Annotated in this window: 59 protein-coding genes, 1 tRNA gene and 6 pseudogenes (1 of these 66 cut by a window edge); 36 read left to right on the forward strand and 30 right to left on the reverse strand. The window is 44.5% G+C overall.

Features of this window, described 5'->3' with window-relative positions:
• The 4 genes and pseudogenes from rpe to acpS all read left to right on the forward strand — a co-directional run.
• Positions 1-230, forward strand: the 3' end of a protein-coding gene (rpe, locus tag A4A68_RS02745; protein WP_067566330.1) for a ribulose-phosphate 3-epimerase. The gene continues 451 nt to the left of window position 1, outside the view; only the last 230 of its 681 coding nucleotides appear in the window; the start codon falls outside the window, past its left edge; its stop codon occupies positions 228-230.
• Between the two features lie 150 nt (positions 231-380).
• Complete coding sequence (gene trpS, locus A4A68_RS02750) at positions 381-1,385, forward strand: tryptophan--tRNA ligase (protein WP_067566333.1); 1,005 nt, start codon at positions 381-383, stop codon at positions 1,383-1,385.
• Positions 1,386-1,766: 381 nt separating this feature from the next.
• A pseudogene (locus A4A68_RS02755) lies at positions 1,767-2,519 on the forward strand (pyridoxine 5'-phosphate synthase).
• Positions 2,519-2,899, forward strand: coding sequence for a holo-ACP synthase (gene acpS / locus A4A68_RS02760; protein WP_067566335.1), 381 nt, complete (start codon positions 2,519-2,521; stop codon positions 2,897-2,899). The pseudogene A4A68_RS02755 and the gene acpS overlap by 1 nt, the downstream one beginning before the upstream one ends.
• Positions 2,900-3,788: 889 nt before the next feature.
• Here the strand turns inward: acpS and mlaA are convergent.
• The 12 genes and pseudogenes from mlaA to A4A68_RS03935 form a co-directional block, all read right to left on the reverse strand.
• Positions 3,789-4,547: a phospholipid-binding lipoprotein MlaA gene (gene mlaA / locus A4A68_RS02765; protein ID WP_067566338.1), complete on the reverse strand. Its 759-nt coding sequence runs from the start codon at positions 4,545-4,547 to the stop codon at positions 3,789-3,791.
• A 1,047-nt stretch (positions 4,548-5,594) separates the two neighbouring features.
• Positions 5,595-6,998, reverse strand: a pseudogene (gndA, locus tag A4A68_RS02770) (NADP-dependent phosphogluconate dehydrogenase); the annotation flags it as partial.
• 679 nt (positions 6,999-7,677) lie between these two features.
• Positions 7,678-9,783, reverse strand: a complete 2,106-nt coding sequence (gene fusA / locus A4A68_RS02775) for an elongation factor G (protein ID WP_067566341.1) — start codon at positions 9,781-9,783, stop codon at positions 7,678-7,680.
• Between the two features lie 87 nt (positions 9,784-9,870).
• Positions 9,871-10,341: a 30S ribosomal protein S7 gene (gene rpsG, locus A4A68_RS02780; RefSeq protein WP_067566344.1), complete on the reverse strand. Its 471-nt coding sequence runs from the start codon at positions 10,339-10,341 to the stop codon at positions 9,871-9,873.
• A gap of 47 nt (positions 10,342-10,388) precedes the next feature.
• Complete coding sequence (gene rpsL / locus A4A68_RS02785; protein WP_067566347.1) at positions 10,389-10,763, reverse strand: 30S ribosomal protein S12; 375 nt, start codon at positions 10,761-10,763, stop codon at positions 10,389-10,391.
• A gap of 137 nt (positions 10,764-10,900) precedes the next feature.
• Entirely contained in the window at positions 10,901-11,188 is a 288-nt protein-coding gene (gene tusB / locus A4A68_RS02790) for a sulfurtransferase complex subunit TusB (RefSeq protein WP_067566349.1), read from the reverse strand.
• 14 nt (positions 11,189-11,202) lie between these two features.
• Positions 11,203-11,562: a sulfurtransferase complex subunit TusC gene (gene tusC, locus A4A68_RS02795; protein ID WP_067566351.1), complete on the reverse strand. Its 360-nt coding sequence runs from the start codon at positions 11,560-11,562 to the stop codon at positions 11,203-11,205.
• Between the two features lie 193 nt (positions 11,563-11,755).
• A complete protein-coding gene (locus tag A4A68_RS03780) occupies positions 11,756-11,902 on the reverse strand; it encodes a 2-amino-4-hydroxy-6-hydroxymethyldihydropteridine diphosphokinase (RefSeq protein ID WP_320409005.1) in 147 nt (48 codons plus the stop codon).
• Entirely contained in the window at positions 11,887-12,177 is a 291-nt protein-coding gene (folK, locus tag A4A68_RS03785; protein WP_320409006.1) for a 2-amino-4-hydroxy-6-hydroxymethyldihydropteridine diphosphokinase, read from the reverse strand. The genes A4A68_RS03780 and folK overlap by 16 nt, the downstream gene beginning before the upstream one ends.
• A complete protein-coding gene (gene pcnB, locus A4A68_RS02805; protein ID WP_231938072.1) occupies positions 12,177-13,577 on the reverse strand; it encodes a polynucleotide adenylyltransferase PcnB in 1,401 nt (466 codons plus the stop codon). The genes folK and pcnB overlap by 1 nt, the downstream gene beginning before the upstream one ends.
• A 749-nt stretch (positions 13,578-14,326) precedes the next feature.
• The gene (gene dksA, locus A4A68_RS02810; RefSeq protein WP_067566357.1) at positions 14,327-14,788 is read right to left on the reverse strand and encodes an RNA polymerase-binding protein DksA; all 462 of its coding nucleotides are present in this window, start codon (positions 14,786-14,788) and stop codon (positions 14,327-14,329) included.
• Positions 14,789-15,856: 1,068 nt separating this feature from the next.
• A complete protein-coding gene (locus A4A68_RS03935; RefSeq protein ID WP_158648180.1) occupies positions 15,857-16,126 on the reverse strand; it encodes a hypothetical protein in 270 nt (89 codons plus the stop codon).
• A 27-nt stretch (positions 16,127-16,153) separates the two neighbouring features.
• Between A4A68_RS03935 and mrcB the strand changes: the two genes are divergently transcribed.
• From mrcB to dapB, 3 genes are all read left to right on the forward strand, one after another.
• Positions 16,154-18,532 carry a bifunctional glycosyl transferase/transpeptidase gene (gene mrcB, locus A4A68_RS02820; RefSeq protein ID WP_408605373.1) on the forward strand — a complete coding sequence of 793 codons (2,379 nt, stop codon included), beginning with the start codon at positions 16,154-16,156 and terminating at the stop codon, positions 18,530-18,532.
• Between the two features lie 1,851 nt (positions 18,533-20,383).
• Positions 20,384-20,533, forward strand: coding sequence for a hypothetical protein (locus A4A68_RS03750; protein WP_231938058.1), 150 nt, complete (start codon positions 20,384-20,386; stop codon positions 20,531-20,533).
• 605 nt (positions 20,534-21,138) lie between these two features.
• Positions 21,139-21,954, forward strand: a complete 816-nt coding sequence (gene dapB, locus A4A68_RS02830) for a 4-hydroxy-tetrahydrodipicolinate reductase (RefSeq protein ID WP_067566366.1) — start codon at positions 21,139-21,141, stop codon at positions 21,952-21,954.
• A 900-nt stretch (positions 21,955-22,854) separates the two neighbouring features.
• Here dapB and A4A68_RS02835 read toward each other — a convergent pair.
• Positions 22,855-22,927: transfer RNA gene (locus A4A68_RS02835), tRNA-Phe, on the reverse strand.
• Between the two features lie 640 nt (positions 22,928-23,567).
• Between A4A68_RS02835 and A4A68_RS03615 the strand changes: the two are divergent.
• Positions 23,568-23,896: pseudogene (locus A4A68_RS03615) on the forward strand (transcriptional regulator ArgR); the annotation flags it as partial.
• Positions 23,897-25,064: 1,168 nt separating this feature from the next.
• Here A4A68_RS03615 and mutY read toward each other — a convergent pair.
• Positions 25,065-26,144 carry an A/G-specific adenine glycosylase gene (gene mutY / locus A4A68_RS02840; protein ID WP_067566369.1) on the reverse strand — a complete coding sequence of 360 codons (1,080 nt, stop codon included), beginning with the start codon at positions 26,142-26,144 and terminating at the stop codon, positions 25,065-25,067.
• A 156-nt stretch (positions 26,145-26,300) separates the two neighbouring features.
• Between mutY and trmB the strand changes: the two genes are divergently transcribed.
• Both trmB and A4A68_RS02850 read left to right on the forward strand, forming a co-directional pair.
• Positions 26,301-27,026: a tRNA (guanosine(46)-N7)-methyltransferase TrmB gene (trmB, locus tag A4A68_RS02845; RefSeq protein WP_067566372.1), complete on the forward strand. Its 726-nt coding sequence runs from the start codon at positions 26,301-26,303 to the stop codon at positions 27,024-27,026.
• An 819-nt stretch (positions 27,027-27,845) separates the two neighbouring features.
• Positions 27,846-28,274 (forward strand): MarR family winged helix-turn-helix transcriptional regulator, encoded by a 429-nt coding sequence (locus tag A4A68_RS02850; RefSeq protein ID WP_067566375.1) that lies wholly within the window; start codon positions 27,846-27,848, stop codon positions 28,272-28,274.
• 1,275 nt (positions 28,275-29,549) lie between these two features.
• Here the strand turns inward: A4A68_RS02850 and A4A68_RS02855 are convergent.
• From A4A68_RS02855 to nadK, 4 genes and pseudogenes are all read right to left on the reverse strand, one after another.
• Positions 29,550-30,473, reverse strand: coding sequence for a L,D-transpeptidase family protein (locus A4A68_RS02855; protein ID WP_082800157.1), 924 nt, complete (start codon positions 30,471-30,473; stop codon positions 29,550-29,552).
• Between the two features lie 655 nt (positions 30,474-31,128).
• Positions 31,129-33,180, reverse strand: a complete 2,052-nt coding sequence (gene ligA / locus A4A68_RS02860) for an NAD-dependent DNA ligase LigA (protein WP_067566378.1) — start codon at positions 33,178-33,180, stop codon at positions 31,129-31,131.
• A 1,176-nt stretch (positions 33,181-34,356) separates the two neighbouring features.
• Positions 34,357-34,704 (reverse strand): outer membrane protein assembly factor BamE, encoded by a 348-nt coding sequence (gene bamE, locus A4A68_RS02865; protein ID WP_067566581.1) that lies wholly within the window; start codon positions 34,702-34,704, stop codon positions 34,357-34,359.
• An 897-nt stretch (positions 34,705-35,601) separates the two neighbouring features.
• A pseudogene (gene nadK / locus A4A68_RS02870) lies at positions 35,602-36,461 on the reverse strand (NAD(+) kinase).
• Between the two features lie 124 nt (positions 36,462-36,585).
• On the opposite strand from nadK, the gene grpE reads away from it, so the two are divergent.
• Entirely contained in the window at positions 36,586-37,188 is a 603-nt protein-coding gene (gene grpE, locus A4A68_RS02875) for a nucleotide exchange factor GrpE (RefSeq protein WP_067566584.1), read from the forward strand.
• A gap of 1,711 nt (positions 37,189-38,899) precedes the next feature.
• Here the strand turns inward: grpE and A4A68_RS02880 are convergent.
• The 8 genes from A4A68_RS02880 to nusA form a co-directional block, all read right to left on the reverse strand.
• Complete coding sequence (locus tag A4A68_RS02880) at positions 38,900-40,669, reverse strand: DEAD/DEAH family ATP-dependent RNA helicase (protein WP_067566381.1); 1,770 nt, start codon at positions 40,667-40,669, stop codon at positions 38,900-38,902.
• A gap of 14 nt (positions 40,670-40,683) precedes the next feature.
• Complete coding sequence (gene yrbN, locus A4A68_RS03940) at positions 40,684-40,743, reverse strand: protein YrbN (protein ID WP_408605384.1); 60 nt, start codon at positions 40,741-40,743, stop codon at positions 40,684-40,686.
• A gap of 531 nt (positions 40,744-41,274) precedes the next feature.
• A complete protein-coding gene (pnp, locus tag A4A68_RS02885) occupies positions 41,275-43,392 on the reverse strand; it encodes a polyribonucleotide nucleotidyltransferase (protein ID WP_067566383.1) in 2,118 nt (705 codons plus the stop codon).
• 256 nt (positions 43,393-43,648) lie between these two features.
• Positions 43,649-43,918, reverse strand: coding sequence for a 30S ribosomal protein S15 (rpsO, locus tag A4A68_RS02890; RefSeq protein WP_067566386.1), 270 nt, complete (start codon positions 43,916-43,918; stop codon positions 43,649-43,651).
• A gap of 81 nt (positions 43,919-43,999) precedes the next feature.
• Positions 44,000-44,956 carry a tRNA pseudouridine(55) synthase TruB gene (gene truB / locus A4A68_RS02895; protein ID WP_067566389.1) on the reverse strand — a complete coding sequence of 319 codons (957 nt, stop codon included), beginning with the start codon at positions 44,954-44,956 and terminating at the stop codon, positions 44,000-44,002.
• Positions 44,956-45,372 (reverse strand): 30S ribosome-binding factor RbfA, encoded by a 417-nt coding sequence (gene rbfA, locus A4A68_RS02900; protein ID WP_067566392.1) that lies wholly within the window; start codon positions 45,370-45,372, stop codon positions 44,956-44,958. The genes truB and rbfA overlap by 1 nt, the downstream gene beginning before the upstream one ends.
• 68 nt (positions 45,373-45,440) lie before the next feature.
• Positions 45,441-48,146 carry a translation initiation factor IF-2 gene (gene infB / locus A4A68_RS02905; RefSeq protein ID WP_067566398.1) on the reverse strand — a complete coding sequence of 902 codons (2,706 nt, stop codon included), beginning with the start codon at positions 48,144-48,146 and terminating at the stop codon, positions 45,441-45,443.
• Positions 48,147-48,171: 25 nt separating this feature from the next.
• The gene (nusA, locus tag A4A68_RS02910; RefSeq protein ID WP_067566401.1) at positions 48,172-49,659 is read right to left on the reverse strand and encodes a transcription termination factor NusA; all 1,488 of its coding nucleotides are present in this window, start codon (positions 49,657-49,659) and stop codon (positions 48,172-48,174) included.
• Positions 49,660-51,041: 1,382 nt separating this feature from the next.
• Between nusA and A4A68_RS02915 the strand changes: the two genes are divergently transcribed.
• On the forward strand, positions 51,042-52,415 hold the full coding sequence (locus tag A4A68_RS02915) for an MATE family efflux transporter (RefSeq protein WP_067566404.1): 1,374 nt from the start codon (positions 51,042-51,044) through the stop codon (positions 52,413-52,415).
• Positions 52,416-53,106: 691 nt separating this feature from the next.
• The gene (gene nth, locus A4A68_RS02920; RefSeq protein WP_067566415.1) at positions 53,107-53,745 is read left to right on the forward strand and encodes an endonuclease III; all 639 of its coding nucleotides are present in this window, start codon (positions 53,107-53,109) and stop codon (positions 53,743-53,745) included.
• Positions 53,746-54,217: 472 nt separating this feature from the next.
• Here nth and fabR read toward each other — a convergent pair whose 3' ends face one another.
• Entirely contained in the window at positions 54,218-54,829 is a 612-nt protein-coding gene (gene fabR / locus A4A68_RS02925; RefSeq protein WP_067566587.1) for an HTH-type transcriptional repressor FabR, read from the reverse strand.
• Positions 54,830-55,387: 558 nt separating this feature from the next.
• Between fabR and A4A68_RS03520 the strand changes: the two genes are divergently transcribed.
• From A4A68_RS03520 to minE, 4 genes are all read left to right on the forward strand, one after another.
• Positions 55,388-55,555, forward strand: coding sequence for a hypothetical protein (locus A4A68_RS03520; RefSeq protein ID WP_158648181.1), 168 nt, complete (start codon positions 55,388-55,390; stop codon positions 55,553-55,555).
• A gap of 906 nt (positions 55,556-56,461) precedes the next feature.
• On the forward strand, positions 56,462-57,133 hold the full coding sequence (gene minC, locus A4A68_RS02930) for a septum site-determining protein MinC (protein WP_067566418.1): 672 nt from the start codon (positions 56,462-56,464) through the stop codon (positions 57,131-57,133).
• Between the two features lie 21 nt (positions 57,134-57,154).
• On the forward strand, positions 57,155-57,967 hold the full coding sequence (minD, locus tag A4A68_RS02935) for a septum site-determining protein MinD (protein WP_067566420.1): 813 nt from the start codon (positions 57,155-57,157) through the stop codon (positions 57,965-57,967).
• 2 nt (positions 57,968-57,969) lie between these two features.
• Positions 57,970-58,239, forward strand: coding sequence for a cell division topological specificity factor MinE (minE, locus tag A4A68_RS02940; RefSeq protein ID WP_067566588.1), 270 nt, complete (start codon positions 57,970-57,972; stop codon positions 58,237-58,239).
• A gap of 452 nt (positions 58,240-58,691) precedes the next feature.
• On the opposite strand, the gene rpsA is transcribed toward minE, so the two are convergent.
• Positions 58,692-60,371 (reverse strand): 30S ribosomal protein S1, encoded by a 1,680-nt coding sequence (rpsA, locus tag A4A68_RS02945; RefSeq protein WP_067566423.1) that lies wholly within the window; start codon positions 60,369-60,371, stop codon positions 58,692-58,694.
• A gap of 113 nt (positions 60,372-60,484) precedes the next feature.
• Positions 60,485-61,168: a (d)CMP kinase gene (gene cmk / locus A4A68_RS02950; protein ID WP_067566426.1), complete on the reverse strand. Its 684-nt coding sequence runs from the start codon at positions 61,166-61,168 to the stop codon at positions 60,485-60,487.
• A 917-nt stretch (positions 61,169-62,085) separates the two neighbouring features.
• Between cmk and A4A68_RS03755 the strand changes: the two genes are divergently transcribed.
• From A4A68_RS03755 to yacG, 3 genes are all read left to right on the forward strand, one after another.
• A complete protein-coding gene (locus A4A68_RS03755) occupies positions 62,086-62,259 on the forward strand; it encodes a dephospho-CoA kinase (RefSeq protein WP_231938059.1) in 174 nt (57 codons plus the stop codon).
• A 427-nt stretch (positions 62,260-62,686) separates the two neighbouring features.
• Positions 62,687-63,442, forward strand: a complete 756-nt coding sequence (gene zapD, locus A4A68_RS02960; RefSeq protein ID WP_067566429.1) for a cell division protein ZapD — start codon at positions 62,687-62,689, stop codon at positions 63,440-63,442.
• Between the two features lie 11 nt (positions 63,443-63,453).
• Complete coding sequence (gene yacG, locus A4A68_RS03275; RefSeq protein WP_082800158.1) at positions 63,454-63,636, forward strand: DNA gyrase inhibitor YacG; 183 nt, start codon at positions 63,454-63,456, stop codon at positions 63,634-63,636.
• Between the two features lie 1,164 nt (positions 63,637-64,800).
• On the opposite strand, the gene map is transcribed toward yacG, so the two are convergent.
• Positions 64,801-65,595 carry a type I methionyl aminopeptidase gene (gene map, locus A4A68_RS02965; RefSeq protein ID WP_067566433.1) on the reverse strand — a complete coding sequence of 265 codons (795 nt, stop codon included), beginning with the start codon at positions 65,593-65,595 and terminating at the stop codon, positions 64,801-64,803.
• Positions 65,596-65,868: 273 nt separating this feature from the next.
• Between map and rpsB the strand changes: the two genes are divergently transcribed.
• The 16 genes and pseudogenes from rpsB (at position 65,869) to accA (ending at position 84,333) form a co-directional block, all read left to right on the forward strand.
• The gene (gene rpsB / locus A4A68_RS02970) at positions 65,869-66,594 is read left to right on the forward strand and encodes a 30S ribosomal protein S2 (RefSeq protein WP_067566435.1); all 726 of its coding nucleotides are present in this window, start codon (positions 65,869-65,871) and stop codon (positions 66,592-66,594) included.
• Between the two features lie 115 nt (positions 66,595-66,709).
• Positions 66,710-67,566, forward strand: a pseudogene (gene tsf, locus A4A68_RS02975) (translation elongation factor Ts).
• A gap of 410 nt (positions 67,567-67,976) precedes the next feature.
• The gene (gene frr, locus A4A68_RS02980) at positions 67,977-68,534 is read left to right on the forward strand and encodes a ribosome recycling factor (protein ID WP_067566437.1); all 558 of its coding nucleotides are present in this window, start codon (positions 67,977-67,979) and stop codon (positions 68,532-68,534) included.
• 134 nt (positions 68,535-68,668) lie between these two features.
• Positions 68,669-69,400, forward strand: a complete 732-nt coding sequence (pyrH, locus tag A4A68_RS02985; RefSeq protein WP_067566439.1) for a UMP kinase — start codon at positions 68,669-68,671, stop codon at positions 69,398-69,400.
• Between the two features lie 277 nt (positions 69,401-69,677).
• A pseudogene (locus A4A68_RS03960) lies at positions 69,678-69,782 on the forward strand (hypothetical protein); the annotation flags it as partial.
• Positions 69,783-70,111: 329 nt separating this feature from the next.
• Positions 70,112-70,228, forward strand: coding sequence for a hypothetical protein (locus A4A68_RS03945; RefSeq protein WP_158648182.1), 117 nt, complete (start codon positions 70,112-70,114; stop codon positions 70,226-70,228).
• Between the two features lie 269 nt (positions 70,229-70,497).
• Complete coding sequence (ispU, locus tag A4A68_RS02990) at positions 70,498-71,259, forward strand: (2E,6E)-farnesyl-diphosphate-specific ditrans,polycis-undecaprenyl-diphosphate synthase (RefSeq protein ID WP_067566442.1); 762 nt, start codon at positions 70,498-70,500, stop codon at positions 71,257-71,259.
• 112 nt (positions 71,260-71,371) lie between these two features.
• Positions 71,372-72,229 carry a phosphatidate cytidylyltransferase gene (gene cdsA, locus A4A68_RS02995; RefSeq protein WP_067566446.1) on the forward strand — a complete coding sequence of 286 codons (858 nt, stop codon included), beginning with the start codon at positions 71,372-71,374 and terminating at the stop codon, positions 72,227-72,229.
• A 654-nt stretch (positions 72,230-72,883) separates the two neighbouring features.
• Entirely contained in the window at positions 72,884-75,310 is a 2,427-nt protein-coding gene (gene bamA / locus A4A68_RS03000) for an outer membrane protein assembly factor BamA (RefSeq protein ID WP_067566449.1), read from the forward strand.
• Positions 75,311-75,447: 137 nt separating this feature from the next.
• Positions 75,448-75,945, forward strand: a complete 498-nt coding sequence (skp, locus tag A4A68_RS03005; protein ID WP_067566451.1) for a molecular chaperone Skp — start codon at positions 75,448-75,450, stop codon at positions 75,943-75,945.
• A 3-nt stretch (positions 75,946-75,948) separates the two neighbouring features.
• Positions 75,949-76,989, forward strand: coding sequence for a UDP-3-O-(3-hydroxymyristoyl)glucosamine N-acyltransferase (lpxD, locus tag A4A68_RS03010; RefSeq protein ID WP_067566453.1), 1,041 nt, complete (start codon positions 75,949-75,951; stop codon positions 76,987-76,989).
• Between the two features lie 114 nt (positions 76,990-77,103).
• On the forward strand, positions 77,104-77,559 hold the full coding sequence (fabZ, locus tag A4A68_RS03015) for a 3-hydroxyacyl-ACP dehydratase FabZ (RefSeq protein ID WP_067566455.1): 456 nt from the start codon (positions 77,104-77,106) through the stop codon (positions 77,557-77,559).
• A gap of 4 nt (positions 77,560-77,563) precedes the next feature.
• On the forward strand, positions 77,564-78,352 hold the full coding sequence (lpxA, locus tag A4A68_RS03020) for an acyl-ACP--UDP-N-acetylglucosamine O-acyltransferase (protein ID WP_067566458.1): 789 nt from the start codon (positions 77,564-77,566) through the stop codon (positions 78,350-78,352).
• A gap of 2 nt (positions 78,353-78,354) precedes the next feature.
• Positions 78,355-79,503 (forward strand): lipid-A-disaccharide synthase, encoded by a 1,149-nt coding sequence (gene lpxB, locus A4A68_RS03025; RefSeq protein ID WP_067566461.1) that lies wholly within the window; start codon positions 78,355-78,357, stop codon positions 79,501-79,503.
• A 375-nt stretch (positions 79,504-79,878) separates the two neighbouring features.
• Positions 79,879-83,361, forward strand: a complete 3,483-nt coding sequence (dnaE, locus tag A4A68_RS03030) for a DNA polymerase III subunit alpha (RefSeq protein ID WP_067566464.1) — start codon at positions 79,879-79,881, stop codon at positions 83,359-83,361.
• A 12-nt stretch (positions 83,362-83,373) separates the two neighbouring features.
• Entirely contained in the window at positions 83,374-84,333 is a 960-nt protein-coding gene (gene accA / locus A4A68_RS03035; protein WP_067566467.1) for an acetyl-CoA carboxylase carboxyl transferase subunit alpha, read from the forward strand.
• Positions 84,334-85,008: the final 675 nt, after the last annotated feature.

An 85,008-nucleotide genomic window follows, 5' to 3' on the forward strand; every position in this document is an offset into this window, starting at 1 on the left:
TGCCTTCAACCCTAGATAAATTGCGCCAAGCGCGTCAAATTATCGATCGCAGCGGTAAAGATATCCGTCTCGAAGTAGACGGCGGCGTCAAAGTGGACAATATTGCCGATATCGCTGCCGCGGGAGCCGATATATTCGTTTCCGGCTCTGCTATATTCAGCCAGTCGGATTACCGACCTGTTATCGACGCCATGCGTCAGGCATTAGCAGGAGCAACTGAGCATGTGTGATGCACGATTTATTCGCGGTATCACGTATAATGTTAATGGCCATTTCATGGCTACTGCCAACGTTACTGTCTCATTCAGCAAAGATAAACCGTTTTGCTGATCTTTCCAGTACTTAGGGCTACCACCTTTTGTTAATCAGGACTGTTTAAAATGAGCAAGTCCATCGTATTCAGCGGCACGCAACCTTCAGGAGAACTGACCATTGGCAACTATGTGGGTGCACTGCGTCAGTGGGTAGGCATGCAAGATGAATATGACTGTATTTATTGCATCGTTGACCTACATGCTATTACCGTTCGCCAAAATGCTTCTCAACTGCGTAAGGCTACGCTGGATGTTTTGGCGATGTATCTAGCTTGCGGTATTGATCCAGCTAAAAGTACAGTTTTCATTCAGTCGCATGTGCCAGAGCATGGCCAATTGAGCTGGCTGTTAAACTGTTATACCTATTTTTCTGAACTCAAGAGAATGACTCAATTCAAGGACAAATCGGCCCGTTACGCCGAGAATATTAATGCCGGGCTGTTTCATTATCCGGTACTGATGGCGGCAGATATTCTTCTCTATCAAACTAATCATGTACCAATTGGGGAAGATCAGAAACAGCATTTGGAACTAAGTCGTAATATCGCCAAACGATTTAACTCTCTGTATGGCGACATCTTCACCATTCCTGAACCGTTTATTCCTAAATCCGGCGCACGCGTGATGTCGTTAATGGATCCATTAAAAAAGATGTCAAAATCTGATAATAACCATAATAATGTCATCACTCTGCTAGAAGATCCAAAATCCATAGTCAAGAAACTTAAACGGGCAGTTACTGATTCTGACAGACCTCCGGTGGTTCGTTATGATCCTTTAGAGAAACCCGGCGTCTCTAATTTGCTAAATATTTTATCCGGCGTGACTGGTCAGCCGGTGGAAGAACTAGAACAGGCGTTTACTGGAAAAATATACGACCATCTGAAATCTGCCGTGGCCAACGCAGTATCGGAAATGCTGACTGCGTTACAGGCTCGTTATTGTGCCTTGCGTGTCGACGAAATGTATTTGAATAAAGTATTACGGGACGGAGCGGAAAAAGCCCGTGCTCAAGCTAGTGTAACTTTGGGAAAGGTCTATGAAGCAGTTGGCTTGATCGCTAAATTCTAAATCGTTTATATTCTATTCATATTCGGCATGATCTCAATATGACTGAGCACACGGCGCATTACCACATTTTTTAATGATTTCAGCAAAGGCAATAGATAATACGATTACACATCTATCAAGCAGACTTTTGATAAAATTGAGGTAATCTCTTGCTTGATCTACTGTTGAAAACAGTGAAGCCGGATTAGCTATCCTACTGTTTGTTTTACAACGAGAACACATCACATTAACTTTGCTATGCATTTAAAAATAAGAGGAACGAACTCTGGGTGGTTTTTCGCTCAAGGCAAAGGGACCAGATGGTGGCGAAGGTAAATTGAGTCTAGATTACAACGCTAGTTTATACTGTAATATAGTGCCTACCAATGTTAGAGGAAGAAGATGTCTGAATTGTTGCTTAACGTGAATATCGATCATACATATTACAACGTTGCGTAATGCACGCGGTACAGCGTGGCCGAATCCGGTTCAAGCGGATTTTATCGTAGAGCAGGCAAGCTCTGATGGCATCACCGTACATTTGCGTGAGGACCGCCGACATATTACTGATCGTGATATCAAGCTATTAAGAGAAACGATTCAAACCAGAATGAATCTGGAAATGGCAGCGACAGAAGAGATGATCGCTATTGTTTGCAATTTAGTGTGGCATTTTGCTGTTTGGTATCGGAAAAGAGTCAAGAAATAACCACTAAAGGTGGGCTACTAGATGTTGCCAGTTAGAGGGATCAGCTTTATCAAGCTGTGACTCGTTTAAGTGCTGCCGGCATACAAGTGTCGCTATTCATTGACGATGATGAACGGCAAATTGCAGCGGCAACGGACGTGGCGCGCCCTATATTGAAATGCATACCAGGTGCTTATGTCAATGCAGCCAACGAGGTTTCACATGCGGAAGAATTCGCTCGTATCCGTCAGAACACAGACTTTGTCGTCAAGCTGGTCTTGAAAGACAATGCCTACCATGGACTTAATTACCACAATGTTAAACCGGTGACCGTTTTGATGCATATGCAAGAACTGAACATTAACCACGGGATTATCAGCCGTGCCGTCATCGTCGATCTGGTAAGCGCGGTAAGGGACACGAAAAAAAGGGACATAAAAAATCTGATACGTGACGCGCACCGCTGATGGCGATTATCGGCATCGGCACCGATATCGTCGAGATAGGACGTATTGAAGCATTCGTCTCCCGTAGCGGCGATCGGTTGGCACGGCGAATCCTGAATCCAGATGAATGGCGGCAGTATCAGCAGCATAATCAGCCAATACGGTTTCTCGCTAAACGTTTTGCGATGAAAGAGGCAGCATCCAAGGCGTTAGGGACAGGTATCCGTGATGGGTTATCTTTTTCTCAGTTCGAGGTCTGCAATGATGCGTTGGGCAAGCCTTTTCTGCGTTTATTTGATCAGGCGGCAATATTAGCAACCCGCTTAGGCGTTACAGGTATGCATGTAACCTTAGCCGATGAGCGACATTATGCCTGCGCGACGGTCATTTTTGAACGATGATGCTGCAGTTTTATAGAACTACAAACGATCAACGTGTGGTGAAGAGACATGCATCGTTGTTGTTTTCGCCACGCTGCGAATCTGCAATAATGATATTTAAGATAGACCTACGGGACTTGTGTAATGCCTGATACAGGACGTATAGCGTCATCGTATACTCAGTACCATGCTTGGATGTGTCTTGTGGCCACTTTATGGCGAACAGTGTTTGATGCAGTTTTAGTGATGAGTAACAATATTTTATCAAATGACCATTTGCATTATATGCGTTAGTCATTGATGTTCTTTTGCATCCTTGATGGACCGGAATCGGTTAACGTGCAACTACGTGCTACTACTCACAATCACTTTTCCACCACCGTCTAAGACTAGACACCCCCATAGGCATCGACGCTTGGATGCTTGAAAAGCTTATCTCTTTAACATATATCAAAAATCGATGCAACTCATAATGAGGACAGAGCTGTAAATTAGAACGATAACATAGGCCTTGCACGAGGGGTTCAGCAGCAAACTGCACCTGATTATCGATGTACAAGTATACCATTTCTGGTATACCACTTGTATAAGTTGTTCAGGCTTACAAATATAGCGTTGATCTCCCAATGTGAATGTCAATAACCATGACACGCACTCTATCGGCTTTACTTGAACCAGATTAGATCACATCGATTATTTTTAAAATAACTGTTTCAAAAAATCGATAAATTTGAATCACGACCATTTATAAATCTCCACAATCAAGCACGCTTTTCCTTAAAAACATATTTTATTATTCGGCTATTGCATAGCCGAGTTATGTAGTATGCCCATTTGGTTAAAATCTAGGTATACCGAGCTAGCCGAACGGTGACACGTAGATCAAAATACTGAAAGTGCATCCTATCACTTATTGCGTATCTATTAAATTAAAAGCGTCTTGGACCGTTTCGGTGTTCAGGTTTTCCTGCGGCGTCAACATGCCATCATTGGCTAAGAAATCATGCTGCTGAAAATAGGCTACACGAATCATGGAATAAGGATCTTGCGAGGTCTGCAATAAGCCATCAGAGCCCAGCAATTGTGTACGGGTTTCTAGTCCTTCTAATACCCATTTACCTGCGGACATCCACCAAGTGAGACAGCTCAAGAGTGGATAAAGCGCATCTACGAATCCGCCGATATCCTCACGAAGCGTAAAACTTCCGTAGCCAGGAAGATGTATGTAGGGACCATAACCTACGCCATAGTAACCTAAAGTGCTGCCGAAACGTCTCGGCTCTTCTTTATCCAGTTTTGGGTTTGCCATCGAGGCCACGTCGATTAAACCTCCCATTCCTAGCAAGGTATTTAAGAAAAAGCGGTTAAAATGTACCGCCGCCTTGCGGGGCTTCCTTGCTATAAAATAATTGACCATGGTAGCAGGCTCTTTTAGGTTCATTAAGAAATTATTTAAACCATTACGTGCCGGTTGCGGCACATAATGTTGCCAGGCCACCGCTGCCGGGCGCACTACATATGGATCCAGCACGTTGTAGTTGAAATTGAACATGCTACGGTTAAAGCTTTCCAAAGGATCCGACCAATCCTGGTTGCCCTGAATTTGATGAGTAGTACACCCTAGAAGCAGGATGCCAACGAATACTACACCTGGCAGGTGGAAATTCATTATAAAACTCCATTGTATATTTTTGTAACAATCGCACAGGATATCGCCATAAGACGAAAATATCGAAATAGTATGCTTAAGGTCATATTCTGGCCATAGCATTTAAAAAATTAATAGAATTTATCGTCGTTATAGTGAGCCGATGAAGTTCGATGTCCCGATCATTCGGCAGACACTAAAAACTTATCAGCTTCATTTTCTCTATTGAAGTGCTTCACCATGATATGGCAATGAATGACTCTAGAATCTGTCGTTACAACACGAAATTATCAAGAGTAATATGTAAATTATGATAAAAACTCACCTAGAGTTATACAAACATATACATGGCCTATTTAGAATATCTTGCTTAATTTAAGCAAATATACTTATCGAATAAAGCAGTATTACTTGACAAGCTTATTGCTCATAATTCATTGTTTTGAAACACAAAAGGATACGTGACAATATTATCGGGATAACATCTGCTTCAACAGATAACGATTTCAGCATTGTGACACACATTTCTTTGGTATAATTTTTAAAATGTATCAGAATAGCGTTTGAAGCACATTTCATTTCCCATTCAAAAGTATTCATTGCTATGCTATATCGATAATAGTCTAGTGTTGTATGTTTTGCCTGAGTATCTTAATAACAAGAATAAAGTTGGAATATCTTCAAAAACAGCTTGCTAATATAGGGTTTTTCAACGTCGCATGAGCATTGCATTGCACTCTATTTTTATTAGTTACACTACAAAAAGACGAATAATATCAATCTTTACTATATATATATCTTAAAAAATCAGTACATAAGACATCTTAGCCACGACCTATTAATAGATTAGGTAAAATCGTTCGAAAATAATAGCGTTTACCACGATAAATGTATAGATATCAACGGTACAAACATCACGACTTCACTCTAAGTGACTTCTTTCTTCGCCACCGATAAGGTAAAAATACTGGTCGGTGATGCCATTTTCTTTTAGGTGATTCAGAAAATACGGTTTCTACCGTTTTCTGCGCTGTGCTCATCGCGCCTGTGTGGTATTGAAAACGCTTGTTCTAACCATTCTGTATGGAACACGCCTTCCTTGTCGGTACGCTTATAGGTATGGGCACCAAAATAGTCGCGTTGGGCCTGAATTAGGTTAGCTGGCAAGACCGCGGAGCGGTAGCCATCATAGTAAGCAATAGCGGCAAAAAAAGTCGGAGTTGAAATACCGTTTTGAACCGCATAAGCGACAATATCGCGCAATGCTTGCTGGTAGTCATCGGCAATTTTCTTGAAATACGGCGCCAACAGCAGGTTGGCAATCGTTGCATCTTCAGCATAAGCGTCGATAATTTTTTGTAGAAACTTGGCGCGAATAATGCAACCGGCTCGAAAAATTTTCGCAATCTCGCCATACTTCAGATCCCACTGATTCTCTTCTGAGGCGGCCTTCAACTGAGAAAAACCCTGCGCATAGGAAATTATTTTACCCAGATAAAGCGCGCGGCGCACTTTCTCAATAAAATCAGCTTTGTCACCGCTAAACGCTTCTCTTTTCGGGCCGGAAAGCACTTTAGAGGCCGCCACGCGTTGCTGTTTGAGTGAAGATAAATATCGAGCAAACACTGATTCGGTAATTAAACTTAGCGGTTCACCCAAATCAAGCGAGCTTTGTGCAGTCCATTTACCAGTGCCTTTGTTGGCTGCCTCATCTAAAATGACATCGATCAAATAGTTGCCTCGCTCGTTCCTCATGGTAAAAATATCTTTAGTAATATCAATGAGGTAGCTGCTTAATTCCCCTTTGTTCCATGCACTAAAAGTGCTAGCTAGCTGCTCATTGCTTAGGCCAAGCGAATTTTTCAAAAGCGCATAGGCTTCAGCAATCAGCTGCATATCACCGTATTCGATACCGTTATGCACCATCTTGACATAATGACCAGCGCCATCAGGACCAATATAGGTCACACAAGCTTCACCGTCTGCGCGTGCGGCAATTTTTTCTAGGATTGGCGCAACTAGTTCATAGGCGTGTTTTTGGCCACCTGGCATAATTGACGGCCCTTTCATGGCCCCTTCTTCACCGCCGGACACGCCGATACCGATAAAGTTGAAACCTTCTTCCGACAGCTCGTTGTTACGGCGGATGGTGTCCTTATAAAAGGCATTGCCGCCGTCAATAAGGACGTCACCCTTTTCCAAAAAGGGTTTCAACGAGTCAATGGTTCGATCCGTACCTTCACCGGCCTTAACCATTAATAGAATGCGCCGCGGTTTTTCCAGCGAATTAATAAACTCTTCCACCCTGTAATAGGGTATTAACTTTTTCTCAGAGTTTTTCGCAATTACTTCATCGGTTTTTTGGGGCGACCGGTTAAAAATAGATACGCTGTAACCACGGCTTTCAATATTAAGCGCTAGCTTGCGCCCCATTACCGCCATACCGACGACGCCTATTTGTTGCATGGACATAACTCCTGTAATGAGTGACGACCTGCTACCGTTTGGTAAACAGGTATAATGTATATTATAGGCTAATCTAAGCACATGTTTGTAGTAATGCTTAGCGCGAGAAGAATATACGCTTGAATTGTGTCTTGATTGTGTATTGTCAGTTCGCGATAAATATCAGTAATATGACCATGTTCGATAAATGCAAGCCATAAAACGTTTGTCATCATAACGCGCTTGCCGACCACATTAGGAGTGCTGATAAAAGCTGGCGCATGGCCTCAACGACAACGCTATCCAACCGGTTTTTTAGTGAATATTAACATAGGGCGTGCCGGTCCAAATTTCTCAGCTAGTTAACAGCTTCCTACACTACACTCCAGCATTTCATGAAAGAATAGGAGAATAGAAATAAATCACAACTTGCATCGCTAACTAAAGAAAGTACGCAGTGGTGCTAAAACAACGTTGAGACGGTTGATACGAATGCAAATTTCGGCCAGCTTGTTCCTTGTCAGTGCGAATTTGAAGTTACTTATGTAAGAGTACATGTATAAGAAGGAAAAGATCGAGATTATAGCCTTTTAGGTCCGACCTCAAATACTGCATATTCTCGGCACGGTAATCTACATTCCATCGGAATTTTCTTATTCTTATATATTTACTCGTTAGTGAAAGTACGAAAGATTAATGGCATTATTTACTTGATTCTACGGGTTTCGATAATGTTTTTAGCAACGTTGTTCGGTGTTTCATTGTACTTTAAAAACTCCATGGAGTAAGAAGCTCGACCCTGAGTCTGCGAACGCAAATCGGTAGCATAATTGAACATTTCAGATAACGGGACTTGCGCACGGACATTTTTACCGGTTGTAGTGTCCACCATACCATCAATTATACCGCGACGACGGTTCAAGTCACCAATTACGTCACCCATGTAGTCTTCAGGGGTTTCAACTTCAACCATCATGATGGGTTCCAGCAAAATCGGTTTTGCTTTCATGAAGCCCTCTTTGAAGGCTATGGAACCGGCAATCTTAAACGCCATTTCAGAGGAATCGACTTCGTGGTAAGAGCCATCGAAAACAGTAACGCGGACGCCTATAATCGGGTAGCCGGCCAGAACACCGTTTTTCATTTGTTCTTGAACGCCTTTATCTATCGCCGGAACGTATTCTTTTGGTACTACGCCACCGACTATTTCGTTCAGAAATTCGTAGCTTTTATCATTCTGTTCCATTGGTTCGATACGTAGCCAAACGTGACCAAATTGACCGCGACCACCAGACTGACGAACAAACCTCCCTTCTTGCTCGATGGTAGAGCGGATCGTTTCTCGGTAGGCCACCTGCGGCTTACCAACGTTGGCTTCCACGTTAAATTCGCGACGCATACGATCGGCAAGGATTTCAAGGTGAAGCTCACCCATGCCGGCAATAATAGTTTGACCGGACTCTTCATCAGTCCACACGCGGAAAGACGGATCTTCCTGCACTAGACGGCCCAATGCCAAACCCATTTTTTCCTGATCGGTCTTAGTTTTTGGTTCTACAGCAACGGAGATAACTGGCTCCGGAAATTCCATACGCTCAAGAATAATCGGCGCGGAGATGTCACATAGAGTATCGCCGGTAGTGACATCTTTCAAGCCAATGGCCGCAGCAATATCGCCGGCGCGCACTTCCTTAATTTCTTCACGTTTGTTAGCATGCATTTGTACGATACGACCAAAACGCTCGCGCTTCTCCTTGACTGAGTTTAACACCATGTCTCCGGAATGAACAACACCGGAGTAGACACGGAAGAAGGTCAGGTTTCCGACAAACGGGTCAGTGGCGATTTTAAACGCCAGCGCCGAAAACGGCCCTTCATCGCTAGAATGACGCTTAGCGTGGGTTTCTCCGTCTTTCAGTACGCCGTTAATGGCAGCAACGTCAGTCGGTGCTGGCAGATATTCAATAACCGCATCCAGCATAGCCTGCACACCTTTGTTCTTAAATGCAGAACCACAGGTAACTAGAATAATTTCATTGTTTAGAACGCGTTGACGCAGACCGTGCTTAATTTCCTCTTCAGTCAGTTCTTCGCCGCTTAAATATTTATCCATCAGCTCTTCTGATGCTTCAGCAGCGGATTCTAATAAATGCTGGCGCCATTTATCGGCTAGCTCACTCAAATCGGCAGAGATGTCTTCATAAGTAAAGGTCACGCCCTGATCTACTTCGCTCCAATTGATTGCTTTCATCTTTACTAAGTCAATAACGCCGGTAAATTTTTCTTCCGCGCCAATAGCAAGTTGGATCGGAACCGGGTTAGTGGACAGACGTGTTTTCATTTGTTCAATTACGCGCAAGTAGTTGGCGCCTATACGATCCATTTTATTAACGAACGCGATACGTGGCACTTTGTATTTGTTTGCTTGACGCCAAACAGTTTCAGATTGCGGCTGCACGCCGCCGACCGCACAATAAATCATCACGACACCATCGAGTACGCGCATAGAACGTTCTACTTCGATGGTAAAATCAACGTGTCCAGGAGTATCAATGATGTTAATTCGGTGCAAATTAAACTGTTTAGCCATGCCGGCCCAGAAGCAGGTAGTCGCGGCAGATGTGATGGTGATACCACGTTCTTGCTCCTGCGCCATCCAGTCCATGGTGGCAGCGCCATTATGGACTTCACCGATCTTGTGGTTTACGCCAGTATAAAATAGGATACGTTCAGTCGTGGTGGTTTTACCCGCGTCAATGTGTGCACTGATACCAATGTTACGATAGTGTACGATGGGTGTTATACGAGCCATTTGAATCCTCGATTACTGAGCGTGCATTATAAACTAACCCGGTTTATCAGCTGTCCAAGCCGGGTTAGCGTAGTTATTGCGATGCGATTACCATCGGTAGTGGGCAAACGCTTTGTTAGCATCTGCCATACGGTGAACATCTTCACGTTTCTTCACAGCACCACCTTTATTTTCTGCTGCATCAGAAAGTTCGTTCGCCAAGCGTAAAGCCATAGATTTATCACCGCGTTTACGAGCAGCTTCAACGATCCAACGCATTGCTAGAGCATTGCAGCGAACCGGACGGACTTCTACTGGTACTTGATAAGTAGCGCCACCGACACGGCGCGATTTAACTTCAACAATTGGACGCACGTTGTCCAAAGCTATTTCAAAAGCTTCCTGATGCCCTTTACCAGAACGCTTCGCCAGAGTCTCCAATGCGGTATAGACAATTACCTCGGCGGTAGATTTTTTACCGTCTACCATCAGGATATTAACAAATTTAGCCAAAAGTTCAGATCCAAACCTCGGATCCGGCAGGATTTTACGTTGACCAACAACGCGACGACGTGGCATGTGGCAAGACTCCATTGTTAATTCAGGGTATCCATAACGAAGAACCATTAAACCTTTGGTTTCTTTAGGCCGTACTTAGAGCGACCCTGCTTGCGGTCTTTAACACCGGAACAGTCAAGCGCGCCACGAATAGTGTGATAACGCACACCAGGCAGATCTTTTACACGACCACCACGAATCAGGATTACGGAATGTTCCTGCAAATTATGGCCTTCACCTCCGATGTAGGAGGTAACTTCAAACCCATTGGTTAAACGAACACGACATACTTTACGCAGCGCGGAGTTCGGTTTTTTAGGGGTGGTGGTATATACGCGAGTACACACACCACGTTTTTGCGGGCAGGCGTCCAGCGCTGGAACGTTGCTCTTTGCAACCTTCATAGATCGCGGTTTGCGTACCAGCTGGTTAATTGTTGTCATTTAATAAAGCTCCTGAGTGTTTGCTGCGTAAACACGCAATAAATCGCCACCGTGGTTCCCTTGGTGGAAAATAAAGAAGGCGTGAAATTCTATTGTTGGATAGGTAAGGTGTCAAGAAACATACCATTTACTCTTACTTACCATGCCAACTGTTGCGGCTGTTTTTCTGTCAGTCTAACGAAATCAGTATAACTGATTATCGTGATATTTGGCGAAAAATAAGGAAACAGCCCGCGAGCGACAACATCGTTTTCCAATGCATGCAGCGTCAGGAGAGAAGCATTGAGCGCGCGCGCTGCCGCTGAGCCGGCCAGCCCAGCGATAACACCGTCAGATAGCAGCAGCAAGTCGTCACCTGACTGCTCGATACGCAGTAACGCTGCTACATCGCAGGCATATGGAGAACGGCTAAGAGTATATAACATAGGCGCCTCCGGCGTTAAAAGGTTATCACGGTATCATAGGCTCCAAGAAACTGGCGCCAATCCGTTACCGACAACCATTTGGCGTTCAATACCCAACCTGTATCGGCATACAGACCACGTTCCTCCGCTGATTCGGCGCAGAAATACAATCTGTCAATATTATACACTGAAAGTACACCGAAAGTGGCAATAAAGTTTCGCGCCAAAATTTGTGCCGGCTGCTGCTGCTTCAGCAGCAGCAATACGCCATCGGCGATAAAAAAGATACCGATATTTTCCGTTAATGCCGAAGTCGCCAATAACGCGTCAAGCCCTTCCCGTCCGGCGGCGGCGCCGTGTGGACCGTGGGTAAAAACAAATGCTATACGATTCATGGAAACCCTAGAGATTGTTATCGTAGAATGGAAATATTGTGTGATATCACTTCAAAATATAGGCAAAGCTCATATCGTGCTATATTTGTAGTTTGTGAGCGTTATCGTTCAACCATGGTAATATAATGGGCGCTCATCCCAATACGTGAGGCCGTTACGCGGCACTTGACGAAGATGCTCAGCTAGCGAAACGCTATTTGGAGAAATAATTGATCCTCGCCAGCCCCGCAAGCGGATAAAGCACAAACTTACGATTATACATATCGTAATGCGGTACTCTCAGACAAAGAGTGATGATTATGCGTTCGCCGAACAGTAAAATATCTAGATTAAAGTACATAGCTCAAAGCGATGTGCTTTACGCGTACGCCCCTGACATAGCTCGATTGTCTGAGTGTAATCGAGGAGCGATTCTGGGGACAAGGCCGTTTCTAACGCAACGACAGCGTTTAAAAAATCGGGTTGATCCTGCAGGCTTAGCGGACGATTGCGATAATAGGATGAACAGGCGACTAATCGAGTTTTCGGAAAGCCTGAAAGAGCGAGAAGAGTGACCTTTCCTACTTGTAAAAGCTTTGCCAAATTGCTGCCAAGAGCGAGCCAAACACGCACCATTAAGTGCTGTCGCAATTAGGTACTCGACGATATAGATGGCACGGTCGGGAACTGGTTGGCACTTCATCGCTAAGAGCGGCAAGCATCTTCTTTTTTTGAAGAGGTGCGGCGACTTGAAATTCACGCCACCAACGACTAAGTTTCTGTAGTTCAGCGCTCTTTTCGACTTCGGCTCGTAGCACCAGTAAATCATAGGCTGCGCGGAATTTGGGGCGTTCCACTAGTTTATGGGCGCGCTTACCATGGCAACGAGATAGCCGCAGCTGCAGTTGCCATATATCTCGCATCAGGGCGATTAAACGTTTCGGAATGGCCAACGTGCGACATTGTTCGTCGAGAATTTCGTCCATCGCTAGAGAAAACGCGTCGAAATAGGACAGACTGCTTTCCTGGGTTAGTTTTTGAACATGTTCCAGTAGCGGATACCACAACATAGCGGCAAATAAGAAGGCAGGATTAACCCGCATATCATTGCGTAAACGTTGATCGGTGTTAGCTAGAACGCGGATGACCATTTGCTCTATATAACTATCGCCGTGCTCCGTAAAGTGACGACTAATCAGCGGAAACAGCAGTTGAAATAGCTGGTATTCACACAGCAGGTGGTAAGTGACTTCACCATAGCCCGCTTGCAAGAGCTTGAGCGCCTCTTCAAATAGCCGCGTGGGAGGAATGTCGTGTAACAATACACCCAAGCGGGGAATTGGTTCGGCAGTTTCGCGACTGATGGTCATGTCTAGCTTGGCGGCAAAGCGCACTGCGCGCAGTGCACGTACAGGATCTTCCCGATAGCGGGTTTCCGGATCGCCAATCAGACGAATTGTGCCTTCCTGTAAATCTTTAAGCCCGCCGGTATAGTCCCGCAGAGTGAAATCGGACACGCTATAATAAAGACTGTTTACAGAAAAGTCGCGGCGCTGGGCATCTTCTTCGATGGATCCGAAAATATTATCGCGAAGCAGAATGCCGTTGTCTCCGGTTAGGGCTAATTTTCCAACATTTTTTTCAGACATTACTACTTGATGATGACCACGGAAGGTAGCGACTTCAATAATTTCTGACCCGAATATGACGTGGGCCAGCCGGAAACGGCGGCCGACTAGACGACAATTTCGAAACAATTTACGCATCTGCTCCGGGGTTGCACTGGTAGTGATATCGAAGTCTTTAGGCTTTTTACCCAGCAGTAGGTCACGCACGCCGCCGCCAACTAAGTAGGCTTCGTACCCTGCTTTTTTCAAGCGGTAAAGAACCTTTAATGCGTTTTCACTGATCTCCTTGCGGGAGATGGTATGCTTGTCGCGCGGAATAATCGTCAAAAGGCGTCTATCCTCGGGTGCCGTTTCTACGCTTGCACGATTAAATATCTTACGGCAGAAGTTAGCTACTCGGATAAAAATAGTACACCTCAACAGTAACAAATGAACAAAACAGTTTCAAACTGCAGCTAATAATAGCTTACTTCTTTCAATTTTTAAAATGTGGCGCTGTCCCTGACAGGAGGGCCAGTACGGCATCAAGCTGTCAGCAGCATACACTCAAGGTAACAAATGTAGCGCCTGCGCCATCATCGATCAGAAGCCGTTTATCGGCAGCGCCGGCACGTAATTTTATTTAATTATTGCAATTCTAACGACGACATAACCAGGAATACAGTCGGATTCTTTATAACCACGTACTGCGCACAACCTCCCGCGTCCGCCTGTGCGGAAAAATAAATACTGTTGCGATTTTCTTCAGACAGGCAGTCCACATTAGGTGCTAATAGTTCTTGTCATGGGTGAAAACTGTGACATTAATTGTTCTATCGTTAAACAAAACAATAGACACCTTAGATTCAGTTAAATCGCTTATTATGCTGTTCTAATGCTAAATGAATTTAACTATTATTTATAACTCCAATATTTTATCTTATAATGACAGTTTTTAATCTTTCTATTTTAGAACAAAATTATAAGCCTTACGTCTTGTAACAATAAAACAAGCCACGTCTACAGTCTCTTTACGACGATAATCGTGGTATAGCGTAATTATCATGGCAAGGTATTTGCGGCGCTAGGAACATACCTATTGCCGCGATAAATGCAGGCCTGCAAATAGTTATTGAAGGCGGTATAACTTCAAGGAACATAGGCGGCAGTAAATTAGTTTACCCTTGCCATATCATTTGCTTTTCTCGAATTTCAGCCAGAGTTTTGCAGTCAATGCATAAATCGGCGGTCGGCCGCGCTTCTAAGCGGCGCACGCCTATTTCTACGCCACAGGATTCACAGAAGCCGAAATCGTTATTTTCGACTTTCCTGAGTGTGTGCTCAATTTTTTTGATAAGTTTACGCTCCCGGTCACGATTTCGTAGCTCAAGGCTGAATTCTTCTTCCTGTGCGGCACGATCTACTGGGTCTGGGAAGTTAGCAGCTTCATCTTGCATATACGAGACAGTACGCCAGACATCATCTCTGAGCTGATTAAGCCACGCTTGCAAAATATGCTTGAAATGTAGCAGCTGGTCTACATTCATGTATTTTTCACCAGGCTTTTTCTGGTACGCTTCCACCCCGGCGATGGCGAGAATGCTTAAGGAGGATGTCTTACGATTTTGGTTTTCTTGCATGGTACTTCTCCTTCTAACACGCACTAGCGATCCTCAACGTGAGAAAAAACAAGCTGTTACAAATAACAGATGACATTAAGATTGGCAATTATTCATAACGCTTATTCGACAATGATGTCAAGAAAAGAACATGTAATGCAACGGTAACATTATTGCTGTATCTATATAGTAGGGATTGGTCTAGCGGACCAACGACATCCAATTAAACTCGCATGCAGTACGTTAAAACAGCATGGCACAATCCTTATTGTGCATTGCCTGTAATACTCGTAAATATTTTTATCCGAGAAGCGTAACTGGATCTGAGAAACAAACCGTTTGGCATTATAATAATGTTACTAATTTTACCGCTATAATATAGCTGATCAAGTCGATTTTTTACCAAACATAATTAATTTATCTGCTGTTCTCTATGTCATGTCGCGCTCTATCGTTCAGTTGCACAGCTACCCTATTAATACTTGTTCTGATATCTTCATTTCCACGGAAATGTTGTCGCTTTACAAAGCGTTCCGCAGCTTGCTGTATGTAAGCGGCATCAGCAATAGTATAGAAAAAGTAATGATACTAGAACTTCGGCGGTTAACGTTGTCGGTCGATATACTGATCCTATTAAGGCTGATTCTTGCTAGAATCTGGCGCCTGTTGTCCAGGCTATGACCGGGATACGCTTACAATCCGTACCTGAGTACGATGCTGTCTTATCTAGCTTTCAGCTTGCTACAAGTTAGTTAAAGTCCGGACGCTCGCATTCGTTAATTGTTAAGCTGGCCGTACCGTCGACATGTAATGGAATTAGGATAAAGCAGTTTTAGGTCGTATAGCGCAAGTGCTTGAGACGCCTGTTGCACACCGCTAAATCTGTCTAGATACTAAACTCTTTCTACAGGAAGATGTTTCCCTCTTCGTTATCAGCAGAGTAAGCAATAGGCATCTCGCGTAGAAGAAAAGAACGTAACGATTGTCCTAAAGCTGCTATCACTTACCCTTCAGCCGTTCCAAATCAATCATAATTTAGCAATTTTGGTATGGCGTTTATCGCGAGGGGCATAAAGATATGGAAGGGCGTCATTCAAAACACCCCGCGCTGGACGATCCGACGGAAATATCGCCATTCGGCACATACGTAAGCCACAATAATGAAAATTTAGAGATTTCGCTTGCGGTTAGGACGAAATGGGGGAACAAAGCAGACGGTTTAGTCGTCGGTAGTTGGGAAAATAATAAACGATATTTGGGATGATGGTGCTCATCATGGATGATCGTTAGCCTGTAAGGCTCCGCGTAAGGCTGTATTACGCCGCCGGCGGGATGATCGTGATAATTGAACCGTGCCAAGATAATGACCAAGAAAAGGAGCACCTGATGCCGCTACGTAAGGAAAAAGAAGGCGTACCGCAGAAAAAATGCTGCTTGTTAGGTAGACTTGTGTGTCTCTTACCACTGCTAGTGGTCGTTGTTGCAATTTATGGTGTGTATTTGGATACGCAAGTTCGTCACCGTATTGATGGAAAAGTCTGGCAACTCCCGGCAGTAGTCTATAGCCGCATGATAAACCTGGAGCCAGGCGTGTCTTACAGCCGCAGCAATATGGCGACGCTGCTTGTAGGAATGCAGTACCGCGAGGTATCGCGGATTAGCCGGCCAGGGGAATTCACTATACGCGGCAACAGCATCGAACTGCTACGCAGGCCGTTCGATTTTCCAGACAACAAAGAGGGCCAAATCCATGTCCGCATGACCTTTACTAAAAACCAACTGCTGGAAATCAAGAACCAAGAAACCGGTCGCAATTTTGGTGTCTTCCGTCTCGACCCGAGGTTGATCGCCATGTTGCAATCCCCGAAGGGTGAACAGCGGCTGTTTGTACCGCGCAACGGTTTTCCAGACCTGCTAGTAGATACCTTAATTGCTACCGAAGACCGGCATTTCTATCAGCATGATGGCATCAGTCTCTCATCCATCTGTCGTGCCTTCCTGGCTAATATTATCGCTGGACGCACGGTGCAAGGCGGCAGTACGCTGACACAACAATTGGTAAAAAACTTGTTTTTGATTAATGAACGTTCATTATGGCGTAAGGCTAATGAAGCCTATATAGCGCTGATTGTTGATCATCGCTATAGCAAAGATCGCGTCCTAGAGTTATATATGAACGAGGTGTATCTCGGCCAAAACGGTAGTGATCAAATCCGCGGCTTCCCGTTGGCTAGTTTGTATTATTTCGGCCGCCCGGTGGATGAACTTAGTCTCGATCAGCAAGCGATGCTAGTGGGGATGGTAAAAGGAGCATCGTTATATAATCCCTGGCGAAATCCCAAACTAGCGTTGGAACGGCGCAATTTGGTGCTAAAATTGCTAGAGAAACAAAAAATTATTGACAACAAGTTATACAATATACTCAGTGCTCGCCAGCTAAAAGTACAACCGCGCGGAGGGATATTGACGCCCCAGCCGGCTTTTATGCAGATGGTGCGTGAAGAGCTACAAAGTAAGCTTGGCGATAAGATTAACGATTTGTCTGGCGTCAAAATTTTTACCACGCTGGATCCACTGTCACAAGATGCGGCAGAAAAAGCGCTTGAAATCGGAATCCCCGCCCTGCGCGCCAGCCGCGGCATAAAGGACTTGGAAGCCGCTATGGTGGTGGTCGATCGATTCAGCGGCGAAGTCCGCGCGATGGTAGGCGGATCAGAGCCGCAGTTTGCGGGATTTAATCGCGCGATGCAAGCGCGACGTTCAGTGGGCTCACTGGCGAAACCAGCCACCTATTTGACCGCCTTGAGTGATCCGGACAAATATCGTCTCAACACTTGGATACCTGATGAACCGATTACCCTGAAGCAACCCAATGGCAGACTGTGGTCGCCAAAAAATTACGATCGTCGATTTCGCGGTAAAGTCATGTTAGTAGATGCTTTGACTAAATCGCTTAACGTACCGACAGTCAATCTCGGTCTGTCGGTCGGGCTTGATCGTCTTACTGCTACCCTAATGAAGTTAGGGGTTCCCTCTTCAGGACTAAACCCGGTGCCGTCGATGTTGCTTGGCGCTATCAGCCTCACACCAATAGAAGTAGCGCAGGAATTCCAGACTATTGCCAGCGGAGGTAATCATGCTACGCTATCAGCAGTACGATCGGTAATAGGGGAAGACGGGGCCGTGCTATTTCAAAGTTTGCCTCAATCAGAGAGGGTTCTTCCCGCTCAGGCAGCCTATCTAACGCTTTATGCGATGCAGCAGGTTGTGGTACGAGGAACATCGCGTTCGCTATCAGTGCAATTTCCGTCTTCACATTTAGCGGCGAAAACAGGGACAACCAACGATTTACGTGATAGCTGGTTCGTTGGTATTGACGGAAAAGAGGTCTCCATTTCCTGGGTTGGTCGAGATAATAATGGTCCAGCTAAGTTGAGCGGGGCTAACGGCGCATTGACTCTGTATCGCCGTTATCTCGAAAAACAAGCGCCGTTGACGCTACATTTGACACCACCAGAGGGTATCAGCCAGATACCTATTGACTATGCTGGAAATTTCGTTTGCAACGGCGGCAGCGAGATGCGCACATTGCCGGTGTGGACCGATAACCCGCAGTCTCTGTGTCAGTTGACCCAGATGCAAGTTCAACAGCAGATTGACACCGACGCGCCGGTAGAAAAGTCGCAGCAACACTTAATCTTGCAAGATAAGAAAAAAGACGGTAACGGTGTTACAAATTGGATTTGGAGAATATTTAGTAAATAGCTCTTGAACGTGGCCGCCACTTACTTTACTCTGACCGCTTGGTGTGGTTGTTAATTTGAGTGCAAAAATTTCCATGATTAGCCCCACTTCGTCATAATTGTCTCCTGCTGCCATGGCATATTCCATGGCCTGACCGATTAGGCTCTGCGTGCGGTTTATATGAATTAATCGGCGTTACTCGCAAAGTGCAATTATAACTCGATGCAAGGTAATATATTGACCAATGATCTTATCATGCTTCAATTTTAATTTTGAAAAGTAAATGGTTTTACAAGTTACATTAGCAGTAAAGTCCAGTCAGACCGTATAAATCGATAATTGCTGTAACGTCTGTGCATTTCTCGCTTACAAAACATGAAGAGTAACTCATTAACACAGAACAGACAGCGCTATGCTACGTACATATCGTCTGCTTCAATTCAGATAGTTCAGATCCGACTATCAGTCAGTCTGATTTGACGTTAAATGCATCAAAACGGTATTGAGGTTCATTCTCACCGTATCCCTGCATCTAGAACTATTTATAGTTACGCGGCTCGATCGCAAAAATGAAGCTGCAAATGAATTATTACATCATACTCTATTGATTGCACTTAACATAATTTTAAATTTTTAGGCAGAAGGGTTTCATGAAGCGGCAATAGTCAACTGAATTTGTCCACGTTCAGCATTCAATCCTTACAGCAACGCGGTATACATTGGTCTTTTTCTTGATGGTAATCACTGGCGACTTGCTTGCATGCAGCAGACGAAATGACATAGTAGCATCATCGCGCTGAGTCAGATGCGTCAGACTATACGCTAGCATGCGGCTAATGATCACAAACGGCATTTGTAGATGCACTTTTATATCAATTTCTTCAATATCTAGTACCAAGAATCGATACGCATATATTTTTTTATTGTTCTAACGAACAAAACGATTATAAGTATTGTTTAACACTCATAATATCAGGCGGAAAATCTCTTCAGGGAAACTGCAATAAATAAATATCTGTTATCCTGCTCGATGTTGCGTCATTTATCCCTAAGAAATAAGAATTTAACTCTTTCTCAGAGGAGATCTCATGTCGATGTGTGCAAGTAATGTCATAGCTGTCTATTACATTAGACTAGCGAACGGATAGTTGACCGATCTTACCCGGCGCTCTTTCGGCTTAATGACAGCAGCTTTTAAAATTAAAATAGTCCTGCTTGCCTGCATAAGGGAGACAGGAAACCTGCTCGTCATCACCGGAAGCTGAGTGTAATCTGTTTAATTACTCTTTACCGTCCGCAATACTAGCAAAGTAATCCTCTTATGACTCATAAGAGGAAATGAAAGCGCGTATACTGCTGGCTAATCGCAGATAGGCAATTAGCTTTTGAAGCACATGTTAGTAACGTACGGTGTACCGATCCTATGTATTACCATACTGAGTTCAAGCGGTATGGACAGATGTGCGCAGCCGAAAATTATGCGGTATTTGACGCCACTTGTCAGCAGGTTGCAAAGTGCCACATAGAAATGGCACGCGCTAGCCGTAAAGGCAACGAAGCTATTTTGGTCATTTTGAAGTTGAGGCATCTAATATAATAACCCTACCGACGCCTGCGTCTAGTGAAATCATATGAGAGTGTTTGACATTTGAGATCAAAAACGTGACAAATTGTGTTTTATGATACTGACTAAACTATCTGTAGATGATATTTTAGTCAGTATCAACGCGCTACGCGTCTTTTCTACGGCATTATTGGACCGCGTAAAAAAGATATTTGCTTTGCTACGACATCGATGAAAACACTCTTTCAACTCTAATGGGTTAGCTCAACTGGTTCAGCGGATAAGAAAGCAGGCCTATTTGCTTGATAGTGTCAACAATATTCAAGGAAAATAGTTCTAGCGTTACCGCTAGTACGTTAGGACTGGATATTCTGGTACAGTGGATAATTGAGCACTTGCGCATGTTATGTGCTGAAGATGTGAAAGAGCTTATAGACCAAAAGAGAACGTTGTTTTAGGAGTACCGAAGATTCTTATCTAGAAGTGAAAATGCTGGTACAGCGCGTACCTTGTCGCTTTACTATCTGATTGCTTGCAAGTATTGCACTGGAATTCATTCCTTATCAAACTGATAAAGCAGATAGTAACCAGAAGCAAAGGTAGCAATCTGGAGCAATACGCTGAGGGACAATCAGTTCTTTATTCGCCGCGATTATATGCTGTCAGTATCACCAAATGCGCAGTAGCTAAACTCAGTATGCTGATAGTGACATATGTGCGTTTAGCGCCAATATTCTCTGGCGGATGCGGTAACAATGGCTTAATTAACCGTGGATAAATGAGCATAAATTCTACCGAATGATTGAACGTAGAACTGTCAGATATTATGGGAGTTTACGCGTCTCCTGCGATAAACAACGATTTACTCTATGAAAAGCTTATCAACGCAGCTGTACTGAACAATTATTCGAACTGTGCAAAAAAAAATCAATTATCAACATTATTGCTTATCAGCTGCGTAATTTATTGCGAATTCATTATTAGAACGGATTTTTGCTGGCGATAATGTACGAACGGAGTTAACCTAAGCCTAAACAATAATGTCATAAGAATGAGAGGATTTATGAGCAATATACCAATCCGTATCGCGGTTGCCGGAGCAGGCGGCCGAATGTACCACCACCTTATTAAGGCGGTGGTACAGTCGAAAGAAGCGACATTGGGTGCTGCGTTAGCTCGTACCGGTTCAACATTGTGCGGTGTAGACTCTGGTGAGGTAGCCGGTATCGGTGCCTTGGGTGTAACGATAAACGGTGAACTGACAGAGATAAAAAAAGACGATTTTGACATTCTTATCGATTTCACTCGTCCTGACGCTACCATGACGTATCTGGAATTCTGCCGTCAGTACCACAAAGGTATCGTGATCGGCACAACCGGCTTCAACAATGCCCAAAAAGAAGTTATTAGCACTGCAGCACAAGAGACGAAGATTGTTTTTTCTGCTAATTTCAGCGTTGGTGTCAACCTGACGATTAAGCTTCTGGAGAAGGCAGCGCAGATCATGGGAGAAAAAGCCGATATTGAAATTATCGAGATCCATCACCGACACAAAGTGGATGCTCCTTCAGGCACCGCGCTGGCTATGGGCGAAGCGATAGCAGGCGTGCTAGGACGTGATCTGGCTCATTGCGCTGTGTACAGCCGTGAAGGGCATACCGGCGAACGTAAAACAAAAAGTATCGGCTTCGCCACAGTTCGTGCCGGCGACATTGTCGGTGAGCATACTGCAATGTTTGTTGATATCGGAGAACGCCTGGAGATAACCCATAAGGCGTCTAGCAGGATGACGTTTGCTATCGGGGCGGTTCGTGCCGCTGTTTGGCTTTCTGCCCAGAAAAGAGGCCTTTTTGACATGGTCGATGTACTTAACCTCTAGTTCGTTTATCGGCATGAAGGTTAAGGCAAAAGATATATTGTGATAATCTTATATTGTTGATTTGATATTATTTTATTGGCGCTTAAATAAGCTATTATGTAATATTTTTATTCAAATTATTTTGTAAATGGATAGATGTATCATATATTATATCAATTATACAAAAGGCTATTTTGAATTTATTGAATAGTATTGAGATCATAGTCACAAGTTAGAATAGACAATTAATTTGTCTTTTGAGATAAAACAAGAAAGTGTAAATCTATAATTTAAAAAGATGAATTTTACTACCACATTATTAACACGACATTTTAATTGCTACTGAAAATCGCGTCCTTTTTTATCTAGGAGAATCAGGCCAATGTTGAAGACAACGAATTATTTAATTCAGTGTGTTAAATCCTAAGAACAGTCCCGAAGTGAAAATACCCAAAACAATTTTATCGTTGATTCTTGCAAATCTTACCTGTGAAGCAGGTAAGGAATGATTGATAGTTGATGTAACGCATATAACAATTCACTCTCGTTATACCAGAGTTGCAGAAGGATGAAATGAGACGTATAAAGAAGATTCAACAGTAAACTGTACTCGGTCTCGACATACACAACAACCCATGCAGACTAACTATACAATTGCTCAAGAATTGCTCAAGGCGTTAGCAGATCAACAGCGCAGAAAAACAACCTGTAATGCACGAAACTATGAAACGTATTATCTCGATAGAGATCTTTACAGACATAGCCAGGTTTGATTAATAGTCTATATCTATAGCCATGTAAAGCTTAATTAAGCTTTACCAAACAAGCCCTGCTCGTCTATGTAGTAAGCAAAATATACCCTAATTGATTAAATTTTATTACTGTAAAAGTTTACAAGAGAGGCATCAAGAGGAAGCATGATGCCCGGACTTGGAATTGAACCAAGGACACGGGGATCTTCAGTCCCCTGCTCTACCGACTGAGCTATCCGGGCAACGTGGCATTAAATCGTATTGATCGCATGGCGTCAATGCCTAATTTATCTTCGCGGTGCGTTTACTATGTTTTTAGATAGCCAACAAAGCCGATAAAGTGTCTTTCTTTTACATAAAGAAAGCTGCATCATGTATTCTTGTTCAGTAATTAAGGATACTTTGCTTTCATTATCTTTAATGATGCGGTAATCATATCATTTCTACTTTAAAAGTAAACATAAATTATTGACGTCTGTTGCACAACAAATAATAACTTTATCCGTAAAATATATCGCAAGCAATGAGACGTTCCGCTAAAAATCGATGCTGCGCTAAGCTATACAATGTACTTGTTACAACCTGTAGTCGTGTGATGTAGAACTGAATCTATCTACTATTTTCGGTACTGCTATTTAAATGTTCTCTAAGCCGCTAGGATGAAAGGATTTTTATTCAGGACAGATAGATATTCGTTGTTAGAGCGAATTTACTGTCATACAGTTTATGGTAATGATCGCCAATAATTTTTTATAGACAGCGCAGCTGTTACTGGTAGGGATCCTATTGCATAATAGTGCGAGTTTATTCATAACGACCTACTAAATAATCAATTCACCATATGGTAACAGATCGAGATTGCACTTACCCTGCAGGAGGCTTGGTCTCAAGCATATAAATCAACCCAAGATCTCGCGTATGCTGACTTAGTTTAGTGAAGTACAGACCCGCAACGCCAAGATGAAAATGGTTTACTGTCTTCAGGTAGAGCTAGCGTTTCGACTACTAGTAGTTGGCTGTGGTACTAAATGTAAATCATAATGGCGCATTGATCATCATCTATACTAGTCCTGATGCAGCGCAGCTCATCGCTCGGATGCTAGATTCGTTAGGAAAAACGGATGGAATCCTTGGCACTGTTGTCTGAATGATACTATTTCACCATATCCGCTCATGGTTTCTCAGTTAAGCAGCTGTATCACTGCATTCTTGTTTACTTAACCAGAAATTATGACTTCGTCTTCTGCCGCCTGTACTATCGGAGTCTGCTACGCTTAGGGCAGAGATGTCAGTCATTTTGTCAAAAAACATCACTGACGCGCTAGGTCATGACGATGTCGTCACCGAAAGAAATATCATGTTTGGTTGGTATATATAGTGCATGCGACACAGCTCTATGCCAGTTTTTTTGATGTTATTTACATATATTTTCCCACAAATTAGGAAATTGGTTTATTTTATTTATGATTGTCTGATATAAAACCTAAATGGCGGTTCTGATATAACGCTGGCGCATCCTTTTATTTTAATAGAAATACAAAATACAGCAGGAACACTATGATGCTCATTAACTTCAAAGAAAAACTTGAAAACTGAGATACTACGCATAAAGAAAAATTTGAAACGATATGACCTTAGATGAATAAGCAATTAATGAATTAGGCACTGGTTGGATAGGATCAGAAAGACGACTGGAAAGCATACTAGTGCACTGGTCATTTGCTACTAGCATAAAAAGCGGCCTCTTATTGCGCTGCCATCCTAAAGCGTTGTACTGTGTTATGGTTAACACAAAATTAAGTAGTTCAGGGATAGCGTCCCTCCAGTTAGGTGAACTGAAGTGATACTGTATGTTGTCTGAGAAGTTATCGGTAGGAATGATACGCTCACACGTTTCTGTACGAAAAAAGAAATTAAAAATAACATCACGTTAACGACGTCAGCAAAAGAAGGTATCTAAGCATGCGCAGTGAAATGCTTTTGCTATAAAAGATGAATCTTTGGAGTGTTTAATGATTTGTCTAGGGATTGCAGAAAAGAAGCAACACGTCTGTTTTATTTAATTTATCAGAGATTAATGTGATCTGGTTTTATTTATTATTTAGCATCTGAACTTCAGCGTCTGCAAGCTGTATTTAAAAAAACCTTCCATTTGCTACATACACTAAACAATCATCGGTAAAGTATTAGAAATTACACAATACTGCTCTAGCTGTTGATCGTCTAAGCAAAACTTTCTGTGTTTAACGTCTCTTTCATAAGAACATTGACTTTCAAAATAAGCAATAATTATGCACGACAAGACGATTAGATAGTGGATGGTGCGTACACCATAATCCCATCTAATAATTTCTTCATTGCTCTTTGATGGTTGAGATATCATTCTTTTTGTTGGCAGCTGGCAATACAGGCTACAGGCTGACGTAGTTGTCTGAGTAAACGCTCAACAGGCGCCGCCAGTCCAACAGCCGGAGGCTGAGCTAAGTTATACCAGAGTCCGCAGCTTTCATCCATCCAGCGCTGTATTGTACTAACTTTTTGCCGCATTGGCATGATATTCAGATGGAAATGACTATAGGTATGTCGAAACGACGGCATTGGTTCATAATGTCTGTCTGGCAAACCGCGCTGGGCTAGCCAAAAAGATAGCGCCTGCGGGTTGAAAAATTGTGGAAAACAAAATAGTCCGCCCCATAGGCCTACTGTCGGACGTTGTTCAAGCCACACGCGATCTCCATCCTGAAGCAGCAGGAACCAGGCAGTTTTTTCTGGCAAAATTCGCTTCAGTTTTTTTCCAGGATAGTTAGCCCAGCTATGGGTGGCGTAGGCTTGACAGTCCTGTTTCAACGGGCAAAACTCGCATTTTGGCCGCGAACGAGTGCAAACTATCGCGCCTAAATCCATCATGGCCTGATTAAATTGCGCCACTCCCTGTGCTGGCGTAACGCGTGCACTATGCCTCCATAAACGCTGTTCCACCTCTTTTTTCCCTGGCCAACCGATAATGCTATAATAACGAGCGAGAACTCGTTTAACATTACCGTCGAGAATAGGATAGTGTTTATTCAACGCCAACGACAATATAGCACCTGCAGTAGAGCGGCCAATGCCGGGCAGGGCGAAGATAGCATCAAAATCTTCTGGAAATTCGCCAGCATGTCGCTCACTAATAAGTTGAGCTGCTTTATGCAGATTACGTGCTCTGGCGTAATATCCCAATCCGGTCCATAAATGCAAGACCTCATTGAGCGGCGCCTCCGCGAGTTGGCCGACAGTGGAAAATTTGGCTATGAAGCGTTGAAAATAAGGAATAACAGTCAACACTTGTGTTTGTTGCAGCATAATTTCTGATAACCAAACCTTATACGGTGTTTTTTCCAACTGCCATGGCAACGTTTTACGGCCGAACTGCTGGTACCAATCCAACATGAGTTGTGCGTATAATGGCGCTTGCTTCATTGTTAAATGATTACCTTTTTTGCGATAACCCGCATTTTAGTGTCAGTTGTGCTATAGTGCGAATAATCTGTAAATAAGAATTATCCTCTGTTGCGTATTTGTTAAACACTACTATTTTTATATTATGTACCTTTGTAAATCACTTTGCTAAATTTTATGAATAACTATGTCATTTCTCCTGCATTTGATGAACATAGACGCGCGCGGCGACAAATTCGTAGTTTTGTTCGTCGACAGGGGCGATTGACCAAGGGGCAGCAGCATGCCTTAAACGCGCTTTGGCCAGCAATGGGAGTGGACTATCAAGCACAGCTACTCAATTTTACCACGTTGTTTGGCCGCTCAGCTCCAGTGACGCTGGAGGTTGGTTTTGGTATGGGAGCGTCACTGATTACTATGGCAGCAACACACCCCGAGCAGAATTTTATCGGCATTGAAGTGCACCTGCCTGGCGTTGGTTCCTGTCTTGCTGGTGCGCAGAAAGCCGGCGTTAGCAACTTGCGGGTGATGTGTCACGATGCGGTAGAAGCCATGGAACAGATGATTCCAAATGCATCTTTAGCGCTGGTGCAGCTGTTTTTTGCTGATCCCTGGCATAAAGCTCGGCACAATAAACGTCGTATCATACAGACGTCTTTTGTCGAGTTAGTCGGGCATAAACTCACCGTCGGTGGAATTTTCCATATGGTAACCGATTGGCAATCGTATGCCAAACATATGTTATCCGTGATGTCAGATGCCGTGTTTTTCCGCAATCTCTCCTCTACAGGCGACTATGTACCGAGGCCAGCAAGCCGTCCGTTAACTAAATTTGAACAGCGTGCTCAGCGATTAGGCTATAGTGTTTGGGATTTGATGTTTGTCAAACAGTCTGAACCATAGACATGACTTAAATTTATTGATTTACTTGTTATTGTTATGTTTAAAAGTATGCATAGTAAAATTTCGTGATATTTCACTGATGGAGTGAAACATAATACTCATTTGGCATCTGGAGCTCAACGCTACATCTAGAAGATGTCTTGACGTTTCAATTCCATTACAGTGCTCAATCGATATACATTAGATAATCAACATAGGTTTCTGATAGCGACGCGTTTAAGGATTACCGTTACAAGAATAGAGCTAGATCGCAATAATAATTTGGATTGTTGATATTGATATTATAAGCCGTACACCATCCGATGACCTTACTATGCCTAAATTATGTACGTTCAAGTGACTTTGCTCTATTCGTTAAGTGTATTTCGCTTACTTACATGACTGGTTGGATCTAACAATACCAGTTTCTATACCCTGCTGGAATACAATTTTGGACGGCGTTATTTGAATGTATCTTTTGAATCTCAGAAACGCTTATTTAATTATTAATATAATTATTAACTAATAAGACATAAAATATATATTTTCTATTATATTTTTATAATATATTACGCCTTTTTCTTATAGTCATATTTCAAATTTTTAAAAATTTCGATAAACTGCTCGTTAGTAAGCAATGAAGCACTTTGCTATTTTGTTAAATATAGATTACCTGTCAGCGTAAGCTAAATTATTTGTTTGCAATATTTCACATAGTTATCGATTTTATGTAAATATAATGTTGACCTGATGCCATTAAAATCATCAGTAATACTAAATGAAAATCTAACGTGCTTTTGAAAAACTGATAGAATACAAATAACATACAGAGATTAAAACATGGATAAATCGACCGATATTTCAGTTATGGTAGAGTCTTTATCACGTATCTATCATCGTCTGCGAAAGGAAGTGAACAGCCAGTTAGTAAACGAAGGTCTCTCGATGTCGAAAATGAAAATTTTGCATCTGATTACCACTGGTAAAACCAGCGCCACTGATATCAAAAATTATATGGGATTTTCATCCCGCACCGTGGTCACAGTGCTTGATGCGCTGGAAAAAGAGGAGATGCTGCAACGTCACCAAAGCCCTACGGACCGCCGGGTGAAGTATGTTTATATTACGGATAAAGGACGCGAGAAATTGCGCATCGCTGAAAAAATTCACAAAGTTATTCTAGATCGCATGTTCTCTTCATTATCCAAGATACAGTTAGAAAAATTTAGTGACATCTGTAATGCACTTGAAGCTCAACAAAAAGAATAAGCTTATGGTGTTATACAAGCGTTACCGGATGGTTGTATTGTGATTCACATTTACTGATATGGTGTACGATAAGATCTATTCGATAATCTTGTCATATATCATTGCTGATTTTGAAAATACTAATGTGTACTCGTACATACAGCTTGTTGAATTCAACACGATAGAAAAACAGAGTAGCCAAGCAAATGCTTGGCTACTCTGTTGCTTAATTGTCTTGTTAAATAAACTATATTGTTATAGGAACAAAGAACTTTCCAGTAAGCGTGACTCTTAAGTCTCTTTCCTAATATACATGTGTTATAAAGCTTAATTCAAAAGAATACGCAAGAACATATGTTGTGAATCCGCATCCGGTACGATCAAAGCGTGAGGGTTGTCAGTGAACAAAAACCATAACACTGCAGTGCTGAGATCAGTATTATTACTTAATGAAGCTTATAAGTTTCGTTCGGCTCTGTTTCGCTTTACGGATTACTTACGTCCATACATGCTTAACCTAAACTAACCAGGCGCGATGGGTAATAGCAAACCAGTGTTCCTGGCTTAGAAAGGGTGAGCACAGTCTACCGTGTCAGGCGTCTCTTCTCCTTTTAGATGAGGGCGAAAGAGTTTGTGTAAATACCGGCAGAGACACTAATTTGCCTTTGTAATTTAGCTTCCGCGATATCTTACCAGTTTGGCTATCCTTAATAGTGAAATTTTGAGTTGTAACTACGTTGTACTGTTACGTGCGTTACCAGCAACCGCAATAATACCAAGCTGCTGGTTTGATCGCCGACGACAAACCAATTGACAGTGAATTGATTCGGTGTTCATAAGGGAAAGTCTCATTATAATGAGTATTAGTAATGTCTTCCGGATTGCATCATAAACTGACAAATCCCTACGCCAGAACCAAAAATAAGAACATAGATTCTAGTGAAATAAAATTCCCATCATATAGCCTAGTCACCATAAGTTATCTTATAATTTTTATCCAAGTAAATTTAAATCCACTTTGCCAAAATAAATCTGCATAAGCGAATCACCAGTCCAGGCCACAATGATCTATGTCATGGATTAACTCGCGACTGGTGGTATTAGTAACGACGACGCCATCAGTCTTATGATGCACGACAAACTATCGGCGATCTGAATTAATTCCACTTCATTCATGTCGGGAGCTATTTTACCGCTACCTGTACATATTCTTATGGTAACACAGCTCTACAAATCTTCTACATTTGTCGGCGCTCATTAACCGGCTATACTTGTTGCAGTTTGACTAATGTTTCATTATACAGTGATATTCTCCGGCATGCCGGAACGGCGCTGCATGGCTTGTTTGACGATATGTTGGTTTATATTAGGGTCCACTAGTATATGACTAATGTTAGGTGGAAGATTAATCGGTACCGGCTCGTTAGAATTGAACTGCTCTTTGGTGGAAGAGAGCGGGTTGTGTACTTCTAAATAACATGAGCCATCCAATTCGATCGTAGCTTTTACTGGTTCATTGATGAATTGAACTCGGGTACCAACCGGTACGTGATTAAAGAGATATTCAATATCGTCGGCGCGCAAACGTACACAGCCGTGACTTACTCTCAGGCCTATACCGAAGTTGGCGTTAGTGCCATGCACTGCATACAGACGGCCTATATAGAGAGCATATAGCCCCATCGGGTTATTTGCGCCGGCTGGAAACACTTCTGGCAAAGTTTCACCACGCTCAGCATATTCTGTATGCATGGCTTTGGTCGGCGTCCAGGTAGGATAAGCTTTTTTACGTTGCACAGAAGTTACCCAATTGGTGGGTGTGTCTTTACCCAGCTCACCAATGCCAATAGGCAATACAATGACCGTTTTGGTGCCTTTTGGATAATAATATAACCGCATTTCGGCACTGTTAATTACAATACCTTCATGCAGGGTGTCGGGTAAAATCAACTGTTGCGGAATGATTATCTGAGTACCGGCGGTCGGTAGATAAACATCGACTCCCGGATTGGCTTCGAGCATATTGCTTAGTCCCATTTGGAACTGAGCGGCAAAATGTTCAAGGGGAAGCGTGTTCCCTTCAAGGACAGTGATTTGCAAATTTTCTCCTACCAGGCGGTTTTTCCCTTCTGGCAATGAATAAATAACGGCGAAGGCAGACTGACCATAAATAATTACAGCTATTGCCAATACCATACTATAGAACGCGTGGATTTTCATTTTATGAAGCACAAGATGTGATCATCTTACAAAATGTCAATGAATGTTGCCTCTGCATATAATAGTGCATTATAAGTGCTCAATTCTCGTCGTGAAAAACTAAACATCACTGGAATAGTGTAATGGTTTGTTCTGTGTAAACATCCTAATGTTATCCACATGTTGATGTAGCATAGAAAATTGATCGCTTGACCGTTGTTGTTTATCTTAGTATCAATTGTGTCTTAAATTTTTTATACCATAAAATGATTTCGTTGATAGAATGTTGTATATCAGTCTTAACAGCGAGAATAAAGCTGGAGCGTTTTCAAACACGGCTTAAAGATATAGCATTCCTGATGCCGAATGACCATTCAATTAAATTCCATCGGCTGCTTACAGTGAGTTCGAACACAATACTACATCTGCAGGCTATATTTGAAAACGCTCCAGCTTTATTCTCGCTGTTAAGCTTCTAAAGTAGAAGTACACCAAACTACCGTTGATAAGGAATATCAAGAATCACCTGTAATACTGTTCTACATATCCACAATAATGTAGCTACGTCACTAGCTATCCGCTGAGAATATTTTGCTTACTAGATATCAACTTTGCTACAAAAGGGATATATCACATTAATTTTTTAAATGCATATTGATGTGATCCGCTCACACTGTTAAGAGGATATAACACAACTGTCCGACGTGTTCCTTAAAAGACGCATAATTCCAGGTTCATCTATCACCGGAATGTTCAGCTTTTTTGCCTTGGACAATTTAGATCCCGCCGCTTTCCCTGCAATTAGCAGATCGGTTTTGGCGGAAACGTTGACACAGACCCGTGCGCCGAGCGATACCAACCAATTCGTGGTCTCATGCCGAGACATACTGCTTAGCGATCCAGTCAGAACAATGATTTTCCCAGCAATAGGATTGTTGTGTTCCGCGATGGACTTTGCCACAGGCTCAGGCCAACTAATACCACTTAATTTGCTCAACAGATCCTGAATCACGTCGATATTACGTTTTTGCTCAAAAAAATGGCGCACGTGAGTCGCGACAATGCTGCCAATATCTTGCACGTCCATCAGGGAATCTATATCAGCGACCATCAGCGCTTCGATCGTGCCGTAGGCAGAAGCCAAATTAACAGCTCTGGCTTCACCTACTTCGCGGATACCAAGCGCGTACAGAAAGCGTGCAAAAGTGGTCTGCCTGGCTTTTTCCAGCGCTTTCAGCAAATTTTGCGTTGATTTTTGTCCGATCCGATCTAGCTGTGTCAGGATTTTTTTATTTAACCGGAACAGATCTGCCGGGTTTTTCACCAACTTACGTTCTACTAGTTGATTAATGATCTTATCGCCCATACCGGTGATGTTCATCGCCCGGCGAGAAACAAAATGCTTTAGCGCTTCCTTAAGCTGCGCAGCGCAAACTAAACCTGCAGTGCAACGTAAAACCACCGCACTTCCTACCCGCTGGATATCCGAGCCGCAAACCGGACATTGCGTCGGAAACGTTACTGACCGCGCTTCTTTCGGCCGTTTAGACGTGACAACACTAACAATTTGCGGGATGACGTCGCCGGCACGTCGCACAATGACCGTATCGCCAATCATCAACCCCAACCGCTCGACCTCATTAGCATTATGCAAAGTGGTGCTACAGATCATAACGCCGGAAACTAGCACTGGATCAAGTCGCGCGACCGGCGTGATCGCGCCGGTCCTACCTACTTGAAATTCTACGTCGTGTACTCGTGCAAACTTCTCTTGGGCCGGAAATTTATAGGCAATAGCCCAGCGGGGCGCCCGAGCATTAAAACCCAGACGTTGCTGCCACGCTAGCGAGTCGACTTTTATCACCACACCGTCGACATCGAAGCCGAGTGACGATCTTGTCTCGTGTACCTGCCAATAAAAATCCATCACCGCTGCACCACCGGTGCAGCGGCGGATGCAGTTGCTAACTGGTATCCCCCAAACTTTAAACTGCTGCAAACGTTCCCAATGACTCTCTGGCAACTCGTTGCTTTCCAATAGACCAACGCCATAGCAATAAAAAGCCAGTGGCCGCTTGGCGGTAATTGCTGGATCTAACTGGCGTAAAGAGCCGGCAGCAGCGTTGCGCGGATTAGCGAAGATTTTACCCCCTTCTCGTATAGCGTTTTTATTTAGCTGCAAAAAGCCTGCTTCTGGCATAAATATTTCGCCACGGATCTCTAACCGCCGTGGCAAGTTTCCATGATCTTGCAAACGCAACGGAACGGTACGAATGGTGCGCACGTTATCGGTAATACACTCACCAGTAGTTCCGTCGCCGCGAGTGGCAGCCCGTACCAGCGCGCCGTTCTCATAAAGCAAGCTGACTGCTAGACCATCCAGTTTCAACTCACAGCAATAAGTTATGTCATCGTCACTCTTAAGCCTGTTGCGCACTTGCTTGTCGAATGCCAGAAAACCTGGTTCTTCAAAAATATTATCTAGAGACAACATGGGTACTTCATGGCGTACTTGTTCAAAACCACTCTGTGCTTGCCCTCCGACACGCTGACTAGGGGAATCAGAAGTTAGCAGGTCTGGTCGTTTAGCTTCCATCGTGCGTAGTTCCGCCATAATCTGGTCATATGTACTGTCAGGTACTTCAGGGGTGGCTTCTACGTAATATAGGTATTCCCAGTATCGTAGTTGCTTACGCAACTGCAGGATATATTGTTCAATTCGTTCCATGATGCACCATCAGCAGCAAAAATCTTTACAAGCGCGGAATAGTATTTAGCGACAAAATTCCGGTAAGTGATAACAGATAAGAGACTAGCTCCAGCTAGATGGAAAAGTTACAACTGCAAGAGTTCGGGCGAACAGTAACCAATACATCTTATAGATACAGGCATATATCAAATCCCGGCGTCTCTAGTACCTAATGAATGCGCATTTTATAGCTGTTCAGTGGCTACGTAATCATCTGGAGTTCATCGTTAAGCACCACACTTCAGAAATCATCGGCGATTCGCCGAGCGAATAGCAGCAAGTCCTGATAGGTCCACCATAGGAGGGAAATAGAGTTACTTAGCGTGGTGAAAGTAACCAACCATATTATCCGGATTGAACAAATCCGGCTTGATCATTTTAGTTAGTAAATAGCACTGGCCAGCTAGGTAAGATTAAGATGATGATGAAATACATCTATGTTTCAAAATTGAAAAACCGCCTGTAGCATACAGTTATCCTTCTCTTCCTAACGTTGTACCGTTATAGTTGGGGATAATACAGTGCCAGCATTACTTATTTCGGTATTTAAGCTGACCTTACCTTAACCGAATGCACTTCATCCGGCAGATACATGGGCTGCCTTTATCTGCTAGAAAAGGAGCAATAGTGTCATCTTGTTTCTTCCAGATGGCCGGATGGTCTGGTGAGAAATACGTCCAACGTCATGGTGGCGTCTCTGTAACAAGACGATCGAGAAAACTGCCGAGCACTTTTGCGAATGGTCAAAAACCATGCAAAATAACGCTACAATCACGTTTGTGACCGTAAGAATATCGGACGCAAATTCTATATTATAGCCATCTTAGCTGCTCTAGTGCTACATTTACCATATTGGACTGCCTCAGTTGACAGGATACTTTTAAATACAAGAGTTCATCAAGTTTTTTTTAAATCTCATGAATCCAATGTCCGTTATTTCCAGCGAACGTTACTTTCACACTACCTTGTTTTACCGAATTGTCAATTTTGTCTTAATCACAATAATGCTATAGCACACAGGTACTGTTTACGGGATGAATTATACGTTTAACCTACTTATTTACGTGTCGCAGTACTTATTACAGGTGCTGTCGTTACAAGATTTCAACCAGATCCCAATAAATTGAATTTGAATTCTTACCAAGATGGCAGAGATTAACTAATAAAAGGACCCTCTATCGTCGATTTGTAGTCAATGTGCGTCAGAATGTCGCTACTGTCAAAAGTCAGCGTCAGCGTTTTCTGCGAAACTGTTTTATCGCCTAGCTCACGGCGGAAAATATAATACCAAGTATTTGATCCGAACGGATCCTTCATCATTGGTGTACCAAGGATATAGATTGCTTGCTGTTTCGTCATATCAATATGAATCCTGGCGATGTCATCTGTAGTCAGATAATTGCCCTGATTGATATCGGGATGATAAACTACTCTCTCGAACACGGAACAACCTACGGTCAACATCATCACAATAACAGTAGTAATCAACGCCTTATAACTCATAATCATGATATTCCTTTTGAGAACAGGACGCTGATGAATAATAGACTCTGCCGGCGCTAGAACCTCTGCAAGGCCACCCATGTAACCTATGGTGAGAAAAATTATGCTTTTCTAAACGCAAAACAACGTTGTTGTGATGTCGTTTCCGATCAATAGGTGAATGTCGGCTCCTGAAAACAATCTTTTTATTTAATTTTGTCTAGTGCTAGCATTGCGTTTCGGTGGCATTACTGTTTTCGTTAGCATTTTCACTAATCAAAATAATGCTGCCTAACAGTATCTTGTATAAGATGAGCTTAGATACTAATAGACATGTTTCCACAAGATAGCTGCCATCAGCTCGCTGATATCTACGTCTAACCAAGGCTAATAGCCACCATGAGCTCTATGTGATCAGCATTTTCGATGTTAAGTTTCTCAGGCTGGAGATGCGGGAACTTTAAGCGTGATTGAGACAACTTCATTACTAGAATAGACGCTTACCGTTCACTTACTCAACGTCATTCTCACAAATATTTTGTCAAGAAGACGTTTTTGATAACCGGGATCAGCATAATCATGGCAGATATGTTAACTGTTATGAAGCTGTATTAGAAATTGGCTAATGCTCACGTAATTATGACAGCGAAATTAGGCGTTGTAGCCCTGCCTGGCTTATTACTCGGCGCGTCATGTATGCACCACGCTATATTCAAACATCTGGGCGACCTTTGTCGTACTATTACTAGTCTGGCAATAGCTGTCGAGTGCAGTCTGATCGCAATAAATTACTCTCTAATTATTAATGTGCACACAATTACGAAATTAGCCTAGTCAATTGAGCTAGCACAGTTGACTTCCTGCAATAAAGATACTGCTAAGATAGCAGTATCAGCTAAATTTAGAATAATTTTTCGACTAGCCTAATTTAATACTTAATGTATTAAAATAATTGTAATCATTTGGATGAATTAAATCGAGAGAATAATTGCTTCGACGAATAAAAATCTTCCACCATTTTGGATTGGCAGCGCTATCTGGCTATCACAACTGATTTCTAAGCCCGGCATCAATTTGGAAAATTTTAATCGAATTGTGCTGCTACCATGAATTACTAGCGGACGCGAAGACAGGATATGTGGAAACATCGGCACTAATGTAATTGCGTCCACCAACGGAGTTAATATTGGACCGCCAGCGGAAAGAGCATATGCTGTAGAGCCGGTTGGTGTAGCAATAATTAGGCCATCAGAACGTTGAGAAAAAGCAAAAGTATCATCAATATATACCTCGAACTCAATCATGCGCGCCATCTTGCCGGGATGTGCTACTACCTCGTTAATAGCGCTGCTTAAGCAGCTACAAGCATCGCCAAAGCAAACCTGGACTTCCAGCAAATGCGTTTTTCACTACGAAAGTGACCTAGCAGTACGTTTGATAATTGCACTAGCGCTGAATCTGGATCGAGGTCGGTCAAAAAGCCGAGATTACCGTGATTAATGCCAATAACTTTAATGTCGTAGCGTGCTAAAATTCTCGCCGCGCTTAGCATATTGCCATCACCGCCGACCACAATCGCCAGATCGGCCTGTTGACCGATATCAGCTAAATTACCAGTAATAGCTTCGCACAATTCTAAATCGCTGGCGATCTGATATTCAATGATAACGTAATATCCTTTTTTCTTTTAACCAATAGTACAGGGTCTCATGCGTAGACAACGCATTAGAGTGACGCGGATGGCCGACGATGCCGATTGTTTGAAAAGTGCTAGTCATTTGATTACTGATCCACTGCGTGTTTTTACAAGCTTCATTATGCGCTATCCCTTGAATCCTCGCTATTTGTCCCCATAATGACCTGACGAGCGAGAATAATGCTGAACCGCGGAGAAAATTCATGATGACTAATAAAGAACAGAACACCCCTGATCGGCCAGTCTTACAAGAGGGTGAAATAGAGAAAGTGCAGAAAGCCGAAACTTCTCCTGAGACGGTTGTCGTTGTGGATCCGCGCGATATGAATCTGCGCGATGAGCGTATTGCTGAATTGGAAGTAGCATTGAGCCAAGCACAACAACGTGAGCGCGATAGTGTGCTGCGCGCCAAAGCAGAAATAGAAAATGTACGGCGCCGCAGTAAACAGGATATTGAAAAGGCACATAAATTTGCGTTGGAACGTTTCGTCGGTGAATTGTTACCGGTTATCGATAATTTAGAGCGCACGTTAGATATGTCGGATAAAGCTAAGGCAGAGCTGGCCTCCATGCTCGAGGGGATTGAGCTAACGCTTAAAGCGTTGCTGGATGCTGTGCGCAAATTTGGCCTAGATGTGGTAGGAGACGTGCACGTGCCATTTAATCCTGAAGTGCATCAGGCGATGACTATGCTGGAGTCCGACGAGCATAAACCTAACCAGGTGATAATGGTGATGCAAAAAGGCTATACCCTTAATGGACGCCTTATCCGCCCGGCTATGGTTGCAGTATCGAAAGCTAAAAACTAATATGTTCCCCGCTTTCCGCGGGGCAATTCTGATCGTTGTCATTGATGGAAGCGTAGACCAGAAGCTGGAGGTCAGCGTTAAAGCTTGTCATCAAAAAACACAACATCGCAAGCAATATCTTTAAAACTTAAATTTAAGATGCGCCTAGAACCATACCATCTTACGTAAGTGTAGTACATAGCCTTTTTATAAGATCTTGTTTGAATCTACAAGTAATGTAATATGTTTAGCACCATCGATGTATGGTGGGATTTTATCGTATTCGCTATAGTCACCAAAAGTGCTTAGTGCAATTGTCTCACAACCTTGAGACCTGCTAGGATATTCTCCATCAAAAGTCAGCAAAACGTCTCCTGACAGCACAAAATAATCTGACAAGGGAGTATCGATATATATTGTAGCGATAAAGTTACTACAGATAGGGCTGAATAGTAGAACCGATACGGTTCGTGCTAGTGATCGCTGTAGGTATCATTATGGCGCTATCCTAGCGTGAGAACATCTGGGCTAATCGAAAAAAGAGTCTCGTCTGCCGGTTAGCGCTTTAGAACTAATACGGTAAAATGCAACCCGATAGCCTTAGATAGTCGCCGTCGATAATTTGACTACCGGATGGAACGTACATCATTGCCTGTATTACATAATCGGGTCCCTAGTCAGGAATTATGAGTGCGTATGTTATTCGCTGAAAGCGGGATACGTACTGCCGTCTCTTTTTACCACTATTTGTAGCCTGAAGATCCACAACCTTTCCGAGATGATCGCTATTGAAAATTCACTGCGTTGCAGGTTTTTAGCCGCATTTATATCACCTAGCTGAATGGATTAATGCACAAATCAGCGTACCGAAAAGTTATTTTAACGCTATACGTGAGGCGCAGCATGCTGCATACCCGAAACTGAATGGGCATTCGGTTGATGCTGCCTTGGACGACGACGGGAAATCTTTCTTGGCGCTGCGCGTATAAAGGTGCGACTGTGGATTGTCGCTGACGGTTTAACGACGTTCAATCTCCGGCGCACGTCGGCCACTACTTGAAAGTGGAAGAGATCAATGCCTTGGCGGACGATCCGCAAGCGCTTTTGTTGACATGCGCAATCGCTACAAATATGAGATAGGTCATTTTGACCAGGCTATTGAAATTTCTAAACAAAAAATCATAATGTATTATACCAGTTGTGAAAAGCCAGCGCCTGGATTATCGAATTCGTGTGTCACGGACGGAAACGAGGTTTGCCTCTGAGCAACGTTTTGCTGTAGTATGTCAGGAAGATCTGTTTTTGTCGCTGCCTTAGCAGCGTGCACGTTGCGCCGTTGGGAAAACGGGATAAAGATCTTTGATAAATCTCGTGAGCACATATCCGTAAAGGCTACCCATCAATGATGCCATGATGCCAACGCAGATACTTTCAAGGGAAAGTAAAGCGAGTTTTTTATTGCAGCGACAATCTTGCTTCTTTCCAAGAAGCTTTGGCCTGAAGTCGTTTCTGCTGCGTATCTTCGCTTGTGTGACTTGTGACCACTGACCACTTTCTTGTCTCGCGGATGCGCCGCCATTTAGCCTCACTTAGTTAGGCATTGAAAGCTCAGGCGATACGGGCATATATTGCCCGCCACCTCTGCCAGAAAATTGCCTTTATCGGCTTTACTACATCTGTAATACTACAGATGTAGTAAAGCGTAATATTTTCATCACTAACGAAAACGAAACTATCGCAACAACGATATCCGGTTAGGTAGGAGACGCCCGCCATCCCGGCGTTCACCGCTATAATTTCCACGACCGACACTCGGACTACTGCGACGTTCGCTGCCGCGCGATTGCGTTTCGCCGACGAACTGCATATTTATCGGTTTGTTGAAAATACGCGTACGAGTGAAGTGAGACAACATTTCACTCGACATGCTCTTCGGCAGTTCTATGGTCGCGTGCGAGGCGAATAATTTAATATTTCCAATATAGCGACTGCTGATATCTCCTTCGTTGGCAATCGCGCCGACGATATGACGGACTTCAACTCCATCGTTACGGCCTACTTCGATACGGTAGAGATCCATTGCGCCTAGATCGCGACGTTCACGGCGCGCTGGACGTTTGCTGCTTTCCCGGTACGTGTCGCGCTCACGGAACTCGCGGCGCGGGCGACGCGCAATTACCGGATCTGACGGCAGGATCAGTGGGCGTTCGCCTTGAGCCATTTTTAAAAGCGCCGCCGCCAACATTTCCATATCAGGTTCTTCCGTCGGCTGTAATTTTACCAGCAGTGCGCGGTATATATCAAGATCATTACTTTCCAGCTGATTTTGCACCTTAGCGGCAAACTTAGCTAAGCGACGGGTACTCAGCACTTCAGCGGTCGGTAGATCTACTTCCGGGATGGTTAATTGCATAATGCGCTCAATATTGCGCAGTAAACGGCGCTCACGGTTTTCCACGAATAACAGCGCTCGTCCAGCACGGCCAGCACGGCCGGTACGCCCGATACGGTGTACGTAGGATTCGGAATCTATCGGAATATCATAGTTTATCACCAGGCTGATACGATCAACGTCCAAGCCGCGAGCCGCGACGTCAGTAGCAATTAGAATATCCAAGCGGCCGTCCTTCAAGCGATTCAGCGTTTGCTCGCGTAGCGCTTGATTCATGTCACCATTCAAAGCGGCGCTATTATAACCGCTACGTTCAAGCGTTTCTGCCACTTCTAAGGTCGCATTTTTAGTTCGCACAAAAATAATGGCAGCGTCAAAATCCTCCGCTTCCAGAAAACGCCCTAACGCTTCATTTTTTCGTATACCCTGAACTGTCCAGTAACTCTGGCTGATATCAGGACGGGTATTCACGCTGGATTGAATGAGTACTTCCTGCGGCTCATTCATAAATCGGCGAGTGATGCGGCGAATTGCTTCCGCCATAGTAGCGGAAAACAGCGCGGTTTGATGCTCTGCTGGCACCTGTGCCAAAATGTTTTCAACGTCTTCAATAAAACCCATACGCAGCATTTCATCGGCTTCGTCTAGCACCAGTCCGCTCAAATTAGACAAATCCAGTGTACCGCGTTTTAGATGATCAAGCAGACGACCCGGCGTGCCAACCACGATCTGCGGACCTTGACGCAACGTGCGTAATTGCACGTCATAACGCTGCCCACCGTACAGAGCAATTACGTTGATCCCTTGCATATATTTGGCGAAATCAGTGAAAGCTTTTCCTACCTGTACCGCTAATTCACGAGTCGGTGCTAGAACTAGCACCTGCGGCGCGGCCAGTTCAGGTTTGATATTCTGTAACAACGGCAGGGAAAAAGCTGCGGTTTTACCACTGCCGGTTTGCGCCATCCCCAGTACATCGCGGCCTGCCAGCAGATGTGGGATGCAGGCAGATTGAATGGGCGACGGATTCTCATAACCGAGCTCAGTCAGCGCATTAAGGATAGGAGCTTTCAGCCCTAGAGCGGCAAAAGAGGTTACTACTTTAGACATGCACACGCGCCTCATTATTTCTTAATGGCGGCCAGTCTACATACCTCGTCGTGAAAATTTTCATCTATTTTCATCAAAAGTGTGAACAGGCTCAAATTATATTTATAATAAAACACTACACCTTCACAAAATAAAAAGGATGCAGTTTGTTGAAGTTTTATTCGTTAGCTATTGCTGGTTCGATGCTGAAAAGTTATATACCTCTTATTACTAACAACCGTCAATTCTAACAACGTTGGTTGGCGCGGCATGCTATTTGTTGCTTCTGCCTTGAGTCAACGCTTCTTTAATATTTTCAAACGGCTTTACGCACGTTATAAAAAACACAGTGCGCAGAAGCGCTCTTTGCGACCCTTTAAATCGTCCTACGATGAACGGTAGCTGATGCTATAACACAGAATAATACCACGTTAAATACTTGTTGAATCAATCCCTGGTATAGAATTATACGTTTCAACAGGTAAGAGCATTGCATGTTATCGCTCTTAGCTTAAGTCTATCGTGCCAAACAGACTATCGCAACGAACTACTAGAAAAAGCAAGATATCATTCCATGCTCGAATAAAGACATTGGATGAACGTTCTGTCCTTTATCTAAATTAAGTTTATTTTACTTTAGGTATCACAGACTCCTGGCCGGAAGAACTAGCGTCCTTAATACTTAGGCGAATGCGACCCTGTCGGTCCATTTCCAGGACTTTAACTGGGACTGCTTGGCCTAGCGCTAGACAATCAGCCACTTTCTCTGTGCGTTTATTGGCGATCTGAGAGATATGCACAAGCCCTTCTTTGCCACCACTAATAGCAACAAAAGCGCCGAAATCTACGATGCGGGTCACTTTGCCATTATAAGTGCGGCCTACTTCGATTTCGGCGGTAATTTCTTCGATGCGACGGATAGCGTGACGGGCTTTATCGCCGTCGGTAGCCGCCACCTTTACGGTTCCGTCATCTTCGATTTCTATTGTCGTGCCGGTTTCTTCCGTCAGCGCTCGGATAACCGAGCCGCCTTTACCAATTACATCCTTGATCTTATGGGAACTAATTTTAATAGTATGTATGCGAGGCGCGAATTCGGAAATATCGCCGCGTGGAGAACTGATCGCTCGCTCCATCACGCTTAAAATATGCATACGTGCACTCTTGGCCTGATTTAGTACTACTTGCATGATTTCGCGAGTGATACCTTCAATTTTAATGTCCATTTGCAGCGCAGCTATACCTTCACAACTTCCAGCAACTTTAAAATCCATATCACCAAAATGATCTTCATCACCTAAAATATCAGATAATACAACAAAGTTATTACCTTCTTTCACCAGACCCATGGCAACACCGGCAACGGCCGCTTTAATGGGCACCCCCGCGTCCATTAGCGCCAGCGACGCTCCGCACACAGAAGCCATGGAAGAAGAACCGTTTGACTCGGTGATTTCCGATACCACGCGCACAGTATACGGGAATTCGCTAGCGTTTGGCATTACAGCTAAAACACCGCGCTTAGCTAGACGACCGTGGCCGATTTCTCGCCGTTTCGGCGATCCTACCACACCAGTTTCACCTACGCAGTACGGAGGGAAACTATAATGCAGCAAGAAGCGGTCTGTCCGTTCACCTGTCAATTCATCAATATTCTGCGCATCGCGCTCGGTACCTAGAGTAGCAGTGACCAACGCCTGAGTTTCACCTCGAGTGAATAATGCTGACCCATGGGTGCGTGGCAATACGCCGGTTCGTATGTCCAAGCTACGAATCATATCTTTTTCACGTCCGTCAATACGCGGTTCGCCACGCAGTACACGACTACGCACGATATTTTTCTCTAGTATCTCTAAGAGGTCCTTGATCTTATATGAATCTAATGTTTCATTTTCTACCGTTAAGGCTTCAACGACATCGGCCTTAACAGCATCAACCGCGGCATAGCGCTCTTGTTTTTCAGTGATGCGATAAGCGTCGCCTAAACGGGACTCTGCTAGTTCGGCGATACGCACCTGCAGGTCGACATTAACTTCTTGCGCCTGCCACTGCCATTTCGGCTTGCCGGTTTTAGCCACTAATTGATTAATGTTATCGATCACGATCTTCTGCTGATCGTGCCCGTAGACTACGGCGCTTAGCATCTGATCTTCGTTCAGCAGCTTCGCTTCAGACTCTACCATTAGAACAGCGTTCTGCGTACCGGAAACTATCAGATCCAAACGGCTTCTGATTAATTCGTCTTGAGTCGGGTTCAGAGTATACTGGTCATCAATGTAACCAATACGTGCGGCGCCAATAGGGCCGTTGAACGGGATACCGGACAAGCTCAGCGCAGCGGAAGCGCCAATTATTGCTACGATATCGGGGCTGACTTGCGGGTTAACCGAAACTACGGTAGCGATAACCTGCACTTCGTTCAAAAAACTCTTCGGGAATAGCGGGCGGATAGAACGATCAATCAGACGAGAAATTAGTATTTCTCCTTCACTCGGACGGCCTTCTCTCCGGAAAAACCCCCCTGGGAAACGGCCCGCGGCGTAGGTTCGCTCCTGATAGTTGACAGTAAGCGGAAAGAAACTCTGTTTCTGCTTTGCTTGTTTAGCACTCACGACAGTTACAAACACCGCTGTGTCATCCATGCTTACCATGACTGCGGCAGTTGCCTGGCGGGCCATCATACCTGTTTCTAGGGTGACGGTATACTGACCGTATTGAAACTTGCGAACAATCGGATTTAGCAAAATGATGTCCTTTTTTTAAAGTGCGTAGCGCTTTCATCAAAGCGCCTACCGTTGTTAACTAACACCTTCTCATCGGATCCTCGCGACTAATGCGAACCTTATCTTAACGAATAAAGTTTCTTATTGCCTTGCGAACTTCAGCAATGGAAGAGTTTATTTGTCGTTCATCTCCGTTCGGAAATGACCGACTACAGGATGAGCGTTGCCTAGAAGAAGGGGGCCCATACGGCCCCCTTCTCTCCTAAAACTGTTTATCTTAGCGACGTAGACCCAATCCTTCGATAAGGCTGGTGTAACGTGCCACATCTTTATTTTTCAGGTAGTCGAGCAGCTTACGACGTTGCGCGACCACATGCAACAGACCACGGCGGCTATGGTGATCTTTTTTGTGCTCTGCAAAATGGCCCTGCAAATGGCTAAGCTGAGCAGTTAAAAGAGCAATCTGAACTTCAGTAGAACCGCTGTCTTTAGCATCACGACCAAAATCAGAAACAATTTTCGATTTTGCTTTAACACTTAGAGACATTGTTACACCTTAAAATAACTGTAAATAGATAAGCCGATCTTTAATTCAGCTGTTTGCTTTATAGACAGTGGTATTCTACTCTTAGCTCGTGCTGATCGCAAGGCGATTGCGTGACCAGGCGCGCGGTTCCGCTATAAGGCGGCACGGCGTCAGCCGGCCCGCTGCAGTGATTTTTCCGATTCCGAAAAAACGCCCTACGTCTCCCTCTGTCAGGCGTACCAGACCGGCCTGTGCCGGCGCGCTAACCACTAGCGTTTGTCCAAGGCGCACTCTCGCTGAAAGATCAGACGGCAAATTAACCGCCGGCATATCCGCCACTGCGCTGTCTACTGGCAATAGCAGCGACAGAATTTCCGGTGCCTCCATCGCGTCGTTGACAATGGTTTGCAGAGCCGCGAACGTTATCATACGCCCTGCGGGATAGTGGGCAACCGTCAGTCGCCGTAGCGCCGTAATATGCGCGCCGCAGCTGAGACGTTCACCTAAATCATCAACGATAGTGCGGATGTAAGTACCTTTAGAACAATGAATTTCCAGTTCCACCTCCGTTAAATTCCATCGATGTAACTTCAAATCGTAGATGCAGATAGAGCGCGCATCACGCTTTACCGTGATTCCTTTGCGAGCGTACTCGTACAGCGGACGCCCCTGATACTTTAATGCGGAAAACATTGACGGCACCTGACTGATTCTACCGCGAAAGTGGCTCAGAGCCGCCTCTAATCGTGCTTTTCCCAGTGATACTGGACGGACGCTGACAATTTTACCCTCTGTGTCAGAAGTGTCGGTGCGTTCGCCGAGCCGGGCGGTGACCCGATAGCGTTTATCAGATTCTAGAAGATGCTGAGAAAACTTAGTCGCCTCGCCAAGGCAGATGGGTAGCATACCGGTTGCCAGCGGATCTAGCGCACCGGTATGCCCGGCTTTATTAGCGCGAAACAATCGCTTGACCTTTTGAACCAAGTCATTAGACGAAAGTCCAAGCGGCTTATCCAAAAGAATGATACCGTCAACGTCATAGCAACTTAGACCACTCATTAATTTTCTTGATCTTCGTTATCTGTCTTATACACCTGACTTATGCTCCTGCGTAAGCGATCATTTTGCACGACCTGGTTGACTAAATTAGTCACGCGTATACCTTTCATGAGCGAATTATCGTAGACAAAGGTTAATTCGGGAACGACACGTAAGCGCATGACTTGACCAAGCAAGCTGCGGATGCGACCTGCTGCATCTTGCAACATCCGGACGCCGGTTTTGTCCTGTTCTGGAATTTGATCATTCAAAAAGGTAACGAAAATTTTAGCATAAGCTAGATCGCGTGACACTTTTACGTTTGAAACCGTCGTCATTCCGACGTTGAGATCTGTGATCTCGCGCTGCAAAATAATGGCTATTTCCTTTTGCATGTTCTGGGCAATGCGCTGTGTGCGATTATATTCTTTATGCATGGTAAATTCTCCAGACAAGCAGAGGACTTGTTTTTCCTTCTGTAGTGTACGTTGCTAACAATGCATTATTAGGTAATGGTACGTTGGATCTCAATAATTTTAAATGCTTCGATTACGTCGCCTGAATGAACGTCATTGTAGTTTTTAACGCCAACGCCGCATTCCATTCCGTTACGCACTTCTTTGACATCATCTTTGGCGCGCCGCAGAGACTCCAGTTCACCTTCATAGATCACTACGTTTTTACGCAGGACGCGGATTTTATTGTGACATTTTAGCATGCCTTCCATCACTATACAGCCGGCGATAGTACCAAATTTCGGTGAATAGAATACATCGCGTACTTCTGCCAGACCGATAATTTCCTGTTTATATTCCGGTGCTAACATACCGCTCATTTTCTTTTTGATTTCATCAATTACATCATAAATGACCGAGTAATAGCGTAAATCCAAGTTTTCCGCTTCGATAATACGACGGGCGGATGCATCTGCTCGCACGTTAAATCCCAGTAGGATGGCGCTGGAAGCCGCTGCGAGCGTTGCATCGGTTTCAGTAATGCCGCCTACGCCAGAACCGACAATTTTCACTTTCACTTCGTTGGTAGACAACTTCTTCAGCGCATCAATAATAGCTTCAGCGGAACCTTGCACGTCAGATTTCAGCACGATATTCAACTCGGACACGTCTCCGTCGGTCATGTTAGTGAACATGTTTTCATGCTTAGATTGCTGCTGACGTGCCAGTGTAACTTCGCGGAACTTGCCTTGACGGTACAGCGCTACTTCACGTGCCTTTTTCTCGTCGCGTACTACCGCCGCTTTATCACCAACAGCCGGCACCCCGGACAGACCGAGAATCTCGACCGGAATCGACGGGCCTGCGGAAGCTACATCACGACCGATTTCATCGCGCATGGCGCGCACGCGGCCGTATTCGAACCCGCATAGCACAATGTCGCCACGATTCAGGGTGCCTTCGTTGACTAGCACAGTAGCAACCGGACCACGGCCTTTATCCAGGAAGGATTCAATAACTAGACCACTAGCCATACCGTTGCGAATTGCTCTTAGCTCCAGGATTTCCGCCTGCAGTAAGATAGCGCCCAACAATTCGTTAATACCCGCGCCAGATTTAGCGGAAACATGTACAAACTGACTTTCGCCTCCCCACTCTTCCGGAATAACGCCGTATTGAGTTAGCTCGTTCTTGACTCGATCCGGATCTGCTTCTGGTTTGTCAATTTTGTTGATCGCAACCAGCACCGGGACTTTGGCTGCTTTGGCGTGCTGAATAGCTTCGATAGTTTGTGGCATGACGCCGTCGTCGGCGGCTACTACTAGTACTACGATATCCGTCGCCTGCGCACCTCGAGCACGCATTGCAGTAAAGGCCGCATGTCCCGGAGTATCCAGAAAAGTTACCATGCCGTTGTCAGTTTCTACATGATAGGCACCGATATGTTGTGTGATACCGCCTGCCTCGCCTGCCGCTACCTTAGTTGAACGTATATAATCTAGCAGCGAGGTTTTTCCATGATCGACATGACCCATGACGGTCACCACCGGTGCACGGAATTCAGCGGTGGCAGAGATGCCAATATCGCGATCGGACATCACCGACTTTTCTAGTTCGTTTTCACGGCGTAAAATCACCTTGTGACCCATTTCTTCCGCCACTATTTGCGCAGTTTCCTGATCGATCACCTGGTTGATGGTCGCCATAGCGCCTAGCTTCATCATGGCTTTAATAACCTGAGAGCCTTTCACTGCCATCTTGTTAGCTAGTTCCGCCACAGTCATAGTTTCGCCGATGACGACATTGCGGTTTACCGCCTGCGCCGGCTTGTTAAAGCCTTGCGTTAGCGTGCTCAGTTTACGTTTGCATTTTCCGCTACGTCCTACGGCACGTGCTTCTTCTCGATCGGCTTTAAATTCGGATAAACGACTAGTCTTTTTTTGCTTAGTCGCTTTACCGATGCGGGTACGACTTCGGCGATCGCTTTCCACGTTTCGGTCATTTTCTTCTTCAGCTTCCCTGGCATGATAGGAGGTAGAAACGTGATAATCTATGATATTTTCTTCGATCGGTTCAGGCGCGTTATTCCAGTTGTTGCCGTGTTCTTCGGCCATACGACGCGCTTCTTCCGCAATCTGGGAAGCTTTTTCTTCAATTTTTCGACACGTTTCCTCTTCCGCTTTGCGTCTTAGCTCCGCGGTTTTGATTTCACGGCGTATTTTTTCAGCTACTCGTGATGACTTAGGCGTAGTATTGGTCTGTCGGTTAATCGATTTTTCACTTTCCATTACTACACTTTGCGTCCGTTCAACTGCCCTACATTTGATTTTATCGATCGCGCGTTTCGCTTGTTCTTCGGCGTTGCGTTTCGTTTTTTCGTAGGTTTCGCGCTTTGCCTGCTGCTGAGCTCGCTCTTTTGCTTCCTCTCTGTCATGCGCTTCTGATTTAGCCTGTTTTTGCGCTTGCGGATCGTGTTGTATATAAGTGCGCTTTTTACGCACTTCGATTTTTACCGACTTACTTTTACCGCCGGCGCTAGGAATATTCAAAGTGCTGCGCGTTTTGCGCAGCAAAGTTAACTTATTAGGCGCTATTGTGCGATCGCAGTGCAGGTGCGCCAGTAAGATTTCTTTTTCCTGCCGGGTCACAGAGTCTACTACGGTTTTTTCAATACCCATATCAGCAAATTGCTGTATCAGGCGATCGACCGGAGTTTGCAATTCATCGGCCAGCGATTTTACGGTTATATCTGTCATGCTGTGCTTTTCCTGCTACAGTTTATTACGCGTTATCGCTAAACCAGCAAATATTGCGTGCGGCCATGATAAGCTCCCCAGCTTTTTCACTACTCAGCCCTTCAATATCTGATAGATCATCGACACCTTGTTCGGCAAGATTTTCCAGCGTACAAACACTACGCGCCGCCAGTTTTAATGCTATCTCGCACTCAAGTTCAGGCAGGTCCAGGAGATCTGTGTTCGGCACGCTTGTGCTACGATTTTCTTTTTGTGCCAACGCAAGCGAGGTCAGCGCATTCTTTGCTTGTTCACGCAACGTTTCTACCATTGCCTTATCGAGCCCTTTAATTTCCATCAGTTCATTTATCGGTACATAGGCCAGCTCTTCAAGGGATGAAAACCCTTCTTCTACCAGCACTTTCGCAAGCTCTTCATCAATATTCAGATTACGGGTAAAGACATCGATTGCTTCGTGGGCTTCAGCTTGATGTTTTTCTTGCAAAGCTTCTACTGTCATTACATTTAGCTCCCAGCCGCTGAGCTTGGAGGCCAACCGAACATTTTGGCCGTTTCGGCCGATAGCCTGGGCAAGATTATTGGCTTCTACCGCGATATCCATAGTATGTTTGTCCTCGTCTACCACAATAGCCGTGACATCGGCTGGCGCCATGGCGTTGATGACAAACTGGGCCGGATTATCATCCCATAACACAATATCAATGCGCTCACCGCCTAATTCGCTTGAAACCGCCTGAACGCGCGCACCACGCATACCTACGCAGGCGCCGATCGGATCGATGCGCTTGTCATTAGTCTTCACGGCAATTTTCGCCCGTGAGCCAGGATCGCGTGCAGCGGCTTTGATTTCAATAACTTCCTCACCGATTTCCGGTACTTCAATACGAAATAACTCAACCAGCATTTTAGTCCGTGACCGGCTGACAAACAGTTGCGCGCCGCGCGCTTCCGGACGGACCGAATACAACACGCTGCGGATACGATCGCCTGGACGGAAATTTTCTCGAGGTAACATGTCTTCACGGTCAATAATCGCTTCAGCGTTACTTCCTAGATCAAGACTGATACTGTCTCGGTTCACTTTTTTCACCACGCCGGTGACAATTTCGCCTTCGTGGTTACGGAATTGATTTACTATCATTGCCCGTTCAGCTTCACGCACTTTCTGCACGATGACCTGCTTAGCGGTCTGTGTAGTAATACGGTCGAACACCACCGACTCAATTTTATCTTCAATATAGCCGCCCAGCTGCGCTGTAGGGTCGTCAAATTGCGCCGCGTCTAGCGTAATTTCTCTGGTCGGTTGAGTCACTTTGTCCACAATCAGCCAGCGTCGAAAAGTGTTGAAGTCCCCCGACTTGCGGTCAATGCTAACGCGAACTTCGATTACTTGTTCATATTTTTTTTTTGTTGCTGTAGCCAGTGCCGTCTCTAACGCTTCAAAAATCTTTTCCCGCGGGACGGTTTTTTCATTAGACACTGCCTCAACAACAGCCAGAATTTCTTTATTCATTCTAGTTGCCTCAATACTAATTGCCTCAGTAAAACGTTAAAGGTAGGGAAGCAGGTTATCTTTTGGATATTTTGCAAAGACAATATCTTTACATCCATTGTCACCATGATCATTCGCCATCGACTGCTTTGAGGATCCCCCCTGCAATTTATAATAGTTTTGCACTGCTATACGCGTAGTAACCAAGTTGACGTCATTTCAGGTAAATTGAGACATAATATGAAGCGTTAAACAGCGAGCGATCCAAACCCGATAACGAGACCTCCAGGCTATAGATCACAGAGATCAGATCTTTGATGTCCAGTATCATGCTAAATTTTGTGGTTTGCATCAGCACAATCATCAACAGTTCAACACTATTGATACAAATGCGCAGAATTAATTAATGGCCACGAATAATTCCATCCCAACAACTCAAACTTTATGTCTTCCATGAGCACGATGAGTATCTTTATTAATTTTATTTTAGACAAGCCTATCCCCAAGGCATAAAAAAGGCTAATTATCCCAGTTTCTCTGTAGCGAAATAACACAAAGTCGAAAAGCGGGGCATCAAGTGAGTGGACTCTATTTTAAAAGCCCTGTAAGGAATATAGTTGCAGATGCTGGATTTGAACCGACTATCTTCGAGTTATGAGCTCAAAGCCACTAAACTGCTCCATCTCACGTCAGAAAACAATGAATTGTCATTATGCTGATAACCCCAAAAAAAGCAAGTTATCTCTGATCAGTCCAGTTTCCGTAGGCATTACCTGTTCTTTTGTAGGCATGCTCACTTTTGAGAAAGCGTTCTCTTACTACTTAGCAAAAAAGGCAAATAGGAAGCGTCGCGAAGGATAATAGACTATTTATTTAATGCAAGATGAGATCCTCAAAACAGGAACTGGCTAGCTGATTATAGCTATTAGACAAATGCTGACCGTCGCTTTTGTTGTTACACAATAACAGTGTTACCTGTGTAATAAGATATGGAATAATTAATTGCAAATATACACCATCGTGATACTAAACTATAGATGGAACGATGACACAACAACATTCTTATCAGATAAAGCAGCATACCTTGAATTAGCGTACTCATTTACAATATCAGAAATAATGCATTACAAGATCATTAAAACATTTTCTTTCTATTTTCGCCGATACAATGCTTTACGATATCTTGTTAAAATGATCCTATCAGATAAATTATAGGATTTTCGTTATGGCTCTTGTTAAGATGTACTTTTCTTTTTAAGACAAAAGTAAAAAGCACATCTTAGGTTTGATTAAATATTATGCTGAATTTTGACCATAATTCAGATCTTAAATATACTATTCTCGCATCTTGTAATGATTACTTCTGATAAAAAATTTTTGTTAAATGAAAGAAAGGTATCTACGTGCAAAATTATATTAAAGAAGCGCGTATCTTGCTGGCTCTTGCTATCCCTGTTATTCTGACCCAGGTGTCACAAACGGCGATGGGCGTGGTAGATACTATTATGTCCGGCTCGGTAAGCCCTGCTGATATGGCAGCAGTCGCGGTAGGTACGTCCATCTGGTTGCCGATCATTTTATTCGGTCATGGCCTGTTACTGGCGTTGACGCCAGTTATCGCTCAGCTGAAGGGTTCTGGGCGTCGTGAGTGTATTGCACATCAAGTTCACCAGAGCTTTTGGTTGGCACTTAGTACGTCGCTGGTTATCATGATATTGCTTTACAATAGTCATCGCATCATCGGCTACATGCACAGCGTTGAGCCAATTTTGGCGGAGAAAGCAGTTGCTTTCTTGCGCTACTTAATGTGGGGAGCGCCTGGTTATCTGTTTTTCCAGGTACTACGTTGTCAATATGAAGGGCTTTCCCGCACCATACCAGGTATGGTCATTAGTTTTCTCGGCCTGGTGATTAATATTCCTATAAACTATATCTTTATCCACGGTAAGCTCGGCATACCAGCCTTAGGCGGTGTTGGCTGTGGTGTGGCAACTGCTTCGGTTTACTGGATCATGTTCTTATTGCTAGGCGCTTATACACATCGGGTGAATGCGCTTCGCGGTTTTTGTTTGTCGAGCGGATGGAAAAAACCAGATCCGGTAGCGCTAAAGCGGCTATTTATCTTAGGTTTACCTGTAGCGTTGGCGCTATTTTTTGAAGTGACATTGTTCGCGCTGGTGGCATTATTGATCGCGCCGTTAGGCATTGTTGCCGTTGCTGGCCATCAAATCGCTCTCAATTTCAGCTCACTTATGTTTGTACTGCCACTATCGATAAGCGTGGCTGCCACCATCCGTATCGGATATCGCTTGGGACAAGGTGATGTTGAACAGGCACGGATCAGCGCCTGGTCTAGTCTAATGATAGGCGTTACGATGGCCTGCTTCACTGCTTTATTTACTAGCCTGTTGCGTGAACATATTGCCCTATTATACAACGATAATCCTGGCGTGGTATCGATGGCCTCGCATCTGATACTATTAGCGGCTATTTATCAAATCTCTGACTCTATACAGGTTATAGGTAGCGGAGTGCTACGCGGTTATAAAGATACCCGTTCGATCTTCTTTATCACTTTTATCGCGTATTGGTTACTCGGCCTGCCGTGCGGCTATGTACTAGCACTAACGAATTGGCTACGTCCCGCCATGGGGCCAAGCGGTTTTTGGTTCGGGTTTATTATCGGGCTTACTTTTTCCGCTATATTGATGACATGTCGCATGTTCTGGCTACAACGACAAACGTCGGCACGAATTTTGCACCGAGCGGCATGCTAAGAAAAAATATGCTTTCTGTATTTTCGTAGTAGTAGATTTATTGCTTTGCCATCTTCTGGTTTTTGTTGTAGTGAGGGTGATAAAGTTCGACATCAGGATCATTCGGCATTAGGAGCTCAATGCTGCATTTGCAAGCGATATTTGAAAAGCTATCATCTGTATTATCGCTATCAAGGATTCAAATAAACAAGACTATCGTAGATATAGCTATGTGTGGTTCTAGTGCAACACTGCATAGTATTTACATGACTAAATATGCCTTATTATAATATTAAATATTTTTTATATTGTCATCTTTATATCTTTTGATAAAATTTCATAAGGTGCATGATTATCTTCCCATTAGGATAGTATCTCAGATTGGCTAATAATAATGTATGCTCATCTACTCTCTATTCGTGATACTAACCAATGGTATTAACATATTTTGGGGGAAGTATCATTAGCCAGCTAGTAGCCAGAATCACACGGCGTTTCGATAATTATTTAAAATAATCAGATACGGACGACGTTCCGTACGAAGTTCTGGGTAACGACCCCTTATTTAAGGACGCGGACTAACTCTTGTGAAATGACGCAAGAGTGCTATATATCAAAATATCTCGTCGGAGAAACACCTTATCGATCAACGCATGCAAATCAGGCATGCCTGACTAGCATATGATGCTACAACAAAGACAGCCGTAAAACGATGAATAAAAACAAACGTTATGACATTCTGTGTCGCCTGCAGGAGAATAATCCCTGTCCCACCACCGAACTGATGTACCAATCGCCTTTCGAGTTGTTGGTTGCAGTGCTGCTCGCAGCTAAGGCGACCGATGTTAGCGTAAATAAAGCTACTAAACTATTATTCCAAGCGGCTAACACGCCGCAGGCCATGCTAGAGTTGGGCATTGAGGGCGTCAAAGGCTATATCAAATCTATAGGTCTCTTTAATAATAAGGCGGAAAACATAATTAAAACCTGTAAGCTATTATTGAAATACCATCAGAGTAAGGTACCACAAGACCGTGCAGCGCTAGAAGCACTTCCCGGCGTCGGACGTAAAACCGCTAATGTAGTATTGAATACCGCTTTTGGTTGTCCGACGATTGCAGTTGACACGCATATTTTCCGCGTTATGAACCGGACCCATTTTGCTGTAGGTAAAGACGTGCAAGCGGTGGAACAAAAACTATTGGTCGTGGTACCGAATGAATTCAAGGTGTATTGTCATCATTGGTTCATTCTACACGGCCGTTATATCTGTATTGCTCGCAAACCACGCTGCGATTCCTGTTTGATTGAAGATTTGTGTGAGTACGATCAGAAATATTATCTGCGATAACCTGTCCGTACGTTCTGTATGGAAGTTACGAGGCCTCATGGAACCTGTACCACCCCGCATTTTCATGCACTGACAATATGACTTACTTAATTTTTTAAATGCACCAGCACAATATTCAATAGTCTAATAACTATTGACTAAGATTAATTTTTGTTTATACACTGATCGCTATAGTGCAAGCTGAATAGAATGCAATGTAATGGTTATTCGGGATTAAGAGGGCTTAAGGATACATTAGCAAGCTATGTTTGAAAACGTTACGTCTGTGGACGCGTTCAATCAGACATAAGACTAATATTGTAACTCCACTTATTGTACCTAAAAAAGAAGAGCTAATGCTTGTCTTTAACTCATAACGACAGCCTTTAGTATGCTGATGATAACGCTGATGCAGGCAATACAGTGCCTAGGCTACGAGAAGAAAGCAAGGGAATGAGAGCAGTGAAAGTGCAGTGAAATATTACGATTAGTATCAACGGGCATCACGATTATAGCAATAAAAACCTCCTTTAAATATCATGTGTAACTGTAGCACGAGTCGTTTTTCCAACTGATAACGTTGATCAAGATCAACGTCCAGCGCTTCTGCGCCGGCATTGAACACGATAATGACCATCGCTTCCGCCTGCACTTCAGTAAAAATGCGCGGCATACAGTTCTCGATTTCTAAGTAATTGGCGAGCTCGGAAATGAAATGTTGGATTTCTCGAGTTACTGCGGCACGGAAAATGCTGGAAGTGCCGGAACGTTCACGCAATAGCAAACGAAAAACATTAGAATTGTTACTGATAAATTCCATAAATGTAGCTACTGACGTGCAGATTACGTTGCCGCCCTTATCGATACGTTGACGCGCTTGGCGCATAAGCTGACGCAATATCAGTCCGCCTTCGTCTACCATAGCAAGACCCAACTCATCTATATCGCGAAAATGGCAGTAAAAAGAGGTGGCAGCAATACCAGCGTGGCGAGCAACTTCACGCAGGCTTAGGCTAAAGAAATTACGTTCAGCGCTCAACTGGCTAAATGCTGCCTCAATAATCGAACGTCTGGTCCGCTCTTTCTGTTGCGCTCTTACTCCCATATAAACCATCCAGCTTCGCCAGGAATTTAGAAGAACAACTATATCAAAATTTGTTGCAATGCATTAACAATATGTCACGCCAGAGCCGCAGGTTTATAAAACAGCAAAACCACGTGTGATAGGATTTTTACGAGCGTAATTACTGCCAAATTGTTACTGACAAGGCCAGTTTCATCGATGAACACTAGGCTTAGATCTACTACGTCGATACTCTACCGAAATCTTCAGTGCTGTAAACATTGTCATTGCTTTCGGCGCCCGGCCCTATCTACCGCGTATTCATGGCAGCTACTCTATCCTTGCCCTAAGCATAATCTGAACTATGTAATTATTTATGGTACCGGCGTTGTCGGTTACGAGTATACTTCGGTTTTCCGCGGTATGAATGTGAATGTAGATTTAATCAATACCGAGATAGGCTGCTGGTATTCCTCGATCAGGATATATCTGATCGTCCTATCCTACCGTTTCTGAGGAAACGGGATGGTTATCTGCATAACGAGGAATACACAGAAACTAAATGGCTAGATAACGGCGTCGAGGGGCTCTGGGAAACGGATGAAAGCTGATTATCTACTCTACGTCAATGGCCATACCGGTAATACCGATGCACTCAAATTACATCAGGTTGAGCTAGAAGCGAGCAACCGTCAGCTTGCACCAAGCCTCGGCTGCCATATTTACTCTATTGATAAATGTCATAGGGATCCTAGCCTAGCTTCCTAAACCTAAGATCAGGTCACTATCTCCGTGCAGGCGATAATTAAATGACAGGCCAATGTGCAACTGATTAAAAATATTTCGACTGGCGTTTATACCATCACTGAAATTATCTCTGTCGGAAAAATTGAGCAAAAGCTCACGACAATGCAAATCCCGTACAAAGTCGGACGCGCACAGTTCAAACATTTGGCGCGGTCGATGTTGATAGTTTAGCTCACAGCGAAACAAAACCGATCTTCGGTATCTACTGTTTTAGCGAGCGTGCTGCTAATATTATTCATATTAGCCATAGCTATCATGGAGCAAAAGGGAAAGATAGTAATACTATCGAATATTACGGAAGTCTACCGATAGTGGCGCTTAACGACTTAAACCGTCTATTTTAAGCCGATGTCTATGTGACTCGCAATAACTGCGGAGCCAAGTCGTTAATTGTATGTACGCCCTAGATATGTTCCGCTAGGAAAGTAACACTCCATATTCCATATTGCTTGGACTTTCCAATCTGGTAGCACAGAAATGGGGGATTGTTGTCGGTACCTGCTTGAAAGCCAATAAAACCCTATAAGACCTATAAGCCCTGATCACACAAACAATAGCCATCCTCTAAAATAAGCAAGTTGCTCGCCGACTCTAAATCGCCAACTGCATCGTGTTCATTAAACGCAGGAGCGTCAACAAACGCTTTTACCAGCGCTAAAACGACGCTTCCTCTGTCAGGCTATTGCAGGTAATTGCGTTTTCACGCTCAGTATTAAGGAATTTTCTTACGAAAATTAAATCTAGATCATAATATGGATCTAACATCTTGCCTATGTATAGCAGTAATTATAACATATATACAAACTACAAAATATCGCTTCTCGTGACGAAACGGGAAATATATGCGCTAAGACTGAGTTAGAATGGATGTCAAAAACGTCAATTAAATTTAAAGGAAGTAATTTTACTTTATCAGTAATTCATGTGCATGATGCGCAACCAGAAGAAGTTCGTCTGGCGATAGAGGAAAAAATTGAACAAGCACCTGGATTTTTTAAAAATGCGCCGGTGGTTGTCAACGTTGCCGGGCTTAGTCGTGACATTTCCTGGCCTGCGCTGTCACAGGCTATGCTGGCTACCGGTCTTCACATCATCGGTGTCAGTGGTTGCAACGATAATAATCTTAAACAGGCAATTTTGCGTAGCGGGCTGCCTCTGCTGACCGAAGGTAAAACACAGCAACGTAGCATTGCCGCGGCGGCAGAGGCGGTCAAAGCACAGCTTATCAACACGCCAGTGCGTTCCGGGCAACAAATTCGTTCCTACAACAGCGATCTAATCGTCACAGGCAGTGTCAGTGCCGGCGCAGAGCTTATTGCCGATGGCAATATACATATTTATGGCATAATGCGAGGCCGCGCGTTGGCAGGTGCGTCTGGCAACGGAGAATGCCAAATTTTCTGCACCCATCTCTCCCCTGAATTGGTATCTATTGCTGGGCAATATTGGTTGAGCGATCAAATTCCGACTGAATTTTTAGGCAAAGCGGCGCGCCTATGTCTGCAGAACGGCACGCTTACCATTGATGCTTTAATTTAGCCCTTAGCAAGGAATCCATTTATGGCACGCATAATAGTTGTTACTTCAGGTAAAGGAGGTGTTGGTAAGACGACATCGAGTGCGGCAATCGCTACCGGTTTAGCACGCAAGGGACAAAAAACCGTCGTGATTGATTTCGATATCGGGCTACGAAATCTTGATTTGATTATGGGCTGTGAACGCCGAGTAGTCTATGACTTCATCAATGTTATTCAGGGCGATGTTACCCTGAATCAGGCGATGATAAAAGATAGACGAACCAAAAATTTATATATCTTGCCAGCGTCCCAGACGCGGGATAAAGACGCCTTGACCAGAAAGGGCGTGAAAAAAGTCTTGAATGATTTAGATTCGATGGACTTTGATTTTATCGTTTGTGATTCGCCAGCCGGTATTGAAACCGGTGCCTTGATGGCACTGTATTTTGCCGATGAAGCCATTATCACTACTAATCCGGAAGTCTCGTCGGTACGTGACTCAGATCGTATATTGGGCATACTTTCATCGAAATCGCGTCGTGCCGAAAGTAGCCTAGAGCCAATTAAAGAGTACTTGCTATTGACTCGTTACAATCCTAGACGCGTTAGCCGCGGAGACATGCTTAATATAGAAGATGTTATTGACATCTTACGTATTCCCTTAATAGGAGTGATCCCTGAAGATCAATCGGTATTACGAGCTTCCAACCAAGGAGAGCCAGTGATTCTCGACAAAGAATCTAATGCTGGGCAGGCTTACTTAGATATGGTTGATCGACTTTTAGGAGAAGAACGTCCCTTCCGCTTCATCGAAGAAGAAAAAAGGGGATTCTTAAAACGCTTGTTTGGGGGATGAATATGGTATTACTAGACTTTTTTCTCTCCCGTAAAAAATCGACAGCCAATATAGCCAAAGAACGACTGCAAGTCATTGTGGCTGAACGGCGCAGAGACGATAACGAGCCACATTATCTGCCGCAACTGAAACGCGACCTTCTTGAAGTCATCAGCAAATATGTACAAATTGATCCCGCAATGCTCTCAGTGCAACTTGAAAAAAAAGATGGGGACATCTCGATCTTAGAGCTAAACATAACTCTTCCGGAAACGGAAGAAGCTACGAAATGAGCGTTTGCACTTAAAACGCAAACTGATCAGGTCAGCGGCTAACATTGGCTAATTTATAAAAAGGAGATATCGTCGATGGCTTCCACAACTGTCACATACGTTGAAATTGTTAACATCTCCGTCATAAAATAGACTGGCACCATGGCGGTGAATCGATTCGGAGTTTTTAAATTAAACATTGTGCCTTATTGATTAATTTATCGTTACAATTCATGCTGGCTGAGCATACTTAAGGTTGGCGTCATGAAGGAAGATTGGTTATTCTTAGAATAAATATATCGGTAGTATATAAATTCAAGCGATGTCGCTCCATCTATTCAATAAGATCAGATAAGCAACACTTTAAACATATAAAAGAATATGTAAGCACCGATTACTTTTCCGCTCTCCTTTGAGAGCGGCGTATCACCTGAATTATCTTTCAATAGCAGCGCTATTTAGCTCTCCCGTCATTATAGCTCGCCTTTGGCTGCCGCTTTAAAGGCTTCAGCCATCGCGTTAGAAAAGTGATTCTCCTCTTTCTTGTTGTTCACGGTGCTCATAGTTTCTTTCTCGTCAACTTCATCCTTGACATGTATAGCAAGGTTGACAACGCGATTTTTGCGATCACAGCCGGCGAATTTTGCTTCCACCTCGTCGCCCACACGTAGCACCAGCATAGCGTTTTCTATGTGATGGCTCGAAGCTTCAGAGGCGCGAAGATAACCTTCAACGCCGCCTGCTAATTCAACCGTAGCGCCTTTTGCCTCAACTGCTATGACTTTACCAGTAACAATATCCCCTTTCTTATTCAAATATAGATAATTATTGAATGGATCTTCAGCTAGCTGCTTTACACCTAGAGAAATACGTTCGCGCTCTGCGTCAACCTGTAGCACCACAGCTGCAATCTCGTCACCTTTCTTGTATGCGCGTACGGCTTCCTCTCCAGCGATATTCCAAGAGGTGTCTGATAAATGTACCAACCCGTCGATACCGCCGTCTAAGCCAATAAAAATCCCGAAGTCGGTGATCGATTTGATTTTACCTTCAACGCGATCACCCTTATTATAATTTTCAGCGAATTGCTGCCATGGATTGGTTTTACACTGCTTTAAACCCAGAGAAATACGACGACGTTCTTCGTCGATATCCAGTACCATGACTTCCACCACTTCGCCCACGTTAACCACTTTAGACGGATGGATGTTTTTGTTAGTCCAGTCCATTTCAGAAACGTGCACTAAGCCTTCAACACCTTCTTCAATTTCAACGAAGCAACCGTAGTCGGTCAAATTAGTCACGCGACCAGTCAAACGGGTGCTCTCCGGGTAACGTTTCGCGATAGCGACCCACGGATCTTCGCCTAGCTGTTTCAAACCGAGGGAAACACGGGTACGTTCACGATCGAATTTTAGTATTGTAACAGTGATTTCGTCACCAACATTCACGATTTCGCTTGGATGTTTAACGCGCTTCCAAGCCATATCAGTGATATGTAGCAGGCCATCGACACCGCCTAAGTCAACAAAGGCGCCGTAGTCGGTCAAGTTCTTGACGATACCCTTGACCTTGATGCCTTCTTGCAGATTTTCTAACAATTGATCCCGCTCAGCGCTGTTTTCTGATTCGATAACGGCACGACGGGAAACAACGACGTTGTTGCGTTTCTGGTCTAGTTTGATCACTTTAAAATCAAGTTCTTTCCCTTCCAGATGCAGGGTATCGCGCACTGGACGCACATCAACCAGGGAACCAGGAAGAAACGCGCGGATACAGTTCAGTTCAACGGTGAAACCACCTTTAACTTTCCCGTTGATAACACCGATAACGGTAACCGCTTCTTTATATGCTTTTTCCAGCATCAGCCAGGCTTCGTGACGCTTGGCTTTTTCACGAGACAACAACGTTTCACCGAAACCATTTTCGATTGCATCTAGTGCAACATCAACCTGATCACCTACCTCGATTTCCAACTCGCCTTGGGAGTTGAAAAACTGCTCAACGGGGATGGCGGCTTCAGATTTCAGACCCGCGTCAACTAGAACTACGTTTTTCACGACAGATACAACGGTACCACGAACAATAGAACCTGGACGGGTTTCGATTGTTTTTAGGGATTCTTCAAAAAGAAGAGCAAAAGATTCTGTCATATTTGATAATCTTCAAATTTTTGATTAATGTCCACTCGGCATCCTGCTTGATGGGGTTGTTATACACTCCCTGCTCTTCGTCCTCTCCGCAAGGTAATTGAGTCACTGCATCTTTACGATAACGATAGAATCCGCCTGACATACGCTAGCGTTTTAGCTATCACTTCACCGATACTCAAGTGAGTAGAGTCGAGTACTTGCGCATCATGTGCCGGCGCCAATGGCGCTACCGCGCGATCGCGATCGCGATCGTCCCGTTCTTTTATTTCGGATAAAAGGCGTTCGAAATTAACACTAAAGCCCTGTGTTTGCAACTGTCGCATACGTCGGTATGCTCTTTCGTTTGACGATGCATCAAGAAAAATTTTCACAGACGCATCGGGAAAGACGACAGTTCCCATATCGCGACCATCGGCAATTAGGCCTGGTGCGACTCGAAATGCACGTTGACGCTGTAGGAGTGCTTCACGCACGCGCGGAAAGGAAGCAATTTGTGATGCTATATTACCGATACTTTCGTCGCAGATAGCCTGCCTAACATCTTCTCCTTCTAACACTACGTTCAATTGCCCTTGCGTGCTCTCAAAATGAACGTCAAGATGGGCAGCGAGCTGTACCAGCAGTTCCTCACTGTTAATAGCTACCCGATGATACAGGGCAGTCAGTGCCAACACCCGGTAAATCGCGCCGGAATCCAGTAAACGCCATTGTAACGTTTCTGCTAACGCTTTGCAGAGCGTCCCTTTTCCTGCGCCGCTCGGTCCGTCGATAGTAATTACCGAGGCTATAACCGTCATTCTTTTCTCCTGTAAACTCGACGAGAATGAAAATGCGGACTGTTCATAAACTTTGATTCCCGTATTATACTCTTCGTTATGTTTGATATTATTCAGTGATCATAGTGCTAAACACGATAAAGCTAACGTATTTAACCTACCAGTTATACTGCTTAAGAATGGCCATATGGATCTCGGGGAGATCCAGTAGCACAAATCATATACTATGGAGTCACTTTTCATGTGTGACGGCAGAGCTACGTCATAACAAGGCAAAAGAATCTTAATCTTGCCCGCGCTGCTAGCTAAGCTTGATAAATCGCAGCACCCTTGCCTTAAGGCGGTCATTACGATTCAAATTGGTTGAAAAACAAGACACAGTCGATGCTGTCGTTATAAACCTAAATCACAATAAATTGAATCTGAATGCCTGCTGAACAGTAGGTGTAATTTGAGTAAATTAAGTTATAACGTTTCACAACTGCTTAATTTCACGAAGACATCTCTAACACCGTAGCGGTTTTTGCGGAGACTACTATTGAATGCTTTTATTTTTTCTTAGTGAAATTATAGGCTATATCACCTGTTTTGACTTGTTTGAGAAAGGTCATTATAACCTTCTATCGGTCAATAAATAATCTATATCTACTCTCCTTGAGATAGGAGGAAGTGATAATGCAGCAGCATAGCACTAAACATTAAAGCCTCTTAAGAGATATGCCTCGACGGACCGCCTTCATTTACATACACTTGTCCCCTTGCGAAGACTAATTTTATCGTTTTCACCTACAAATATCGAATAGAATTTTCTATTCTACTAACGGTATTACTCGCAGGATTGAAGTTAGAGCAACACTGCGCAATTTGCCCATTGTAGGCTACTATCGTACTGATTTATCTTACACTGAGAGATTTCATTTTAAGATAAAACAGTTAACGTGATCCAATATATTGTAGCATTGACCTGTGGTACCGGTAGCGGTAAAAGCGCGGTAGTCAACACCTTTTCTTCGTTCGACGTGCCTCTGGCAGATGCTGACGTCATTGCCCGAGAAATGATACAATCGAAAAGTTTGACGCTGCGCGCTATCGTAAAATGTTTTGGCCAATGATATTAAGCATGGACGGCTCGTTAGATTGTGCCTCGCTTCGAGAGCGCGTTTTCAATGACTCGGTAAAAAATCTGACTTAACGACTTGATTCATTCGCTTATTCAACGTCAAATAGAGCAGAAATTGCGCTCTACGCACGCACCGTACGTGCTGTAGGTAATGCTCCTCTGACCGTAAACAACCTGCAACAACGCGCTAATTGGCGCTAGTGCTGGACGTAAAACGCAAGTGCCAGGTTGCCAGAACAATAAGTTTGGACGGCGTCAGCTGTAAGTAGGTTGAAACATTCTAGCGTCACAGGCGCTACGTCAGCGGTCTAGCCTACGTAGATAATGTTATTGATAATAGCGGGTGTCCCGAGAAGATAACGGACGCGTTGCTACCTTGCATCAACGCTTACGGTATCAGAAATCCGAGATAAATCACTATGAGTGACATTTGCTCGACAACAGTGCTGTTTGAACACCCGTTAAATGAAAAAACGCGTACCTGGCTACGGTTGGAGTTTCTATTACAGCAGCTTTATAAATATTCAACGTTAAATGAAACGGCCAACGCGCTGATGTTTTTTCGTGCTTTGGCCGATATGCTAGATTTTCTAGAACGCAGCGATATTCGCAGTGAAATTTTGAAAGAGCTCGATCGTCAGCAGAAAAAGTTATTGCGGTGGGAGGGGATGCCCGGTGTTGACAGTAAGCGCGTCAGTGCTTTGCGAGCCGAATTTAAGCACCAAGCTGCGACGCTAATGTCAGCCCCGCGTTTTGGGCAAGTGCTGCGTGAAGATCGCCTGATCGGCGCCATACGCCAGCGACTTTTCATACCTGGCGGTTGTTGCAGCTTCGACTTGCCCGCACTGCATCTCTGGCTCCATTTACCGCAGTCGCAAAAGGACATGAAGGTAAACAGCTGGTTACAAACGCTATCTCCGCTTAACGCCGCGCTAAGCTCCATACTGGATATCATGCGCCATTCAGGGTCGTTTAAAAACCAAATCAGTTTAAACGGCTTTTTCCGCAATAATACCGAAGGAGGCGTTTTGCTACGGCTGCGTATCCCAGTTGAGTATCGACTATATCCGCAAGTATCCGGCTATAAAATCCATTATGCCATTCGTTTCTTTCCTCTAGACAGTGCAAATGGTGTGTTGCCGAACCGATTGCCCTTTGAACTTTCTTGTTGTTAGGATAACATATTATGAGTGAAAGTATAGTTAACGTCACCTGCCCTACCTGCAGCAAGACGGTACAATGGAGTATAAGAAGCCCATTCCGACCGTTTTGTAGCAAACACTGCCAGTTGGTTGATTTTGGCGAATGGATGAAAGAAGAAAGATGTATATCAAGCGATGTACAAATTACCGATGACGACAGAGTTTAATGTGATAATTACTCGCTATTTGGAGCTCAACGTTATATGTAAAATCTGCTAGAGCAGATGGCTGACAAGTACAGGGCCTAATGTTGAAGTCGATATAGCTGTGGCATAAAAAATGAGCTTGTTTCCTTTTTTGGGTTATACAAACGCTATTAAAATGACTAATGCTATAAGTAAATTTAACATAGTTTTTACATAACTGATGTACTGATGTGTGGCCGTTTTGTTAAATTTCGCTAGTCGTATAGTAAGTAAATCAGTAAATAATTCTCGGTAAACTTTAAGTAATATATATCGCGTGGTTGACGGTAAAGTGTGTAAGTCTCATTGCATATGCCCTACCTTTCCGACACCATAAAGGCGTGCTTTATATGAATTACATCAAGCATTGACCATAGATTTGCAAGAATAGATGCCACATTCCTTTATTTATCCAACAACAAAAGCAACATTAATGAATTTGTTTTAGGATTCAAAACGCGCATTACAAATAATCTGTTATCCTCCTTACTGATAGTGTCAGTCAGGACACTGCGCATATGCTCCCCCCCAGGAAGCGAAAGATTAATCTTTGTCCAACAATGATCACAAGTATCATGTAAATGATGTACCATCTTGGCTCTTATAGTAGTGTCTCATAAAGTGTAGAAATATTATTTCGTTTTTTTAAAAAAAAGAACAACCAATATCTATTTTAAACTTGCAATGACAACCTTATAGTATTAGCATGTAAGTATGGAGCACTGGATTCAGTGCGACGCAATTATCGATTCTTGTTATTTGTTAGTACAGTTTTAGGTACGTAAACAAAACCGTAGTAATATAAAAAGGGCACAGTTTAACTCGATGATAGCGCCGTATTGACCATCTTGGATGATTTTGTTCAGAAAAATGCCTTTCTACCTCGATACAGCTCGCTTTCTTGGCGACCTTAGTGAGTTCCTTTATATTTGCACCGGATGTTTCATGTAGTTCTTGAACCACGGCAGAAGGTTTTATCCGGTTAATTTGAGCCGAAAATTTGACAGGCGCCTAGGTAAATTAAAAGCTTTGGTCCGGAAAGGGTCGTCATGCGAAGACGTAATGAGACAATCAAGGCACAAGCAAGCGCTGGCCTGTGCGAATGCGCTTCCCCCTACTCCAGTTGTGATCGGCCAGCAAGTAATCTTAAGTTGGATGGTGGATTACTGTTGGTAAGGTATCATCGGCGCGCAGTGTCATGATCTCACAACCGTCCTCGGTTACCACGATCGTGTGCTCATACTGTGCCGACAGGCTATGATCTTTGGTTTTTACCGTCCAGCCGTCTTTCATGGTGCGGATGCGGTAGTCTCCGGCATTGATCATAGGCTCAATAGTGAACGCCATGCCAGGTTGTAAAACCACACCGCTGTCGTCAGCATCATAATGCATCACCTGTGGCTCTTCATGAAAGCCTTTCCCGATGCCATGACCACAATATTCACGTACCACAGAAAAGTGCTCTGCATCAACAAACTGCTGAATCGCTTTACCAAGCGTACGCAGGCGGATGTTTGGCCGAACCATGCGAATTGCTAGATATAGACTTTCTTGCGTCACACGGCATAGTCGCTCGCCGAGGATAGTCGGCTTGCCGACGATGAACATTTTTGAAGTATCCCCGTGGAAGCCGTCTTTGATAACAGTGACGTCAATATTCAGAATATCGCCCTCTTTAAGTTTTTTTTCATCGCTCGGAATTCCGTGACATACAACTTCATTGACAGAAATACAAACTGATTTCGGAAAACCATGGTAGCCGAGCGACGCAGAAACGGCGTGCTGTTTCTCGGTGATATGTTGATAGCATAACCGATCTAATTTGCCAGTGCTAACGCCTGGTTTTATATAAAGCTCAATGAGTTCCAGAACCTCGGCGGCTAACCTGCCGGCAACGCGCATCTTCGTAATATCGTCTGCTATTTTAATAGGAATAGCCATATAGAGATCCACAATCGACATTAAGATCGACAATAATATAAGTTAAATTAGCAAGTGAGTTAATGGTATCAGTACGACCGGACGCTGCCAAATTATCATTATTCTCGCAGGCTTCGCAAAACATTTGGTGGAGTCCGTGCGTGTTTTATGGTATAAAAACTGCGCTATTACACACACGTATCGATACATGTGCCGGGTGCTTTGATCATAAGGTCGAGGTCGTCCGTATGGGATATGTGGAGGCATAACCCCAAATAGACATAGAGGTTTATCATGGCAACTGTTTCCATGCATGACATGCTCCAAGCTGGCGTGCATTTTGGTCATCAGACCCGTTACTGGAATCCGAAAATGAAGCCATTCATTTTCGGTGTTCGCAATAAAGTTCACATCATTAACCTAGAACACACCATACCGTTGTTCAACGACGCTTTAGTTACGTTAAATAAAATCGCCTCGCGTAAAGGTAAAATCCTATTTGTCGGCACTAAGCGCGCCGCAAGCGAAGCGGTAGAAAAAGCGGCTAATGGCTGCGATCAATTTTTCGTCAACCATCGCTGGTTAGGTGGGATGTTAACCAATTGGAAAACGGTTCGTCAGTCTATCAAACGTTTAAAAGACCTGGAAATTCAGTCTCAAGACGGTACGTTTGAGAAGCTGACTAAGAAAGAAGCGCTGATGCGCACGCGTGAGCTAGGTAAACTGGAAAACAGCCTTGGCGGTATCCAGCATATGGGCGGTCTGCCGGACGCGATATTTGTTATTGATGCGGAACGTGAACATATCGCTATCAATGAAGCTAACAATCTGGGCATTCCGGTTTTTGCTGTCGTTGATACTAACTCAGATCCAGACGGCGTCAACTTTATTATCCCGGGTAATGATGATGCCATTCGCGCAATTAACTTATATCTAACTGCCGTTTCTACAACTATACGCGAAGGCCGTTCTCAGGGTCTGTCAAAACAAGTCAAAGAAAACTTTGTGGAAACTAAATAATAAAGACGGCTTGCAGGAGTCCTGATTAACCAAGTTTGAATATGTTGCTTAAAGGGCCTATTATTACAGGTTTGCTTTTTACCTATCTCCAACACGGAATAATGAGGAAAAGATAATGGCTGATATTACCCCTGTCTTGGTTAAAGCACTGCGCGAACGTACCGGCGCAGGTATAATGGAATGTAAAAAAGCGCTAGTTGAAGCTCAGGGTGATATCGAACTAGCTATCGATAACATCCGTAAATCCGGTCAAGTTAAGGCCGCCAAGAAAGCAAGCCGTATCTCGGTAGAAGGCATTATTCTGACCAAAATCATCCGAGATGGTCAATACGGCGCTATCATCGAGTTAAACTGTGAAACCGATTTCGTTGCAAAAAGCAATTGTTTTAAAGCTTTTGGCGATGCAGTCATTACCGCTGCGCTGAACGAACATATTACCAACGTGAAAGTGTTGAAGGCCAAATTTGAAGAACAGCGTACTGCATTAGTAACAAAAATTAGTGAAAATATCAATCTCCGCCGCCTCGGTGTTCTTGAAGGCAATGTTCTTGGCTCTTATTTGCACGGCTCACGCATTGGCGTCATGGTTTCCTCCGCAGGTGCCGATAAAGATCTGATGAAGCACGTAGCTATGCATATTGCTGCCAGCAAACCAGAATACGTCAGTGCGGATGACATCCCTGCTGACGTCATCGCCCGTGAGCGTAAAATTCAGCTCGATATCGCTGTGCAGTCCGGAAAACCACGTGAAATCACCGAGAGAATAGTCGAAGGCCGTATGCGTAAGTTCACCGACGAGATTTCTCTGACTGGACAAAACTTCGTGATGGACCCAAGCAAGACCGTTGGTCAGTTTCTGAGTGAACACGATGCTAAAATCAATAACTTTATTCGTTTTGAAGTAGGTGAAAACATTGTGAACGCTGAAAGCGATTCGCCGCCGAAATGACCGTGATAGAAAAGAAGTTTTAATTACGTTGTTTGGACCCGTCTGCACGCAGATCCGCCACTGTGTGCTTACTCATCAGCTGTGGCACAACACCAGGTAAATTTTATTGCATCAATTGTTCTCAAGGAGAAATAAATGACAACTAATACAAAATCCATGTACCAGCGTATCCTGCTTAAATTAAGCGGCTACCTAGAGTACTAGACCGCATAAACCAGAAAATAAAAGTATACGTTGTGAGTATAGATTAGGCACCTGTACTTTAGAATAGAATCACAATTTATTAACACGTGTTTAATGTAAACGAGACTCGCGTGTTACAGTGGCGCTCATGATGATAACGCAAGTATTTAAATTACCAGTCATGCATAACGTTGCATGGCAACCAACAGCCACTGTCCCACAAAACAACTTAGTCTCAAGGATTCGCAATATGCTTAATAAAATCCGTGAAGACGCCGAGATTCGCATGAAAAAATGCGTCGACGCGTTCAAAGAACATATCAGCAAAATCCGTACTAGCCGTGTTTCTCCGAGCTTGCTTGACGGCATTCAGATTGACTATTACGGCTCGTTGACGCCCTTACGCCAGTTGGCCAACATTATTGCCGAAGACTCCCGTACCCTAGCCATCACCGTCTTCGATCGGACACTGACACCGGCGGTGGAAAAGGCTATTATGATCTCCGATCTGGGACTAAATCCGTCTTCCGCCGGCACGGTGATTCGCGTACCGCTGCCACCGTTGACTGAAGAGCGCCGCCGCGATCTGATAAAAGTCGTACGCGCTGAGGCAGAACAGGGTAGAGTGTCAATACGAAACGTCCGCCGCGATGCTAACGATAAGGTAAAGGCGCTGTTAAAAGATAAAACCATCGGTAAAGATGAAGATCGCCGCTCGCAGGATGAAATTCAGAAGCTAACCGATGTCTGGATCAAAAAGCTTGATAACGCCTTGAAGGAAAAAGAATCGGAATTAATGGAAATTTAATCCCCTTAGCGAAATGCAACCGCCGCAGCGGGTCCCTGACTATCAGGGAATTTCGCTGCGGCGTTCTTTTGTGTAAACCGATATAGACAAAACGCAAAATGATACCAATAATTTTACATTAGAGGAACAGATTAATGGCAACTAACGCAAAACCCATGTATCAGCGTATCCTGCTCAAATTAAGCGGTGAAGCCCTGCAAGGCTCAGAAGGTTTTGGTATAGATGTCAGCGTGCTAGACCGAATAGCCCAAGAAGTTAAAGAACTGGTGGAGTTGGGTGTTCAGGTGGGTGCGGTCGTCGGCGGTGGCAATTTGTTACGTGGTACAGGGTTAGCAAAGGCCGGTATGAATCGCGTGGTGGGCGATTATATGGGGATGTTGGCAACCGTTATGAACGGTCTAGCGATGCGTGACGCATTGCATCGCGCTTATGTTAACACTAATTTAATGTCAGCGATTCCGATGAACGGCGTCTGCGACACTTATAGTTGGGCCGAAGCCATCACTCTGTTGCGCAATAATTGTGTCGTGATTTTTACCGCTGGTACCGGAAATCCCTTTTTCACCACTGATTCCGCTGCTTGTCTGCGTGGCATTGAAATCGAAGCTAAAGCCGTACTGAAAGCTACAAAAGTGGATGGTATCTTTTCCGCTGATCCCACAAAATATCCAAATGCTATGCTTTATGATCAGTTGAGCTATCAGGATGTGATGAAGAAAGAATTTAAGGTTATGGACTCGACCGCTTTCACTCTAGCGAGGGATCATAATTTACCGATACGCGTCTTTAATATGAATAAACCTGGCGCGCTATGGAGAGTGGTCATGGGTGATAAAGAAGGCACCCTGATTACAGGTAATGCATAACGATGGTCGTGCTTTTCCAGCTTGCTTAACGGTATTCAAACTAGTCGGAGGCTAAGTCCGACTTCGTTAGGTACGGTGAGTCGCGTACCGCTGTTGTTGATTCCTGTTCAAAGCTTAATAGCGCCCTAAATTTAATTTGTATAAACGCTACAGCAGTGCCTTCCTGTTTGGGCACTTTTATTGCAGTGTTTTAATGAAGCGCGGCCCTTACGTCATGACTACTTGCCGGTGAACGGTGAACACAATTGCGATTTATCAGAGTTTATCGGAATATGGTGTGTTGAGCTCCGGTAGTTCTTTTCATCACATATCAACTAGCGACACTAGTCACGATAACGCTGGAGCAGTTTTTGCGCACTCTAAATTAATCGATAGGCCGTCGGTAAATTTTGTCACCATGATGAATAAAGGCCTGGAATATATCGAAACGTGCTGGTTGTTCAACACTGATGCAAAGCAAGAAGTGCTGCTGCGTATCCCCAGTCCATAATTTACTTGATGGTACGCTATACCGAGGCAGGATACTGACGTAATTAGTATCTCTCGATACCTACGCTTATCGCTTACGCGATGGTGTACCCCAACGGGTTCTTGAAGGCGTCGCATCGCTAGATTTTTACGCCTTGGCACGCCGAGATTTACGCAGCTAGATACCGTTCGTCCCTGCCTGCAATTGGTTTTAGTGCTTGCCAGAAAGGGCAAGTAGCGACGATGACGCTAAATGCCACTAATGAAATTGCGGTGACGACGTTTTTATACAGAGTGATATTCGTTTTTATCTCCGACGTGAATCGGCGGTGCTGGAACAAATCGGTCTACCTAAACTAGACAGCGTTGAAGAGGTCTTGATCATCGACAGACAAGCGCGAACAAAGGCCCTCCAGAACATTGTTCATTTTAGATAGTAAGCTGTCAGTATACTGCGATAGCAGATTTGTTCGTTAACCTGCAAAATGCTATAGTTTATGCCATTCATCCCTTCGATGAATTGGCTAGTCGGATAAATCAGCCTAGGCTGTGCATGTATACACTTTTCGTTTTCAAGGTTTGTTTCGGTAAGGCCGGTAGTACTTTTATTGAGGAAATACGTAAGCGTGATGTCGTCTGAAAATCAGCAAGAGGGAAAATCTTTGCCTGCCTTCTCCTCACCGCGTCATGTGGCCATCATTATGGATGGCAATGGCCGCTGGGCTAAAAAACAGGGGAAATTGCGTCTTTTCGGCCACCAGGCCGGCGTTAAGTCAGTCCGCCGCGCAGTAAGCTTTTCCGTCCGCCACCATTTCGAAGCATTGACGCTGTATGCCTTCAGCAGCGAAAACTGGAACCGATCTAGTCAGGAAGTGTCCGCACTAATGGAGCTATTTGTCTTTGCGTTGGATAGCGAGGTAAAAAGTCTACAGAAGCATAATGTCCGGCTGCGAATTATTGGCGATACTTCGCGTTTCAGCCTGTGTTTGCAGGAGAGAATTCGCCGTTCAGAAGCTCTGACCTATAACAATAACGGATTGACCCTAAATATTGCCGCGAATTATGGTGGCCGTTGGGATATCATTCAAGGGGTACAGAAACTTGCCGCTAGAGTGCGAGAGGGTATCCTGCGACCTGACCAAATAAATGAGGACGCTTTATCTAAGGTCGTTTGCACAAATGAGCTGAACCCTGTAGATCTCCTTATTCGCACCGGCGGGGAATATCGTATCAGTAATTTTTTGCTATGGCAGATTGCCTACGCAGAGCTATTTTTTACTGACGTGTTATGGCCGGATTTTGATGACACTGTTTTTGAAAGTGCGTTAGATGCTTTTGCTCAACGCGAGCGGCGTTTCGGTGGAATAATACCTAATGTTAATGTATCTTAAATACGGTCGTCATAAGCTGCAAATGAAGAAACCTAAGGATTTGCCTTGTTTTTACCTAAAAAAAAGAACGACTCATGCTTGTTTGTAATAATGAGAGACCTTAGGAGGGTTTGTGCTGCAATATCGTCTTCTTACTACCTTGGTTTTGATGCCAATCGTTATTGCTGCACTGTTTTTGTTGCAGCCGGTCGGTTTTGCCCTGATCACGCTCGCTGTGTGCATGTTCAGCGCCTGGGAATGGGGCCAGCTCGCGGGATTGGCTTCACTTAGCCAGCGCATCGCTCTAGCAATTCTGTGCGGCTTATTACTGACGATAATGTTGCTCATTGTGCCGGCCTACCGGCCGTTCGTGACAGTCTGGCAAGTGCAATATACTTTGTGGGTCGCTCTTGTCTGGTGGCTATCAGCGTTGCCGCTCATATTGAGCTATCCCCGTTCCGCCGTGATTTGGCGTAAATCTCGGCTACTGCGGTTGGTATTCGGCATCTTAACTATTGTCCCCTTTTTCTGGGGGATGCTAGCGTTACGTCAGCATAATTATGATATTAACCATTTCGCCGGCGCCTGGTGGCTATTTTATGTCATGGTATTAGTGTGGAGCTTGGATTCAGGCGCTTATATATTTGGGCGCGCGCTAGGTTATTATAGGCTGGCGCCAAAAATCTCGCCAGGTAAGACTTGGGAAGGATTGTGGGGTGGCTTGATCACCTCCGCGGTCATTACCTGGTTATTTATCAAGCATGCTCCGATTACCGCCGCTCCGTTTACGCTACTGGTTTCCTCAATCATGGCGGTGCTGGCGTCAGTATTGGGTGATTTAACCGAAAGTATGTTCAAACGGGAGGCTGGTATCAAAGATAGTAGCCATTTAATCCCAGGCCATGGCGGAATTTTAGATCGGATAGATAGCCTGACCGCTGCGGTGCCGGTATTTTCCTGTCTGATGCTCTTAGTTTTTAACGCTGTCTGAACTAAGACTATATACAATTTATGCTGCAGTTTTAATATCCTTGCTACATGTATCGTAGCGCGGATATTGTAATAATGTAGCACAAGTTCAATCATTTTAGGTAGCTTGCCGAGATGATGGAACGGATGAACGGTATGAGCTGTCGGGGCCGAACGTCGGCATAAGACGTTTAGTCATATTGTTTCTGACTAATTTTCTTAATTGGCGTGCTGAGCTACCAGCCTGCGATCAGCGAAGTAGCCTCATTCTATCGCAGTTCAGGCTGAAATTTCAGTATGGAACTTCAGTCGGTTAAAGGTATCAAAACGCCTGATTAGGATTCGGCTCGTCTACAGCTCATCGACAAAATTAGCAATAATAAAACTTCTTCAGAGAGAAGCGAGAAATACCTTGACATTGCGCCGATGTGATTAGCTTTACTACTAGATGTTTCTGGCGCTGATAAGCGCCAATTTTTAGATTATCAATCTGTTTCTATTACTGGTGTTCAATGGTGGCATTTACTCTTTCTTTAGAAAAATTCAAAGTCTGAATAAGTGCATGACTTTAGTTACCCATGCGCTCGATTTTGCTGATACTGATAATGGATCTAGCCTTTCAATGATTTGTCCAGCCTATAGGCTGAGATTATATTAGGAAGAACGCATAACCGTGATGGCGATGAAAAAGCTGCTCATAGTGTCGCTGCTTCTTAGTAGCACTACCGTATACAGTGAAGACGGGTTCATAGTTAAAAGTATTCATTTTGAAGGATTGCAACGAGTTTCCGTTAGTGCGGCACTACTTAATATGCCGATCCGTATCGGTGATAAGGCAATCGATAAAGATATCGATAAGATTATCCGCGCACTCTTCGCTAGCGGAAGCTTTGAAGATATCCAGGTACTTCGTAACGAAGATTCACTAGTTGTACGGGTTAAGGAACGTCCAATTATTGCCAGCATTGCCTTTTCCGGCAATAAATCGGTGAACGAGCAAATGCTTAAACAAAATTTAGATGTTCGGAGCGTTCGGGTCGGCGAAGTTCTTGACTATGCCATTATTTCCAATATTGAAAAAAGCTTTGAGGATTTTTACTACAGCGCCGGCAAATACAGCGCCACGGTTAAGGCTGTAGTCACGCCTCTGCCTTGCAATCGCGTTGATCTAAAGCTGATCTTTGCCGAAGGCATCTCGGCTAAAATTCAACAAATTAATATTATTGGCAACCACGCCTTTACAACCGATGAGCTAATTTCATGCTTCCAACTGCGTGACGAAATACCGTGGTGGAACGTAGTGGGCAATCGCAAATACCAAAAACAAAAGCTAGCTAGCGACTTAACAACCTTGCGGAGATTTTATCTTGACCGCGGCTATACCAACTTCAAGATTAACTCCACGCAGGTCAATCTAACACCAGATAAGAAAAGCATCTATATTACCCTGAATATTACCGAAGGTGTACAATACAAGGTGTCCTGTATGGTAATCAATAGCAATATAGCCGGCTACACCGACGAAATCGAACAATTAGCCAAGATACAGCCGGGTGAACTGTACAACGGCACAAAAATTACTAAAATAGAAAACGACATTAAGCAATTATTAGATCTTCACGGTTATGCCTATCCTCACGTAGTGACGCAGACGCAAATCAACAACGCAGATAAAACAGCCAAGCTGTACATTAGCGTTGATGCAGGCACCCGGTTCTACGTCCGTCAAGTGCGTTTTGAAGGCAACGATATTACTAAGAATTCCGTGCTGCGCCGTGAAATGCGTCAGATGGAAGGAGCCTGGATGTGCAACAATCTGGTAGCTCAGGGTAAAGAGCGCCTTAATCGTTTGGGCTACTTCGAAACCGTAGACACCGAAATCCGGTGTGTGCCAGACTTACCTGAACAGGTAGACGTGGTCTACAAGGTGAAAGAACGCAACACTGGCAGTATCAACATTTGCGTCGGTTTCGGGACCGAAAGCGGCGCGAGCTTTCAATTCGGTATCCAGCAGAATAATTGGCTTGGAACCGGAAACACCATCGGTTTTAACGGCACGAAGAACGACTACCAAACCCATGCCGAACTATCTATGACCAATTCATATTTTACAATAGATGGTGTCAGCCTGGGCAGCAAGATCTTTTATAATGATTTTAGCGCCGATAACGCGGACCTGTCCGATTATAATTTGCGTAGCTATGGTGTAGATAGCACGCTAGGTTTTCCAATAAGTGAAAACCATTCGCTGAATTTAAGCCTGGATTACGTGCATCATACTCTAACCAATATGCAACCTCAGATAACTATGTGGCGCTATCTAAAAAGTGTCGGTATCAATCCCAAAGTAGTCACCACAAATAAATCGGACAGTGATGTCAATTTTAGCGCTGATGATTTCTTCTTATCGATAGGCTGGAATTACAACAATTTGGATCGCAGTTACTTCCCCACTACCGGTTCGCGTACCAGCTTCACTGGTAAGGTCACGGTGCCCGGCTCCAATAACGAATATTACAAAATTACCCTCGACGCCAGTCATTACATTCCACTTAACAAAAGTGGCAACTGGGTACTGATGGGCCGAGCCCGCACCGGATATGCCGATGGTCTTAGTGGAAAGGACGTTCCGTTCTACGACAACTTCTATGCGGGCGGTTTCAATACCGTGCGGGGTTTCCGTTCCAATACCATTGGTCCAAAAGCAGCGTATTATAAATGCAATAGCGGTAATGCCCACTATAGTAATTGTCCGATCGACAAATCTAGAGATTCCGTAGGAGGTAATGCGCTGGCGATTATCAGCGCCGAACTTATTTTGCCGACGCCGTTCTTGAGTGAGAAGTATTCTAACTCGGTACGCACTTCACTATTTGTCGATGGCGCTACCGTGTGGGATACAAGCTGGCAAAGTACCGGCGCCACCCACGCCGCCGCGATTCCGGACTACAGCAAACCAGGTAATATCCGTATTTCAAGCGGAATTGCTCTACAGTGGATGTCTCCATTGGGACCGTTAGTGTTCTCTTATGCGCAGCCGGTCAAGAAATACAACGGCGATAAGTCAGAGCAGTTTCAATTTAATATCGGCAAAACGTGGTAATATTACACGAGATGACGTATAGACAAGAAGCAACACAAAGACATTAACGCATTACAAAATGTTAAGTGAATATCATGTTTTACTATCGCCTGACTTTACATTAAAGAAAAACACAAAGAGCGGTTAAGGAGTTTATAGTGAAAAAGTGGTTATATGCCATGGTCCTGGGTTTAGTATTCTCTACCTCTACTATCGCGCAAGCTGCCGATAAAATCGCTGTAGTTAACGTCTCCACTATTTTTCAGCAGTCGCCGCAGCGGGCTGTGGTTTCTAAACAGCTCGAAAATGAATTTAAGGATCGCGCTAGCGAACTTCAGTCCATGGAAAATGATCTCCAGATTAGGATACAGCGTTTGCAACGCGACGGCTCCATTATGAAAGCTAGCGAACGCGACTCATTAGAGAAATCTGTGATGGTACAGCGCGAAACCTTCTCTACCAAAGCACAGGAGTTCGAGCAGGATAACCGTCGGCGTCAGACGGAAGAACGTAACAAGATTCTGAGTTGCATTCAGGACGCAGTGAAAAACGTAGCCACCAAAGAAGGTTATGATGTGGTAATTAATGCTGACGCCGTAGCTTACGCCACCAACGCCAAAGACATCACCGCTGACGTTCTAAAACAGGTTAAATAAGCCATGTCTTCAATTCGACTGGCTGATTTAGCGCGGCAGTTGGATGCACAATTGCACGGTGATGGTAATATTAGCATTACCGGTATTGCCTCCATGGGCAGTGCGCAAGAGGGGCAAATTACATTTCTCTCTGACAGCCGTTTTCGTGAAAACCTCTCTTCTTGTCAAGCGTCGGCGGTAGTGCTCACTGCAGATAGCTTGCCTTGTGTCACCGGCGCTGCACTGGTTGTCCGAGATCCTTACCTTACCTACGCCCGTATGGCGCAGTTGATGGATACTACGCCGAAACCCGCTGAGGATATCGGCGCCGGAGCAATCATCTCTACAAATGCAACCTTTGGGGAACGAGTAGCGGTGGGCGCTAATGCGGTAATTGAATCCGGTGTCGTACTAGGGGATGACGTAATAATCGGACCTGGTTGTTTTATTGGTAAAAATACCCGAATTGGCGCCGGCACACGCTTATGGGCCAACGTCACCGTATATCACGATATTTTCATCGGCGAACGTTGCCTAATTCAATCTGGCACTGTGATCGGCGCAGACGGTTTCGGTTATGCCAATGATCGCGGCGACTGGATCAAAATACCGCAGCTTGGCCGCGTTATCATTGGCGATCGAGTCGAAATTGGTGCTTGCACTACCATCGATCGCGGCGCGCTAGACGATACCCGTATTGGAAATGGTGTAATTATTGATAATCAGTGCCAGCTTGCACATAACGTAGTTATTGGTGACAATACCGCGGTTGCTGGCGGTGTTATCATGGCGGGCAGCCTAACCATTGGTCGCTATTGCATGATTGGCGGCGCGAGCGTTATCAACGGTCATATAACTATTTGCGATAGAGTCATAGTAACCGGTATGGGCATGGTAATGCGCTCGATAGCCGAGCCCGGAGTCTATTCATCTGGAATCCCGCTGCAGCCGAATAAAGAATGGCGAAAGACCGCCGCATTAGTCATGAATATTAGCGATATGCGTAAGCGGATGAACACTATCGAGCGAAAATTAGCAAAAACTCATCGTTCTCGCTCCTTGTAGAGAATCAGGCGCGTCAAGCACGGTTGACCAGCGAGACATTACTATATCCGTAGACTAGGTAAAGCAAGCAGACTGTGTTATTGATGCCACGTTTTTATAGACAGGAAGAGTATTTTGACTACTGACACTCATACTCTGCATATCGAAGAGATATTAGAACTTTTGCCACATCGTTTTCCATTTTTACTGGTGGACCGTGTGCTGTATTTTGAAAAAGGTAAGTTCTTGCAGGCGGTAAAGAATGTTTCCTTCAACGAACCTTTTTTCCAGGGGCATTTCCCAGGTAAACCGATTTTCCCAGGCGTACTGATTCTGGAAGCCATGGCACAGGCGACCGGCATTTTGGCGTTTAAAAGTGCGTGTAAGTTGGCCCCTGGAGAACTCTATTATTTTGCTGCCATTAATGAAGCTCGTTTTAAACGTCCAGTACAGCCTGGCGATCAAATGGTCCTCGAAGTTGAATTTATTAAAGAACGTCGTGGCGTCGCGCGTTTCAAAGGTGTCGCCAAGGTTGATGCTGAAGTAGTTTGCGAAGCATCGATGATGTGTGCCCGTCGCCGGGAGGTCTAGATACGTGGTTGATCAATCCGCTTTTATACATCCCAGCGCTATTGTAGAAGATGGCGCTATCATCCACGCCAATGTGTATGTTAGTCCGTTTTGTATTATCGGGCCGCAGGTTGAAATCGGCGCGCGCACAATGCTGAAATCCCACGTGGTGGTCAGCGGCATCACCCACATAGGTGAAGATAATCAAATTTACCCGTTCGCTTCACTAGGTGACGTTAATCAGGATCTGAAATATGCCGAGGAACTGACACGGGTCGAAATTGGGCACCGTAACCAGATTAGGGAAAGTGTAACAATCCATCGGGGAACAATACAAGGCGGAGCAGTTACCCGAGTCGGTAACGACAATGTGCTGATGGTAAATGTTCATATCGCCCACGACTGCACGGTAGGCAGTCACTGCATTATAGCGAATAATGCCACACTCGGCGGTCATGTAGCGGTCGATGATTATGCTATAATCGGAGGTCTGACCGCGGTACATCAATTCTGCGTTATTGGCACTCATGTAATGGTTGGCGGCTGTTCTGGCGTTGTCCAAGATGTGCCGCCGTTTGTTATTGCCCAAGGTAATCACGCCACACCTTTCGGCCTGAATATTGAAGGATTAAAACGACGTGGTTTCGATCGTACAGCCCGAAACGCGATACGTGCTGCCTATAAGGTTCTTTATCGCAGCGGTAAAACTCTCAAAGCAGCTAAGTCGGAACTGGAAGCACTAGCAAAAGAACACGAAGTAATTAACACCTTCCTTGATTTTTTACCGCGCTCCCAGCGCGGTATTATTCGCTGATTATGTCTTCACGTCCTATTGTGATAGGCCTGGTGGCAGGCGAGACATCGGGAGATATCCTCGGTGCCGGTTTGATACGTTCTGTACGTGATCATCTGCCAAAAGTTCGTTTTGTCGGCGTTGCCGGCCCGCACATGCGGGCGGAAGAAATGGAATCTTGGTATGACATGGAAGAGCTGTCGGTGATGGGTATCGTGGAGGTAATTAAGCGCCTGCCTCGGCTGCTTCGTATTCGCCGCGACCTGGACCGCCGCTTTACCGTGCTGCGTCCTGATGTCTTTGTTGGCATTGATGCACCGGATTTTACGATTGTGTTGGAAGGCCGCCTTAAACGGCGTGGTATCCGTACTATCCATTATGTTAGTCCTTCTGTTTGGGCCTGGCGGCAGAACCGGGTGTTTAAAATTGGCCGCGCCACCGATAACGTACTGGCCCTTTTGCCGTTTGAGAAGGCTTTTTACGATCGCTACAATATTCCATGTCAGTTTATCGGTCATGCAATGGCGGACGCCATGCCTCTCGACCCGGATAAAACCGCCGCGCGCCAGGCGCTGGATATCGCTGCTGAAGCGCAATGCCTGGCACTTCTGCCTGGTAGCCGCTACAGCGAAGTAGCGATGTTAAGCGCGAACTTTCTGCGCGCAGCCAAGCTGTTGTATAAGCGTTTTCCAGGGCTTGAGATCGTCGTACCGTTAGTGAATCCAACCAGGCGGGCGCAGTTTAAGGACATCTTGACAGCAGTAGCACCAGCATTACCAGTAAGACTTTTAAACAATCAAGCCAGTCAGGTTATGATTGCCTCCGATGCTGCCCTATTGGCTTCAGGCACCGCGTCCCTTGAGTGCATGCTAGCCAAGTGCCCGATGGTAGTTGGCTATCGCATGAAGCCCTTAACGTTTACAATAGCACGTCGGTGGGTGAAAACGCCGTGGGCTTCGCTGCCTAATCTGCTGGCCGGCCGTGAACTAGTCAAAGAACTGTTGCAGAAAGCGTGCCACCCAGAAGCGCTGGCAGCAGCCCTAATTCCGCTGTTTAATAACGATGATAAGCGTGCTGAGTTGCTGTCTACATTTCGCCAATTACACCAACAGATTCGCTGTAACGCCAACGAGCAGGCAGCGCGTGCGTTGTTAGCGCTGATTAACTGTTAATTCATTTCTAATGAAAACCACGACAGAATCTTTTATCTATCTTACAGTAATACTTACGAACTAGAGAAAGTCTCTAATATAAACAAAATATCAATACTTACCAAGTAGCTTATTAGCAATGCGACGAACAGTCGCCTGTCTAGCGGTAGTATAGGATATTGTGCTAGCATGGATATTAATCGTTGCTCTCTAGACATTAAAGAAATCAGTCCCTTTTATGATCCAACATAAGTGGAACCCAATCCTTTCCGTCTGGCAAGAAAAGTATTTCACGCCGTGCCTCATCGACGAAATTTTGTACCGGTTTAGCAGGTACTGGAATTGGCATACATCTATTAACGTCGCGTCAAAGTCTCTTGACGGGTAATATTATAAATGGCTGAACCACGTTTCATTCACTTGCGCGTCCATAGCGACTATTCCATGATAGATGGATTAAACAAAATCGATTCATTGCTAAAAAAAACTGCTGCCTTACATATGCCGGCAATGGCCATTACTGATTTTACCAATTTATGCGGACTTATTAAATTTTACAGCAGCGCTCATGATTTTGGTATCAAACCGATTATAGGTGCAGACTTTTTTGTACAAAGCGAAATGATGAACGACGAACTGGCGGAATTGACTATTCTGGCGGCGAATAATGTTGGTTACCAACATTTAACCCTACTGATTTCCGATGCCTATAAACGTGGATACAGTGCAGTCGGGCCAGTTATCGATCGCGACTGGTTGATTAAGTATAAGGAAGGACTAATTTTACTTTCTGGAGGGCGTAAAGGGGATGTTGGTAAACTCCTGTTGCGTGGTAATACACCGCAGGTGGAACAATGCCTAGCATTCTATGAGCGCTATTTCCTAAATCGTTACTATCTGGAATTAATCCGAACTGGCCGGTCGGATGAAGAACGTTACCTGCATGCTGCAGTTGAGCTGGCAACACGTCGGGGCTTGCCGGTTGTGGCCACCAACGACGTGCGCTTTATCAACCAGGAAGATTTTGACGCTCACGAAATCCGCGTGGCAATTCATTGTGGCTTTACTATAGATGAAATTAAACGGCCGCGAAATTACAGTTCGCAACAATATATGCGCAACGAAGAAGAAATGTGCGAGTTGTTTGCCGATCTGCCAGAAGCGCTAACTAACAGCGTAGAAATTGCCAGATGTTGTAACGTCACTATCCGCCTTGGGGAATATTTTTTGCCGCAATTTCCGACCGGTGAGATATCTACTGAAGATTATCTGATCAAATGTGCGCGCGAAGGGTTAGAGAAACGGTTAACATTTCTGTTTCCTTCTGCCGATTTGCGACGGGAAAAACGGCCGTCTTACGATGAACGTCTGGCTATCGAATTGCAGGTGATAAACCAAATGGGATTCCCGAGTTACTTCTTGATCGTTATGGAGTTTATCCAGTGGGCAAAAGACAACGGCGTCCCTGTCGGTCCTGGACGCGGATCTGGGGCTGGATCTCTGGTTGCTTATTCGTTAAGCATCACAGATCTTGATCCATTAGCGTTCGATCTGCTATTTGAACGCTTCCTGAATCCGGAGCGCATATCAATGCCAGACTTTGATGTCGATTTCTGCATGGAAAAACGTGATTTAGTAATTGATCACGTGGCCGAAACCTACGGCCGAGATGCGGTTTCGCAGATTATTACATTCGGGACCATGGCAGCCAAAGCAGTAATCCGTGATGTTGGGCGAGTACTTAAGCACCCTTACACCTTTGTAGACCGCATTTCCAAGCTAGTACCGCCCGACCCAGGTATGACTTTGGAAAAAGCCTTTGTTGCTGCGCCGCAATTACAGGCGATTTATGATGACGACGAAGAGGTCAAAGCACTAATTGATATGGCACGTAAGCTCGAAGGTGTCACGCGTAACGCTGGCAAACACGCCGGCGGCGTGGTGATCGCGCCGACTAAAATTACCGATTTTGCACCGCTTTACTGCGATGGAGAAGGTAACCATCCAGTAACTCAGTTCGACAAGAATGATGTAGAATACACCGGTCTGGTGAAGTTTGATTTCCTTGGCCTACGTACCCTAACTATTATCAACTCAGCGCTGGAAAAAATCAACGCCCGGCGCGTACGCCAGGGTCTGGAAACCATTAATATCGCTGCTATCCCCTTGGATGATAAGAAGAGCTTCGATATGCTACAACGCTCTGAAACGACTGCCGTTTTCCAGTTGGAATCGCGTGGCATGAAGGATCTAATAAAACGCCTGCAGCCAGATTGTTTTGAGGATATGATTGCTCTAGTAGCTTTGTTCCGGCCAGGACCACTACAGTCAGGCATGGTTGATAACTTTATCGACCGAAAGCATGGCCGAGAAGCAATCTCCTATCCTGATAGCGAGTGGCAACACACCTTGCTGCAGCCTGTGCTAGAACCGACTTATGGAATCATCCTTTACCAAGAACAAGTCATGCAGATAGCTCAAGTGCTGGCAGGTTATACTCTAGGCGACGCGGATATGCTACGCCGCGCGATGGGAAAAAAGAAACCGGAGGAGATGGCAAAACAGCGCTCGGTGTTTAAAACCGGCGCGGAAAGTATCGGCGTCGACGGCGAACTATCGATGAAGATCTTCGATCTACTGGAGAAATTCGCCGGCTACGGCTTTAACAAATCCCACTCCGCCGCTTATGCGCTGCTATCGTATCAAACACTATGGTTAAAGGCTCATTATCTTGCCGAATTCATGGCTGCGGTGATGAGTGCCGATATGGATAATACCGAAAAGATAGTAGAGTTAGTGGGCGAATGCTTGCGTATGGGCCTAAAAGTTCTTCCGCCAGATATCAACAGCGGCCAGTACCATTTTCACGTCAATCCAGAAGACGTGATAGTCTACGGCATCGGAGCCATTAAAGGCGTAGGGAAAGGATCTATCGAGGCAATTATTGAAGCACGTGATCAAGGCGGACATTTTCGTGACTTGTTCGATCTATGCGCGCGTACTGATATTAAAAAACTCAATCGTCGGGTGCTGGAAAAACTAATTATATCCGGTGCCTTTGACTGTCTTGGACCGCACCGCGCCGCGTTGATAGATACTCTTGACGATGCGCTCAAGGCCGCCGATCAGCACGTCAAAGCCAAAGCTATTGGTCAAGGCGACATGTTTGGCGTGCTAGCAGAAAAAGCGACGGCGGTAGAATCGACTTACAGTACCGTGGCGCCTTGGGAGGAGAAGGTATTGCTGGACGGCGAGCGTGAAACGCTTGGGCTGTACCTGACCGGGCATCCCATTACTCAATATCTTCGCGAGATTGAGTATTATAGCGGCGGGGTACACCTAAAAGATATACGTCCTACCAATCACGGAAAAATAGTGACCGCTGTGGGGATAGCGTTGTCCGCTCGGGTAGTAGTCACGAAACGTGGTCATCGGATCGGCGTTTGCATACTGGAAGATTGTTCAGGTCGTCTAGACGTGATGTTATTCACGGATACGTTGGAAAAATACCAGCATTTACTGGGAAAAGACCGCATCCTTATCGCTCAAGGACAGGTTCATTGTATTGATTTTAACGGTGGACTGAAAATGATCGTTCGTGAACTAATGAGTCTTAGTGAAGCACGTGAAAAATACGCACGCGGGCTTGCGATCTCGCTGACCGATAAGCAAATTAATGACTCACTGCTTAACCGTCTTCGTTTATTCTTGGAATCGCATCGATCGGGGATGATTCCAGTGCATCTTTATTATCAACGACAAGATGCACGCGCGCAGCTGCGCTTTAAGACAACTTGGCGAGTGCACCCGACTGACCGTTTACTGAATGATTTGCGAACACTTATTGGAAAGGAACAAGTGGAGCTTGAATTTGACTAATATAGGAATATTATGAGTCCGCATTATCTTGATTTTGAACAGCCGATTGCAGAACTAGAAGCGAAAATTGACTCGCTGAATGCAGTCAGCCGTCAAAACAAAAAATTAGATATTAATCTGGATGAAGAGGTGCAGCGCTTGCGCGAGAAAAGCGTAGAACTAACACGGAAAATATTTTCCGATCTTGGCGCTTGGCAGATCGCTCAATTGGCAAGGCATCCTACGCGTCCATATACGCTGGACTATATCCGACATATCTTCACTGATTTTGACGAATTAGCGGGCGATCGGGCCTATGCCGATGATAAAGCCATCGTTGGCGGTATTGCACGTCTGGATTCAAGACCGGTCATGATCATCGGACATCAGAAAGGCCGTGAAACTAAAGAGAAAATCCGCCGTAACTTCGGCATGCCGGCACCGGAAGGTTATCGTAAAGCGCTGCGGCTGATGAAGATGGCAGATCGTTTCAACCTGCCGCTACTCACTTTTATTGACACCCCAGGCGCTTACCCAGGAGTCGGCGCCGAAGAACGTGGCCAGTCAGAAGCTATCGCGAAAAATCTGCGTGAAATGTCGGGGCTGCACGTGCCGGTGATTTGCACTGTAATTGGTGAAGGTGGCTCCGGCGGGGCACTGGCAATTGGCGTAGGCGACAAAGTCAATATGCTGCAATACAGTACTTATTCGGTTATTTCCCCAGAAGGCTGCGCATCCATTTTATGGAAAAACGTAGATAAAGCTCCTATTGCTGCCGAAGCCATGGGTATTATCGCTTCGCGATTGAAAGAACTTGAGCTTATTGATAGCATCGTACCGGAGCCGTTAGGCGGCGCTCACCGTGATTTGTCGACTATTGCCGCCTCACTGAAAGTACAGCTTCTGGATGATTTGTCAAAGCTTGACGGCCTAAATACGGAAGAATTGCTGAACCGCCGTTATCACCGTCTGATGAATTACGGCTATTGCTGAACAACCGTCGCTACTACAAAAATACATGGTATCCTGTTTGGATTAAATGATGCTTCGTGTCGATCCAATTCTAAATGCTCGGTTAGTAAAGGACTTTCTAATAAACATTATTACGATACTTTTACTAAATCAGATAATTAAGACTATTACATCTGGAACTTATGGATAGAGCAAAGTGTTGGAAACAAGCCTAATACACTGAATCAGTGTCTGCTATGCAGCAAATGAAAATAGCCTTGCGTTATATAACAAAAAATTCTCGCTGGCTATTTATACTTAAGCAAATCAGTTCTCGCTCATATGTAGCTAATAATACATAGATGTCACAGCATGAATAGTGTTAAGTAGCTTTTATATGAAACGTATTTTAAATGCAGCTTGCAAACGTGACGTCGATGTTCTAAGAGCAAGCTGCCTCTGCAGCGTTGCAAGCTGATCGTAGCGCTATTATGCAGCCGAAACGGCTTGCGCCACTTTTGAAGCGGCTTGTCAGCCCATTTTAAACAATGCGCAGTTTACGTCTTCTTGGTCGCTGATTAACCTTGTGTTTTCGTCTCAAACCATTCTCCTTTGCTTCTTACCAAACAGTGTAAGTGCCTACAATTTTTTTCGGGATTACGCTCGCCGAAAGTACCGTCAGAACGATCTATCTGTTTAAGAGAATAATATATTAAA

Source organism: Candidatus Doolittlea endobia, from assembly GCF_900039485.1.
GTDB classification, from domain to species: domain Bacteria; phylum Pseudomonadota; class Gammaproteobacteria; order Enterobacterales; family Enterobacteriaceae; genus Doolittlea; species Doolittlea endobia.

What these genes read in the sequence shown, in the direction of transcription:
- trpS (WP_067566333.1), top strand. Translation starts at nt 381, where the DNA reads ATGAGCAAGTCCATCGTATTCAGCGGCACGCAACCTTCAGGAGAACTG.
- acpS (WP_067566335.1), top strand. Translation starts at nt 2,519, where the DNA reads ATGGCGATTATCGGCATCGGCACCGATATCGTCGAGATAGGACGTATT.
- mlaA (WP_067566338.1), bottom strand. Translation starts at nt 4,547, where the DNA reads ATGAATTTCCACCTGCCAGGTGTAGTATTCGTTGGCATCCTGCTTCTA.
- fusA (WP_067566341.1), bottom strand. Translation starts at nt 9,783, where the DNA reads ATGGCTCGTATAACACCCATCGTACACTATCGTAACATTGGTATCAGT.
- rpsG (WP_067566344.1), bottom strand. Translation starts at nt 10,341, where the DNA reads ATGCCACGTCGTCGCGTTGTTGGTCAACGTAAAATCCTGCCGGATCCG.
- rpsL (WP_067566347.1), bottom strand. Translation starts at nt 10,763, where the DNA reads ATGACAACAATTAACCAGCTGGTACGCAAACCGCGATCTATGAAGGTT.
- tusB (WP_067566349.1), bottom strand. Translation starts at nt 11,188, where the DNA reads ATGTTATATACTCTTAGCCGTTCTCCATATGCCTGCGATGTAGCAGCG.
- tusC (WP_067566351.1), bottom strand. Translation starts at nt 11,562, where the DNA reads ATGAATCGTATAGCATTTGTTTTTACCCACGGTCCACACGGCGCCGCC.
- A4A68_RS03780 (WP_320409005.1), bottom strand. Translation starts at nt 11,902, where the DNA reads ATGTACTTTAATCTAGATATTTTACTGTTCGGCGAACGCATAATCATC.
- folK (WP_320409006.1), bottom strand. Translation starts at nt 12,177, where the DNA reads ATGGTGCGTGTTTGGCTCGCTCTTGGCAGCAATTTGGCAAAGCTTTTA.
- dksA (WP_067566357.1), bottom strand. Translation starts at nt 14,788, where the DNA reads ATGCAAGAAAACCAAAATCGTAAGACATCCTCCTTAAGCATTCTCGCC.
- mrcB (WP_408605373.1), top strand. Translation starts at nt 16,154, where the DNA reads ATGCCGCTACGTAAGGAAAAAGAAGGCGTACCGCAGAAAAAATGCTGC.
- dapB (WP_067566366.1), top strand. Translation starts at nt 21,139, where the DNA reads ATGAGCAATATACCAATCCGTATCGCGGTTGCCGGAGCAGGCGGCCGA.
- mutY (WP_067566369.1), bottom strand. Translation starts at nt 26,144, where the DNA reads ATGAAGCAAGCGCCATTATACGCACAACTCATGTTGGATTGGTACCAG.
- trmB (WP_067566372.1), top strand. Translation starts at nt 26,301, where the DNA reads ATGAATAACTATGTCATTTCTCCTGCATTTGATGAACATAGACGCGCG.
- A4A68_RS02850 (WP_067566375.1), top strand. Translation starts at nt 27,846, where the DNA reads ATGGATAAATCGACCGATATTTCAGTTATGGTAGAGTCTTTATCACGT.
- A4A68_RS02855 (WP_082800157.1), bottom strand. Translation starts at nt 30,473, where the DNA reads ATGAAAATCCACGCGTTCTATAGTATGGTATTGGCAATAGCTGTAATT.
- ligA (WP_067566378.1), bottom strand. Translation starts at nt 33,180, where the DNA reads ATGGAACGAATTGAACAATATATCCTGCAGTTGCGTAAGCAACTACGA.
- bamE (WP_067566581.1), bottom strand. Translation starts at nt 34,704, where the DNA reads ATGAGTTATAAGGCGTTGATTACTACTGTTATTGTGATGATGTTGACC.
- grpE (WP_067566584.1), top strand. Translation starts at nt 36,586, where the DNA reads ATGACTAATAAAGAACAGAACACCCCTGATCGGCCAGTCTTACAAGAG.
- A4A68_RS02880 (WP_067566381.1), bottom strand. Translation starts at nt 40,669, where the DNA reads ATGTCTAAAGTAGTAACCTCTTTTGCCGCTCTAGGGCTGAAAGCTCCT.
- rpsO (WP_067566386.1), bottom strand. Translation starts at nt 43,918, where the DNA reads ATGTCTCTAAGTGTTAAAGCAAAATCGAAAATTGTTTCTGATTTTGGT.
- truB (WP_067566389.1), bottom strand. Translation starts at nt 44,956, where the DNA reads ATGAGTGGTCTAAGTTGCTATGACGTTGACGGTATCATTCTTTTGGAT.
- rbfA (WP_067566392.1), bottom strand. Translation starts at nt 45,372, where the DNA reads ATGCATAAAGAATATAATCGCACACAGCGCATTGCCCAGAACATGCAA.
- infB (WP_067566398.1), bottom strand. Translation starts at nt 48,146, where the DNA reads ATGACAGATATAACCGTAAAATCGCTGGCCGATGAATTGCAAACTCCG.
- nusA (WP_067566401.1), bottom strand. Translation starts at nt 49,659, where the DNA reads ATGAATAAAGAAATTCTGGCTGTTGTTGAGGCAGTGTCTAATGAAAAA.
- nth (WP_067566415.1), top strand. Translation starts at nt 53,107, where the DNA reads ATGAATAAAAACAAACGTTATGACATTCTGTGTCGCCTGCAGGAGAAT.
- fabR (WP_067566587.1), bottom strand. Translation starts at nt 54,829, where the DNA reads ATGGGAGTAAGAGCGCAACAGAAAGAGCGGACCAGACGTTCGATTATT.
- A4A68_RS03520 (WP_158648181.1), top strand. Translation starts at nt 55,388, where the DNA reads ATGAAAGCTGATTATCTACTCTACGTCAATGGCCATACCGGTAATACC.
- minC (WP_067566418.1), top strand. Translation starts at nt 56,462, where the DNA reads ATGTCAAAAACGTCAATTAAATTTAAAGGAAGTAATTTTACTTTATCA.
- minD (WP_067566420.1), top strand. Translation starts at nt 57,155, where the DNA reads ATGGCACGCATAATAGTTGTTACTTCAGGTAAAGGAGGTGTTGGTAAG.
- minE (WP_067566588.1), top strand. Translation starts at nt 57,970, where the DNA reads ATGGTATTACTAGACTTTTTTCTCTCCCGTAAAAAATCGACAGCCAAT.
- rpsA (WP_067566423.1), bottom strand. Translation starts at nt 60,371, where the DNA reads ATGACAGAATCTTTTGCTCTTCTTTTTGAAGAATCCCTAAAAACAATC.
- cmk (WP_067566426.1), bottom strand. Translation starts at nt 61,168, where the DNA reads ATGACGGTTATAGCCTCGGTAATTACTATCGACGGACCGAGCGGCGCA.
- zapD (WP_067566429.1), top strand. Translation starts at nt 62,687, where the DNA reads ATGAGTGACATTTGCTCGACAACAGTGCTGTTTGAACACCCGTTAAAT.
- yacG (WP_082800158.1), top strand. Translation starts at nt 63,454, where the DNA reads ATGAGTGAAAGTATAGTTAACGTCACCTGCCCTACCTGCAGCAAGACG.
- map (WP_067566433.1), bottom strand. Translation starts at nt 65,595, where the DNA reads ATGGCTATTCCTATTAAAATAGCAGACGATATTACGAAGATGCGCGTT.
- rpsB (WP_067566435.1), top strand. Translation starts at nt 65,869, where the DNA reads ATGGCAACTGTTTCCATGCATGACATGCTCCAAGCTGGCGTGCATTTT.
- frr (WP_067566437.1), top strand. Translation starts at nt 67,977, where the DNA reads ATGCTTAATAAAATCCGTGAAGACGCCGAGATTCGCATGAAAAAATGC.
- pyrH (WP_067566439.1), top strand. Translation starts at nt 68,669, where the DNA reads ATGGCAACTAACGCAAAACCCATGTATCAGCGTATCCTGCTCAAATTA.
- A4A68_RS03945 (WP_158648182.1), top strand. Translation starts at nt 70,112, where the DNA reads ATGACGCTAAATGCCACTAATGAAATTGCGGTGACGACGTTTTTATAC.
- ispU (WP_067566442.1), top strand. Translation starts at nt 70,498, where the DNA reads ATGTCGTCTGAAAATCAGCAAGAGGGAAAATCTTTGCCTGCCTTCTCC.
- bamA (WP_067566449.1), top strand. Translation starts at nt 72,884, where the DNA reads ATGGCGATGAAAAAGCTGCTCATAGTGTCGCTGCTTCTTAGTAGCACT.
- lpxD (WP_067566453.1), top strand. Translation starts at nt 75,949, where the DNA reads ATGTCTTCAATTCGACTGGCTGATTTAGCGCGGCAGTTGGATGCACAA.
- lpxB (WP_067566461.1), top strand. Translation starts at nt 78,355, where the DNA reads ATGTCTTCACGTCCTATTGTGATAGGCCTGGTGGCAGGCGAGACATCG.
- dnaE (WP_067566464.1), top strand. Translation starts at nt 79,879, where the DNA reads ATGGCTGAACCACGTTTCATTCACTTGCGCGTCCATAGCGACTATTCC.
- accA (WP_067566467.1), top strand. Translation starts at nt 83,374, where the DNA reads ATGAGTCCGCATTATCTTGATTTTGAACAGCCGATTGCAGAACTAGAA.